At 67.5% G+C, this 112,420-nt stretch carries 107 protein-coding genes, 1 other RNA gene and 2 pseudogenes (2 of these 110 running past the window's edge); 73 read left to right on the forward strand and 37 right to left on the reverse strand.

Features of this window, described 5'->3' with window-relative positions; all coding sequences use genetic code 11:
• Positions 1-183, reverse strand: the beginning of a protein-coding gene (locus KPB06_RS15045; RefSeq protein WP_124861814.1) for a protein adenylyltransferase SelO. The gene continues 1,386 nt to the left of window position 1, outside the view; 183 of the gene's 1,569 nt are visible here — the first part of the coding sequence; the start codon lies at positions 181-183; its stop codon lies beyond the left edge, outside the window.
• A gap of 151 nt (positions 184-334) precedes the next feature.
• Here KPB06_RS15045 and KPB06_RS15050 point away from each other — a divergent pair, with 151 nt between their 5' ends.
• The 5 genes from KPB06_RS15050 to KPB06_RS15070 all read left to right on the forward strand — a co-directional run bounded on the left by KPB06_RS15050 (position 335) and on the right by KPB06_RS15070 (position 7,846).
• Positions 335-1,978, forward strand: a complete 1,644-nt coding sequence (locus tag KPB06_RS15050) for a 3-(methylthio)propionyl-CoA ligase (RefSeq protein ID WP_275906149.1) — start codon at positions 335-337, stop codon at positions 1,976-1,978.
• Between the two features lie 220 nt (positions 1,979-2,198).
• Positions 2,199-4,283 (forward strand): 3-hydroxyacyl-CoA dehydrogenase NAD-binding domain-containing protein, encoded by a 2,085-nt coding sequence (locus KPB06_RS15055; RefSeq protein ID WP_124861807.1) that lies wholly within the window; start codon positions 2,199-2,201, stop codon positions 4,281-4,283.
• 44 nt (positions 4,284-4,327) lie between these two features.
• A complete protein-coding gene (pncA, locus tag KPB06_RS15060) occupies positions 4,328-4,960 on the forward strand; it encodes a bifunctional nicotinamidase/pyrazinamidase (protein ID WP_039367118.1) in 633 nt (210 codons plus the stop codon).
• A 50-nt stretch (positions 4,961-5,010) separates the two neighbouring features.
• Positions 5,011-6,189 (forward strand): acetyl-CoA C-acyltransferase, encoded by a 1,179-nt coding sequence (locus KPB06_RS15065; protein WP_059585195.1) that lies wholly within the window; start codon positions 5,011-5,013, stop codon positions 6,187-6,189.
• A 256-nt stretch (positions 6,190-6,445) separates the two neighbouring features.
• Positions 6,446-7,846, forward strand: a complete 1,401-nt coding sequence (locus KPB06_RS15070) for a GGDEF domain-containing protein (protein ID WP_059585196.1) — start codon at positions 6,446-6,448, stop codon at positions 7,844-7,846.
• A gap of 52 nt (positions 7,847-7,898) precedes the next feature.
• Here the strand turns inward: KPB06_RS15070 and KPB06_RS15075 are convergent, their stop codons facing one another.
• Both KPB06_RS15075 and KPB06_RS15080 read right to left on the reverse strand, forming a co-directional pair.
• Entirely contained in the window at positions 7,899-10,040 is a 2,142-nt protein-coding gene (locus KPB06_RS15075; RefSeq protein ID WP_275906150.1) for a glucosidase family protein, read from the reverse strand.
• Positions 10,041-10,447: 407 nt separating this feature from the next.
• A complete protein-coding gene (locus KPB06_RS15080; RefSeq protein ID WP_275906151.1) occupies positions 10,448-10,690 on the reverse strand; it encodes a hypothetical protein in 243 nt (80 codons plus the stop codon).
• A 68-nt stretch (positions 10,691-10,758) separates the two neighbouring features.
• Here KPB06_RS15080 and KPB06_RS15085 point away from each other — a divergent pair, with 68 nt between their 5' ends.
• From KPB06_RS15085 to KPB06_RS15105, 5 genes are all read left to right on the forward strand, one after another.
• Complete coding sequence (locus KPB06_RS15085; protein ID WP_143328707.1) at positions 10,759-11,373, forward strand: trypsin-like peptidase domain-containing protein; 615 nt, start codon at positions 10,759-10,761, stop codon at positions 11,371-11,373.
• Between the two features lie 303 nt (positions 11,374-11,676).
• Positions 11,677-11,988 carry a Dabb family protein gene (locus tag KPB06_RS15090; RefSeq protein WP_059585240.1) on the forward strand — a complete coding sequence of 104 codons (312 nt, stop codon included), beginning with the start codon at positions 11,677-11,679 and terminating at the stop codon, positions 11,986-11,988.
• A complete protein-coding gene (locus KPB06_RS15095) occupies positions 11,988-12,467 on the forward strand; it encodes a PaaI family thioesterase (RefSeq protein ID WP_006483907.1) in 480 nt (159 codons plus the stop codon). The genes KPB06_RS15090 and KPB06_RS15095 overlap by 1 nt, the downstream gene beginning before the upstream one ends.
• Positions 12,468-12,625: 158 nt before the next feature.
• Positions 12,626-13,585, forward strand: a complete 960-nt coding sequence (locus KPB06_RS15100; RefSeq protein WP_275906152.1) for an alpha/beta hydrolase — start codon at positions 12,626-12,628, stop codon at positions 13,583-13,585.
• Between the two features lie 41 nt (positions 13,586-13,626).
• Positions 13,627-14,073 (forward strand): GNAT family N-acetyltransferase, encoded by a 447-nt coding sequence (locus KPB06_RS15105; RefSeq protein WP_060966922.1) that lies wholly within the window; start codon positions 13,627-13,629, stop codon positions 14,071-14,073.
• 16 nt (positions 14,074-14,089) lie between these two features.
• Here KPB06_RS15105 and KPB06_RS15110 read toward each other — a convergent pair whose 3' ends face one another.
• Both KPB06_RS15110 and ygfZ read right to left on the reverse strand, forming a co-directional pair.
• A complete protein-coding gene (locus tag KPB06_RS15110) occupies positions 14,090-14,935 on the reverse strand; it encodes an NRDE family protein (RefSeq protein WP_059585242.1) in 846 nt (281 codons plus the stop codon).
• A 76-nt stretch (positions 14,936-15,011) separates the two neighbouring features.
• Positions 15,012-16,046: a CAF17-like 4Fe-4S cluster assembly/insertion protein YgfZ gene (gene ygfZ / locus KPB06_RS15115; RefSeq protein ID WP_275906153.1), complete on the reverse strand. Its 1,035-nt coding sequence runs from the start codon at positions 16,044-16,046 to the stop codon at positions 15,012-15,014.
• A 77-nt stretch (positions 16,047-16,123) separates the two neighbouring features.
• Here ygfZ and mltG point away from each other — a divergent pair, with 77 nt between their 5' ends.
• From mltG to KPB06_RS15160, 9 genes are all read left to right on the forward strand, one after another.
• The gene (gene mltG / locus KPB06_RS15120) at positions 16,124-17,143 is read left to right on the forward strand and encodes an endolytic transglycosylase MltG (RefSeq protein ID WP_099316487.1); all 1,020 of its coding nucleotides are present in this window, start codon (positions 16,124-16,126) and stop codon (positions 17,141-17,143) included.
• Positions 17,143-17,763: a dTMP kinase gene (tmk, locus tag KPB06_RS15125; RefSeq protein WP_006478605.1), complete on the forward strand. Its 621-nt coding sequence runs from the start codon at positions 17,143-17,145 to the stop codon at positions 17,761-17,763. The genes mltG and tmk overlap by 1 nt, the downstream gene beginning before the upstream one ends.
• 19 nt (positions 17,764-17,782) lie before the next feature.
• Positions 17,783-18,811 carry a DNA polymerase III subunit delta' gene (locus tag KPB06_RS15130; RefSeq protein WP_059585245.1) on the forward strand — a complete coding sequence of 343 codons (1,029 nt, stop codon included), beginning with the start codon at positions 17,783-17,785 and terminating at the stop codon, positions 18,809-18,811.
• A gap of 141 nt (positions 18,812-18,952) precedes the next feature.
• Positions 18,953-19,732, forward strand: a complete 780-nt coding sequence (locus KPB06_RS15135; protein WP_059645574.1) for a TatD family hydrolase — start codon at positions 18,953-18,955, stop codon at positions 19,730-19,732.
• A gap of 43 nt (positions 19,733-19,775) precedes the next feature.
• Positions 19,776-20,486: an ankyrin repeat domain-containing protein gene (locus KPB06_RS15140; RefSeq protein ID WP_060316539.1), complete on the forward strand. Its 711-nt coding sequence runs from the start codon at positions 19,776-19,778 to the stop codon at positions 20,484-20,486.
• A 121-nt stretch (positions 20,487-20,607) separates the two neighbouring features.
• Entirely contained in the window at positions 20,608-20,964 is a 357-nt protein-coding gene (locus tag KPB06_RS15145; protein ID WP_059585248.1) for a Rap1a/Tai family immunity protein, read from the forward strand.
• 89 nt (positions 20,965-21,053) lie between these two features.
• Positions 21,054-22,226, forward strand: coding sequence for a mechanosensitive ion channel family protein (locus KPB06_RS15150; protein ID WP_124861793.1), 1,173 nt, complete (start codon positions 21,054-21,056; stop codon positions 22,224-22,226).
• 36 nt (positions 22,227-22,262) lie between these two features.
• The gene (locus tag KPB06_RS15155; protein WP_226231869.1) at positions 22,263-23,438 is read left to right on the forward strand and encodes an AAA family ATPase; all 1,176 of its coding nucleotides are present in this window, start codon (positions 22,263-22,265) and stop codon (positions 23,436-23,438) included.
• Between the two features lie 264 nt (positions 23,439-23,702).
• Entirely contained in the window at positions 23,703-24,767 is a 1,065-nt protein-coding gene (locus KPB06_RS15160) for a glycosyltransferase family 4 protein (protein WP_124861790.1), read from the forward strand.
• Positions 24,768-24,888: 121 nt separating this feature from the next.
• Here KPB06_RS15160 and KPB06_RS15165 read toward each other — a convergent pair whose 3' ends face one another.
• From KPB06_RS15165 to KPB06_RS15175, 3 genes are all read right to left on the reverse strand, one after another.
• Complete coding sequence (locus KPB06_RS15165; RefSeq protein WP_059585252.1) at positions 24,889-25,476, reverse strand: BPSL1445 family SYLF domain-containing lipoprotein; 588 nt, start codon at positions 25,474-25,476, stop codon at positions 24,889-24,891.
• Between the two features lie 241 nt (positions 25,477-25,717).
• Positions 25,718-26,167 carry a hypothetical protein gene (locus KPB06_RS15170; protein ID WP_059585253.1) on the reverse strand — a complete coding sequence of 150 codons (450 nt, stop codon included), beginning with the start codon at positions 26,165-26,167 and terminating at the stop codon, positions 25,718-25,720.
• A 267-nt stretch (positions 26,168-26,434) separates the two neighbouring features.
• Positions 26,435-26,725 (reverse strand): PsiF family protein, encoded by a 291-nt coding sequence (locus tag KPB06_RS15175; protein ID WP_059585254.1) that lies wholly within the window; start codon positions 26,723-26,725, stop codon positions 26,435-26,437.
• A gap of 272 nt (positions 26,726-26,997) precedes the next feature.
• Between KPB06_RS15175 and KPB06_RS15180 the strand changes: the two genes are divergently transcribed.
• The gene (locus tag KPB06_RS15180) at positions 26,998-28,020 is read left to right on the forward strand and encodes an asparaginase (protein WP_059585255.1); all 1,023 of its coding nucleotides are present in this window, start codon (positions 26,998-27,000) and stop codon (positions 28,018-28,020) included.
• A gap of 106 nt (positions 28,021-28,126) precedes the next feature.
• Here the strand turns inward: KPB06_RS15180 and lysM are convergent, their stop codons facing one another.
• From lysM to gcl, 4 genes are all read right to left on the reverse strand, one after another.
• Entirely contained in the window at positions 28,127-28,597 is a 471-nt protein-coding gene (lysM, locus tag KPB06_RS15185; protein ID WP_059585256.1) for a peptidoglycan-binding protein LysM, read from the reverse strand.
• A gap of 460 nt (positions 28,598-29,057) precedes the next feature.
• Entirely contained in the window at positions 29,058-29,951 is an 894-nt protein-coding gene (locus KPB06_RS15190) for a 2-hydroxy-3-oxopropionate reductase (protein ID WP_059585257.1), read from the reverse strand.
• Between the two features lie 41 nt (positions 29,952-29,992).
• Positions 29,993-30,802 (reverse strand): hydroxypyruvate isomerase, encoded by an 810-nt coding sequence (gene hyi, locus KPB06_RS15195; protein ID WP_059645599.1) that lies wholly within the window; start codon positions 30,800-30,802, stop codon positions 29,993-29,995.
• Between the two features lie 39 nt (positions 30,803-30,841).
• A complete protein-coding gene (gene gcl, locus KPB06_RS15200) occupies positions 30,842-32,617 on the reverse strand; it encodes a glyoxylate carboligase (protein WP_275906154.1) in 1,776 nt (591 codons plus the stop codon).
• A 172-nt stretch (positions 32,618-32,789) separates the two neighbouring features.
• Here gcl and KPB06_RS15205 point away from each other — a divergent pair, with 172 nt between their 5' ends.
• From KPB06_RS15205 to KPB06_RS15250, 10 genes are all read left to right on the forward strand, one after another.
• Complete coding sequence (locus KPB06_RS15205) at positions 32,790-33,701, forward strand: LysR family transcriptional regulator (RefSeq protein WP_059585260.1); 912 nt, start codon at positions 32,790-32,792, stop codon at positions 33,699-33,701.
• 166 nt (positions 33,702-33,867) lie between these two features.
• The gene (locus KPB06_RS15210) at positions 33,868-34,509 is read left to right on the forward strand and encodes an RNA polymerase sigma factor (RefSeq protein WP_059585261.1); all 642 of its coding nucleotides are present in this window, start codon (positions 33,868-33,870) and stop codon (positions 34,507-34,509) included.
• Positions 34,499-35,395, forward strand: coding sequence for an anti-sigma factor family protein (locus KPB06_RS15215; protein WP_059585262.1), 897 nt, complete (start codon positions 34,499-34,501; stop codon positions 35,393-35,395). Before KPB06_RS15210 ends, KPB06_RS15215 begins: the two co-directional genes overlap by 11 nt.
• A gap of 230 nt (positions 35,396-35,625) precedes the next feature.
• The gene (gene rpsF, locus KPB06_RS15220) at positions 35,626-36,000 is read left to right on the forward strand and encodes a 30S ribosomal protein S6 (RefSeq protein ID WP_006486255.1); all 375 of its coding nucleotides are present in this window, start codon (positions 35,626-35,628) and stop codon (positions 35,998-36,000) included.
• Positions 36,001-36,040: 40 nt separating this feature from the next.
• Complete coding sequence (gene priB, locus KPB06_RS15225; protein WP_011549649.1) at positions 36,041-36,340, forward strand: primosomal replication protein N; 300 nt, start codon at positions 36,041-36,043, stop codon at positions 36,338-36,340.
• A gap of 4 nt (positions 36,341-36,344) precedes the next feature.
• Positions 36,345-36,620, forward strand: a complete 276-nt coding sequence (rpsR, locus tag KPB06_RS15230) for a 30S ribosomal protein S18 (protein WP_004193360.1) — start codon at positions 36,345-36,347, stop codon at positions 36,618-36,620.
• 27 nt (positions 36,621-36,647) lie between these two features.
• Positions 36,648-37,100, forward strand: coding sequence for a 50S ribosomal protein L9 (gene rplI / locus KPB06_RS15235; protein WP_006486256.1), 453 nt, complete (start codon positions 36,648-36,650; stop codon positions 37,098-37,100).
• A 140-nt stretch (positions 37,101-37,240) separates the two neighbouring features.
• Positions 37,241-39,664 carry a replicative DNA helicase gene (gene dnaB, locus KPB06_RS15240; RefSeq protein ID WP_275906155.1) on the forward strand — a complete coding sequence of 808 codons (2,424 nt, stop codon included), beginning with the start codon at positions 37,241-37,243 and terminating at the stop codon, positions 39,662-39,664.
• 138 nt (positions 39,665-39,802) lie between these two features.
• A complete protein-coding gene (locus KPB06_RS15245; protein WP_059585264.1) occupies positions 39,803-40,429 on the forward strand; it encodes a DUF47 domain-containing protein in 627 nt (208 codons plus the stop codon).
• A gap of 9 nt (positions 40,430-40,438) precedes the next feature.
• Positions 40,439-41,449 carry an inorganic phosphate transporter gene (locus KPB06_RS15250; protein ID WP_059585265.1) on the forward strand — a complete coding sequence of 337 codons (1,011 nt, stop codon included), beginning with the start codon at positions 40,439-40,441 and terminating at the stop codon, positions 41,447-41,449.
• Positions 41,450-41,571: 122 nt separating this feature from the next.
• Here KPB06_RS15250 and KPB06_RS15255 read toward each other — a convergent pair whose 3' ends face one another.
• Both KPB06_RS15255 and KPB06_RS15260 read right to left on the reverse strand, forming a co-directional pair.
• The gene (locus tag KPB06_RS15255) at positions 41,572-42,660 is read right to left on the reverse strand and encodes a C40 family peptidase (RefSeq protein ID WP_275906156.1); all 1,089 of its coding nucleotides are present in this window, start codon (positions 42,658-42,660) and stop codon (positions 41,572-41,574) included.
• A 234-nt stretch (positions 42,661-42,894) separates the two neighbouring features.
• Positions 42,895-44,706, reverse strand: a complete 1,812-nt coding sequence (locus KPB06_RS15260; protein WP_059645620.1) for a PhoH family protein — start codon at positions 44,704-44,706, stop codon at positions 42,895-42,897.
• Between KPB06_RS15260 and KPB06_RS15265 the strand changes: the two are divergent.
• Positions 44,602-44,843 (forward strand): annotated as a pseudogene (locus KPB06_RS15265) (hypothetical protein); the annotation flags it as partial. The gene KPB06_RS15260 and the pseudogene KPB06_RS15265 sit on opposite strands and share 105 nt — an antisense overlap.
• A 198-nt stretch (positions 44,844-45,041) precedes the next feature.
• Here KPB06_RS15265 and KPB06_RS15270 read toward each other — a convergent pair.
• From KPB06_RS15270 to KPB06_RS15310, 9 genes are all read right to left on the reverse strand, one after another.
• Positions 45,042-45,503 (reverse strand): peroxiredoxin, encoded by a 462-nt coding sequence (locus KPB06_RS15270; protein WP_059645625.1) that lies wholly within the window; start codon positions 45,501-45,503, stop codon positions 45,042-45,044.
• A 110-nt stretch (positions 45,504-45,613) separates the two neighbouring features.
• The gene (locus KPB06_RS15275; protein WP_059645627.1) at positions 45,614-46,510 is read right to left on the reverse strand and encodes a polysaccharide deacetylase family protein; all 897 of its coding nucleotides are present in this window, start codon (positions 46,508-46,510) and stop codon (positions 45,614-45,616) included.
• A gap of 13 nt (positions 46,511-46,523) precedes the next feature.
• Entirely contained in the window at positions 46,524-47,579 is a 1,056-nt protein-coding gene (locus tag KPB06_RS15280; protein WP_006478632.1) for a bifunctional UDP-4-keto-pentose/UDP-xylose synthase, read from the reverse strand.
• Positions 47,576-48,523, reverse strand: a complete 948-nt coding sequence (locus KPB06_RS15285; protein ID WP_275920496.1) for a formyltransferase — start codon at positions 48,521-48,523, stop codon at positions 47,576-47,578. Before KPB06_RS15285 ends, KPB06_RS15280 begins: the two co-directional genes overlap by 4 nt.
• Positions 48,520-49,572 carry a glycosyltransferase gene (locus KPB06_RS15290; RefSeq protein ID WP_059645634.1) on the reverse strand — a complete coding sequence of 351 codons (1,053 nt, stop codon included), beginning with the start codon at positions 49,570-49,572 and terminating at the stop codon, positions 48,520-48,522. The genes KPB06_RS15285 and KPB06_RS15290 overlap by 4 nt, the downstream gene beginning before the upstream one ends.
• 6 nt (positions 49,573-49,578) lie before the next feature.
• Positions 49,579-50,730 carry a DegT/DnrJ/EryC1/StrS family aminotransferase gene (locus tag KPB06_RS15295; RefSeq protein ID WP_104012114.1) on the reverse strand — a complete coding sequence of 384 codons (1,152 nt, stop codon included), beginning with the start codon at positions 50,728-50,730 and terminating at the stop codon, positions 49,579-49,581.
• A gap of 130 nt (positions 50,731-50,860) precedes the next feature.
• Complete coding sequence (locus tag KPB06_RS15300; RefSeq protein ID WP_059585272.1) at positions 50,861-51,232, reverse strand: EamA family transporter; 372 nt, start codon at positions 51,230-51,232, stop codon at positions 50,861-50,863.
• Between the two features lie 13 nt (positions 51,233-51,245).
• Entirely contained in the window at positions 51,246-52,922 is a 1,677-nt protein-coding gene (locus KPB06_RS15305) for a glycosyltransferase family 39 protein (RefSeq protein ID WP_059585273.1), read from the reverse strand.
• A gap of 124 nt (positions 52,923-53,046) precedes the next feature.
• Entirely contained in the window at positions 53,047-53,421 is a 375-nt protein-coding gene (locus tag KPB06_RS15310) for an Mth938-like domain-containing protein (RefSeq protein WP_059585274.1), read from the reverse strand.
• A gap of 315 nt (positions 53,422-53,736) precedes the next feature.
• On the opposite strand from KPB06_RS15310, the gene KPB06_RS15315 reads away from it, so the two are divergent.
• The 6 genes from KPB06_RS15315 to KPB06_RS15340 all read left to right on the forward strand — a co-directional run bounded on the left by KPB06_RS15315 (position 53,737) and on the right by KPB06_RS15340 (position 60,070).
• On the forward strand, positions 53,737-54,975 hold the full coding sequence (locus KPB06_RS15315) for a pyridoxal phosphate-dependent aminotransferase (RefSeq protein WP_059585275.1): 1,239 nt from the start codon (positions 53,737-53,739) through the stop codon (positions 54,973-54,975).
• Positions 54,976-55,028: 53 nt separating this feature from the next.
• Positions 55,029-56,357 (forward strand): homoserine dehydrogenase, encoded by a 1,329-nt coding sequence (locus KPB06_RS15320; RefSeq protein ID WP_059585276.1) that lies wholly within the window; start codon positions 55,029-55,031, stop codon positions 56,355-56,357.
• A 14-nt stretch (positions 56,358-56,371) separates the two neighbouring features.
• Positions 56,372-57,823 carry a threonine synthase gene (gene thrC / locus KPB06_RS15325; RefSeq protein WP_059585277.1) on the forward strand — a complete coding sequence of 484 codons (1,452 nt, stop codon included), beginning with the start codon at positions 56,372-56,374 and terminating at the stop codon, positions 57,821-57,823.
• Between the two features lie 234 nt (positions 57,824-58,057).
• On the forward strand, positions 58,058-59,305 hold the full coding sequence (locus tag KPB06_RS15330) for a molybdopterin molybdotransferase MoeA (RefSeq protein ID WP_059585278.1): 1,248 nt from the start codon (positions 58,058-58,060) through the stop codon (positions 59,303-59,305).
• A 19-nt stretch (positions 59,306-59,324) separates the two neighbouring features.
• Positions 59,325-59,582, forward strand: coding sequence for a molybdopterin converting factor subunit 1 (gene moaD / locus KPB06_RS15335; protein ID WP_059585279.1), 258 nt, complete (start codon positions 59,325-59,327; stop codon positions 59,580-59,582).
• 11 nt (positions 59,583-59,593) lie between these two features.
• On the forward strand, positions 59,594-60,070 hold the full coding sequence (locus KPB06_RS15340) for a molybdenum cofactor biosynthesis protein MoaE (protein WP_059585280.1): 477 nt from the start codon (positions 59,594-59,596) through the stop codon (positions 60,068-60,070).
• 62 nt (positions 60,071-60,132) lie between these two features.
• Here KPB06_RS15340 and KPB06_RS15345 read toward each other — a convergent pair whose 3' ends face one another.
• The gene (locus KPB06_RS15345) at positions 60,133-60,693 is read right to left on the reverse strand and encodes a group III truncated hemoglobin (RefSeq protein ID WP_059585281.1); all 561 of its coding nucleotides are present in this window, start codon (positions 60,691-60,693) and stop codon (positions 60,133-60,135) included.
• Between the two features lie 252 nt (positions 60,694-60,945).
• Between KPB06_RS15345 and KPB06_RS15350 the strand changes: the two genes are divergently transcribed.
• Together KPB06_RS15350 and clpB are read left to right on the forward strand one after the other, a co-directional pair.
• Positions 60,946-61,464, forward strand: a complete 519-nt coding sequence (locus KPB06_RS15350; RefSeq protein ID WP_059585282.1) for an Rrf2 family transcriptional regulator — start codon at positions 60,946-60,948, stop codon at positions 61,462-61,464.
• Between the two features lie 158 nt (positions 61,465-61,622).
• Positions 61,623-64,220 carry an ATP-dependent chaperone ClpB gene (gene clpB / locus KPB06_RS15355; protein ID WP_059585283.1) on the forward strand — a complete coding sequence of 866 codons (2,598 nt, stop codon included), beginning with the start codon at positions 61,623-61,625 and terminating at the stop codon, positions 64,218-64,220.
• A gap of 119 nt (positions 64,221-64,339) precedes the next feature.
• Here clpB and KPB06_RS15360 read toward each other — a convergent pair whose 3' ends face one another.
• Both KPB06_RS15360 and KPB06_RS15365 read right to left on the reverse strand, forming a co-directional pair.
• The gene (locus tag KPB06_RS15360) at positions 64,340-64,771 is read right to left on the reverse strand and encodes a YidB family protein (RefSeq protein ID WP_059585284.1); all 432 of its coding nucleotides are present in this window, start codon (positions 64,769-64,771) and stop codon (positions 64,340-64,342) included.
• A gap of 88 nt (positions 64,772-64,859) precedes the next feature.
• Positions 64,860-65,471, reverse strand: coding sequence for a ComEA family DNA-binding protein (locus KPB06_RS15365; protein ID WP_059585285.1), 612 nt, complete (start codon positions 65,469-65,471; stop codon positions 64,860-64,862).
• Positions 65,472-65,757: 286 nt separating this feature from the next.
• Here KPB06_RS15365 and KPB06_RS15370 point away from each other — a divergent pair, with 286 nt between their 5' ends.
• Together KPB06_RS15370 and KPB06_RS15375 are read left to right on the forward strand one after the other, a co-directional pair.
• Entirely contained in the window at positions 65,758-66,219 is a 462-nt protein-coding gene (locus KPB06_RS15370; RefSeq protein ID WP_059585286.1) for a MerR family transcriptional regulator, read from the forward strand.
• Positions 66,203-66,637 carry a carboxymuconolactone decarboxylase family protein gene (locus tag KPB06_RS15375; RefSeq protein WP_059585287.1) on the forward strand — a complete coding sequence of 145 codons (435 nt, stop codon included), beginning with the start codon at positions 66,203-66,205 and terminating at the stop codon, positions 66,635-66,637. Before KPB06_RS15370 ends, KPB06_RS15375 begins: the two co-directional genes overlap by 17 nt.
• A 9-nt stretch (positions 66,638-66,646) precedes the next feature.
• On the opposite strand, the gene KPB06_RS15380 is transcribed toward KPB06_RS15375, so the two are convergent.
• A complete protein-coding gene (locus tag KPB06_RS15380) occupies positions 66,647-68,581 on the reverse strand; it encodes a sigma-54-dependent Fis family transcriptional regulator (RefSeq protein ID WP_059585288.1) in 1,935 nt (644 codons plus the stop codon).
• Positions 68,582-69,106: 525 nt separating this feature from the next.
• Between KPB06_RS15380 and KPB06_RS15385 the strand changes: the two genes are divergently transcribed.
• The 6 genes from KPB06_RS15385 to lipA all read left to right on the forward strand — a co-directional run bounded on the left by KPB06_RS15385 (position 69,107) and on the right by lipA (position 75,208).
• Entirely contained in the window at positions 69,107-70,165 is a 1,059-nt protein-coding gene (locus tag KPB06_RS15385) for an ATP-NAD kinase family protein (protein WP_059585290.1), read from the forward strand.
• A 58-nt stretch (positions 70,166-70,223) separates the two neighbouring features.
• Positions 70,224-71,000: an SDR family NAD(P)-dependent oxidoreductase gene (locus KPB06_RS15390; RefSeq protein WP_059585291.1), complete on the forward strand. Its 777-nt coding sequence runs from the start codon at positions 70,224-70,226 to the stop codon at positions 70,998-71,000.
• 77 nt (positions 71,001-71,077) lie between these two features.
• Positions 71,078-72,061, forward strand: a complete 984-nt coding sequence (locus KPB06_RS15395; protein WP_059585292.1) for a thiamine pyrophosphate-dependent dehydrogenase E1 component subunit alpha — start codon at positions 71,078-71,080, stop codon at positions 72,059-72,061.
• 54 nt (positions 72,062-72,115) lie between these two features.
• The gene (locus KPB06_RS15400; protein WP_059585293.1) at positions 72,116-73,120 is read left to right on the forward strand and encodes an alpha-ketoacid dehydrogenase subunit beta; all 1,005 of its coding nucleotides are present in this window, start codon (positions 72,116-72,118) and stop codon (positions 73,118-73,120) included.
• A gap of 4 nt (positions 73,121-73,124) precedes the next feature.
• Positions 73,125-74,240 (forward strand): acetoin dehydrogenase dihydrolipoyllysine-residue acetyltransferase subunit, encoded by a 1,116-nt coding sequence (locus tag KPB06_RS15405; RefSeq protein WP_099316466.1) that lies wholly within the window; start codon positions 73,125-73,127, stop codon positions 74,238-74,240.
• Between the two features lie 2 nt (positions 74,241-74,242).
• On the forward strand, positions 74,243-75,208 hold the full coding sequence (lipA, locus tag KPB06_RS15410; RefSeq protein ID WP_124861756.1) for a lipoyl synthase: 966 nt from the start codon (positions 74,243-74,245) through the stop codon (positions 75,206-75,208).
• A gap of 9 nt (positions 75,209-75,217) precedes the next feature.
• Here lipA and KPB06_RS15415 read toward each other — a convergent pair whose 3' ends face one another.
• The 8 genes from KPB06_RS15415 to trxA form a co-directional block, all read right to left on the reverse strand.
• Positions 75,218-76,570 carry an MATE family efflux transporter gene (locus KPB06_RS15415; protein WP_060011029.1) on the reverse strand — a complete coding sequence of 451 codons (1,353 nt, stop codon included), beginning with the start codon at positions 76,568-76,570 and terminating at the stop codon, positions 75,218-75,220.
• A gap of 2 nt (positions 76,571-76,572) precedes the next feature.
• Positions 76,573-78,405 carry an ArnT family glycosyltransferase gene (locus KPB06_RS15420; RefSeq protein ID WP_089464815.1) on the reverse strand — a complete coding sequence of 611 codons (1,833 nt, stop codon included), beginning with the start codon at positions 78,403-78,405 and terminating at the stop codon, positions 76,573-76,575.
• A gap of 145 nt (positions 78,406-78,550) precedes the next feature.
• A complete protein-coding gene (locus KPB06_RS15425) occupies positions 78,551-78,814 on the reverse strand; it encodes a type B 50S ribosomal protein L31 (RefSeq protein WP_040144297.1) in 264 nt (87 codons plus the stop codon).
• Between the two features lie 157 nt (positions 78,815-78,971).
• Positions 78,972-79,805, reverse strand: coding sequence for a M90 family metallopeptidase (locus KPB06_RS15430; protein ID WP_059585298.1), 834 nt, complete (start codon positions 79,803-79,805; stop codon positions 78,972-78,974).
• A gap of 38 nt (positions 79,806-79,843) precedes the next feature.
• Positions 79,844-81,400: an MFS transporter gene (locus tag KPB06_RS15435; protein ID WP_059585299.1), complete on the reverse strand. Its 1,557-nt coding sequence runs from the start codon at positions 81,398-81,400 to the stop codon at positions 79,844-79,846.
• Positions 81,397-81,897, reverse strand: a complete 501-nt coding sequence (locus KPB06_RS15440) for a MerR family transcriptional regulator (RefSeq protein ID WP_059585300.1) — start codon at positions 81,895-81,897, stop codon at positions 81,397-81,399. Before KPB06_RS15440 ends, KPB06_RS15435 begins: the two co-directional genes overlap by 4 nt.
• A 129-nt stretch (positions 81,898-82,026) precedes the next feature.
• Complete coding sequence (gene rho, locus KPB06_RS15445; RefSeq protein WP_006753675.1) at positions 82,027-83,289, reverse strand: transcription termination factor Rho; 1,263 nt, start codon at positions 83,287-83,289, stop codon at positions 82,027-82,029.
• Between the two features lie 195 nt (positions 83,290-83,484).
• A complete protein-coding gene (gene trxA, locus KPB06_RS15450; RefSeq protein ID WP_006402348.1) occupies positions 83,485-83,811 on the reverse strand; it encodes a thioredoxin TrxA in 327 nt (108 codons plus the stop codon).
• A gap of 389 nt (positions 83,812-84,200) precedes the next feature.
• Between trxA and ffs the strand changes: the two genes are divergently transcribed.
• From ffs to KPB06_RS15500, 10 genes are all read left to right on the forward strand, one after another.
• Positions 84,201-84,299: signal recognition particle sRNA small type (ffs, locus tag KPB06_RS15455), an RNA gene on the forward strand.
• 127 nt (positions 84,300-84,426) lie between these two features.
• Positions 84,427-86,811 carry a DNA polymerase III subunit gamma/tau gene (locus KPB06_RS15460; RefSeq protein ID WP_059585301.1) on the forward strand — a complete coding sequence of 795 codons (2,385 nt, stop codon included), beginning with the start codon at positions 84,427-84,429 and terminating at the stop codon, positions 86,809-86,811.
• Positions 86,812-86,906: 95 nt separating this feature from the next.
• Positions 86,907-87,233, forward strand: coding sequence for a YbaB/EbfC family nucleoid-associated protein (locus KPB06_RS15465; protein WP_006482124.1), 327 nt, complete (start codon positions 86,907-86,909; stop codon positions 87,231-87,233).
• A gap of 31 nt (positions 87,234-87,264) precedes the next feature.
• Positions 87,265-87,861: a recombination mediator RecR gene (gene recR, locus KPB06_RS15470; RefSeq protein WP_006478665.1), complete on the forward strand. Its 597-nt coding sequence runs from the start codon at positions 87,265-87,267 to the stop codon at positions 87,859-87,861.
• A 48-nt stretch (positions 87,862-87,909) separates the two neighbouring features.
• Positions 87,910-89,115 (forward strand): CaiB/BaiF CoA transferase family protein, encoded by a 1,206-nt coding sequence (locus KPB06_RS15475; RefSeq protein WP_059585302.1) that lies wholly within the window; start codon positions 87,910-87,912, stop codon positions 89,113-89,115.
• A 198-nt stretch (positions 89,116-89,313) separates the two neighbouring features.
• Positions 89,314-90,075, forward strand: a complete 762-nt coding sequence (gene surE / locus KPB06_RS15480) for a 5'/3'-nucleotidase SurE (protein ID WP_059585303.1) — start codon at positions 89,314-89,316, stop codon at positions 90,073-90,075.
• Entirely contained in the window at positions 90,072-91,007 is a 936-nt protein-coding gene (locus KPB06_RS15485; protein ID WP_275906157.1) for a protein-L-isoaspartate(D-aspartate) O-methyltransferase, read from the forward strand. Before surE ends, KPB06_RS15485 begins: the two co-directional genes overlap by 4 nt.
• Positions 91,008-91,012: 5 nt before the next feature.
• On the forward strand, positions 91,013-91,897 hold the full coding sequence (locus KPB06_RS15490) for a peptidoglycan DD-metalloendopeptidase family protein (protein ID WP_275920497.1): 885 nt from the start codon (positions 91,013-91,015) through the stop codon (positions 91,895-91,897).
• Between the two features lie 11 nt (positions 91,898-91,908).
• Entirely contained in the window at positions 91,909-93,009 is a 1,101-nt protein-coding gene (rpoS, locus tag KPB06_RS15495) for an RNA polymerase sigma factor RpoS (protein WP_275906158.1), read from the forward strand.
• Positions 93,010-93,012: 3 nt separating this feature from the next.
• Positions 93,013-93,789 carry a 3'-5' exonuclease gene (locus KPB06_RS15500; protein ID WP_059645787.1) on the forward strand — a complete coding sequence of 259 codons (777 nt, stop codon included), beginning with the start codon at positions 93,013-93,015 and terminating at the stop codon, positions 93,787-93,789.
• A 29-nt stretch (positions 93,790-93,818) separates the two neighbouring features.
• Here KPB06_RS15500 and KPB06_RS15505 read toward each other — a convergent pair whose 3' ends face one another.
• Complete coding sequence (locus tag KPB06_RS15505; RefSeq protein ID WP_275906159.1) at positions 93,819-94,673, reverse strand: endonuclease/exonuclease/phosphatase family protein; 855 nt, start codon at positions 94,671-94,673, stop codon at positions 93,819-93,821.
• Positions 94,674-94,997: 324 nt separating this feature from the next.
• Here KPB06_RS15505 and rlmD point away from each other — a divergent pair, with 324 nt between their 5' ends.
• The gene (gene rlmD, locus KPB06_RS15510) at positions 94,998-96,302 is read left to right on the forward strand and encodes a 23S rRNA (uracil(1939)-C(5))-methyltransferase RlmD (protein WP_264162848.1); all 1,305 of its coding nucleotides are present in this window, start codon (positions 94,998-95,000) and stop codon (positions 96,300-96,302) included.
• Between the two features lie 64 nt (positions 96,303-96,366).
• On the opposite strand, the gene KPB06_RS15515 is transcribed toward rlmD, so the two are convergent.
• The gene (locus KPB06_RS15515; RefSeq protein ID WP_059585309.1) at positions 96,367-97,065 is read right to left on the reverse strand and encodes a Bax inhibitor-1/YccA family protein; all 699 of its coding nucleotides are present in this window, start codon (positions 97,063-97,065) and stop codon (positions 96,367-96,369) included.
• Between the two features lie 249 nt (positions 97,066-97,314).
• Here KPB06_RS15515 and ndk point away from each other — a divergent pair, with 249 nt between their 5' ends.
• The 15 genes and pseudogenes from ndk to KPB06_RS15590 form a co-directional block, all read left to right on the forward strand.
• On the forward strand, positions 97,315-97,740 hold the full coding sequence (ndk, locus tag KPB06_RS15520; RefSeq protein WP_040144283.1) for a nucleoside-diphosphate kinase: 426 nt from the start codon (positions 97,315-97,317) through the stop codon (positions 97,738-97,740).
• A 55-nt stretch (positions 97,741-97,795) separates the two neighbouring features.
• Positions 97,796-98,935: a dual-specificity RNA methyltransferase RlmN gene (gene rlmN / locus KPB06_RS15525; protein WP_027812035.1), complete on the forward strand. Its 1,140-nt coding sequence runs from the start codon at positions 97,796-97,798 to the stop codon at positions 98,933-98,935.
• A 247-nt stretch (positions 98,936-99,182) separates the two neighbouring features.
• A complete protein-coding gene (locus tag KPB06_RS15530) occupies positions 99,183-100,196 on the forward strand; it encodes a helix-turn-helix domain-containing protein (RefSeq protein WP_059585310.1) in 1,014 nt (337 codons plus the stop codon).
• 112 nt (positions 100,197-100,308) lie between these two features.
• Positions 100,309-101,613, forward strand: a complete 1,305-nt coding sequence (gene ispG, locus KPB06_RS15535; protein WP_059585331.1) for a flavodoxin-dependent (E)-4-hydroxy-3-methylbut-2-enyl-diphosphate synthase — start codon at positions 100,309-100,311, stop codon at positions 101,611-101,613.
• A 20-nt stretch (positions 101,614-101,633) separates the two neighbouring features.
• The gene (gene hisS, locus KPB06_RS15540; protein ID WP_034207440.1) at positions 101,634-102,974 is read left to right on the forward strand and encodes a histidine--tRNA ligase; all 1,341 of its coding nucleotides are present in this window, start codon (positions 101,634-101,636) and stop codon (positions 102,972-102,974) included.
• Positions 102,975-103,028: 54 nt separating this feature from the next.
• Positions 103,029-103,658: a tetratricopeptide repeat protein gene (locus tag KPB06_RS15545; protein ID WP_059585311.1), complete on the forward strand. Its 630-nt coding sequence runs from the start codon at positions 103,029-103,031 to the stop codon at positions 103,656-103,658.
• A 41-nt stretch (positions 103,659-103,699) separates the two neighbouring features.
• Positions 103,700-104,845, forward strand: coding sequence for an outer membrane protein assembly factor BamB (gene bamB, locus KPB06_RS15550; protein ID WP_006483316.1), 1,146 nt, complete (start codon positions 103,700-103,702; stop codon positions 104,843-104,845).
• A gap of 247 nt (positions 104,846-105,092) precedes the next feature.
• On the forward strand, positions 105,093-106,430 hold the full coding sequence (gene der, locus KPB06_RS15555; RefSeq protein WP_059585312.1) for a ribosome biogenesis GTPase Der: 1,338 nt from the start codon (positions 105,093-105,095) through the stop codon (positions 106,428-106,430).
• Between the two features lie 142 nt (positions 106,431-106,572).
• Positions 106,573-106,812, forward strand: coding sequence for an RNA chaperone Hfq (gene hfq / locus KPB06_RS15560; RefSeq protein ID WP_006399927.1), 240 nt, complete (start codon positions 106,573-106,575; stop codon positions 106,810-106,812).
• Between the two features lie 72 nt (positions 106,813-106,884).
• Positions 106,885-108,057, forward strand: coding sequence for a GTPase HflX (gene hflX, locus KPB06_RS15565; RefSeq protein WP_181035394.1), 1,173 nt, complete (start codon positions 106,885-106,887; stop codon positions 108,055-108,057).
• A gap of 47 nt (positions 108,058-108,104) precedes the next feature.
• Positions 108,105-109,451 (forward strand): annotated as a pseudogene (gene hflK / locus KPB06_RS15570) (FtsH protease activity modulator HflK).
• A 15-nt stretch (positions 109,452-109,466) separates the two neighbouring features.
• The gene (hflC, locus tag KPB06_RS15575; protein ID WP_059585315.1) at positions 109,467-110,366 is read left to right on the forward strand and encodes a protease modulator HflC; all 900 of its coding nucleotides are present in this window, start codon (positions 109,467-109,469) and stop codon (positions 110,364-110,366) included.
• Positions 110,367-110,402: 36 nt separating this feature from the next.
• Positions 110,403-110,594: a DUF2065 domain-containing protein gene (locus KPB06_RS15580; protein WP_006478685.1), complete on the forward strand. Its 192-nt coding sequence runs from the start codon at positions 110,403-110,405 to the stop codon at positions 110,592-110,594.
• 113 nt (positions 110,595-110,707) lie between these two features.
• The gene (locus tag KPB06_RS15585; protein WP_006496416.1) at positions 110,708-111,856 is read left to right on the forward strand and encodes an ATP phosphoribosyltransferase regulatory subunit; all 1,149 of its coding nucleotides are present in this window, start codon (positions 110,708-110,710) and stop codon (positions 111,854-111,856) included.
• A gap of 113 nt (positions 111,857-111,969) precedes the next feature.
• Positions 111,970-112,420 carry the 5' portion of an adenylosuccinate synthase gene (locus KPB06_RS15590; protein WP_059585316.1) on the forward strand. It continues 896 nt past the right edge of the window, so 451 of the gene's 1,347 nt are visible here — the first part of the coding sequence; it begins with the start codon at positions 111,970-111,972; the stop codon falls past the right edge of the window.

Genomic DNA, 112,420 nt, shown 5'->3' on the forward strand with positions numbered 1-112,420 from the left:
GAGCAGTCGCGCGACTTCGTCGGAAAAGCCGACGACGTACGGCGCGGCGAGCGGCGCGGCCGGCAGCCGCGTATGAAACGCGTCGCCGAGCGTCACGAACGCACGTTCGGCGGGCGCGCCGAGCGTCGCGGCGAGGTCGGGCAGGGTGTCAGCCGCATCGGCTGCGCTTCGGGAAAACGACATGTTGAGCGCCTCTGGGTAAGCCGATATTGTAAGGCGGCGCCGCGCCGCCCGCATGGCGGCCCGCGCACCGTGCGCCGCGCCCGTCCGGGCCGCCGACGGGCGCGCCGCGGGAGCCGGTCACCGATTCGCATCCTTCACGGAGAACGAGACGATGGGTAAGCCGTTGCTGGGCCAGATGATGGATGTGCCGTTGCTCGTGTCGTCGCTGATTTCGCATGCCGCGCGGCACGCCGGCGACACGGAGATCGTGTCGAAGCGCGTGGAAGGCGACCTGCATCGCTACACGTACCGCGATTGCGAGCGCCGCGCGAAGCAACTGGCGCAGGCGCTCGCGCGGCTCGGCGTCGAAACCGGCGACCGCGTCGGCACGCTGGCGTGGAACGGCTACCGGCATCTGGAAGCGTATTACGGGATCGGCGGGATGGGCGCCGTGTGCCACACGATCAATCCGCGCCTGTTCCCCGAACAGATCGCGTACATCGTCAATCACGCGGAAGACCGCTACGTCTTCTTCGACATCAATTTCGCGCCGCTCGTCGATGCGATCGCGCCGCAATGTCCGCACGTGCAGGGCTGGATCGCGATGACGGACGCCGCGCACCTGCCGTCCGGCGCCACGCCGTTCCTCTGCTACGAAACGCTCGTCGACGCCGAGGACGGCCGCTACGACTGGCCGCGCCTCGACGAGCAGCAGGCGTCGGGGCTCTGCTACACGTCGGGGACGACCGGCAACCCGAAGGGCGTGCTGTATTCGCATCGCTCGACCGTGCTGCATGCGTACGGCGCCGCGCTGCCCGACGCGATGAACCTGTCCGCGATGGACGCCGTGCTGCCCGTCGTGCCGATGTTCCACGTCAACGCATGGGGGCTGCCGTACGCGGTGCCGCTCACAGGCGGCAAGCTGGTGCTGCCCGGCAAGGATCTCGACGGGAAATCGCTGTACGAGCTGATGGAGGCCGAGCGCGTGACGTTCTCCGCGGGCGTGCCGACCGTGTGGCTCGGCCTGCTGAACTACATGCGCGAAGCCGGCGTGCGTTTCTCGACGCTGAACCGCACGGTGATCGGCGGCTCCGCGTGCCCGCCCGCGATGCTGCGCACGTTCGAGGACGAGTACGGCGTGCGCGTGATCCATGCGTGGGGGATGACCGAACTGTCGCCGCTCGGCACGCTCGCGAAGCTCAACTGGGCGCAGTCGCGGCGGCCGCTCGACGCGCAGCGCCGGCTGCTGGAGAAGCAGGGGCGCGTGATCTGCGGCGTCGACATGCGCATCGTCGGCGAGGACGGCCGCGAGCTGCCGTGGGACGGCGTCGCGTTCGGCGAACTGCAGGTGCGCGGGCCGTGGGTGATCGACCACTACTTTCGCGGCAATGAATCGCCGCTGGCGGACGGCTGGTTCCCGACCGGCGACGTCGCGACGATCGACCCTGACGGCTTCCTGCAGATCACCGACCGCAGCAAGGACGTGATCAAGTCGGGCGGCGAGTGGATCAGCTCGATCGACATCGAGAACGTCGCGATCGCGCATCCGGGCGTGGCCGAGGCCGCCTGCATCGCGTGCGCGCACCCGAAATGGACCGAGCGGCCGTTGCTCGTCGTGGTGCCGCGTGAAGGCGCGAACCTGAGCCGCGACGCGCTGCTCGCGTTCTACGAGGGCAAGGTCGCGAAGTGGTGGATTCCCGACGACGTGGTGTTCGTCGACTCGCTGCCGCACACCGCGACCGGCAAGCTGCAGAAGCTGAAGTTGCGCGAGACGTTCCGCGATTACGTGTTGCCGACGGCGGTGGGCGCGCCGTAAGCCGTCGCGCCCGGGCAGCCGCCGGCACGCGGGGCCGGTCGCCCGATGCCGGTCGCCCGACGCCGGTCGCCCCGCTTCGTCCCCGAATCGGGAACGCAATTCAAATTGAACGATCGTGCTTTTTCGTTGTATGCTGCCTGCGTTCATCCGGACATGCGGCCGTTCGACCGCGCACAATGAAGCGCAGCCAATCCGGCGCGCGATGCATGGAGGCAGGCAGATGGCAGTGGATTACTCGACTCGCGACGGCGTGGCCGTCATCACGCTCAACAATCCGCCCGTCAACGGGCTTGGCCTGTCGACCCGCCAGGGCGTCATGGACGCGCTCGATCGCGCCGCGCAGGATCCGTCGGTCACGGCCATCGTGCTGACCGGCGCGGGCCGCGCGTTCTCGGGCGGCGCCGACATCACCGAATTCAATACGCCGAAGGCGCTGCAGGAGCCGACGCTGCACACCGTGATCCGCGCGGTGGAGGCGAGCGCGAAGCCGGTCGTCGCGGCGCTGCACAGCGTCGTGATGGGCGGCGGCCTAGAGCTCGCTCTCGGCGCGCATTACCGGGTCGCCGCGCCCGGCGCGCAGGTCGCGTTGCCCGAGGTGAAGCTCGGGCTGCTGCCGGGTGCGGGCGGCACGCAGCGCCTGCCGCGCGCGGTCGGGCTCGAAACCGCGCTGAACATGATCGTGTCGGGCGCGCCGGTGCCGTCGCAGCAACTCGCGAAGAGCGGGCTGTTCGACGAAATGGCCGACGGCGACCTGCTCGACGCGGCCGTTGCGTTCGCGCGCAAGGTTGGCGCGCAGAAGGGGCCGCATCCGCGCGTGCGCGATCGCAAGATCGTCCACGAGAACGCGGCGGGCTTCATCCAGTTCGCGCGCAATTCCGCGCGGGCCGCCGCGCCGAATTTCCCCGCGCCGCACAAGTGCATCGACGCGATCGAGGCCGGCGTGCTGAACGGCTTCGACAAGGGCAGCATCGCCGAGCGCGAGGGTTTCGTCGCGCTGATGATGACGCCGGAAAGCCGCGCGCTGCGCCATGCATTCTTCGGCGAGCGCGCGGCGAGCAAGATTCCCGACGTGCCGGCCGATACGCCGTTGCGCGAGATCCGCCGGGTCGGCGTGATCGGCGCGGGCACGATGGGCGGCGGGATCGCGATGAACTTCATCAACGCCGGGCTGCCGGTCACGCTGCTCGAGACGAAGCAGGACGCGCTCGAGCGCGGCCTCGCGACGATCCGCAAGAACTACGACGCGCAGGTGAAGAAGGGCAAGCTCTCGCAGGAGAAGCTCGACGCGCGCATGGCGTTGATCACGCCGACGCTGTCCTACGACGACCTGAAGGACGCCGACCTGATCGTCGAAGCGGTGTTCGAGGAACTCGGCGTGAAGGAGCAGGTGTTCAGGAAGCTCGACGAAGTCGCGAAGCCGGGCGCGATCCTTGCGTCCAACACGTCGACGCTCGACGTCGACAAGATCGCGGCGTTCACGAAGCGCCCGCAGGACGTCGTCGGCATGCACTTCTTCAGCCCGGCGAACGTGATGAAGCTGCTCGAGGTCGTGCGCGGCGCGCGGACCGCGAAGGACGTCCTCGCGACCGTGATGGCGGTGGCGAAGAAGATCCGCAAGACGGCGGTCGTGTCGGGCGTGTGCGACGGCTTCATCGGCAACCGGATGATCGAGCAGTACATCCGCCAGGCGCTGTTCATGCTCGAGGAAGGCGCGCTGCCCGCGCAGGTCGATCGCGCGATCGAGAAGTTCGGCTTCGCAATGGGGCCGTTCCGGATGAGCGACCTCGCCGGCAACGACATCGGCTGGGCGATCCGCAAGCGGCGCTACGTCGAGCAGCCTGGCCTGCACTATTCGAAGATCGCCGACCGCCTGTGCGAGCAGGGCCGCTTCGGCCAGAAGACGGGCGCCGGCTGGTACGACTACGTGCCGGGCGATCGCAAGGCCAAGCCGTCGGCGCTCGTCGACGAGATGGTCGTCGCGTACTCGAAGGAGCGCGGCGTCGAGCGGCGCAAGATCGGCGACGACGAGATCGTCGAGCGGCTCGTGTTCGCGCTCGTCAACGAAGGCGCGAAGATCCTCGAGGAGAAGATCGCGTCGAAGGCGTCCGACATCGACATGGTCTATCTGACCGGCTATGGCTTCCCGCTGTGGCGCGGCGGCCCGATGCTGTACGCGGATACGGTCGGCCTCTACAACGTCGAGCGCGCGATTCGCGGCTATGCGGCGGCGCCGAACGGCGACGCGTGGCAGCTCGCGCCGTCGATCGCGGAACTGGCCAAGGCCGGCAGCGGGTTCAACGGCTGACGATCTCGCACGACGGCGCGCCCGATTCACCCAGGAGAATTGAAATGAAACGCACCGACGACGTCCTGCTCGTGATCGACGTGCAATACGACTTCATGCCGGGCGGCGCGCTCGCGGTGCCCGACGGCGATGCGGTCGTGCCGGTGATCAACGCGCTCGCGCAACGCTTCGACCAGGTCGTGCTCACGCAGGACTGGCACCCGCGCGAGCACGTGTCGTTCGCGGCGAACCATCCGGGCCGCGAGCCGTTTTCCACGCTGTCGCTGCCGTACGGCGAGCAGGTGCTGTGGCCCGTGCACTGCGTGCAGGACACCGACGGCGCGGCGCTGCATCGCGACCTCGACATCCCGCACGCGCGGCTCGTGATCCGCAAGGGCGGCGACGCGCAGGTCGACAGCTATTCCGCGTTCGTCGAGGCCGACCGCACGACACGCACGGGGCTCGCGGGCTATCTGCGCGAGCTCGGCGCGAAGCGCGTGTGGTGCTGCGGGCTCGCGACCGACTATTGCGTCGCGTGGTCGGCGCTCGATGCGCGCGCGGCCGGTTTCGAAGCCGCGGTGATCAACGATGCGTGCCGTGCGATCGACCTGAACGGGTCGCTCGCGCACGCATGGCAGCAGATGCAGGCAGCGGGCGTCGCGCATGTGACGTCCGCCGGCGCGCGCCCGGCGGCGTAGCGCATTTCCCATCCGATTCAGGACATGAAGCAGGACCGAAGGAGACTCGCATGACCGAAGCCGTAATCGTATCGACCGCACGCACGCCGCTCGCGAAGTCCTGGCGCGGCGCATTCAACATGACGCACGGCGCGACGCTCGGCGGCCACGTGGTCGCGGCCGCGCTCGAACGCGCGAAGCTCGATCCGGCGCGCGTCGAGGACGTGATCATGGGCTGCGCGAATCCCGAAGGCGCGACGGGCGCGAACATCGCGCGGCAGATCGCGCTGCGCGCGGGATTGCCGGTGAGCGTGCCGGGGATGACGGTGAACCGTTTCTGTTCGTCGGGGCTGCAGACCATCGCGCTGGCCGCGCAGCGGATCGTCGCGGGCGAAGGCGAGATCTATGTGGCCGGCGGCGTCGAATCGATCTCGTGCGTGCAGAACGAGATGAACCGGCACATGATCCAGGAAGGCTGGCTCGTCCAGCACAAGCCCGAGATCTACTGGAACATGCTGCAGACCGCGGAGAACGTCGCGAAGCGCTACGGCATCTCGAAGGAGCGGCAGGACGCGTACGGCGTGCAGTCGCAACTGCGTGCCGCGGCCGCGCAGGAAGCCGGGCGCTTTCGCGACGAGATCGTGCCGATCACCGTGCTCGCGGGCATCGCCGACAAGGCGACGGGCCGCCTGTACACGCAGGAAGTGACGGTCTCGGCCGACGAAGGCATCCGCCCCGACACGACGCTCGAAGGCGTGTCGAAGATCCGTTCGGCCGTGCCGGGCGGCGTGATCACCGCGGGCAATGCGAGCCAGTTCTCGGACGGCGCGTCGGCATGCGTGGTGATGAGCGCCGACGCCGCGCAACGCGAAGGGCTGCAGCCGCTGGGCGCGTTCCGCGGCTTCGCGGTGGCCGGCTGCGAACCGGACGAAATGGGTATCGGCCCGGTGTTCGCGGTGCCCAAACTGCTGAAGCAGGCCGGGCTGACAGTCGACGACATCGGCCTGTGGGAGCTGAACGAGGCGTTCGCGGTGCAGGTGCTGTACTGCCGCGACACGCTCGGGATTCCTGAGGAGCGCCTGAACGTGAACGGCGGCGCGATCGCGGTCGGCCATCCGTATGGCGTATCGGGCGCGCGCCTGACCGGCCATGCGCTGATCGAGGGCAAGCGGCGCGGCGTGAAGTACGTGGTCGTCACGATGTGCATCGGCGGCGGGCAGGGCGCGGCCGGCCTGTTCGAAATCCTCTGATCTTTGACCGGCCGCGGTGGCGCTTCGGCGTCACCGCACGCCGCCGCGATGAATCGGCGCGACCGATGCGCGATTCGCAACGACGGGGAAGCAAAAGGCATGCACCCGGCAATGCCGTTTCCCCTGACTTGTCAAACGAATTACCCCACCTATACTTGCTCTGACATTTGCCTTTCGGCACGATGGGTCAGATCATGCGTTGCGCGATCCGTGCCGCGAAGACTCCAATCAACGCAGCAGACCGACCGGGGACCGAATGAGTACGACCTATGCAGCCGGGGAACCGCCGCGCGTCGTCAGTGCGGCCGCAAGGCTCTACGCGAAATGCCTGCTGGTCGGATTCGCGTTGCTGCCTGCGTATCTGATTGCCTATCTGTGGTTCTTCAGCGACCGGAGCGTCGTATTCGAGAACCACGCTTTCCATGAAATCGCGATCGCGGCGGCGACGATCGAAGGCGCGTTCGTCACCTATGTGACGTGGGTGTGCTACCGGTCGTCCGGCGAGCCGCTGCTGCGCTGGCTGACGCTCGGCTTTCTCGGTTTCGCGATGATCTATGCGCTGCACGGCGCGTTCACCGGGATGGCGCATCACAATATCTGGCTGTTCCTGCTGTACGGGCCCGCGTCGCGGTTGGCGATGTCCGTGCTGCTGCTCACGGGCCTGCTGTCGTATTCGCGTCCGCCCGACCGGGTCGACAAGCGCACGAGCGCACGGACGTGGCTGCCTTGGATCGTGCTCTTCCTGATCGTCGACGTGGTGGTCGCGTACATCGCGTATTCGCCGGTTGCCGGTGCACTCGGCACGCGGCTGTCGATGGAAGGCGGCGCGCTGGTGTTCTCGCTGCTGAACGTGTGCCTGCTGCTCGCGCGGCGGATCCGCTCGCCGCTGATGGTGATCTACGGCATGTCGATCATGGCGTTCGCGCTGTCGTCGCTCGCGTTCATCCTCGGCAAGCCGTGGAATCACATGTGGTGGCTCGCGCATGCGATCTTCGCGGGCGGGTTCTTCCTGCTCAGTTACGGCGTCGTGCAGGCGCTGCAGACGACGCGCTCGTTCTCGGCGATCTACAGCCAGGAAGACCTGATGAGCCGCTTGTCCGAATCGATGGCGCGCACCGAAAGCGCGCTGCAGGAGCTGCGGCGCACGAACCAGAAGCTCGAGTACATGGCCGCGACCGACCCGATGACGGGCGCGTCGAACCGCCGCCAGTTCATCGCGCAGGTCGAGCGCGAGATCGTGCGGGCCGAGCGCGACGGCACGCCGTTCTGCCTGCTCGCGCTCGATCTCGACAATTTCAAGAACATCAACGATGCCTACGGGCACCAGATCGGCGATGAAGTGCTGCGCGGCGTCGTGCGCCAGTGCCTCGAGGCGATCCGGCCGGCGGGCGCGCTCGCGCGGGTCGGCGGCGAGGAGTTCATGGCGCTCCTGCCCGAGATGCCGCTCGAGGGCGCGCGGATGACGGCCGAGCGCGTGCGTTCGTCGATCGCGAGTGCGCCGTTCGGACTGGACTTCAAGCGCGTGCAGGTGACGGTCAGCGTCGGCGTCGCGCAATACGGCGTCGACGGCGGCACGGTCGATGCGCTGCTGCGGGTGGTCGACGAGCGGCTGTACCAGGCGAAGCGGGAAGGGCGCAACCGCGTGGTGACGCGCTAGTCCGCATGCCGGCGCCGGTGCCGGTGCCGGCCTGCACGCGCGTGGCGACGCGCTAGCGCGACGCCACGGCCGTCGCCTGCTTCGATCGTTCGTCCTGCATCGGCTGCGACGCCTGCCACCAGTACTTGCCCGCGCGCTGCTGCGGGTCGCGGATCGCGAGATACGTCGTACTCCAGAGTTGCGCCGCGTTGGCTTCGGTCGCATCGGCGCTGCGCGTGCCGAATGCGTCGGTCTGGTACTTGCCGTTCACGTAGGACCACGTCCACATTTCCGACGTGCGCATGTCGCGTCCGTTCGAGATCACCTGCCAGATCGTCTGCCGCGCCTGCGCGAGCAGCGTGCGTGTCGTGGCCGACAGGTCCTGGCGCGCTAGCTGGCGATCGAGCCCGGCCACCCACATCGCCTGCTGCCACGACCAGACTACCGTGCCGTGATACGCGGAGCTCGTGAACTTCGGCCACAGCGACGGGCTCGCATACGCGGGGTTCGCGATCAGCATCCCGGCATCGGTCACGAGCCCGGTCGGGAACGGCCGCGTGACGTCGCCGACGATCCGCTGGAGCTGATCGTCCGGCGGCGTGCCGAACAGCAGCGCGAAGCCGCCGTCCGAATGCATCACCGGAATCGGGTTGCCCTGCTGGTCGAGCGACAGCGCGTAGAAGGCCAGCGGTGCGTTGGGCGCGGCGCCGGCCGGCACGCCGGCGGATGGCGCATAGGCCGACACGTCGGTGGCCGCCTGCGCGGCCGGCACGCTGACCTGGAACAGCGGCGGCGCCTGCGTTTCCCATGTGGCCGCTTCGTTCGCCGTGTTGGCGAGCGTCGCGCGTTGCTGCGCATCGAGATACGGATCGAGCAGGCCGCGGGCGAGGAACGCGTTCGCGGCGCGCAGCGCGGCCGGCACGAGCACCGCGTTCACGTCGTACGGGTACACGCCGCCGCCGAGGCCGTCGGTGCTGTCGCGCCAGTTGCCGACGATTTCGCCGGGCCGCAGGTGGATCAGGTTTGCCACCGACGGTTGCTGTGCGAACGGCTGCGCGGTCGTCGCGACGTGCAGCAGGTTGACGACGAGGCGGCTGCCGTTGGTCTGCCCGTCGCTGCCGCGCTGCGCCAGGTACGCGGCCGCGCGGGCCTGGCCGCGCGTGTCGTCGATCAGCCACGCGGCGGCGATCGGTGCGAGCAGGTAGTCGCTGTCGATCATCTTGTAGTCGTAGGTCGGTGTCGCATCGTTCGGCCGCCCGTTCTTCTGGTTGTCGACCAGCGCGAACTCGCCAATGCCTTCCTCGTGCGCGACCTTGCCGTCGGCCGACAGGCGGCTCAGCACCGACGACAGCCCGGCCTCGATCGCCGCCGGTTCGAGCACGGGCATCAGCATGCGGACCGAGATCAGCGTGTCGCGGCCGAAGTACGTGTCGTACTGCCACGAGCCGGCCAGCAGCTTGTCGTTGAAGCTCAGGAATTCGAGCACGTTCTGGCTGACCGGGTCGGGGTTCACGGACGGCGCGAACAGGTTGGCGTGCGTGATCGGCGACAGCGGCGTCTCGCCCGACAGCGCATCGATGTGCAGCTTCAGCGTGTGCGAGCCGGCCGGTGCGTTCAGCACGAGCTTGCCGCCGGCCGCCGGCGCGATGCTGCCGCCGTCGCGCAGCGTGATGCGTAGCGCATAGCCGGGCGCGCCGTCGAGCCGGTCGCGTTGCCATTGCGCGGTGCTACCCTGGACCGTCGGCGCGGTGAGGATCTGCGGCGGAATCGTCGCGCCGCCGTTGAAGTCGCGCAGGAAGCGCACGTTGCTGAGCACGCCCTGGCGGATCGTCAGCGTAGCGGTATCGACCGACACGTCGGCGCCGATGCCGTACAGCGGACGGCCGTGCGCGTCCGGGGCCGACAGTGCGGCCGGCGGCGTGTCGAGGCTCCAGTTCACCGGCTGCGCGGTGTCGTCGAACCACAGCCCGGTGCCGCTATTGCCGGCGGGGAAGACCACGAGCAGACGCGGCTTCGTGGACGAGCGCGCCAGCAGATGCGCGGCGACCTTGTCCTGCCGGTAGAACGCGTTGATCTGGCCGCCGGTGTCCATGCGGAACGACAACGCGGCGGTGTTCGACGGCGGGTTGTTCGATTTGACGTCGTCGTCGTTGCAGGCCGACAGCAGGCCGGCGCAGACGAGCCCGAGACACAGCGACTTCGCAAGGCGATGCATGTTGATGTCCCTCCTGATGACTCGCGATTTTTTATCTGGATGTTCCAATCGACGGATCTTGGGTCCGTCTGATCCCGTTTTGCATTCATTGCGGCGAATGGCGGGAATTAAAACGGGGTGTTGCGCTTCTTCGAAAGGAAAACAGGTTGGCAAATAACCGGTTGGCCGATAAATGCCGAAAGCTGAAAACGGCAGAGGTGTGCGTCGATGCCCCGCGGGAAAGGCGATGAGACGGGCCTTCGCGCAGGTGAGCGGCGAATCCGGGGCGGCGCGGAAAATGATACGTAAGCCGTCGTAGGCGATTCTAAATTTACCGGAAAGTCGAAGTCAATAATGTTTTTGTTTTCTAATGTTGAATTGAAAAATGGGATGAAATTATTGCCAGTCGCTTCGGTAAAATGTGCGATTCAATGGATTCGAATTAACGTACTCCGGATATCCGGTGACAAAACGACCGGAAATACGATGCCGGGCCGGGCATTGATGCCCAACAGGAAATGAATCGCCGCGTTGTGTCGGGCAGTGTCGTGACAGGCCGACATGCAAATCGCGGTACGCGCGAGGCCGAGCAAACCGTGTTCCTGCGCCTGTGCCGCACGGCGACGGATCGTCGATTGATCGCTAGACAGTCCAAGGTTCACAAGCGTCATGTTTCAACGTTCTTGATAGTCGTCTGGCAATGATCAATCGCTTTTTTCAACCGTTAGCGGAGTCCGTGATGCCTGCAAACAATCTCAAAGTTCGCCCTTTGGTCGGCGGGATCAAAATTGTGACCCCCAGCAAGATCGGCACTTTAGGTCTGGTCGTGGAATATGACGGCGGCACGTGCTTTGCGACGGCGGGCCATGTGTTCGGAAAGAAGGATGTGAAGGTGGGTCAGCCCGATGACGCAAACCACGTGGGCGATCTGCTCATCAACTTCCTCGAGGAAAATCAGGATATCGCCCTCGTGACGGTGTTGTCGGGAGTCAAGGCAACGGCCAATGAGATATGGACGGACAGTGGTAAAAAGCCGGTGGAGTTCGGCTCAAACGTTCGTCCCGTAAAGGGCCAGCGTTTGTGGTTGCAAGGTGCGCTCTCCGGTCTCGTGAATTGCTCGGTTGCCGAGGCGGATGCGGATATCACGGTGCCTGGCACCAACGATAAGGTCAAGAACGTCGTCCTGCTCAACCTGGACGGCGACGCGCAGACCCAACCGGGTGACAGTGGCGCGCCCGTGGTGGGAAACGTGGATAGCAAGGACGTTTGCTACGGCGTGTACGGCGGGAAAGTCGTGGTCAGCTCAAGAACGTATGGATGGTTCACGCCGTTCGAGAACCTGGTTTGGGATTAGTTCGGCGTGGTCGAATGTGACGCTGTCAAGGCCCTGGGTGCAAGCGCGCTCGGGGCTTTTGCATTGGGGCGCCGGAACGCGAACCGAGTCGACAGGCGCCGGAGCGTCGCAACGCACGTGCCGACCTCAAGATACCGTCCATTGCCATCGGCAAGTTTGGTAGGCTTGTCGCCTGCGCGAGCTTGTCGGATCCTGATGCCGGGCAGGAGGGTGACCGTGAGCGAACGGCGGAAGGGTGTAAAGTGCCCGGCTGCCAAGGACGACAGGCCAATCGCCGAACCAACACGAACAGGAGCGAACGAAGTGATCAGACATATCGTCATGTGGAAGTTGAAGGAATCGGCCGAAGGCGCGACGCGCGCGCAGAACGCGCTGAAGCTGAAGGAAAAGCTCGAAGGCTGCCGTGACCTCGTGCCGGGCACGCTGCAGATCGACGTCGGCGTGGCGACGCCGGGCCTCGATGCGACCGCCGACATCGTGCTCGTCTCCGATTTCGCCGACAAGGCCGCGCTCGACGCATACCAGGTGCATCCGGTTCACCAGGAAGTGAAGAAATTCGTCGTCGCGGTGGCCGAATCGCGCGAGTGCGTCGACTACATCGTCGACAACGCGTGATGAGCGACGCGGCAACTCCGACGGAAGGCCCGTCGATCGAAAGCCCGTTCGTCGATCTGCTCGGCGTGCAGCTCGTGTCCGCGAAGGATGGCGCGAGCGAGATCGTGCTGCCGCTCGAGGAGCGGCACATGAACACGTGGAGCATCGCGCACGGCGGCGTGACGATGACGCTCGCCGATATCGCGCTCGCAATGGCTGCGCGCAGCCTGACCGACGACGGCGTCGGCGTCGTCACGGTCGAGATGAAGGTGAACTTCATGCAGCCGGGCCGCGGCGAGCTGCGCGCTTACGGGCGCGTGATGCATCGCTCGACGACGATGGCCTACTGCGAAGGCGAAGTGCGCGACAGCGACGGCAATTTCGTCGCGAAGGCGCTCGGCACGTTCAAGTACATGCGCCGGCTCGCGGTCGGCCGGGACATCAAGCGGCAACGCTCGCGCACGGCGCCGGACGCGCAGCCCGGCCCGAGCGACGCGTAAGCACCCGCCACGCACGGCCCTGTCTCTTCGATGCGGCAGGGCTATTCCGTTTTGGAGCACGGGATGGCGGTACATGGCACGGCGCGCCTGCCCGGCGCGCGCGTGGCATCATGTGACGCTTGCCCGTTCACGACGCCGCACCGGCGCCGTCCACACCGATGCCGCTGAATCCGAAGATCGCCCAGGTGCTCGACATGATCGAGCGCGCGAAACGCCCGTCGTATCACCATCAGACGCCGCAGCAGGCGCGCGCCGCGTACGAGAAGAGCGCGCCGATCCTCGACGTCGCGCCGGCGCCGATGCATGCGGTGGAGGAATGCGTCGTGCCGACGCGCGACGGCCGCACGATCGGCGCGCGGCTGTATCTGCCGGTCGCGCCGAGCCTCGCGGAGCCGCTGCCCGCGCTCGTGTACTACCACGGCGGCGGCTTCACGGTCGGCAGCGTCGATACGCACGATGCGCTGTGCCGGATGTTCGCGCACGACGCGCACTGCGCGGTGCTGTCGGTCGGCTACCGGCTCGCGCCCGAACACAAGTTTCCGACCGCGGTGAACGACGCGGACGACGCATTGCAGTGGCTGCATCGCGAGGCCGCCACGTTCGGCATCGACGCCGCGCGGCTGGCGGTCGGCGGCGACAGCGCGGGCGGCACGCTCGCGACGGTCTGCGCGGTGCTCGCGCGCGACGCGGGCATTCGTCTTGCGCTGCAGCTGCTGATCTACCCGGGCGTGACGGGCCACCAGGACACCGAATCGCACGCGCGGCTCGCGAGCGGCTACCTGCTGACGCAGGACACGATCCAGTGGTTCTTCACGCAATACGTGCGCGATCGGGCCGATCGCGACGACTGGCGTTTCGCGCCGCTCGACGGTACGCGCGGCGCGCCGTCGTTCGCGGGTGTCGCGCCGGCGTGGATCGCGACGGCCGAGTACGATCCGCTGAGCGACGAGGGCGCCGCGTACGCGGACAAGTTGCGCGCGGCCGGCAACGCGGTCACGCTGGTCTGCTATCCGGGGATGATCCACGAATTTTTCAAGATGGGCGGCTACGTGCCCGAGGTGCGGGCCGCGCATGCCGATGCGGTCGCGGCGCTGAAGGCCGCATTCGACGAGGTTTGACGGCGAGCGCCTGACGGCGCGCACGCCGCGGGAGGATGGCGATGACGAACGGCGTGGGCGCGGTGGAAACGGGCGACTGGACGGTACTGGGCGGCGACGCTGCGCGGATCCGCGACGCGGTGTTCGTGCGCGAGCAGCAGATTCCGCCGGAATGGGAACTCGACGACGACGATCCGCTGTCGCTGCATGCGGTCGCGTACCGGACCGACGCGGCGACCGGGCTGCGCCGCGCGGTCGCGACGGGGCGGCTGCTGCCGTCCGGCACGATCGGCCGCGTCGCGGTGCTGGCCGACGTGCGCGGGCAGGGCGTCGGGTCGGCCGTGCTGAATGCGCTGCTGGACGCCGCGCGGCGCCGCGGCGAAGCCGTCGTGCGGCTGTACGCGCAGGATTCGGCGGTGTCGTTCTATCTGCGGCACGGCTTCGCGGCGGTCGGCGAACCGTTCGTCGAAGCCGGCGTGCCGCACGTCGAGATGGCGCGCGCGCCGTAGCACGCCACGCGTGCGCTCAGCGCGGGCGCGCCGCGTCGATATCGAACGTGAACGCGCGCTCGAACGCGCCCGGGCGCACGGTGCGGTGCGAGCCGTCGTCGTCGCTGCGCTCCTTGACCTCGACCGTCAGCCGCACGCCTTCCTTCATCGTGACGCGCAGCGCGGTCGTGCCGCGCGTGCCGTATTCGGGCGTCTCGATGAACGCGGCCGACAGCGCGCGCTCGCGCTCGATCGGAATGCCCGTGTGCGGCAGTGCGTCGTCGTCCGCGACGTGCGGGTCGCGCATCAGCGCGATCAGTTCGTCGAGCGACGGGGTCGGATTGTCGGTGAGCAGCGTGCCGAGCTCCGCGCGCTTGCGCACCACTTTGGGCCAGGGCGTATCGAGCCGTGCATTCGACAGCGCATGCACGCCCGGCTCGATCGCGACGGGCGCGGCGACCCGGCTTTCGCCCTCCGGCGCGCGGTTGCAGAACCATGCGAGTTCGCGCCGGCGCCAGTCGCCGACGAGCAGGTTGAAGCCGTTGTAGACGGCCGCATGCTCGGCAAGCTGCGCGAGATAGTCGAGCGGCGCGACCGGCGTGCCGCCGAGAAAATCGGATACCAGCTTGCCGCGGGTCGGCGCGCCCGCGCGGATGTCGAACGGCGCGCGGTAGTTGGTCAGCGCGGCGAAGCGGCCGTCGCGCGAGACGCCGAGCCACGTGCCGCCGGCCTCGAGGTCGCGGCCGGCCAATACGCCCGGCACGTCTTCCCACCACGAGAGCGGCGCGCTGGTCCGGCGAAAGAACTCGTCGCGATTGGCCACGAGGGTAAAGACGGGACCGGCGGCGGCATCGGGCTGCCAGTCGAAGGCAATCAGACACATCGGGCGAATCTCTCGCAGGAAACGTCGCGCGCCGGCTGCGACTCGCGAGCCGGCGCGCGAACGGGTTGTCGGTGCATCAGGCTTCGGTCGGCCACGCGTACGGCAGCGCGTCGAACGCGAGCGCCGGGCCGTCGGCCGAACCGAGGTGCACCGTGCCGCTGTCGAGCGCGGCGAGCTTGATCTCGACGAGCGCGTCGACGCCGCCCGCCGGCGCGGCCGCCGCGTTGACGATCATCCCGCACGGCTGGCCCGGATCGTCGCTGTGGAACAGCTCGACGCCGGCATGCACGGTATCGGTCTCGCCGGCGACGTGCGCGAGCGCGGTGCGGCGCTTGATCGTGCCGCGGTACTGGCTGCGCGCCACCACTTCCTGGCCCGGGTAGCACCCTTTCCTGAAGTTAACGGCACCGATCACGTCGAAGTTGACCATCTGCGGCACGAACTGTTCGACGGCCGGCTGCGTGATGCGCGGCTCGCCCGCGCGAACGTCGAGCCAGTCCCACACGGCGGGCGACACGACGGGCAGCGTGCCGGCGAGCGCGGCGACGCGCGCGTCGACTTCGGCGCGCGGGCCGATCCACAAATAGCGCTTGCGGCCGGCCGCATCGGGCACGCGGATCAGCGCGCCGGCCGGGCCGTCGACCTTCACGTGCACGCCGTCGGGCAGCGCATCGAAGATGCCCGACAGCGCGTCGCGCACGTCGCCCGCGAAGCCGGCCACCGCGAGCGTGTCGCTCGCGTCCGTCAGCTTCGCCTTCGCGCGCAGCACGAACATCGACAGCCGCTTCTGCACGGCCGGCTGCACGTCCTTCGACACGAGCAGGCGCACGTCGTGGCCGGCGCGCCACGCGAGGAACGACGCGAGCAGCCGGCCCTTCGGCGAGCAGTACCCGGACAGCCGCGCGCTGCCGGCATCGAGATGCTCGACGTCGTTGGTGAGCTGGCTGTGCAGGAACGTCGCGGCGTCGTCGCCGGCCACGTCGATCACGCCGAACTGCGGCAGCGGCATGCAGGCGGCCGGCGCATCGAAATCGGCGGCCGACGGGCGGGGGAAAACGGGGAGCGAGGCGGATGCGGCCTGGGCAGCCGGTGAAGCGAACGGTGTGCTCATGGAATGAGGGAACAGTCAACCCTGACTTTGACGGAGGCGAGCAAGTATTATATGGGTCTTACCTGAGTCACGTTTCCATGTCCCTACTGAAGAAATGCGCCGCGACGATCGTGGCGCTGGCCGTCGTTGTGGCCGCTGCCGGCGCGGGCGGCGGGTATTACTGGGCGACCCGGCCGCTGTTGCTGGGCTCGGCGTCGCTCGACGTCACGATCAAGCCGCGCAGCAGCGTGAAGAGCGTCGCGCTGCAGCTCGAGCGCGGCGGCGTGCCGGTCGAGCCGTTCGCGTTCGTCGCGATGACGCGCGTGCTCGGGCTGTCGAGCCGGCTCAAATCGGGCAACTACGAATTCAAGACCGGCATCACGCCGTATGACGTGCTGCAGAAGATCGCGCGCGGCGACGTGAACGAGTACGTCGCGACCGTCATCGAAGGCTGGACCTTCAAGCGGATGCGCGCGGAGCTCGACGCGAACCCCGATCTCACGCACGCGACGGCCGGCATGAGCGACGCCGAGCTGCTGCGCGCGATCGGCGCGCCGGAGAGCGCGGTGCAGCGCGGCAGCGGCGAGGGGCTGTTCTTCCCCGACACCTACCTGTTCGACAAGGGCACGAGCGACCTGAACATCTACCGGCGCGCATACCGCCTGATGCAGGCGCGCGTCGACGAGGCCTGGGCCGCGCGCACGCCGGGGCTGCCGTACAAGTCGCCTTACGAAATGCTGACGATCGCGTCGATCGTCGAGAAGGAAACCGGCCATGCGGCCGACCGTGCGTTCGTCGCGGCCGTGTTCGCGAACCGGCTGCGCATCGGCATGCCGCTGCAGACCGATCCGTCGGTGATCTACGGGCTCGGCGACGCGTACGACGGCCGTCTGCGCAAGCGCGACCTGCAGGCCGACACTCCCTACAATACCTACACCCGACGCGGGTTGCCGCCCACGCCGATCGCGTTGCCGGGTGTCGCCGCGCTGCAGGCGGCGATCAATCCGGCCCCGACGAGCGCGCTCTATTTCGTCGCGAAGGGCGACGGCACGAGCGTGTTCTCGGACACGCTCGGCGACCACAACAAGGCCGTGGACAAGTACATACGAGGTCAATAATGGCGAGCGGTAAATTCATCACGTTCGAAGGCATCGACGGGGCGGGGAAGACCACCCACCTGCAATGGTTCTGCGAACGCCTCCAGGGCCGGCTGGCCGCGGCCGGCCGGCAGGTCGTCGTCACCCGCGAGCCGGGCGGCACGCAGCTCGGCGAGAAACTGCGCGAGATCCTGCTGAACCAGCCGATGGATCTCGAGACGGAAGCGCTGCTGATGTTCGCCGCGCGTCGCGAGCACCTCGCGCTCGTGATCGAGCCGGCGCTCGCGCGCGGCGACTGGGTCGTGTCCGATCGCTTCACCGACGCGACGTTCGCGTACCAGGGCGGCGGGCGCGGGTTGCCGCGCGACAAGCTCGAGACGCTCGAGCGCTGGGTGCAGGGCGGTTTCCAGCCCGATCTCACGGTGCTGTTCGACGTTGCGCCGCAGGTGGCGAGCGAGCGTCGCGGCGCCGCGCGCATGCCCGACAAGTTCGAAAGCGAATCCGATGCGTTCTTCTCGCGTACGCGCGCCGAATATCTGCGGCGGGCGGAGGAGGCGCCGCACCGCTTCGCGATCGTCGACGCGACGCGATCGATTCCCGAGATCCGCCAGCAGCTCGAACGCGTGCTCGCCGCGCTGTAACCCGCAAGGAACGCACCCCATGATCTATCCGTGGCAAACCGACGACTGGAACCGCCTGCAGCAACTGCGCGCGCAATGGCCGCATGCGCTGCTGCTGCACGGTCAGGCCGGGATCGGCAAGCTGCAGTTCGCGCAGCATCTCGCGCAGGGCTTCCTGTGCGAATCGCCGCAGCCGAACGGCGAGCCGTGCGGCGCCTGCGCGGCCTGCAACTGGTTCTCGCAGGGCAACCATCCGGACTACCGGATCGTGCTGCCCGAGGCGCTGGCGGGCGAGGCGCCGGGCGCGGCCGACGACGCGAAGCCGGCCGACGCGGACGAAGGCGGCAAGAAGACGCGGGCGCCGAGCAAGGAAATCAAGATCGAGCAGGTGCGGGCGCTGCTCGACTTCTGCGGGGTCGGCTCGCACCGCGGCGGCGCGCGCGTCGTCGTGCTGTATCCGGCCGAGGCGCTCAATGTCGCCGCGTCGAACGCGCTGCTGAAAACACTGGAGGAGCCGCCGCCCGGCGTCGTGTTCCTGCTCGTATCGGCGCGCATCGACCGCCTGTTGCCGACGATCATCAGCCGCTGCCGCCAGTGGCCGATGACCGTGCCGGCGCCGGAGGCGGCCGCCGCGTGGCTCGCGGCGCAGGGCGTCGACCACGCCAGCGCGCTGCTCGCCGAAGCCGGCGGCGCGCCGCTCGCCGCGCTGGCGCTCGCGAGCGACGAGAATCGCCCGCTGCGCGACTACACGCTCGGGCAACTCGCGGCCGGCGCGGCGTGCGACCCGTTCGCATGCGGCGAGACGCTGCAGAAGCTGCCGGTGCCGCTGGTGCTCGGCTGGCTGCAGCGCTGGCTGTACGATCTGCTCGCGCAGCGGATGGCCGGCGCGCCGCGCTACTTCCCGACGCACGCGGCCGCCTTGGCGCGCTGCGCGGAAGCGGTCGACGCGAACGCATTCGCGCGCTTCATGAAAGCCGTGACGCGGCAGCGGACGGTCGAGAACCATCCGCTCAACGCGCGGCTCGTATTCGAGGAATTGTTTCTCGGATATCGGGAAATGTTCGCTTGATCCGGCATTGTTTCCGATGGGTTGCGAAACGATGAACGGGTCCCGCTGCGGCGCGGCCGTGGCCGCCCGGCCCGCGCACGTCGCCCGGTGCCGCCAGCCGGCGGGCGCATGAGCGCCCGTCTCACGTATTCAGGAAACACGATGTTCGTCGACTCTCACTGCCACATCAATTTCAAGGGCCTGGCCGACCGCCTGCCGGCCGTTCTCGAGAACATGCGCGAGCACGACGTCACGCATGCGCTGTGCGTGTCGGTCGATTTCGAGACGCTGCCGGACGTGCTCGCGATCGCCGAAGCGCACGACAACGTGTACGCGTCGGTCGGCGTCCATCCCGATCACGAGGACGCGCGCGAGCCGACGCTCGCGGAGCTCGTCGAGCTGGCCGCGCACCCGAAGGTCGTCGCGATCGGCGAAACCGGCCTCGACTACTACCGCCTCGAAGGCCGCTCGATCGCCGACATGGAATGGCAGCGCGAGCGTTTTCGCACGCACATCCGCGCGGCGAGCGCGACGATGAAGCCGCTGATCATCCACACGCGCGCGTCGTCGGAAGACACGCTGCGGATCATGGCCGAGGAGCGCGCGGACGTGCCGGGCGGCGTGATGCACTGCTTCACCGAGCCGTGGCCGGTCGCCGAGCAGGCGCTCGCGCAGAACTTCCATATCTCGCTGTCGGGCATCGTCACGTTCAAGAACGCGACCGACGTGCAGGACGTCGCGCGGCGCGTGCCGCTCGACCGGCTGCTGATTGAGACCGACTCGCCGTACCTCGCGCCGGTGCCGTATCGCGGCAAGCCGAATGAACCTGCGTACGTCAGCCATGTCGGACGCTTTATCGCATCCGAGCGCGGGATCGCCGTCGAGGCGCTCGCCGATGCGACGACGCAGAACTTTTTCCGGCTGTTCAAGATCGCCCGCTAACGACGCGCGCGCAGCCGACAACCCAGGGAAGGAGCCCACAACAATGACGAAGCCGACCAACCATCTGTCCAAACGCGCCCTCGTTGCCGCCGCATTCGTCGCGAGCGGCCTGTTCGCCGCCGCCGGCGCGCATGCCGAGTCGCTCGACGCGATCGTCAAGGCCGTCAAGTTCGACGACATCGCCGATATCGGCAAGCAGCTCAAGAGCGGCAAGCTCGATCCGAACACCCTCGCGCCGAACGGCGACCCGATCCTCGTGATCGCCGCGCGCGAGAAGTCCGACAAGGTCGCGGCCGCGATCGCGACGACGCCGAACGTCGATCTCGAGAAGGAAGACAAGGCCGGCGAAAACGCGCTGATGCTCGCATCGCTGAACGGCGACCTCGGCCTCGTCAAGCTGCTGATCGACAAGGGCGCGGAAGTCAGCAAGAAGGGCTGGGCGCCGCTGCACTACGCGGCGACCAACGGCCAGGACGCGGTCGTCAAGGTGCTGCTCGACCACGACGCGTACATCGACACCGCATCGCCGAACGGCACGACGCCGCTGATGATGGCCGCGCGCGGCAATCATGCGTCGACGGTCACGCTGCTGCTCGACCAGGGCGCGGATCCGCAGGTGAAGAACCAGCTCGGCATCACCGCGCTCGAGTTCGCGAAGCACTACAACGCGCCGGACGCGATCGAGATCCTGAGCAAGCGGACGACGCGTATCGGTGCGGGCACGCCGGCAGATGCTCAAAAGAGTGCAAAATAACGGTTTTTGGTGCGGCGGCGCCTGTCCGGCCAGCCGGCTTCCGGGCGGAGCAGGGCATCCGTTGCCGCACCGGCCAACGCAGCAGGCGGTCTCGGGCCGCCTTGACATAAGAAGGAACACCATGTTGCGCGCAATGTTTTGTGCCGCGGCGTTTGCCGTGCCGTTGTCGGCGGCGGCTTTCACGGGCGCGGATCTCGACCGGCTGTGCGCGAAGACGGACGTCAAGTCGCGGGCGTCGTGCGCGGCCTATATCGAAGGCGCCGCCGACGGCGTCTACAACACGATCGATGCGATCGGCGGCACCACGGGGCCGCGCGTCGGCCAGTATTTCTGCCTGCCGCCCGACATCCGGGCGCAACAGATGACGGACGCGGTGCGCAAGTACATCGCGGAAAATCCGAAGCTGGCCGACTACAACGCGAGCACCGCGGTGTCGCTCGGTCTCGGCAAGGCGTTTCCCTGCAGGAACGGCAGCTGATCTGACGCCGTGTCCGGGCGCGTGCGCGGCCCGGGCGTCGCCGACGCATCCAGGACGAAGCCAGTGGGCTTCATCACTCGAGGGCGCCGATGATTTCAATCGAGGAACTGCAGCGCATCGCCGATGCGCCGCTGCATTCGTGGCTCGGCACGCTGGGCGTGTCGGTCATCGTCATACTGGTCGTCACGGTCGTGCACCGCCTCGGCGCACGCATCGTCAAGCGCATCGCGCAGCCGTATCCGCTGATGAGCGCGATCCTGCGCTACATCGACAAGCCGTCGCTCGTCGTGCTGGCGCTGCTGGCGCTTGAATTCCTGTGGATCCAGGCCGACGACGGCATGTCGTTCGTGCGCGGCATGCGCACCGCGGCCGCGGTCGGCTCGATCGTGTCGCTCACGTGGCTGCTGGTGCGGCTCGCGGCCGGCGTCGGCGACGCGATCATCCAGGCCCATCCGATCGATACGGCCGACAATCTGCAGGCACGGCGCGTCCATACGCAGGCCAAGGTGCTCGTGCGGACCGTGATGGTGCTGATCGTGATCATCGGCACCGGCGCCGCGCTGATGACGTTCCCGAACGTGCGCCAGATCGGCGCGAGCCTGCTGGCGTCGGCCGGCGTCGCGGGGCTGGTCGCCGGTATCGCCGCACGGCCGGTGCTCGGCAACCTGATTGCCGGGTTGCAGATCGCGCTCACGCAGCCGATCCGGCTCGACGACGTGGTCGTGATCCAGGGCGAGTGGGGGCGTATCGAGGAAATCACCGGCTCGTTCGTGTCGGTGCGGCTGTGGGACCAGCGGCGCCTCGTCGTGCCGCTGCAGTGGATCATCGAGAACCCGTTCACGAACTGGACGCGCAGCAGCGCGGAGATTATCGGCACCGTCTACCTGTCGGTCGATTACCGCACGCCGCTCGCGCCGCTGCGCGAGGAACTCGCGCGGCTCGTCCACGCCGCGCCCGAGTGGGACGGCCGCGTGCAGGTGCTGCAGGTGACCGACGCGACGGAGCGCACGATGCAGTTGCGCGCGCTCGTCAGCGCGGCCGATTCGTCGTCGTGCTGGGATCTGCGCTGCCGCGTGCGCGAAGGGTTGATCGCCTATCTGCAGGACCGCTATCCGCAATGCCTGCCGCGCAGCCGGATGGAGCTGTATCCGCACGACGCGGCGCCCGATGCGCCGAATCGCGAACGGCCGCACGTGCGCTCGCCTGCCGCCAGCACCGCGGCCAACACCGCCGCCGACCCGCAGGCCGTCGAAGGCCGCTGAGCGCGGCCCGGCCCCTGCTTGCCATTTCCCGTTCCCATGACCGCGCTGAAGACGCTTGCCATCGCCAATTACCGCTCGCTGCGCGAGCTGATCGTGCCGCTCGCGGCGCTCAACGTCGTCACGGGCCCGAACGGCAGCGGCAAGTCGAGCGTGTACCGCGCGCTGCGGCTGCTCGCCGATACCGCACAGGGCCGCGTGATCCCGTCGCTCGCGCGCGAGGGCGGCTTGCCGTCGACGTTGTGGGCCGGCCCCGAGCGCTTCTCGCGCGCGATGCTGGCCGGCGAGGTGCCGGTGACGGGCACGGTGCGCAAGGGCCCGGTGAGCCTGAAGCTCGGTTTCGCGTGCGACGATTTCGGCTATGCGATCGATCTCGGCCTGCCATTGCCGAGCCGTTCGCAGTTCGCGCTCGACCCGGTGGTCAAGCGCGAATGCATCTGGGGCGGCGCGGTGCTGCGCCCGTCCACGCTGCTGGTCGACCGGCAGGGCGCGCAGATCCGCGCGCGTACCGCGTCGGGCGACTGGCTGACGATCCCGCAGCCGGTCGCGAGCTTCGACAGCATGATGACCGAATTCGCCGATCCGACCGGCGCGCCCGAGATGATCGCGGTGCGCGAACGGATTCGCTCGTGGCGCTTCTACGACCATTTCCGGACCGATGCGCACGCGCCGGCGCGCCAGTCGCACATCGGCACGCATACGCCGGTGCTCGCGGACGACGGCGCCGACCTGGCCGCCGCGCTGCAGACGATTCGCGAAATCGGCGATGCCGCGGCGCTCGACGCGGCGATCGACGACGCGTTCCCCGGTGCGTCGGTCGAGATCGACAACCCGGGCGGCCGCGGCCGTTTCGACGTGCTGATGCGCCAGCCGGGGCTGCTGCGGCCGCTGGCGGCGGCCGAGCTGTCGGATGGCACGCTGCGTTACCTGCTGCTCGCGGCCGCGCTGCTGACGCCGCGGCCGCCGGCGCTGATGGTGCTGAACGAACCGGAGACGAGCCTGCATCCCGATCTGCTGCCGGCGCTCGGCCGCCTGATCGCGCAGGCCGCCCGGCGTTCGCAGGTGCTGGTCGTGTCTCACGCGGCGCGGCTCATCGCGACGCTCGAGCGCGAGGCCGGCTGCGAATCGCTGGTGCTCGACAAGCAGCTCGGCGCGACCGCGCTCGTCGATGCCGACTCGCGCGACCTGCCGGCCTGGAAGTGGCCGTCGCGTTGACAGCCTGACGGTGCGCCCTGGGGCGTGACCGGCCCGGCCGGGCCCGCTGCGAGGCGGCCGTGACCGGTCGGCCGAATGTATCCGGTCTGTAACAACCCCCAAAAAATGAAAGACCAGCGGTTCCGCTCATCGGGATCGCGAATAATAATGAGATATTCGGCTGGCGCCACGCCGGCCGGCGCCGCATGGACGCACGGCGGGCGCACGCAAGCGCGCAATCCCGCCGGCCGTACCGCAACGGACAGGACACAGGAGACGTGGACCATGAGAATTGCCCAGATCGCCCCGCTGACCGAATCCGTGCCGCCGAAGCTGTACGGCGGCACGGAGCGCGTCGTGTCCTACATCACCGAGGCGCTCGTCGACCTGGGCCACGATGTGACGCTGTTCGCGAGCGGCGATTCGACGACGCGGGCGACGCTCGAGCCCGTGTGGCCGCGCGCGCTGCGGCTCGATTCGTCGATCCGCGACCGGGTCGCGCCGCACATGCTGCTGATGGAGACGGTCGCGCGCCGCGCGAAGGATTTCGACGTGCTCCATTTCCACATGGACTACTACTCGTTCTCGGTCTTCAACCGGCAGGAAACGCCTTACGTGACGACGCTGCACGGCCGGCTCGACCTGCCCGAGCAGCAGCCGGTGTTCGACACCTTCAACACCGCGCCGGTGATCTCGATCTCCAATGCGCAGCGCCAGCCGCTGCCGCAGGCGAAATGGCTGACGACCGTCTATCACGGGCTGCCCGATACGCTGTACATGCCGCAGCCCGTCGAGCCGCGCTATCTCGCGTTCCTCGGCCGCATCTCGCCGGAAAAACGCGTCGATACCGCGATCCGCATCGCGCGCCAGTGCGGGCTGCCGATCCGGATCGCCGCGAAGATCGACGCGGCCGACCAGGAATACTTCGACCGCGAGATCAAGCCGCTCTTCGCGTTGCCGCACGTCGAATACATCGGCGAGATCGCCGATCACGAGAAGGCCGAATTCCTGTCGGGCGCGCATGCGCTGCTGTTTCCGATCGACTGGCCGGAGCCGTTCGGCCTGGTGATGATCGAGGCGATGTCGTGCGGCACGCCGGTCATCGCATTCAACCGCGGCGCGGTGCCCGAAGTGGTGGACGAGGGCGTGTCGGGGTTCATCGTCGAGGATGAAATCAGCGCGGTGGCCGCGGTGAACCGGCTGCACCTGCTGCCGCGTGCGCGCGTACGGCAGCGCTTCGAGGAGCGCTTCACGTCGCGCCGGATGGCGCAGCAGTACGTGGACGTGTACCAGTCGGTGATCCGCGCGCAGAAGCGCTCGCGCTTCAAGGTGATCGACTCGACGACCTGAGCGGTCCGATCAGCCTGGCTGACCTGACGCGCGGCGCGGGCGGATAAAAAAACGGCGATGCCCGCGAGGACATCGCCGTTTGCGCATGCCCGGCGCGCAGCGCCCGGGCAGTGCGTCAACGTCAGATCTTGAGCTTCGTGACCTTGGTGCCGTTGATCGACACGTCGCCCATCAGGCCGGCGTTCGTCAGCACGACGACCTGGATCGGCGCGGTGGCCGTGTTGGAATCGACCGCGCCGTTCGCGCCCATCTTCACGAGCGCGACCGATGCGCCGGCGCCGGCTGCCCAGCCGTCCGAGCTGCGGAATTCGTCGAGCGCCTGCTGCGTCATGAACAGGAACACGACCGCCTTCGACTGCGCGCCGGCCTGCAGGCCGACCGACAGCGACGACGTGTTGTAGTAGCCGACGGTGCTGCCGCCGACGCGCAGCGCGCCGTTGCCGGACTGGGCGCCGACGATGAAGCCGGCCTGGAGCACTTCGGGGAAGACCAGCACGCCGCGCGATTTCGCGACGAGCTCGCGCGAGCCCTTGACGGTGGAGTACATGCGCGACAGCGTGGCGTCGACGCTCGCGTCGATCGACTGACGCTTCGACGCGTTGGTGGCGGCATTGTCCGGCTTGTCCGGGGTGGTGGTGCAACCGGTGAGCGCGAGGCTACCGACGATGAGCGCGGCGGCGGCTTTGAGCACAAGAGTCCGTTTTTGCATCGTTGTTCTCCATCGGATGATGTTCGGAGTGAGTCTCGCTCAAGGAGCGGATCACGTCGGCAGTTATATCACAGCGGATCAGGGCCACTTTTCGTTGCCACGTGAAAAAGCGTCAAATCGCGCGCGGGTGTCGCGGCGCGCCAACGGACGAAGCGGCGCCCGCGCGACGCATGCCTCGCACAGGGGCGTCGTGCGGGAACGTGCGGGCGATTGCAGGGGCGGCGCCCGCGGCGCGCCGGTGTCAGTGCGTGACGGGGGGAACGGGCGGCTTGATCGGCGGGCGGCGCAGCGCGCGACGGATCAGCGCGATCACGACGCCGCACGCGAACAGGAACGCGGCCGGGACGACCCAGTAGCCGACGAACGCATGCCACAGGTAGCCGGCGAGCGTATTGCGGCGCACGACGTATTCGTCGCGAGCCGCCTGCTGGCGCGGCGCGTTGGCGGCCAGCACATCGGCCGGGCAACCGGCCGCGCGCGCCTCGTCGGCATCCCCGCGGCACTTCGCGGCGGCGCCGGCGGCCTGCTGCGCGTCGGTGAGCTGCCAGGTGGTCAGCGCGAGCTGCAGGTCGGCCTTGTTGTAGGCCATTTCCTCGCGGATCTCGCGCACGGCGACGATCGCGACGGGCACGGCCCAGAACACGATCACGATCAGCCAGCGGCGAAACCAGCGGTGTTGTCTCCATGCCATCCAGGCCTCCGTTTGACGCGCGTGCGCGTTCGTCTCGAGGGCGGCCCGATGGCGCTTCTTGGTCTTGGGTGGGCCGCGTTGCAGCCATCATAGAAGAAAACGCGGCGAATTGCCGCACCCGAATTACCGCCCCTGTGGCGGCGTCGGGACGGCGGGCCGGAAAACGGGGAGGGAGGCGGTGTGTGCGCGTCGATGCGCGTGCAACGAAAATGAAAATGCCGCGCCCGCCGAAGCGGTGCGCGGCATTCGAGACGGGAGCGCCGGAACTCAGGCGGCCGGCTGATTGCTCAGGCAGCTCTTCATGAACGCCTTGCGATCGTCGCCCTTCTTGCCGGTGGCCTGCGTGTTGCACGCCTTCATCTTTTCCTGCTGCGTCATCGCCTTCGCGGGCTTCGCCGACAGGCAGTCCTTCATGAACGCCTTGCGTTCGTCGCCCGTCTTGCCGGCTGCCTGCGTGTTACAGGCCTTCATCTTGTCCTGCTGGCTGTTCGCCGCGAAGGCGGGGGAAGCCAGCATGCCGCCGAGAAGCAGTGCGGCTACGAGCGATTGGATTTTCATTTCGACACTCCCATGGGGTGAATTGCGCGTGATCGACGCCGTCATGAAGCTCGACGCGACGTGGACAGGGCCACATCGCACCACGCGTTCCGATTATGGCAAATCAAGGTGAAAACACCAAAACGGCACTTTCTATAACGTTGCGGACGCCATGGCCGTTGACGGCGCACGCGGCCAGGAGATCGGGACAAACCATGACGCGCGGCGGCCGGCGCCGGCCCGTCGCGCCGGAACCTGTCGGCTCGCGGCCGCGAGCCATTACAATCGCGGCCATGAATACATCGAACACCGCATCCCCTTCGTCCGCGGCGACATTGCCGCGCATCGCCGTACTTGCCACCGGCGGCACGATCGCCGGCGCCGCGCCCGACGCGGCCAGCACGGCCGGCTACCAGGCCGGTGCGCTCGGCGTCAGTTTCCTGGTCGACGCCGTGCCGGCGCTCGCGTCGGTCGCGCGCATCGACGCGGAGCAGATCGCCAGCATCGACAGCAAGGATCTCGCGCTGCCGCTGTGGAACACGCTCGCCGCGCGGATCGACGCGCTGATGGCCGATCCCGCGATCGACGGCATCGTGATCACCCACGGCACCGATACGCTCGAGGAAACGGCGTACGCGCTGCATCTGGTCGTCCGGGGCGACAAGCCGGTCGTGCTGACGGCCGCGATGCGGCCGGCGACCGCGCTGTCGTCCGACGGCCCGCTGAACCTGCTGAACGCGGTGACGGTGGCCGCCCATCCGGCCGCGCGCGGGCAGGGCGTGCTGGTCGCGTTCAACAACCGGATCCACGGCGCGCGCGACGTCGTGAAGACGAGCACCTATGCGGTCGACGCGTTCCAGTCGCCGGAGCTCGGGGCGCTCGGCTGGGTACAGGACGGCCGCGTCGAATTCGCGCGCCGCATCACGCGCACGCGCGACACGCAACTGGCGATCGCGGCAAGCTGGCCGCCGGTCGAGGTCGTCGCGAGCTATGCGGGCGTGACGCGCACGGCCGTCGATGCGCTCGTCGGGGCCGGCGTGCGCGGCCTCGTCGTCGCAGGCACCGGCAACGGGTCGATTCATGCGACGCTGCAGGCGGCGCTCGCCGATGCGGTCAATGCGGGCGTGGCGGTGGTCCGTGCGTCGCGCGTCGGGTCGGGGCACGTGATGCGCAACGGCGCCGCGAGCGACGATGCACTCGGTTTCGTGAGCGCGGGCTCGCTGCACCCGTTCAAGGCGCGCGTGCTGCTGATGCTCGCGCTCGCGAACGGCATTCACGATCGCGACGCATTGCAGCGCGCGTTCGATACGCTGTGATTCGATGACGGGAAGATCGACACGCGCCGATCGCGCGGTGCGCGTCGCCCATGAAGAAAGGCGGGCCGAGCGGCCTGCCTTTTTTGCATCAGCGCTGCGCGAATGCTCAGGACTGCGGCGGAATCACGAGCTTCTGGCCCGGGTAGATCCGGTCCGGGCTCGACAGCATCGGCTTGTTCGCCTCGAAGATCGCCGGGTACTTGTTCGCGTCGCCGTACACTTCCTTGGCGATCGCCGACAGCGTGTCGCCCGGCTTCACGTCGTGGTACCGCACTTCCGGATCGTCCGGCTGCAGGCCGTCGTCGTTGACGCCCGCGACACCCTGCACGTTGCCGGCCGCGACCTTGACCTTCGCCTTCGTGTCGAGATCGGCGACGCTGCCCGACAGCGTGACGGTGCGCGACGCGCCGTCGAACGCGACGGTCAGGTTCGACGTGTCGAGACCTTGCGAGTTGATGTAGTTCTTGATCGCATCGGCCGCGGTCTGGTTCGCGGCATTCGGATCTTCCGCTGCCTGTGCATCGGCGTGACCCAGCAGTTTTTCACCCGCCTCTTTAATAAACGAAAGAAGACCCATCGTTGCACTCCTTAGGTGGTTGAAAAGAAAACGCGCCGTGAAGTGGCGAAAAAAACACCGCGCTGGGTGCGGTCTCCGGAGGGAAACGCAGGCGCGGCGGTTTTCTCGAAAGGCGTGGCGAAAGTGTAGGCGTTCAACGCGACGATTGCATGAAAAATCGCACGCTCGAACGTAAAGAAATGTAATACGCGAAATCCGACAGGCGGACACCCGACGACGACGTCTGACCGACCAAGGCTTCCCCGGCGCCGCCGGGTGCCGCTGCGGACCCCACCACGCCGCTCTCAGCCCAGAGCGGCGTTTTTCGCCCCGTTCCGCATGCCGTTGGCGATGCAGGCCGGGGCGCCCCACCGTGATGCGCGTGTGCACCGCGCATCGATGCGACCGGCCGCGGCCGGATCGCAATCATTCGTCGCGCGCGTCCGCCATCGCAGCACAAACGCGCGTTGCTGCGGCCGCGTTACGCGGCCGGCGTCTGGCCGATCTCGAAGTTCGACATGATCTCGAGCGCGCGCACGAGTGCCGAGTGATCCCATGCCTTGCCGCCGTGCGACGCGCACACGCTGAACAACTGCTGCGCGCTCGCGGTGTGCGGCAGCGCGAGGCCGAGCTTGCGCGCGCCGTCGAGCGCGAGGTTCAGGTCCTTCTGGTGCAGCTCGATGCGAAAGCCCGGGTCGAACGTGCGCTTGGTCATGCGCGCGCCGTGCACTTCGAGGATGCGCGACGCGGCGAAGCCGCCCATCAGCGCCTGGCGCACGCGTTCCGGATCGGCGCCCGAACGCGCGGCGAACAGCAGCGCTTCGCCGACCGCTTCGATGTTCAGCGCGACGATGATCTGGTTCGCGACCTTGCAGGTCTGGCCCGCGCCGTTGTCGCCGACGAGCGTGATGTTCTTGCCCATCTTCTCGAACAGCGGCTTCGCGCGCTCGAACGCCTTCTCGGGGCCGCCGACCATGATCGTCAGCGTCGCTTCGCGCGCACCGACTTCGCCGCCGGACACCGGCGCGTCGAGGTAGTCGCAGCCGAGCGCGTTGATCTGTTTCGCGAATGCCTGCGTGTCGAGCGGCGAGATCGAGCTCATGTCGATCACGAGCTTGCCGGCGCTCAGGCCCTTCGCGACGCCGTCGTCGGCGAACAGCACGTTACGCACGTCCGGCGTGTCCGGCACCATCGAGATGATGATGTCCGCGTGCCGCGCGACTTCGGTCGAGTTCGCGACGACCTTGGCGCTGCCGCGCAGATCGTCCGGGATCGGAAACGCGCCGTTCACGACGAGTTGATGATCGCCCTTGAGCAGGTTGCGCGCCATGTGCGCGCCCATGATGCCGAGGCCGATGAAACCGATGGTTGCCATGTGAAAGTCTCCTGTGGGGCTGAAAACGGAAAGGGTGCGACTCAGGCGGCGCGACGCGCCGAGGCCGGTGCGCAACCGGCCACGCTTTGCAGCCAGCCGAGGCCTTCCGTCGTGGTGGTGCGGGGCTTGTATTCGCAGCCGACGTAGCCGGCATAGCCGAGCCGGTCGAGCAGCGCGAACAGGAACGCGTAGTTGATCTCGCCGGTGCCCGGCTCGTTGCGGCCCGGGTTGTCCGCGAGCTGGACGTGGCCGATCGACGCGAGGTTGCGTTCGATCGTCGCGGCCAGTTCGCCTTCCATGCGTTGCATGTGATAGATGTCGTACTGCAGGAACAGGTTGTCCGACCCGACCGCGCGGATCACGTCGAGGCCTTCCGACGACCGGTTCAGCGCGAAGCCCGGGATGTCGAAGCGGTTGCACGGCTCGACGAGCAGGCGGATGCCTTCGCGCTTCAGCGCATCGGCGGCGAAGCGCAGGTTGTCGACGATCGTCACGAACGTCTTGTCGCGCGCCGTGCTCGCCGACGGGATGCCGACGAGGCAGTTCAACTGCGGCACCTTCAGCGCCTTCGCGTAGTCGATCGCTCGACCGACCCCTTCCTGGAATTCGCCGACGCGATCGGGCAGGCACGCGATGCCGCGCTCGCCTTGGTCCCAGTTGCCGGCGGGCAGGTTGTGCAGCACGAGGCGCAGGCCGTGCGTCTCGAGCCGCTCGGCGAGTTCTTCTTTCGCGTACGGATACGGGAACAGGAACTCGACGGCGTCGAAGCCCGCGTCCGCGGCCGCCTTGAAGCGGTCGAGGAACGGCACTTCGTTGAACAGCATGGTCAGGTTTGCAGCAAACTTCGGCATGAGCTAAGCCTCTTCGGTCGGTCAAAAATGTCGTGCGGTTCAGTCGAGCATCGAGATCGCGGTCGGTGCGTGCTCGGCCTTTTCGGCGAACTCCTCGAATTCGTTGATCGCGTCGATCTCGGTGCCCATCGAGATGTTCGTCACGCGCTCGAGGATCACCTCGACGACCACCGGCACGCTGAACTCTTCCGCGAGCGTTTGCGCCTGACGCAGCGCCGGCTCGATCTCTTCCGGCTTGAACACGCGCAGCGCCTTGCAGCCGAGGCCTTCCGCGACGGCCACGTGGTCGACGCCATAGCCGTTCAGTTCGGGCGCGTTCACGTTGTCGAACGCGAGCTGCACGCAGTAGTCCATGTCGAACGCGCGCTGCGCCTGGCGGATCAGCCCGAGGTACGAGTTGTTCACGACGACGTGCACGTACGGCAGCTTGAATTGCGCGCCGGCCGCGAGCTCCTCGATCATGAACTGGAAGTCGTAGTCGCCGGACAGCGCGACGATCGGGCGGCTCGGGTCGGCCGCACGCACGCCGAGTGCGGCGGGGATCGTCCAGCCGAGCGGGCCGGCCTGGCCGCAGTTGATCCAGTTGCGTGCCTTGAACACGTGCAGGAACTGCGCGGCGGCGATCTGCGACAGGCCGATCGTGCTGACGTAGCAGGTATCGCGGCCGAACACCTTGTTCATCTCTTCGTACACGCGCTGCGGCTTGACCGGCACGTTGTCGAAGTGCGTCTTGCGCTGCAGCGCGCGCTTGCGCGCCTGGCACTCGGACACCCACTCGCCGCGGTCCTTCAGCTTGCCCGCGGCCTTCCATTCCCGCGCGACCGCGACGAACAGCTCGAGGGCCGCCTTCGCGTCGGACACGATGCCGAGATCCGGGCCGAACACGCGGCCGATCTGCGTCGGCTCGATGTCGACGTGCACGAACTTGCGGCCCTTCGTGTAGACCTCGACGCTGCCCGTGTGGCGGTTCGCCCAGCGGTTGCCGATGCCGAGCACGAAGTCGGACGCGAGCATCGTCGCGTTGCCGTAGCGGTGCGACGTCTGCAGGCCGACCATGCCGGCCATCAGCGGGTGATCGTCGGGAATCGCGCCCCACGACATCAGCGTCGGGATCACCGGCACGCCGACCGTTTCGGCGAACTGCACGAGCAGGTCTTCGGCCGCCGCGTTGAGCACGCCGCCGCCCGACACGATCAGCGGCTTGTCCGCGTCGTTGAGCATCGCGAGCGCCTTCTCGATCTGCGCGCGGGTGGCCGCGGGCTTGTAGACCGGCAGCGGTTCGTACGTGTCGATGTCGAACTCGATTTCGGCGAGCTGCACGTCGATCGGCAGGTCGACCAGCACCGGGCCCGGGCGGCCCGAGCGCATCAGGTGGAACGCCTGCTGGAACACGCGCGGCACGAGCGCCGGTTCGCGCACGGTGACGGCCCACTTGGTGACCGGCTTCGCGATCGATTCGATGTCGACGGCCTGGAAGTCTTCCTTGTAGAGGCGCGCGCGAGGCGCCTGGCCCGTGATCGCGAGGATCGGAATCGAGTCGGCCGATGCGGAGTAGAGGCCGGTGATCATGTCGGTGCCGGCGGGGCCCGACGTGCCGATGCACACGCCGATGTTGCCCGGCGCCGCCCGCGTGAAGCCTTCGGCCATGTGCGATGCGCCCTCGACGTGGCGCGCGAGCACGTGGCTGATGCCGCCCGACTTGCGCATGGCCGAGTAGAACGGGTTGATCGCCGCGCCCGGCACGCCGAACGCGGTCTGGATGCCTTCCTTCTCGAGCACGAGTACGGCTGCGTCGACGGCTCTCATCTTGGCCATGAATGTCTCCTTGAATATGGCGGATCGTGCGAATCGGTCTGTTGGGGACACTTTAGGGATGCAGGAAAGGTTTGATAAGATCAGTCGAAGTCGCTTATTTCGAAACTAAAAGTATGGAATGACGGCCGGACGGGGCTTCCCGCCGGTGTCGGAGCCAAGACGGAGACGCGAGATGGACCGCTTCAAGCAGATCGAGACGTTCGTGCGCGTGGCCGATGCCGGCAGCCTCGCGGCGGCGGCGCTGGAGGAGGGCGTGTCGCCGGTGGTGCTGGGGCGGCGCATCGACGCGCTGGAGAAGCGCCTCGGCGTGAAACTGATGTACCGCTCGACGCGGCGGCTGGTGGTCAGCGAGGAGGGCGCCGCGTTCCTCGAGCGCTGCCGCGGGCTGCTGTCCGAATGGGATCAGGCCGAGAACGAGCTGGCTGCCGGCCGGCGCGCGGTCAGCGGGCACCTGATCGTGTCGGCGCCGGCCGCGTTCGGCCGCAAGCACGTCGCGCCGCACGCGCCCGGCTTCCTGGCCGACAAGCCGGAGATGCAGCTGTCGTTCAACCTGACCGACCGCGTCGTCGATCTCGTGCGCGAAGGCTACGACCTGTCGATCCGGATCGGCGGCGCGGTCGATCCGAACTTCGTCGCTGTGAAGCTCGCGTCGAACCGGCGCGTGGTGTGCGGCACGCCCGACTATTTCCGCCGGCACGGCCGGCCGAAATCGCTCGACGACCTGCTCAAGCACAACTGTCTCGCGTTCAACCTGCAGGGCGGGCAGAACCGCGGCTGGTATTTCCAGCGTCACGGCAAGATCGCGACGATGCGCGTGACCGGCAATCTCGACTGCAACGACGGCGAGCTGCTGCACCGCTGGGTGGCCGAGGGGCTCGGGCTCGGCTGGCGCTCGACGTGGGAGATCGCCGCGCAGCTCGAAACGGGCGAACTCGAGACCGTGCTCGACGAATACGCGCTGCCCGACTACGACATCCTCGCCGTCTACCCGCAGCAGCGCTACGTGCCGGCGCGCGTGCGTTACTTCATCGATTACCTGCGCGAAGCGTATGCGCGCCCCGGTTACTGGAGCACCACGCCGTAACGGCCGGCGCGCCCGGCCGCCTGCGATTTTTTACGCTGCATGCGTGCGGCGCGGGAATAAACTCGACGCAGCAGCGGTAAGGTCATCGAGCGCGCACGTTGCCGGTCTGTCCGGGCGCCGGGCGCGGAACGGGCGCGGCGTCGGCCGCCGGGACCAGGGAGGCCATGTGGGGCAAGCCGGACAGGCGGTCGATGAACGGGCGGCGGACGATGCAGCCGCGCGCGGCGAGCGGTTTCGCATGCTCGTGCTGCCGCATCTCGACGCCGCGTACAACCTCGCGCGCTGGCTGAGCGGCAGCGCCGGCGATGCGGACGACGTCGTGCAGGACGCGTGCATGCGCGCGCTGCGCTTCGTCGATTCGTGTCGCGGCGACAACGCGCGGCCGTGGCTGCTGACGATCGTGCGCCACACCTGGTACACCGAGTGGCGGCGGCGCACGCATGCGCACGAGGTGGCGCTGCCCGACACGCTCGACGACGCGGACGTGCCCGACGACTGGCAGCCGGCGACGGAGGACCCGCTCGCGCAGCTGCTGCGCGGCGAGAACGTGCGGCTCGTGAATGCGGCGCTCGCGAAGCTGCCGACCGAATACCGCGAGGTGCTCGTGCTGCGCGAGATGGAGGACCTCAGCTACCGCGAGATCGCGGCGATCGCCGACGTGCCGGTCGGCACGGTGATGTCGCGGCTCGCGCGCGGCCGGCGCAAGCTCGCCGCGCTGCTGGGCGCCGCGCCGGCGCCGACGACCGAAGGCCGGCCGGGCCGGACGCCGGCGGGCGGAACCGCATCGGAGGCTATCGATGGACTGTAACGAAGCGCGAGCGTTGCTGGACGCGGACGTCGACCGCGAGCTGTCGGCGCCCGATGCGTTGCGGGTCCAGCAGCATGTCGACGGGTGCGACGCGTGCCGCCGCGAACGCGCGCGGATCGTCACGCTGGTGCAGGCCGTGCGGCAGGCCGATTATCACCGCGCGCCGGACGCGCTGCGGGCGAGCATTCTTGCGAGCCTGCCGGCCGCGGCCGATGCGCCTGCCCGTGAACCGTCGCGGGCCGCGCCCCGGCCTGAACGGCAGTCACCGCCGCCACGGCGGCCGCGCGCACGCGACTGGTTCTCCTGGCTGACCGGGCGGGGCGGGTCGGCACGCCCGGTATCGACCGGCGCGGGGCCGCGCGTGGCCGCGTTGCCGGGCCTCGGCTGGGGCGTCGCGCTGTTGATGGCGCTCGCGGCGGCGGGCGGAATGGCGTGGTCGGCCCGCCACGCCGACACCGAGCGAACGGTCGACGAACTCGTCGCGAGCCATGTACGGGCCGACCTGTCGGCGCGCGCCATCGACGTGATCTCGACCGACCAGCACACGGTCAAGCCGTGGTTCAACGGCCGGCTCGACTATGCGCCGCCGGTCGAGGATCTCGCCAAGAACGGCTTCGCGCTGGTCGGCGGCCGGCTCGACTACGTCGGGCGTCGCCGTGTCGCGGTGCTCGTCTATCGCCACCGGCAGCACGTGGTCGACGTCTACGTGCAGCCGGCCGGGGAGCGGCCGGCTGCTCCGTACACGACCGTGTCGCAGGGCTATGCGCTCGACCGCTGGAACGCGGCCGGGATGACGTGGTGGGCCGTGACCGACGCCGAGCCGTCGGCGCTCGCGGCGTTCCGGACGGCCCTCGGCGCGCGGCTTGCCAGCGCGCGCAGCGAATGACGGCGCGGCCGAGGGGCGGCGCACGCGTGTTCCGGCCCCGGCCGTGGAAGGGCCGGATGTCGGCCGCGGCCGCCCGCATGCCTGTTCAAGTCTTTGAAAACACGGCCGAATCCGTCTGCCGATCGTCGATTGGCCTTGCATGCGCCCCGTAACCGGGGTAGAATCTTCGGCTTCTCACTTGCCACACCGGTTCAGACGCCCGGGTGGCTTTAATCCACAAGGAGTGTGTAATGCGTCATTACGAAATCGTATTCATCGTGCACCCGGATCAAAGCGAGCAAGTGCCCGCGATGATCGAGCGCTACAAGTCCACGATCACGTCGCACGGCGGCCAGATCCACCGTGTCGAAGACTGGGGCCGTCGCCAGCTGGCCTACATGATCGAGAAACTCGCGAAGGCTCACTACGTCTGCATGAACATCGAGTGCGACCAGACGACGCTCGACGAACTCGAACACGCGTTCAAGTTCAACGACGCCGTGCTGCGTCACCTCATCGTCAAGATGAAGAAGGCCGAAACCGGCCCGTCGCCGATGATGAAGGAAGTTCAGCGCGAAGAAGCCAAGAAGGCGGCTGCTGCTCAGCCGGCCGAAGCGCAGGCTTAAGTTCGTCACTTATTAAGCCATCAAGGAGCGCGCCACTCACGTGAACAGGTTGCAATTGACGGCGAGCGTCGTCGAACGCGCACCGGTGCGATATACGCCGGCCGGTGTTCCGATCGCAAGCGCCACATTGCATCACCGCACGGAAGTCGTCGAAGCAGGCATTCCCCGTCAGGTCGAAATGACGATCGAGGCGGTGGCGGCCGGTGAGGCGAGCGGCAAGCTGGAAAGTCGTGAAATGGGCGTCGAAACGCTGTTCACGGGCTTCCTGGCCAAGAAAAGCCGCAACGCGAGAACCTTGGTGTTTCACATCACTGCATTGCAGGACACAGGAAAGGACTGAAATCATGGCCCGCCCGACTGGTAAGAAATTCGACAAGCGTCGTCAGCAACAAAACCCGCTCTTCAAGCGCAAGAAGTTCTGCCGTTTCACGGCTGCAGGCGTCGAGCAGATCGACTACAAGGACACGGAAACGCTGAAGGACTTCATCGGCGAAAACGGCAAGATCACGCCGGCTCGTCTGACGGGTACGAAGGCGCACTATCAGCGTCAGCTGGATACGGCCATCAAGCGTGCGCGTTTCCTCGCGCTGCTGCCGTACACCGATCAGCACAAGGCGTAATCAGGCGACGCAATAAGGAGAATTCGAATGCAAATCATTCTGTTGGAAAAAGTCGCCAATCTGGGCAACCTCGGCGATATCGTCAAGGTCAAGGACGGTTACGCTCGCAACTTCCTGATCCCGAACCGCAAGGCTCGCCGTGCAACGAAGGAAGCGATCGCCGAATTCGAAGTGCGCCGCGCTGAACTCGAAAAGATCGCTGCTGAAAAGCTGGCAGCATCGCAGGCAGTCGGCGAGAAGCTGAACGGCCAGTCGTTCGAAATCACGCAGAAGTCGGGCGTCGACGGCCGTCTGTTCGGCTCGGTCACGAACGGCGACGTCGCGGAACTGCTGAAGAAGGCAGGCTACGAAGTCGAGAAGCTGCAAGTGCGCATGCCGGAAGGCCCGCTGAAGATGATCGGCGAGCACAACGTCCAGGTCGCGCTGCACACGGACGTCGTCGTCGACGTCACGATCAACGTGATCGGCGACCACGCGTAAGCGTATGCAAGCTTGCCGGGCGGCTTCCGTCGTCCGGACAAGGGCAGGCGCCCGGGCAACCGGGGCCTGCCTTTTTTATTGCCCGATCGCCGGCAAGCGGTGGTAGCGCTGCCGCCATCTATTCGCGATAATCCCAACCCATGAACGCGCCGCAAGATCCCCAAATCGAATCGCTGAAAGTCCCGCCGCATTCGGTCGAAGCCGAGCAGTCGGTGCTCGGCGGCCTGTTGCTCGACAACGCGGCATGGGACCGGATTGCCGATTTCCTGTCGCAGGGCGACTTCTACCGCTACGACCACCGGATCATCTACGAGCACATCGGCCGCCTGATCGCGTCGACGCGCCCGGCCGACGTCGTGACCGTGTACGAAGCGCTGACCACGTCCGGCAAGGCCGACGACGTCGGCGGGCTCGCGTACCTGAACGCCCTCGCGCAGAACACGCCGAGCGCGGCGAACATCCGCCGCTACGCGGAAATCGTGCGTGATCGCGCGGTGCTGCGCCGGCTGGTGTCGGTCGCCGACGAGATCTCGGCCGACGCCTTCAATCCGCAGGGCAAGGAAGTCCGCCAGCTGCTCGACGAAGCCGAATCGAAGGTCTTCTCGATCGCCGAGGAGGGCGCGCGCGGCAACCAGGGTTTCCTCGAGATCGGCCCGCTGCTTACCCAGGTGGTCGAGCGCATCGATACGCTTTACCACACCGCTAACCCGAGCGACGTCACCGGCACGCCGACCGGCTTCGTCGACCTCGACCGGATGACGTCCGGGATGCACGGCGGCGAGCTGATCATCGTGGCCGGAAGACCGTCGATGGGTAAGGCCCAGCCGCTCGATGCGCGCGTCAGGACGCTGACGGGCTGGAAGCCGATGGGTGAGCTGGCAGTCGGTGATGCACTTGCTTCGGTCGACGGCGCAGCGTCGATCGTGACCGGGATCTACCCGCAGGGCGAACGCCAGGTGTATCGGGTCCGCTTTTCGGATGGGCGTTCGGCCGAATGCTGCGACGAGCACCTGTGGTGCGTCCATTTCCGTGAGTGGGAAAAGCCGCGCGTACTGTCGACCGCGGAGATTCGCACGTTGCTGACGCGCGAACGCTACCGGAACCGGCTGTGGATCGACATGCCGAGCGGCGAGTTCGGTCATCGCGAGGCGCTGCCGATCGATCCGTGGGTGCTCGGCGCGCTGCTGGGCGACGGTGCGCTCGGCGGGACTGCTGTGCGTTTCAGCGTGAAGGCCGAGGAAACGTTGAGCCGGATGCGCGCGCGTGTCGACGCGTCGCTCGAGCTCGAATACGCGGGCCAGTACGACTGGCGCATCAAGCGCCGGCCGTCGACGGCCGCGGAAGCCCGGCCGTCCGCCAACCCGCTCAAGGCTGCTCTCGAGCAGCTCGGTGTGTGGGGGAGGACGAGCTACGACAAGTTCATCCCGCGCCTCTACCTCGATGCGGACAAGGACGCGCGGCTGGATTTGTTGCGCGGGCTGCTCGACACGGACGGCTGGGTCGAATCGTGGGGGGCGGTGCGTTATTCGACCGCCAGTGCGCAGTTGGCGAGCGACGTGCGCGAGCTGGCGCGTTCGCTCGGTGCATGGTGCCAGATTGCCGAAAAGGCGACGAGCTTCACGGTCGACGGCGAACGCAAGGCCGGTGCGACGGCTTACGTTTGCACGATCAGTCATCCGGATCCGCAGAGCCTGTTCCTGTTCCAGGGCAAGCGCGACCGGCTGACGGGCGGGCGTGTGCGCCGCAAGATGCCGGTTATCGTCGGCATCGAGCCGACGCGCCGGACGGCCACGCAATGCATTTCGGTCTCGCATCCGTCGCGGCTGTACGTGACCGACGATTACGTCGTGACCCACAATACGGCCTTCTCCATGAACATCGGCGAATACGTCGCGGTCGAGTACGGGTTGCCGGTCGCGGTGTTCTCGATGGAAATGCCGGGCACCCAGCTCGTGATGCGTATGCTCGGCTCGATCGGCCGGCTCGATCAGCACCGAATGCGTACCGGCCGCCTGACGGACGAGGATTGGCCGAAGCTGACGCACGCGGTGCAGAAGATGAGCGAGGCGCAGCTCTTCATCGACGAGACGGGCGGCCTGAATCCGATGGAATTGCGCTCGCGCGCGCGGCGCCTCGCGCGACAATGCGGCAAGCTCGGCCTGATCATCGTCGACTACCTGCAGCTGATGTCGGGTTCGTCGCAGGGCGAGAACCGCGCGACCGAAATTTCGGAAATCTCGCGATCGCTGAAGAGCCTCGCGAAGGAGCTCGACGTGCCGGTGATCGCGCTGTCGCAGCTGAACCGCGGCCTCGAACAGCGCCCGAACAAGCGGCCGGTGATGTCGGATTTGCGCGAATCGGGCGCAATCGAACAGGATGCGGACGTGATCCTGTTCATTTATCGAGATGAGGTCTACAATCCCGACAGCCCTGACAAGGGGACGGCCGAAATCATCATCGGCAAGCAGCGTAACGGCCCGATCGGGCCCGTTCGGCTCACGTTCCTGGGGCAATACACGAAGTTCGACAATTTTGCCGGGGCGCAGACCTTCTACGGCGAGTAAAGCCGGTTGTAAACACCTATTTCGCCAAATGTTGTATCCAATCCCGGCGTGCGCATATGCGCACGTCGCGTCGCGACCGGAACCGGTACAATGTCGCCCGTTTTCGTGACAGTAGTTTGACAATCTCTCAGGAATCCCATGTTCGGTCGATTCATGCCCACCGAGGGCAAGTTCTTTGAACTCTTCAACTCGCACGCGAAGCACATCGTTTCCGGTGGCCGCGAGCTCGAACTGCTGATCGACAATCTCGTCGACGCCGAGATTCACAAGCAAAACGTGCAAATCGCCGAGAAGGCCGCCGACAAGCTGACGCACGAGGCGATCGATCTGCTGCACAAGACCTTCATCACGCCGCTCGATCGTGACGAGATCCACAAGCTGATCACGACGATGGACGACATCCTCGACCTGATGGAGGACGTCGCGACGGCCGTGTCGCTGTACGACGTGCAGTCCGTCACGTCCGAGGCGAGCCAGCTCGCGCATATCGTCACGCAGTCGGCGCAACACGTGCAGCAGGCCGTCGGCCTGCTGTCCGACATGAAGCAGTCGGCGCAGATCCTCAAGCAGTGCGAGGAAATCGATCGCTGGGAGTCGGAAGCCGACCGCGTGCTGCGCGCGGCGATGTCGAAGCTGTTCCGCGAGGAAGACGACGTGAAGACGCTCATCAAGCTGAAGGCGATCTACGAGCTGCTGGAAGAGATCACCGACAAGTGCGAGGACGTCGCGAACATCATCGAAGGCATCGTGCTGGAAAACGCCTGAGCGGACCACATGCATTCGATACAACTCGCCCTATGGATGGTCGCGACGCTCGTGCTCGTCGCGCTCGTATTCGACTTCATGAACGGCTTTCACGACGCGGCGAACTCGATCGCCACCGTCGTGTCGACCGGGGTGCTGAAGCCCCAGCAGGCCGTGGTGTTCGCGGCCGCGTTCAACGTGATCGCGTATTTCATCTTCCACCTGAAAGTCGCACAGACCGTCGGTAAAGGCACGATCGATCCCGAGATCGTCGACCACTACGTCGTGTTCGGCGCGCTGGTCGGCGCGATCGGCTGGAACGTGATCACGTGGTACTACGGGATTCCGTCGAGCTCGTCGCACGCGCTGATCGGCGGCCTCGTCGGCGCGGCGCTCGCGAAGTCGGGCTGGAGCTCGCTGAACATCGACGGGCTGCTGAAGACGATCGCGTTCATCTTCATTTCGCCGCTGCTCGGTTTCATCCTCGGTTCACTGTTCATGCTCGGCGTGTCGTGGCTGTATTTCCGTACCGCGCCCAGCAAGGTCGACCGGCGTTTCCGCCGGCTGCAGCTGCTGTCGGCGGGGCTGTACAGCCTGGGCCACGGCGGCAACGACGCACAGAAGACGATCGGTATCATCTGGATGCTGCTGATCGCGAGCGGCTACGCGTCGGCCACCGCCGATGCGCCGCCGGCGTGGGTGATCGGCGCGTGCTACCTGTCGATGGGCCTCGGCACGCTGTTCGGCGGCTGGCGCATCGTGCGCACGATGGGCCAGAAGATCACGAAGCTCAAGCCGGTCGGCGGCTTCTGCGCGGAAAGCGGTGGGGCAATCACGCTGTTCGTCGCATCGTTCCTCGGCATTCCCGTGTCGACCACGCACACGATTACCGGTGCGATCGTCGGTGTCGGCGCGACGCAGAAGCTGTCGGCCGTGCGCTGGGGCGTCGCCGGCAACATCGTGTGGGCGTGGGTGCTGACGTTGCCGGCGGCCGCGCTGTTCGCGGCTGGCGGCTGGTGGCTCGGGCATCAGATCTTCTGATCGCCGACACTTCCTGATCGACGCGAAATGCGCCGCAAGCCGAAAGGCCGCGGCGCATTTTCTTTTGGAGGCCAGCGGAGCATGTCGTCGACGTCGTCGACGGTCGCGGTTCGAGCAACGGCTCAGTAGCTGCCGTTCGCGAACCGCGCGATCGGATCGTCTGCCGTACTGGTGCGCGGGCTGATGGGCGCGGATTGCGTCGACGCACGCAACACCTGCACGGGATCGATGGTGCGCGGCGGCGTGCCGGGGGCGGCGGGCGGCGGCTCGGCATCGAAGGCGGCGGCCTCGGCGGCCGTCAGTGCGGTCGTCGGAATCTGCGTGCCGACTTCCGCCGGGGCGGTCGGTGCTGCGTTGGCGGTCATCGCAGTCGCGCCGTCATTCACCGACGTGGCTTGCTGCTGGGCCGCCTGCATCCGCGGTGGCGGCGGTTCATACGGATCGGCGGCCGGTGCTGCCGGTGCGGTTGCGGTGGCCGTCACGACCGGCGCGGTCGGGATGGCCGGAGCCGGCGCCTGCGTCGCTCTTGCTCGTGAAGACGCATACGCCGCCGGCTGTCGCGGCGCGGCGGCAGCCGTCACGACCGCCGGAGCAGCCGCGAGCGCCGGCGGATTGCGCGGCTCGTCGCGCTTGGCCTCGTAGGTCGGCGCATCGAACGGCGTCGGGGCGGAGCGCGGCGGCGCGACGCGGCGAATGCCGTCGAAGCGCTTCGCCCAGTACGGGTTCGTCAGGTAGTCGAGCCGCACGGTGCCGCCCGTCGACGGTGCGTTGACGAAGCGCAGCTTGCCGACATAGATGCCGACGTGCGAATGCGGCCGCCCGGTCGTATTGAAGAAGATCAGGTCGCCCGGCGCGATCTCGTCGGGCTCGATCGACACGCCGCGGCTGCTCATGTCGGCGGTCGTGCGCGGCAGGTTCACGTCGGCCGCGCGGCCGATCACGTAGCGCACGAGCCCGCTGCAGTCGAAGCCGCTCGCCGGCGTGTTGCCGCCCCAGCGATACGGGACGCCGACGAGGCTCATCGCCTGGATCGAGATCTCTTCCTGGCCGACGCTGTGGTCGACGAATTTGGGGAAATTGGCCGGCGCCGGGAACGCACGCGGCGTCGTGATCTTCATGCCCGACGCGGAACGCGATGCCGATTGCGGCGGCACGCTGGAGCAGGCCGCAAGCAGGGAGACGACGGCGACGGGAACCCAGATTCGAAGCATGGCAAGGCGGGCGAGCGGTGCACTCGCGAATCGTATGACAACAGACAGACCCGATGGTAGACGCTCCGGCGGGGCTTAAGCAACCATTCTTGAGAATTTACTTGAAGTTTCGCGCGTAAACTGCGTGGTTGCGTGACGACGCGTTACCTTTGTCTTCGACCCCAAATAAAAACGGCGCTCCGGAAACGGAGCGCCGCGTGGCGTCGACAGCCGGCCGATCGGCCGGCCGGCGCGTTACAGAATGTCCGACGCGTAGTCGGCGAGCCGCGAGCGTTCGCCGCGCGCGAGCGTTACGTGGCCGCTGTGGCCCCAGCCCTTGAAGCGGTCGACGACGTAGGTCAGGCCCGAGCTGCCCTCGGTCAGATAGGGCGTGTCGATCTGCGCGATGTTGCCCAGGCACACGATCTTCGTGCCGGGGCCCGCGCGCGTGACGAGCGTCTTCATCTGCTTCGGCGTCAGGTTCTGCGCCTCGTCGATGATCAGGTACTTGTCGACGAACGTGCGGCCGCGCATGAAGTTCATGCTCTTCACCTTCAGGCGCGAACGGATCAGCTCCTGCGTCGCCGCACGGCCCCATTCGCCGGCCGCGTCGTCGGTCTTCTGCAGCACTTCGAGGTTGTCGTCGAATGCGCCCATCCACGGCTGCATCTTTTCTTCCTCGGTGCCGGGCAGGAAACCGATGTCCTCGCCGACGGGCACGGTCGCGCGCGTCACGATGATCTCGTTGTAGCGCTTGTCGTCGAGCACCTGCGCGAGGCCGGCCGCGAGCGCGACGAGCGTCTTGCCGGTGCCGGCCTGGCCGAGCAGCGTGACGAAGTCGATCTCGGGGTTCATCAGCAGGTTCAGCGCGAAGTTCTGCTCGCGATTGCGCGCGGTGATGCCCCACACGTTGTTCTTGTGGTGGCTGTAGTCGCGCAGCGTCTGCAGCAGCGCCGTCTTGCCGTTCAGCTCGCGGACGATCGCGTGGAACGTCGGCTCGCCGTTCTGCGGCTCGAGATAGACGAACTCGTTGACGAGCATCGACGCGACGAGCGGGCCGGTCACGCGGTAGTACGTGGTGCCCGTCTTCGTGTCCTGCCAGCTCTCCATGCCCTTCGCATGCTTGGTCCAGAAGTCCTGCGGCAGTTCGCGCACGCCGTTGTACAGGAGATCCGAATCCTCGAGCACCTGGTCGTTGAAGTAGTCTTCCGCGGGCAGGCCGAGCGCGTGCGCCTTGATCCGCATGTTGATGTCTTTCGACACCAGCACGACCTGGCGGTCGGGCCGGTCGCGCTGCAGCGCGCGCACGACGCCGAGGATCTGATTGTCGGCCTTGCCTTCGGGCAAACCTTCCACCGGCGCGATATCCGCCAGCTTCGTCTGGAAGTACAGGCGGCCGAGCGCGTCGCGGCTGCCGAGGCGCGACAGCGGGATGCCGGCCGAGATCGGGCCGCCGTCGGCGACGAGCGCGTCGAGCGTGCGGCTGACCTGGCGCGCGTTGCGTGCGACTTCGGACATCCCCTTCTTGTGGTTGTCGAGTTCCTCGAGCGTCATCATCGGCAGATAGACGTCGTGTTCCTCGAAGCGGAAGAGGCTGCTCGGGTCGTGCATCAGCACGTTGGTGTCGAGCACGAACAGCTTCTGCAGTTCGGCGTCGGCGGGCTTGCGGCTGCGCGACTTCGTCGCGGCGCCGGCATCGCGCGCGGGTGCCGCGGCCGCTCCGCCAGACTTGTCGGCGGCCGGCTTGTCGTTGCGTGCCACGACGGGCGCCGCGGGTTCGGCGGGCGCCGGCATCGGCTGCAGCAGCGCGGCCGTCTGCCTGGTCTTGCGGCCGCGCGCGGGCGCGCTCGGGGCATCGGGCGCCGAAGACGCGACGGCGCGCAGCGGCGCGGCCGTGTTCGCGGCTTCGATCATCGGTTGGGCCACGCTGGCCGGACCATAGTCACCGGCTGTGGATGCGTCCCCTTCGGCGGATTTCTTCGCGGCTTTCGCGGGCCGCGCTTTCGCCTTGTATTCGTCGGGCGGCAGCAGGCTGCCGAGCTTGCTGGGGGGAGTAGGCAAAGGCATGGTGTCCCTCGGGAGGAATCGTGTCGCATGGCGTGCGCCGCTGATCGCATCCTGCGTGACGTAGACGCATGCAGTTTGCGCGCGGTGGCGCACAGGAATTTCGTCTAGCCGGTTCGCCTAAGTGTCGATCAGCTCCTCGATGCGGTAAGGGCCGGACCGGGGAGGGCCGGCGCGCGTTCCATAAAAAAAGCCGCTGCCCCGTCGACAGGGACATGCGGCTCGGCTGATGCCGTCGTGATGCGCGTCAGGTGCCGGCAAGCATCGCAACGGGCACCGGCGCAGCTACGAGAAATATGGGGCGAACGGGCATTCATTGCGGCCCAATATAACGCGCCTCAAAGCGCTTGTACAGCCTTTAGCACGTCGTCCACGTGACCCGGTACCTTGATGCCGCGCCATGCGTGGCGAAGCACGCCGTCCGCGTCGATCAGGAACGTCGAGCGCTCGATTCCGCGCACTTCCTTGCCATACATTTTCTTCATCTTGATGACATCGAACAACGCGCACAGCGCTTCGTCGGCATCGGAAATCAGCGGGAACGGCAGTTCGAGCTTGGCCTTGAAGTTGTCGTGCGAGCGCAGGCTGTCGCGCGACACGCCGATGACTTCCGCACCGGCTTTCTTGAACTTCGGATAGAGATCGCGGAACTGCAGCCCTTCGGTCGTGCAGCCCGGCGTGTTGTCCTTCGGATAGAAGTACAGCACGAGCTTCTTGCCCTTCAGGTCGGACAGCGAAATGTCGCCGCCCGTGGCCGGTGCGGTGAAATCGGGAACTTGACGGTCAACTTCGACAGACACGTGTTTCTCCTGTTGTTATGGAAGGGCGCCGCTGCGGCGGCGCGGTTCGGCGGGGCGTCGCGGCAACGCGCCGCGAGGGCGGGAGCGGCGACGCCGGCTCGCGCGCGAACTCAGTCGGGCTGGACGATCAGTTCGCCGGAGCGGCCGGGGATTTCGCCCCACGCGACAGGGTACGATGGCAGCGAGTCGCGGTCCAGCGTCGCGTGGTAGTCGCCCATCGTCGCGAACGTGTGGCCTTGCGCACGCCAGCCGGCGAGCAGTTGCTCGAACACGGGCGCGAGCTTCTGGCCTTCCAGTTCCGCATGCAGCGTGAACACCTGGTCGTGCGGATTGGCTTCGGTGAACTTGAGGATGTGCGCGGCGACGTTGTGCGTGTCGATGCCGTCGACGCCGAGCACTTCGTCGAGCGTCGGCAGCGTGGTCGGCATCTGCACGTGCGACAGCGTGCGGCCGCCGACGACGGGCAGGTACGGCGAGTGGCCGCGACCGTCGGATGCGTAGCGCATCCCCCACGCGTCGATCTGCTCGAACGCGGAATCGTTCATCTGCCAGCCGGCCGCGCCGTGCGTGACGGGCGGCGCGCCGAAGATCTCGATGAAGCGCGCGTGGCTCTTCTGCATTTCACGCGCGGTCCAGTCGCGATCGCGCACGCGCACGTTGTCCTGCCAGACCACGTGATCCCACGTGTGGATCCCGCATTCGAAGCCGGCCTCGTGAATCGCGCGCATGTCGGCGATCGCGCGGCGGCCGATGTCGGGGCCGGGCAGCAGCACGCCGTACATCAGCTGCTTCACGCCGTAGTGTTCGACGACCGACGTGCGCGACACCTTCTTCAGGAAGCCCGGACGGAACACGCGCCGCAGCGCCCAGCCCGTGTGATCGGGCCCGAGGCTGAAGAGGAAGGTCGCGCGCGCATTGAAGCGATCGAAGATGCGCGCGAGGTTCGGCACGCCTTCGCGCGTGCCGCGCAGCGTGTCGACGTCGATCTTGAGGACGATGCGAGCCAAGCGAACGTCCCGCTCAGCCTTGCTGTTCGACGAGCGCGCGCGCGTCGGCGACGTGGCCGCGATACGCTTCGAAGATGTTGCGCAGCGCGTCGTCGAACGTCGCTTGCGGCGCCCAGCCGAGCTCCTGCATCGTGTTGTCGATCTTCGGCACGCGGTTCTGCACGTCCTGGTAGCCGTTGCCGTAGTAGGCGCCGGACGTCGTTTCGACGAGCTTCACCTGCTTGGCCGAATCGGCGTACTCGGGGAATTCCGCGGCCAGTTCGAGCATCTTGTGCGCGAGCTCGCGAACCGAGAAGTTGTTCTTCGGATTGCCGATGTTGTAGATCTTGCCCGACGCGACGCCGCCCTTGTTCTCGATGATCTTCATCAGCGCGCTGATGCCGTCGCCGATGTCGGTGAACGCGCGCTTCTGCGAGCCGCCGTCGACGAGGCTGATGTTCTCGCCGCGCACGATGTGGCCGAGGAACTGCGTGACCACGCGCGAGCTGCCTTCCTTCGGCGTGTAGATCGAGTCGAGGCCCGGGCCGATCCAGTTGAACGGGCGGAACAGCGTGAAGTTCAGGCCTTCCATCCCGTAGCCCCAGATCACGCGGTCCATCAGCTGCTTCGAGCACGCGTAGATCCAGCGCGGCTTGTTGATCGGGCCGTAGGTGAGCGCGGAGGCATCCGGGTCGAACTGCTCGTCCGAGCACATGCCGTAGACCTCGGAGGTCGACGGGAACACGAGGTGCTTGCCGTACTTGACGGCCGAGCGCACGATCGGCAGGTTCGCCTCGAAGTCGAGCTCGAACACGCGCAGCGGCTGCTGGACGTAGGTGGCCGGCGTCGCGATCGCGACGAGCGGCAGGATCACGTCGCACTTCTTCACGTGATACTCGACCCACTCCTTGTTGATCGTGATGTCGCCTTCGAAGAAATGCATCCGCTCGTGGTTGACGAGGTCGCCCAGCCGGTCGGTCTGCATGTCCATGCCGAACACTTCCCAATCGGTGGTCTCAAGAATGCGCTTCGACAGGTGATGGCCGATGAAGCCGTTCACACCCAGGATCAGGACTTTTTTTGCTTTCATGAATGACGGGAAGAATGAATGAACTGCGCGAATTCCGCGGGCGCCACGACGGTTTCACCGCCGTCGCGCTGTTGCCGGAGCTCGAGAATGGATAGGGCGCGGCTGTCGCCGCAGACGCCGAATAGCGCATTATCGCTTACGTGCAGGCCGGGCGGCAAATCCGCGGCGGCCGCCGCCATCGCGCTGCCGGGCGCCGCGAGGCGCGCGCGCGCGATCACGAAGCGCGCGCCGTGGACGTCCGTGAATGCACCCGGATACGGGGGCGCGACCGCGCGCACCAGGTTGTAGACCTGCGCGGCCGGCTTCGACCAGTCGACGCGGCCGTCCTCGGGCTTGCGTCCGCCGTAGTAGCTGCCGGTCGCGAGATCGTTCGGCAGGTGCGGCGCCTCGCCCGCGAGCAGCGCGGGCAGCACGCGCCACAGCGTCTGCTCGGCGGCCACGGTGACCTTGTCGAATACCTGCGCGGCCGTGTCGTCCGGCAGGATCGACACCGCGGTCTGGCCGACGATCGCACCCGCGTCGGGCTTGGCGGCCATCTCGTGCAGCGTCGCGCCGGTCTCGGTCTCGCCGTTCAGCACGGCCCAGTTGGTCGGAACCCGACCCCGGTATTTCGGCAGCAGCGAACCGTGCATGTTGTACGCGCCGCGCGGCGCGATCGCGAGCAGGTCCACCGGCAGCATGTGGCGGTAGTAGAACGAGAAGATGAAATCGGGCCGCGCGTCGGACACCGCGCGGCGCAGCGCCGGATCGGCGGGATCGGCCGGCGTGAGCACCGGAATGCCGTGCTCGGCCGCGACGGCCGCGACGCTGCCGAACCAGATGTTCTCGTTCGGATTGTCCTCGTGCGTGACGACCAGCGCGACGTCGACGCCGCGCGCGAGCAGCACCTGCAGGCACCGCACGCCGACGTTGTGATACGCGAAGACGACCGCGCGCGGCTTCATTGCACGGCTCCCGGATGGTTCGCGCCGGCCGGCACCGGCGGCACGCCATCGTGCTGCTCGAGCACGGCCTGGATCAGGTAGCGCGGCCGCGCGCGCACCTGCTGGTAGATGCGGCCGACGTATTCGCCGAGCAGGCCCAGCGCGAAGATGATCACGCCGAGCAGGAAGAACGTGATCGCGAACAGCGTGAACACGCCTTGCACTTCCGCGCCGACGATGAAGCGGCGCACGAGCAGCAGCACGAACAGCGCGGCGGAGCCGAGCGACAGGATCACGCCGATGAACGACAGCCACTGCAGCGGCACGACCGAGAAGCCCGTCACGAGGTCGAAGTTCAGCCGGATCAGGCTGTACAGCGAATACTTCGACTGGCCCGCGAAGCGTTCCTCGTGCGCGACCTCGATTTCGGTCGGGTTCTGCGCGAACGTGTACGCGAGCGCGGGGATGAACGTGTTGACTTCGCCGCACACGTTGATCGTGTCGATGATGCGGCGGCTGTACGCGCGCAGCATGCAGCCCTGGTCGGTCATCTTGATGCGCGTGATGCGCTCGCGCAGCCGGTTCATCATCTGCGACGCCTTGCGCCGCCACAGGCTGTCCTGGCGCTGCTTGCGGATCGAGCCGACGTAGTCGTAGCCCTCGCGCATCTTCGCGATCAGCTTGCCGATTTCCTCGGGCGGATTCTGCAGGTCGGCGTCGAGCGTGATGACGATCTCGCCGCGCGACTGCGCGAAGCCCGCGAGGATCGCCATGTGCTGGCCGTAGTTGCCGTTGAGCAGCACGACGCGTGTCGTGTCCGGCCGTACGTGGAACTGATCGGCGAGCATCGCGGCCGAGCGGTCGCGGCTGCCGTCGTTGATCAGGATCACTTCGTACGGCGTGTCGAGTGCGTCGAGCGCCGGATACAGTCGCGCGAACAGCGCGGCGAGGCCGTCTTCCTCGTTGTATACGGGGATGATGACCGAGACTTCGGGCCGGCCGGCGTCCAGATGCGCGGCGCCCGGGTGTCCGGCGCCCGGATGCCCGGCGCGTGCTTCAAGGTGACTCATGTACGCTTATTTTCCGTATTGTTCGCAAATCTGATTGACGGCGTCGACCACGCGACGCACGTCGCCTTCCGTCATCTGCGTAAACAGCGGCAGCGTGACGGTCGACGCGCCGTACCGTTCGGCGTGGGGGAACATCCCCTCCTTGAAACCGCGCGCACGGTACAGCGTGAAAAGATGGATCGCCGGGTAGTGGATGCCGGTGCCGATGCCGCGTTCCTTCATCTGCGCCATGAATTCGGCGCGCGTGATCGTCAGCCGCTCGAGCGGCAGCGTGACGAGGAACATGTGCCAGTTGCCGTTCTCGAATTCGGCGACCGGCAGGCCGAGGCCGAGCTTCACGGCCGCGCCGCCGTCGAACGCGGCGAAATACGCGCGGGCGAGCGCGCGGCGCTGCGCGGTGAAGCGCTCGAGGTGCGGTAGCTGGCCGAGGCCGACGCGCGCGGCGACGTCGGTCAGGTTGTACTTGCCGCCGAGCACGTCGCAGTCCATCCCGTCGAAGCCGGTGCGCGTGATGCCCTGCAGCCGGTACTTCTGCGCGAGCACGGCTTCGTCCTCGTCGTTCAGCACGAGCGCGCCGCCTTCGATCGTCGTCAGATTCTTGTTCGCGTGGAAGCTGAACGACACGAGGTCGCCGAACGCGCCGATGCGCTTGCCGTTCCACATCGAGCCGAATGCCTGCGCGGCATCCTCGATCACGCGCAGCTTGTGCGCGCGGGCGATCGCGTACAGGCGGTCCATGTCGACCGGCAGGCCGGACAGGAACACGGGGACGATCGCCTTCGTGCGCGGCGTGATCGCCTGCTCGAGCTTGTCGAGATCGATGTTGCGCGTGACGGGATCGATGTCCGCGAATACGGGCGTCGCGCCCGTTTCGATGATCACGTTGCTGGTCGAGACCCACGACGCCGGCGTCGTGATCACCTCGTCGCCGGGGCCGACGCCCGCGATGCGCAGGCCGATCTCGAGCGTGCAGGTACCCGAATTGAACGCGCGGACCGGGCGGCCGCCGCAGTACTCCGACAGCGCGGCTTCGAATTTCTGGCACTGCGGGCCGGTCGTGATCCAGCCCGAGCGCAGCACGTCGACGACGCCCTGGATGGTTTCCTCGTCGATCTCGGGGCGGGTGAACGGCAGAAACGGAGCGGTAGTCTGGCTCATGAACGCGTTGGGCCTGTAATGGCGTGTAATAAAAGGGTCGGGCGATCCGTCCGAAACCGGCATTAAACACCGGTTGGCCGATTCGTACCGTGATTTTTTGTAGGCGGACGCTTAACGCCGCGCGCCGTGCTCAGCTGCGCGCGAGCACGAGCACGCCGATCAGGATGATGCCGATGCCGACGAGCCGCTGCATCGACAGGACTTCGCCGAACAGGTACCACGCCGCGAACGCATTGACGACGTAGCCGAGCGACAGCATCGGGTACGCGATCGACACGTCGACCCGCGACAGCCCGACGATCCATACGACGACGCTCAGCACGTAGCAGCCGAGGCCGCCGATGATCGGCAATTGGGTCGCGATCTTGAATCCGACCGGAATGATGTTCGCACGGCTGAATTCGAAGTGTCCAACGGCGTTGACGCCGGCTTTCAGCAAAAGTTGCGCACAGGCGTTGAGCATCACGCCGGTGACGATGCAGACGAACGAAACGGGATTCATGCGGGGGACGTCCTTACGATTGCGGTTTCTCGACGATCACGCGGCGGTTGTCGCGCGCGATCACGCGCATCGGCACGCCTTCCTTGGCCAGCGCGTCGTACTGGCCGGGCGGCATGATCGCGAGCGCATGGGTGTCCTGCTTCCAGCGCGTGATCCATTCGCCGACGGTCGGGATCCACTTGTTCGGCTCGACCGAGATCCCGAACGCGAGCTCGTCCTGGCGCTGGACCATGATCGTCGTGTGGCCCACGTAGAACGGGAACGTGTGGTCGAGCATTTCGATCGAGTAGAACGGCGTGTCGGGCGGCAGCTTCGCCAGCTCGGCGCGCACGGCCGGCGCGAGCAGCGCGCCCGAGCTGTAGCGGCCGAACTCGTCGTGCCCGGTGCCGCCGATCGTGCCGAACGCGAGCCACGCGGCGCCGAACGCGGCGAGCGCGGCGGCCGCGCCCGCCCGGCGGTTGAGCCACGCGGCCGCGAGCGTCAGCGCGGCCGAGACCGCGAGGCCGGCGTACAGCCACATCTGGAACGCGCGGTACAGCGCGTTCGGCGTGCGGGCGTCGCCCTGGTACGCGAGGAAGATGATCCCGAACGCCGCGGCGACGAAGAACACGAGATAGCCGAGCAGGTGGCGGCGGAACCGGTCGGCCGTCATCAGCGGCAGGTACGCGCCGATGATCAGCGCGAGCGCCGGCGCGACCGGCAGCACGTACGAGATCAGCTTCGAATGCGACGCGCTGAAGAACAGGAAAATGAACGCGCTCCAGATCAGCAGCACGAGCATCGGCGAGAAGCCGTTCGGCTGGCGCGGCATGCGCAGCGCATGGCGGATGCTCTGCCACGCGACCGACAGCCACGGCAGGAAGCCGACCAGCAGCACGGGCACGAAGTAGTACAGCGGGCCCGGGCGGTTCTGTTCCGGGGTCAGGTACCGGCGGAACTGCTGGACGACGAAGAAGAAGTTGAAGAACTCGGGGTTGCGCTGCTGGACGAGCACGAACCACGGCGTGACGATCGCGAAGAAGATCACGAGGCCGCTGACGAGGTACAGGCGCTTCCACAGCGCCCAGTCGCGCGCGACCAGCGTATACAGCACGAGCACGGCGCCCGGCAGGATCAGGCCGACGAGGCCCTTCGACAGCACCGCCAACGCCATCGCGGCCCAGCACGCCCACATCCAGCCGCGTACCGCGGCCGGGCGCAGCCCGGGCCGCTGCGCGAGCAGCAGCGAGCAGAGCGACAGCGCCATCCAGAACGCGAGCCCCATGTCGAGCGCGTTGAAGTGGCCCATCAGGTTCCAGTACGGCGAGCTGGCCAGCACGACGGCCGCGAGCAAGCCCGACAGCGGGTTGAACAGGCGCGCGCCGGTGTAGCCGACGAGCAGCACGCCGGCGAAGCTCGCGACGGCGGTGTAGAGGCGCGCCTGCCATTCGCCGATGCCGAACCAGGCGAAGGTGAGCGCGTTCAGCCAGGTCTGCAGCGGCGGCTTCTCGAAGTACTTGTAGCCGTTGTAGCGCGGCGTGATCCAGTCGCCGGTGACGAACATCTCGCGCGCCATCTCCGCGTAGCGGCCTTCGTCGCTCGGGATCAGGTGGCGCAGCCCGAGCGGCGCGAACCAGACGATCGCGAGCGCGACGACGAGGAGGACGAGCGTGATGCGATTGAGCGGTAGCCTCGACGGCGTATCGTTCATGGGTTTTCAGCCTGTTGGTTGTTGTGACGGGCCGCCGGCGCGGTGCGCCGGGGGCGGGCGGCCTGGCCGGGGGCGATCCGGGGATCGACCCGCTGCGCCGGCCCGTGTTTTACCGCATCGGGGATTAACGTTCAATCAAGAGCGCGGCGGCGACTTTGCGGCCCTCGGCCATCAGGATGTTGTAGGTGCGGCAGGCGGCCTGGAAATCCATCGTCTCGACGCCGATCCGTTTCGCGGTGAGCGCCGCGACGAGCCGCGGGTGCGGAAAGCGCAGCCGCGCGCCGCTGCCGAAGATCACGAGTTCGGGCGTGGGGTCGAGCAGCATCGCGAAATGCTCGGGCGCGAGCGCGTCGAACGACACCACGGGCCAGGCCTGGACCGGCGCGCCGGGCAGGACGATGACGCTCGTTTCATGGCGTTCGAGGTTGACGTCGACATAATCGGGGCCGTAGCCGGTGACGGTGTTGAGCGCGCCGCTCGTGTCCTGGTGCAGTTTCAAATCGGTATTCCGCGGTTCCGTAGGGGAATGGATTGGCAGGGCCGTGGGGCCCGGCGGGCCGGTTTCGCGCGCTCCGGCACGCGCGGACGCCTGACGGCGCGGGCCCGGCGCGGCTATGGTGCATTGCGAAAGTCGGCCAAAATCCGCTAAATTATAACTTTTTGGTCGCCCCCGGGCGCCACTTGCGTCGTGCGTCGCCACAAGCCGCGTCCGGCCGCCGCTTTTTCCCAGCCTAGACAGCGCGCACAGACCGGCCGCTTTCCAGTTTTGATCCCGTCCCCCCGGCCGCAAGGCCAACCCAGGAACCGTGTCGTCGTGAAACCGATTCAGAAGTCGAACAAGCTGCTCAACGTCTGCTACGACATCCGTGGCCCGGTGCTCGAGCACGCCAAGCGCCTCGAGGAAGAAGGCCACCGCATCATCAAGCTGAACATCGGCAACCTCGCGCCGTTCGGTTTCGACGCGCCGGACGAAATCATCCAGGACATGATCCGCAACCTGCCGGCGTCGTCCGGCTATTCGGATTCGAAGGGCGTGTTCTCGGCGCGCAAGGCCGTGATGCACTACACGCAGGAAAAGGGCGTCGTCGGCGTCGGGCTCGACGACATCTACATCGGCAACGGCGCGTCCGAGCTGATCGTGATGGCGACCCAGGCGCTCCTGAACGACGGCGACGAAGTGCTGCTGCCCGCGCCCGACTACCCGCTGTGGACGGCGGCCGTGAGCCTGTCGGGCGGCACGCCCGTGCACTACGTGTGCGACGAGCAGAACGCGTGGATGCCCGACCTCGACGACATCCGCGGCAAGATCACGCCGAACACGAAGGCGATCGTCGTGATCAACCCGAACAATCCGACCGGCGCGCTTTATTCCGACGAATTGCTGCTCGAGCTGCTCGAGATCGCGCGCCAGCACGGGCTGATCGTGTTCGCCGACGAGGTCTACGACAAGATCGTCTACGACGGCCTCGAGCACACGGCGCTGGGCGCGCTGTCGGAGGACGTGATCACCGTCACGTTCAACAGCCTGTCGAAGAGCTACCGGTCGTGCGGCTATCGCGCGGGCTGGATGGCCGTATCGGGCCTCGGCGGCGACAACCGCCGGCGCGCGAAGGATTATCTGGAAGGGCTCGGCATCCTGTCGTCGATGCGCCTGTGCGCGAACGTGCCCGGCCAGTTCGCGATCCAGACGGCGCTCGGCGGCTACCAGAGCATCAACGAGCTGATCGTGCCGAACGGGCGCCTGTACAAGCAGCGCGAACTCGCGTATGACATGCTGACGTCGATCCCGGGCGTGACCTGCGTGAAACCGCAGGCCGCGCTGTACATGTTCCCGCGCCTCGACCCGAAGCTCTACCCGATCCAGAACGACCAGCAGTTCATTCTCGACCTGTTGCTCGAGGAACGCGTGCTGCTGGTTCAGGGCACGGGGTTCAACTGGGCGACGCCGGACCACTTCCGCGTGGTCTTCCTGCCGAACCTCGACGATCTGGCCGATTCGATCAACCGGATCGCGCGCTTTCTCGACGGCTACCGCAAGCGCCATTCGGTCTGAGCGGGCAGCGCCACACGGAACTCACTACTTCTTACTCATCGATCACACGCAGCATGGAACCGATCAAAGTTGGCCTGTTGGGCTTCGGCACCGTCGGCAGCGGCACCTTCACGGTGCTGCGCCGCAACCAGGAAGAAATCAAGCGACGCGCGGGGCGCGGCATCGAGGTGGCGCGCATTGCCGTGCGCAACCCGGCCAAGGCGCAGGCCGCGCTCGGCGGTGACGCCGCGGCCGCGCAGATCACCGACGACTTCAACGCGGTCGTCGACGATCCGTCGATCGCGATCGTCGCCGAGATGATCGGCGGCACCGGCATCGCGCGCGAGCTCGTGCTGCGCGCGATCGCGAACGGCAAGCACGTCGTCACGGCGAACAAGGCGCTGCTCGCGGTGCACGGCACCGAGATCTTCGAAGCCGCGCGCGAGAAGGGCGTGATGGTCGCGTTCGAGGCGGCCGTCGCCGGCGGCATCCCGATCATCAAGGCGCTGCGCGAAGGCCTGACCGCGAACCGCATCCAGTACATCGCGGGCATCATCAACGGCACGACGAACTACATCCTGTCGGAAATGCGCGACCGCGGCCTCGATTTCGCGACCGCGCTGAAGGCCGCGCAGGAACTCGGCTACGCGGAAGCCGATCCGACCTTCGACATCGAAGGCGTCGACGCCGCGCACAAGGCGACGATCATGAGCGCGATCGCGTTCGGCGTGCCGGTGCAGTTCGACCGCGCGTACGTCGAGGGCATCAGCAAGCTCGACGCGACCGACATCCGCTACGCGGAAGAGCTCGGCTACCGGATCAAGCTGCTCGGCATCGCGCGCCGCGCCGCAAACGGCATCGAGCTGCGCGTGCACCCGACGCTGATCCCGGAAAAGCGCCTGCTCGCGAACGTCGAGGGCGCGATGAACGCGGTCGTCGTGCACGGCGATGCGGTCGGCACGACGCTGTACTACGGCAAGGGCGCGGGCGCCGAGCCGACCGCATCGGCCGTCGTCGCGGATCTCGTCGACGTCACGCGCCTGCACACGGCCGACCCCGAGCATCGCGTGCCGCACCTCGCGTTCCAGCCGGACAGCCTGTCGAACACGCCGATCCTGCCGATCGAGGAAGTGACGAGCGGCTACTACCTGCGCCTGCGCGTTGCCGACCAGACCGGCGTGCTGGCCGCCATCACGCGCATCCTCGCCGAGTCGGGCATCTCGATCGACGCGCTGCTGCAGAAGGAATCGGAGCAGATCGACGGCGCGAACGGCGAGACCGACATCATCCTGATCACGCACGAGACGGTCGAGAAGAACGTCAACGCGGCGATCGCGCAGATCGAGAGTCTCGCGACGGTGGTCTCGAAGGTAACGAAGCTGCGCATGGAAGCGCTGAACTGAGGACCAGGAACGACATGAACTACATTTCCACGCGCGGCGCCGGCATCGGCGAGCGCCATACGTTCTCCGACATCCTGCTCGGCGGTCTCGCGAAGGACGGCGGGCTCTACCTGCCGGCCGAGTATCCGAGGGTGTCCGCCGACGAGCTCGCGCGCTGGCGCACGCTGTCGTACGCGGATCTCGCGTTCGAGATCCTGTCGAAGTTCTGCGATGACGTGCCGGCCGACGATCTGCGCGCGATCACGCGCCGCACGTATACGGCCGCCGTGTACAGCAACACGCGCCATGGCGAAAACGCGTCCGACATCACGCCGCTGAAGGCGCTCGGCACCGAGAACGGCGCGGCGCTGTCGCTGCTCGAACTGTCGAACGGCCCGACGCTCGCGTTCAAGGACATGGCGATGCAGCTGCTCGGCAACCTGTTCGAGTACACGCTCGCGAAGCACGGCGAAACGCTGAACATCCTCGGCGCGACGTCGGGCGACACCGGCAGCGCGGCCGAGTATGCGATGCGCGGCAAGGCGGGCGTGCGCGTGTTCATGCTGTCGCCGCACAAGAAGATGAGCGCGTTCCAGACGGCGCAGATGTTCAGCCTGCAGGATCCGAACATCTTCAACCTCGCGGTCGAAGGCGTGTTCGACGACTGCCAGGACATCGTGAAGGCCGTGTCGAACGATCACGCGTTCAAGGCGCGGCACAAGATCGGCACCGTCAACTCGATCAACTGGGCACGCGTCGTCGCGCAGGTCGTGTACTACTTCAAGGGCTATTTCGCGGCGACGCAGTCCAACGACGAGCGCGTGTCGTTCACGGTGCCGTCGGGCAACTTCGGCAACGTCTGCGCGGGCCACATCGCGCGGATGATGGGGCTGCCGATCGCGAAGCTGGTGGTCGCGACCAACGAGAACGACGTGCTCGACGAGTTCTTCCGTACCGGCGCGTACCGCGTGCGCAGCGCCGAAAACACCTATCACACGAGCAGCCCGAGCATGGACATCTCGAAGGCGTCGAACTTCGAGCGCTTCGTGTTCGACCTGCTCGGCCGCGATCCGGCGCGCGTGATGCAACTGTTCCGCGACGTCGAGGAGAAGGGCGGCTTCGATCTCGCGGCGAGCGGCGATTTCGCGCGTGTGGCCGAATTCGGCTTCGTGTCCGGCCGCAGCAGCCACGCCGACCGCATCGCGACGATCCGCGACGTGTTCTCGCGCTACGACACGATGATCGATACGCATACGGCCGACGGCGTGAAGGTCGCGCGCGAGCATCTGGAGGCCGGCGTGCCGATGGTCGTGCTCGAGACGGCGCAGCCGATCAAGTTCGGCGAGACGATCCGCGAGGCGCTCGATCGCGAAGCCGAGCGTCCGGCCGCTTTCGACGGGCTCGAGGCGCTGCCGCAGCGCTTCGAGGTCGTGAAGGCCGACGCGCAGCAGGTGAAGGACTTCATCGCCGCCCATACGGGCGCATGACGCACGGCCGGGCCCGCGGGCCCGGTCGCGCGGGACGGCCGGAATGCCGATTCGTCGAACGGATCGGGGTTCCGGCCGTTTCGTTTGGCGCGCGGGCATCGTACGCCGCGCGAAACAGGTGCCAGACCCGCGCGTTCGCGCCGATCACAGTTTTCGCATGCCCGCCATATCGCGCGCCCGCGTGGCGTCGTCGCTACAATGACGTATTGATTCCAACGATCCCCGATTCCATCGATGTCGAACCCGAATCCCGCGGCGCCGCGCGCGCCGATGCTGTCGACCGCCGAGGCGCTCGCCGCGCTGCTCGACGCCGCGAAGCCGCTGCCCGGCGCCGAAACCGTCGCCACGCTCGACGCGCTCGGCCGCGTGCTGGCGGCCGACGTCAGCTCGCCGCTCGACGTGCCGCCGATGCATACGAGCGCGATGGACGGCTATGCAGTGCGTGTCGCCGACCTGCTGCACGGCGACCGGCGCCTGCCGGTGTCGCAGCGCATTCCGGCCGGGCATCCGGCCGCGCCGCTCGCGGCCGGCACGGCCGCGCGGATTTTCACCGGCGCGACGGTGCCGCCGGGCGCCGATGCCGTCGTGATGCAGGAGCAGGCATCGGCCGACGGCGACGCGGTCGAGATCCTGCACACGCCGAAGGCCGGCGAATGGATCACCGCGCAGGGCGCGGACATCCGTCAGGGTTCGGTGATCCTGCCGGCCGGCACGCGGCTCACGCCGCAGGCGCTGGGTCTCGCTGCGTCGGTCGGCTGCGCGCAACTGGCGGTCGCGCGGCGGATTCGCGTCGCGGTGTTCTTCACCGGTGACGAACTGACGATGCCCGGCGAGCCGCTGAAGCCCGGCGCGATCTACAACTCGAACCGCTTCACGTTGCGCGGGCTGCTCGAGCGGCTCGGCTGCCACGTGACCGATTACGGCATCGTGCCCGACTCGCTGGCCGCGACGCGCGACACGCTGCGCGAGGCCGCCCGCGATCACGACGTGATCCTGACGAGCGGCGGCGTGTCGGTCGGCGACGAGGATCACGTGAAGCCGGCCGTGGAGGCCGAAGGCCGGCTCGCGCTGTGGCAGATCGCGATGAAGCCCGGCAAGCCGCTCGCGTACGGCGCGGTGCGCCGCGGCGACGAGCGCGCCGACGCGCATTTCATCGGGCTGCCCGGCAACCCGGTCTCGAGCTTCGTCACGTTCCTGCTGTTCGTGCGGCCGTTCCTGCTGCGCCTGTCCGGCGTGCGCGACGTCGCGCCGCGCGCGTTGTCGCTGCGTGCCGATTTTTCGCAGAGCAAGGGCGACCGGCGCAACGAATTCCTGCGCGCGCGCGTCAATGCGGCCGGCGGCCTCGACCTGTTCCCGAACCAGAGCTCGGCCGTGCTCACGTCGACGGTCTGGGGCGACGGCCTGATCGACAATCCGCCGCAGCACGCGATCAGCGCAGGCGAGACCGTGCGTTTCATTCCGTTTTCCGAACTGCTGTCGTGACGCGGCGGCTCCCCGAACCATGAAGATTCAACTGAAATTTTTTGCAAGCGTGCGCGAAGCACTGGGCGTGGCCGATGAAGAAGCCGACGTGCCGGACGGCGTGACGACCGTCGGCGACGTGCGCGCGTGGCTGCGCGCGCGCGGCGGCGCGTGGGCCGACACGCTCGCCGAAGGGCGCGCGTTGCGCATGGCGTGCAACCACGAGATGACCGACCCCGACACGCGGCTCACCGAAGGCTGCGAGGTCGCGTTCTTCCCGCCCGTCACGGGCGGTTGAGGGGGGAGGCGATGGCAGCGGTACGAGTCCAGACCGACGATTTCGATCTGAATGCCGAAGTGGCGGCATTGCGGGCGCGCAACCCGAAGATCGGCGCGCTCGCGTGCTTCGTCGGCACGGTGCGCGACCTGAACGAAGGCGATACGGTCGCCGCGATGGAGCTCGAGCACTATCCCGGAATGACCGAGAAGGCGCTCGAAAAGATCGCGGCCGAGGCCGGCCGGCGCTGGCCGGGTGTCGACGTCGCGATCGTGCACCGCGTCGGCAGGCTGCTGCCGCTCGACCAGATCGTGATGGTCGCGACGGTCGCGTCGCACCGCGGCGACGCGTTCGCGTCGTGCGAGTTCGTGATGGATTATCTGAAGACCGAAGCGCCGTTCTGGAAGAAGGAAACGACGCCGGACGGCGAGCGCTGGGTCGATGCGCGCAGCACCGACGACGCCGCGCTCGCGCGCTGGGGCGTCGAGTCGGGCAACGCGCCGCGCTGAGCGCGGCACGCGGGCGATGCAGCGAAGTGCCGCGTGCGTGCCGTCGTCGCGTGTAAAGGGCGTTACGCGTCCGGGTCGACGCCGCGCCCGATGATCTTCGTCGGAAAAGGCTCGCCGCGGGCGCGCGACGGTAACGCGTGCGAATCGTCGCCCGCGTCGCGGCGGCGCGGCGCGATCGCGTCGAGCAGCGCCTGCTGCTCGGGCGGAATCCGGTAGTCCCAGCCGAACCGGCTCAACTGCAGGCTCTGCGCGATCCGCAGCGCGGGCTCCATGAAACGAACCGCCGCGGGCGGCGCGTAGCGCGCTTCGACGGTGTTCAGGAACAGCGACAGCCAGCGGCTGAAATGGGCCGGCTCGATCCCGTCGAGCGGCTGGTGCGCCTGCTGCACGTTGCCGCGATAACCCTTGGTGCCGAGCACGAGGCTCGACCAGAACGTCACCATCTTCGGCAGATGGTCGTCCCAGCGGCCGGCCAGCTTCGCGTCGAATACGGGCCCCAGCAGCGGATCGGCGCGTACGCGGTCGTAGAACGCGTAGACGAGATCGCGGATGTTGTCTTCGGTCGGCTCGGCGTCGCGGGGGCGGGCCGGTACGGTATCGGGCGAGACGGGTTGGGCAGTCATGACGAAAAGGGCCGGTAGAGCGGGGCGGTGACGGCGCGACGGCGCCGGCGACGGGCAGGACGCCGGTCGGATTTTGACGCAAAATAGCGTCCAATAACCCCTGGAAAACGTGTAGATATCCCGCATCTTATTGCGCGCACGCGATCCCGGCAACCCGGGGCCGCGCCACGGCGCCGTCTATCGGCCCTGCACGCCTCGCGATCGGCCCGGTTCATCCGAGCGGGGCACGATCGACCTTTTCTGTATTCGCTCATGAGACTCACCGACTACACCGACTATTCGCTGCGCGTGATGCTGTATCTGGCCGTGCGCGGCGAGGGGCTCGCGACGATCCAGGAGATCTCGGACGCCTACGGCATCTCGAAGAACCATCTGATGAAAGTCGTCCAGCGGCTCGGCGAACTGGGCTGGGTCGACACCGTGCGCGGCCGCAACGGCGGGCTGCGGCTGTTCGCCGATTCGCTGCGGCTGACGGTCGGCCAGGTCGTGCGGGCGACCGAAAACGACTTCGCGCTGGTCGGCTGCTTTTCGCCCGACGGCAGCGAGCCGCGCGGCTGCGTGATCGAGCCGCAGTGCCAGCTGAAAAGCGTGCTGGCGGCCGCGCGCGATGCGTTCTTCGCGGAGCTCGATCGTCACACGCTCGGCGAGCTGGCCGTGCCCGCATCGCCGCTCGCGGCGTTGCTCGGCATTCGTCCGGTCGCGCTCGTGCGTGCCGCGCCGGTGCCGGACGAAGCGCCGGCAGTTGAACAGACGTCGTCCAAGGCCCCCTGATGCGCGGGGCGCCGCGCGCTGCCCGCTCGCGCCATCACGCCGCCGGACCGTTTTCAGGCTATCCGGCAATTTTTGCGCTGAATCAACCCGAATTTCGCTTGAAAGCCGCATAACCATCCTCATCTTGGTGTTAATCGAAAATTGGAGGTCTCAACCAAATGAGAATCGACAAGCTCACCACCAAGTTCCAGGAAGCACTCGCGGACGCGCAAAGCCTCGCGGCGGGCCGCGACAATCAATACATCGAACCCGTTCACGTGCTCGCGGCGCTGGTCGCGCAGCACGACGGCTCGGCCCGCTCGCTGATGTCGCGCGCGGGCGTGCACGTGCAGGCGCTCCAGGGCGCGCTGAACGAAGCCATTTCGCGCCTGCCGCAAGTAACGGGCACGGGCGGCGACATCCAGATCGGCCGTGAGTTGGCCGGCCTGCTGAATCAGGCCGACAAGGAAGCGCAGAAGCTCAACGACACGTTCATCGCGAGCGAGATGTTCCTGCTCGCCGTGTCCGACGACAAGGGCGACGCCGGCAAGCTCGCGCGCCAGCACGGTCTCACGCGCAAGGCGCTCGAAGCCGCGATCGCCGCGGTGCGCGGCGGCTCGCAGGTGCACAGCCAGGACGCCGAAAGCCAGCGCGAGGCGCTGAAGAAATACACGGTCGACCTGACCGAGCGCGCCCGCGCGGGCAAGCTCGACCCGGTGATCGGCCGCGACGACGAAATTCGCCGCTCGATCCAGATCCTGCAGCGCCGCACGAAGAACAACCCGGTGCTGATCGGCGAGCCGGGCGTCGGCAAGACCGCGATCGTCGAAGGGCTCGCGCAGCGGATCGTCAACGGCGAGGTGCCCGAGACGCTGAAGGGCAAGCGCGTGCTGTCGCTCGACATGGCCGCGCTGCTCGCCGGCGCGAAGTATCGCGGCGAGTTCGAGGAGCGCCTGAAGGCCGTGCTCAACGACATCGCGAAGGACGAAGGCCAGACGATCGTCTTCATCGACGAAATTCATACGATGGTCGGCGCGGGCAAGGCCGAAGGCGCGCTGGACGCGGGCAACATGCTCAAGCCGGCGCTGTCGCGCGGCGAGCTGCACTGCATCGGCGCGACCACGCTCGACGAATACCGCAAGTACATCGAGAAGGACGCCGCGCTCGAACGCCGCTTCCAGAAGGTGCTCGTCGACGAGCCGAGCGTCGAGGCGACGATCGCGATCCTGCGCGGGTTGCAGGAGAAGTACGAGCTGCACCACGGCGTCGACATCACCGACCCGGCGATCGTCGCCGCGGCCGAGCTGTCGCATCGCTACATCACCGACCGCTTCCTGCCCGACAAGGCGATCGACCTGATCGACGAAGCCGCCTCGAAGATCAAGATGGAAATCGATTCGAAGCCGGAAGAGATGGACAAGCTCGACCGTCGTCTGATCCAGCTGAAGATCGAGCGCGAAGCGGTGAAGAAGGAGCAGGACGAAGCGTCGCAGAAGCGCCTGCAACTGATCGAGGAAGAGATCGATCGCCTCGGCCGCGAATATGCGGACCTGGAAGAGATCTGGACCGCCGAGAAGGCCGCGGTGCAGGGCAGCGCGCAGCTCAAGGAAGAGATCGAGAAGGTGCGGGCGGACATCGCGCGGCTGCAGCGTGAAGGCAAGCTGGAGAAGGTCGCCGAGCTGCAGTACGGCAAGTTGCCGCAGCTCGAGGCGCAACTGAAGCAGGTCACGCAGGCCGAGGAGCAGGAGCAGCACAACCCGACGCGTCCGCGACTGCTGCGCACGCAGGTCGGTGCGGAGGAAATCGCGGAAGTCGTGTCGCGTGCGACGGGCATCCCCGTGTCGCGGATGATGCAGGGCGAACGCGAGAAGCTGCTGCACATCGAGGAAAAGCTGCACGAGCGCGTGGTCGGCCAGGACGAGGCGATCAGCGCGGTGGCCGATGCGATCCGTCGGTCGCGCGCGGGGCTCGCCGATCCGAACCGTCCGTACGGCTCGTTCCTGTTCCTCGGCCCGACCGGTGTCGGCAAGACCGAGCTGTGCAAGGCGCTGGCGTCGTTCCTGTTCGATTCGGAAGAGCACCTGATCCGCATCGACATGAGCGAGTTCATGGAGAAGCACAGCGTCGCGCGGCTGATCGGCGCGCCGCCGGGCTACGTCGGCTACGAGGAAGGCGGCTACCTGACGGAAGCCGTGCGCCGCAAGCCGTACAGCGTGATCCTGCTCGACGAGATCGAGAAGGCGCATCCGGACGTGTTCAACGTGCTGCTGCAGGTGCTCGACGACGGCCGCATGACGGACGGGCAGGGGCGTACGGTCGACTTCAAGAACACGGTCATCGTGATGACGTCGAACCTCGGCTCGCAGGTGATCCAGGCCATGACGGGCTCGCCGCAGGACGAGATCAAGGACGCCGTGTGGCTCGAGGTGAAGCAGCATTTCCGCCCCGAGTTCCTGAACCGGATCGACGACGTCGTCGTGTTCCACGCGCTCGACCGCAGCAACATCGAGTCGATCGCGAAGATCCAGCTGGCGCGCCTGCATGACCGGCTCGCGAAGCTCGACATGGCGCTCGACGTGTCGCCGGCGGCGCTCGAACAGATCGCGAAGGTCGGCTACGATCCGGTGTTCGGTGCGCGGCCGCTGAAGCGCGCGATCCAGCAGGAGATCGAGAACCCGGTCGCGAAGCTGATCCTCGCGGGCCGCTTCGGTCCGAAGGACGTGATCCCGGTCGACGTGAACGACGGCCAGTTCGTGTTCGACCGCGTCGTTCACTGATCGTCCGCCATCGGCCGCGTGCCCGGCTCACGCCGGGCGCGCAAAAACGAACACCCCGCCTCGGCGGGGTGTTTGCTTATGGAGCGGCCGAACGGGCCGCCCGGTCGCGGCGCGGGCTCTCAGCCCTGCTTGTTGCCGCCGAACATGCCGGCGAGCTGCGTGAGCGTGCCGAGCACGTTCGACGTGTCGACCTGGCCGCTGGCCGGCACTTCGCCGTTCGGCGTCGCGCCGTTGACGACGTGCGGCAGCACCTGCGCGAGGATCGACGAGGCCTGCGCGGGATCGATGCCGACCTTGCTCGCGAGCGAGCCGACGACGTCCGAGCCGAGCACGTTCTGCAGCGTATCCGGCGAGATCGGCTGGTTTTCGCCGGTGCCGACCCACGAACCGATGATCTCGCCGGCGCCGCCGGCCTTGAACTTCTCGATCAGCCCGTTCAGGCCGCCCGGCTGGTTGTTGATGAATTCGAGCGCGGTCGTGATCAGCGCGCTTTGCGAGTTGCCGCCGGCCTGGCCGCCGATCAGACCGCCGACGATGTCGAGGAGACCCATGGTTCTTCACCTTCACTGAAAAGGGCGCCGTGACGACGGCGGCCGTTGAACGAATGCCGCGCGCACGCCGTCGCGCGCGCGGCGCACATCAGGCGCCCGACGCCGCGGCGGCGGAGGCTGCCTTGTCCTTCTTGCTCTTCTTCTTCGAACCCTTCGCGGCCTTCGTGGACGACGCGGCCGCCGGTGCGCTCGCACCCGCGTCCGCGGATGCCGCTGCCGCCGCTGCCGCCTTTTCCTTCTTCGATGCGCGCTTGGTCTTGGCCGGCTTGGCGGCTGCTTCCGGTGCGCTCGCCGCCGGCGCGGGGGCCGTGGTCGTCGTGCCGGCCGTCGCGGTCGTGGACGTCGATGCGGTGCCTGCCGAGGTCGTGGTCGATGGGGTCGCCGACGTCGTCGCGGCCGGCTTCGACGGCTTCACGCCCTTCGGCGGCGTCGACGAGCCGCCGATCGTCAGGCCGTTTTCCTCGAGATGCCCGACCGACTTCGTGCCGAGACCCTTCACGCGGTTCGCGAGATCGTCGGCGTCCTTGAACGGGCCGTTCTTGGTGCGTTCGTCGATGATCGCCTTCGACTTCACGGGCCCGAGACCCTTCACGGATTCGAGCGCGGCCTGGTCGGCCGTGTTGACATCGACGGCAGCGGCAAGGCCGGCGGCGAGCGACAGCGACAGCGCGACGAACAGCATCAGCAGCTTTTTCAGCATGGCAAGGGCTCCCTGGTTCTGACGGATGAATGGTTGTTGCAACGGACGGCGGCCCACGAGCTGGCCGGGCGTCGCCGTTAAGCATAGGACAAATGCGTGCCCTTTTTGAGACAGGCTGATCGCATCTTGCTGAAGGCTTGCGGTGCTGTAAAGGCCGAAAGCGGTCGCGGCGGGCGATTTTGACCATTCTTTACGGTGTCGCAGGGGGATCGCGGGCGAACGCCGCACTGGCCGTCAGACAATGCTTGACTTAGAGTGAACTCTAACTCCTAACCTTGTTCCTGCCATGTCGAAAACCCTATCCCAACCCTCCGCCGCCGGTCCGCTGACGATCGGGCAAGTCGCCGAACTGACGGGCGTGTCGACGCACACGTTGCGGTATTACGAGCAGGCCGGCCTGCTGCGCGCGATTTCGCGCACGGCGGCCGGGCACCGGCTCTATGCGCCGGCCGACCTTGACTGGCTGGCCTTCGTGATGCGCCTGAAGGCGACCGGCATGCCGATCGCGCAGATGCAGGCGTTCGCGGTGCTGCGCGAGCAGGGCGAGTCGACGTTCCGCGCGCGGCGCGACTTGCTGGTCGCGCATCGCGACGCGGTGCGCGCGCATATCGCGGAGCTGCAGGCGAGCCTCGATGCGATCGGCGCCAAGATCGCGTACTACGAGGCGCAGGAACGGGAAACGGAACGACGGGCGAATCTTTCTCACTCTTTATCGGAACAGGACGGACAAGATGGAACGACTCGTTGAGGATCGCTACACGCGCGGCTGGAACAAGCTCAAGGAAATCGACGGCGAAGCGGGCGAACGCGTGATCGCGGCGCTTGCGCCGATCGCGCCGGATTTCGCGCGGCTCCTGGTCGAATTCAGCTTCGGCGACATCTACAGCCGGCCGCAACTCGACCTGAAGGCGCGCGAAATCGCGACGATCGCCGCACTGGCCGCGCTCGGCAACGCGCAGCCGCAACTGAAGGTGCATATCGAGGCCGCGCTGAACGTCGGCTGCACGCGCGACGAGATCGTCGAGGTGTTCATGCAGATGGCCGTGTATGCGGGGATGCCGGCCGCGCTCAACGCGCTGTTCGCCGCGCACGAGGTGTTCAAGCGGCGCGACGAAGCGGCCGGCGGGGCAGACCACGCGAACGAAGCGGCCGGGCAGCCCGCATGACGGCGCGCGTCACGCGCGGTGCGGCGCGACGATCCGGTGCTTCGCGATGCGCCGGTACAGCGTCGCGCGCGACATGCCGAGCGCGCGGGCGGCCGCGTCGGGCCGCCAGCGATGCGCGGTGAGCGCGGCGACGATGCGCCCGCGTTCGTCGTCGGGCAGCACGCCCGCCGGGGTGCCGCCGAGCTGCGCGGCGAGTTCGGCCGGCAGGTCGTGCCGCGTCACGCGCGCGGCGTCGCACACCGCGCACGCATAGCGCAGCACGTTGCGCAGTTGCCGCACGTTGCCCGGCCACGGGTAGGCCGCGAGCTGTTCGGCGAGCGTCGCATCGAGCGTCAGCACGTGGCCGGTCGCCTGCGCTTCCTCGGCGAACACGGCGGCGATCACGTCGCGCACGTCCGCGCGCTCGCGCAGCGGCGGCAGCTCGAACGTCGCGCCGCTCAACCGGTAGTACAGATCCTCGCGGAACGTGCCGTCGGCCACCATCCGCGCAAGATCGCGGTGCGTCGCGCAGATCACGTCGAGATCGACGCGCACCGGCGTATCGCTGCCGAGCGGCACGACCTCGCCGTCGGCCAGCACGCGCAGCAGGCGCGTCTGCAGCGCGAGCGGCATGTCGCCGATTTCATCGAGAAACAGCGTGCCGCCGTCGGCGAGCGCGATCTTGCCGCGCGCGCCGTGCTTGCGTGCGCCGGTGAACGCGCCGGCCGCATAGCCGAACAGTTCGCTCTCGATCAGCGCTTCCGGCAGCGCGCCGCAGTTCACGGCGACGAACGGCCGCGCGCGCCGCGCGCCGGCGTCGTGGATCGCGCGGGCGAACACTTCCTTGCCCGCGCCGGTTTCGCCGAGCACGAGGATCGGCAGCCGCTTGCTCGCGACGCGCAGCGCGAGTTCGGCCTGTTGCGCGATGCGCGCATCGCTGCTGTGCAGGAACGGCGTCAGCGCGCCGACGTGACGCGGCGCGGCGGTGCCCGGGCGGCGCGATGCCGTGGCGGCCCGGGCCGCGCCCGGTTCGCGGCCGGCGCGGCGTAGCGGCGCGCGCAGCCGCGCGTAGAGCGGGGCGCCGGTCGCGCGCAGCCGCAGCGCGACGATCGCGTCGAGCCGCGCCGCGTCGCGCAGCGGCATCTCGGTCGCATCGAAGATCTCGTCGATATGGCGCGGCTCGCGCAGCGCCGGCAGCGCGTCGCGCGCGTGCCGGTTCGCGGCGACGATGTTGCCGCATTCGTCGAACGCGATCAGCCACTCGGGCTGCGCCTCGACGTAGTGACGGTTCGGATGCCCGAACAATATCCAGTGCTGCGCGGTGCTGTGCACGAAGTAGCCGTCCTCGATCAGCGCCGCGCTTTGCCGCACGAGCTGGTAGACGAGGCGCTGGCTGTCGCGGCCGTCGGGCGAATGCACGGCCGACGCGTCGAGCACGCCGATCAGTTCGCCGGCCGGCGAGAAGATCGGCGCCGCGCTGCACGTGAGCGTCGTGAACGCCGCGCGAAAGTGATCGGTCTTGTGCACGGTGATCGGCGCGAGATCGGTCAGCACGCTCGCGACGCCGCAGGTTCCCTCCTCGCTTTCCGACCAGCACGAGCCGATGTGCAGCCCCGCATGACGAAAGTCGTTGCGGCGCTCGCGGTCGATCCGGTAGTCGATCGTCACGCCGTGCGCGTCGGTCAGCATCACGCAGTAGTCGGCGACGCGGATCATGTCATGCAGCCGCGTCAGGCACTGGCCCGACGCACGCAGGAAGGCCTCTTCCTTGTCGCGCACTTCGCGCAGCTCGGCCGCGGTCAGCACGCGCGGGCCGATCGACGAAGCGGGGTCGAGACGATAGCGCTCCAGCGATCGCTGCCACGAAGACACGAGGCGAGCGGAATCGGCCGGCGCGGGCAGGCGCCCGGCGAGCGCGCCGAGTATGCGGTCGGCGTGCTGGGCCTGGGGGACGGCGTAGGGCATGGTCGGCTCCGGGTACGGCGGGGATGTCGCTGTTCTTGTAGCACATCCGGTCCGGCGGATCACACTGCATTGCAGCACGCGGCGCGCGTGAGACGGTCGTCTCACCGGTATCCGATGCGTCTCGCGCGATTGAGACGGCCGCCCGCGCGCGGCGCGACGGTCGTCAGGCGGGGCGTCGCGCGCGCGGCGCCGCGCGAACGCAGGGTTTGCGGGCGGAACGCCGCGCATGCGCGCGCGCCGCGACGATCGCGTCGCCGTATCGACGGCATGAGACGTACCGGCGAATTCGACGCGCGCCGCGCCGTCACGACCGCGCATTCCGAACCCGCGCATGCCCGCCGCGCCAGCGCGGACGCGGGTTTCGCGGCCATCGCATGCACGATGGCACGCCGCTTGCAGAGATGACGGGCAAGCCGGCAATCGCGTCGGCGACGACGATCCGCCGCCCGTCGATGGCAGCGGACGAAACAGGCGAGGGCGGCGCGCGCAATACGCCGGCCCTGCCGACTGGATGGAGACAAACCCGTGACGACGCCCGTTACCGTCGGCGTGATCGCGAACCCCGCATCGGGGCGCGACATCCGCCGCCTCACGACGCATGCATCCGTGTTCCCGACCGCGGAGAAGGCGAACATGATCGTGCGCCTGCTGGCCGGCCTCGGCGCGATGGGCGTCGAGCGCGTGCTGACGCTGCGCGACCGCACGGGCATCGCGACGCTGCTGCTGCGCGCGATCGACACGCATCGCGCGGTCGCGCCGCACGAACGCTGGCCCCAGGTCGAATTCGTCGACCTGCCGATCACCGACAGCGTTGCCGACACGCAGGCCGGCGCCGCCTATCTGCATCGGATGGAAGTGTCGCTGATCGTCGTGCTCGGCGGCGACGGCACCCATCGCGCGGTGGCTGCGCATTGCGGTGCGACGCCGCTCGTCGCGCTGTCCACCGGCACCAACAACGCGTTTCCCGAACATCGCGAGGCGACCGTCGCCGGCGTCGCCGCGGGGCTCGTCGCGACCGGCGCCGTGCCGGCCGAGGTCGCGTTCGTGCGCAACAAGCGGCTCGTCGTGCGCTGCGTCGCGGGCGCGCAGCCCGGGCGCGAGGAGATCGCGCTCGTCGATGTGTGCGCCGCGCGGCAGCGCTTCGTCGGCGCGCGCGCGATCTCCGGCTCGGACGACATCGACACGCTCTATCTGACGTTCGCGGAACCGGACGGCATCGGCCTGTCCGCGCTCGGCGGCGCGTGGGCGCCGCTCGAACGCAGCGCGCCGCACGGGCTCGCGATGCGCTTCGCGGATGCCGGCAAGACGGCCGGCACGCCGCTCGTCGCGCCGATCGCGCCGGGGCGCGTCGACCGCGTCGTGATGCGCAGTTGCGAGCGGCTCGAGCCGGGCGCGTGGCACGTGATTCCGTTCGAGCGCGGCACGCTCGCGTTCGACGGCGAGCGCGAGATCGAGGTCGCGCGCGGCGATCGCTACGAGATCGCACTCGACTGGGGCGGACCGTTGACGGTCGACGTCGGCCGCACGCTGCGCTACGCGTCGTCACGGCAACTGCTGCGCGATGCCGGTGCGTGGCACGACTGATACACCGGTTTCACGAAGACGTTTCGACATCCATCACGATCATCAAGGAGACATCGCCATGACAGCCCCTCTCGAAGGACAGGTCGCCATCGTCACGGGCGGCGCGCGCGGCATCGGCCGCGGCATCGCGCTGACGCTCGCCGGCGCCGGTGCCGACATCCTGCTGGCCGACCTGCTCGACGACGCGCTCGACGCGACCGCCGGCGAGGTGCGCGCGCTCGGCCGCCGCGCGGCGATCGCGAAGGTCGACGTCACGCAGGCCGCGCAGGTCGACGCGATGGTCGCGCAGGCGCTCGGCGACCTCGGCGGGCTCGACATCCTCGTGAACTGCGCGGGCGTGATCAGCATCCGTCCGGTTGCCGAACTGACCGAGCGCGACTGGGATTTCGTGATGGACGTGAACGCAAAGGGCACGTTCCTCGGCTGCCGCGCGGCGCTCGCGCATCTGAAGGCGCAGCGGCGCGGCCGGATCATCAACGTCGCGTCGATCGCGGGCAAGGAAGGCTTCCCGAATCTCGCGCATTACAGCGCATCGAAATTTGCGGTCGTCGGTTTCACCAACGCGCTGGCGAAGGAGCTCGCGCGCGACGGCGTGACCGTCAACGCGATCTGCCCCGGCATCGTCCGTACCTACATGTGGGACCGGCTGTCCGACGAATGGAAGACCGACGGCGAATCGGTCGAGGAGTCGTGGCAGCGGCACCAGTTGACGCTGATTCCGCAGGGCCGCGCGCAGACGCCGGAAGACATGGGCCGGCTCGCGCTGTTCTTCGCGACGATGGACAACGTGACGGGCCAGGCCGTGAACGTCGACGGCGGCTTCACGTTTCACTGACGGCCGCAGGCCGTGCAATCCGCCGCCACGGCATGGCCGGGGCGGCATTCGCAGTCAGACCTACCCAGGAGACACACATGACCGCTTCGACACAGCTCGGCAGGGACAAGCTGCTGGACGCCTATCGGCTGATGCGCACGATCCGCGAATTCGAGGAACGCCTGCACGTCGAATTCGCGACCGGCGAGATACCCGGCTTCGTTCACCTGTACGCGGGCGAGGAGGCGTCCGCCGTCGGCACGATGCTGCACCTCGGCCTCGACGACTACGTGGCCACCACGCACCGCGGCCACGGCCATTGCATCGCGAAGGGCGTCGACGTGCACGGGATGATGGCCGAGATCTACGGCAAGAAGACAGGCGTCTGCCACGGCAAGGGCGGCTCGATGCACATCGCCGACCTGTCGATGGGGATGCTCGGCGCGAACGGGATCGTCGGCGCGGGCGGCCCGCTCGTGTGCGGTGCGGCGCTCGCGGCCAAGCACAAGAAAACCGGCGGCGTCGGCGTGTGCTTCTTCGGCGACGGCGCGTCGAACCAGGGCGTGATCTTCGAATCGATGAACCTCGCGTCGGTGTGGCGGCTGCCCGCGATCTTCGTCGCCGAAAACAACGGCTATGCGGAAGCGACGTCGTCGAGCTGGTCGGTCGCGACCGACAACATCGCCGATCGGGCGAACGGGTTTGGGATGCCGGGCGTGATCGTCGACGGCTTCGACTTCTTCGCGGTGCACGAGGCGCTCGGCGAAGCCGTCGACCGCGCGCGCAACGGCGGCGGCCCGACGCTCGTCGAGGTGAAGTTCACGCGCTATTTCGGCCACTTCGAGGGCGATGCGCAAACCTATCGCGCGCCGGGCGAAGTGCAGAAGCTGCGCGACGAGAAGGACTGCCTGAAGCATTTCGAAACGCGCGTCGTGCGCGCCGAAGCGCTGACGACGGCCGACCTGCGCGCGGTCGACGCCCAGGTGAAGGCGCTGATCGACGACGCGGTCGCGCAGGCGAAGGCGGCGCCGCTGCCGGATGCCGCCGACCTGCTCGCCGACGTCTACGTGTCGTATCCGTGAACCCGGCCTGACCGAGCAGCCGGCACGGCGAACCGAACATTTCAGGAGACAGACATGGCAAGGAAGATTACCTATTCGCAGGCGATCAACGAGGCGCTCGCGCAGGAAATGGCGCGCGACGACAGCGTGATCGTGATGGGCGAGGACAACGCGGGCGGCGCGGGCGCGCCCGGCGAGGACGACGCATGGGGCGGCGTGCTCGGCGTGACGAAGGGGTTGTTCCACAAGTTTCCGGGCCGCGTGCTCGATACGCCGCTGTCGGAGGGCGGCTACATCGGCGCGGCGGTCGGCGCTGCCGCGTGCGGGATGCGGCCCGTCGCGGAACTGATGTTCATCGATTTCATGGGCGTATGTTTCGACCAGATCTTCAACCAGGCGGCGAAATTCCGCTACATGTTCGGCGGCAAGGCCGTGACGCCGGTCGTGATCCGCGCGATGTACGGCGCCGGCCTGCGCGCGGCCGCGCAGCACTCGCAGATGCTCACGTCGCTGTTCACGCACATCCCGGGGCTGAAGGTCGTGTGCCCGTCGACGCCGTACGACGCGAAGGGGCTCCTGATTCAGGCGATCCGCGACAACGATCCCGTGATCTTCCTCGAACACAAGCTGCTCTATACGCGTGAGGGCGACGTACCGGAGGAATCCTATGCGATTCCGTTCGGCGAGGCGAACGTGCTGCGCGACGGCGACGACGCGACGATCGTCACGTACGGCCGGATGGTGCATCTGGCGATGGACGCGGCCGCGACGCTCGCGAAGGACGGCATCCAGTGCGACGTGATCGACCTGCGCACGACGTCGCCGCTCGACGAGGAAACGATCCTCGAAAGCGCCGAGCGCACGGGGCGCGTGGTGGTGGTCGACGAAGCGAACCCGCGCTGCTCGATCGCGACCGACATCGCCGCGCTCGTCGCGCAGCGCGCGTTCCGCTCGCTCAAGGCGCCGATCGAGCTCGTCACCGCGCCGCATACGCCCGCGCCGTTCGCCGGCGTGCTGGAAGACCTGTATATCCCGTCCGCCGATGCGATTGCGCGGGCGGTCCTGAAGACGAGGAGCTGACACGATGTCGATTCACATGATCACGATGCCCAAGTGGGGGCTGTCGATGGAGCAGGGGCAGGTCAATGGCTGGCTGAAGGCGATCGGCGAACGCGTGGCGAAGGGCGACGAGGTGCTCGACGTCGAGACCGACAAGATCTCGTCGGGCGTCGAATGCGCGTTCGACGGCACGCTGCGCCGGCAGATCGCGCAGGAGGGCGAGACGTTGCCCGTCGGCGCGCTGCTCGGCGTGGTCGCGGCCGCCGACACGAGCGACGCCGACATCGATGCGGCGATCGCCGACTTCCAGCGCGATTTCGTGCCGAGCGCGGCGTCCGACGAGGCGGCCGGCCCGCAGCCGGAGAAGGCGCGGATCGGCGGACGCACGATCCGCTTCCTGAAGCTCGGCGACGGTTCGGGCACGCCGGCCGTGCTGATCCACGGCTTCGGCGGCGACCTGAACAACTGGCTGTTCAACCATGCGGAACTCGCCGCGCACCGGCCGGTGTGGGCGCTCGATCTGCCCGGCCACGGCGAGTCGGAGAAGACCGTCGAGACCGGCAGTCTCGACGAACTGGCCGACGCGGTGCTTGCGCTGCTCGATGCGCAGCACATCGAGCGTGCGCACCTGATCGGCCATTCGATGGGCGGCGCGGTGGCGATGACGTTGGCCGACAGCGCGCCGGCGCGCGTGGCGTCGCTCACGCTGATCGCGAGCGCGGGGCTCGGCGCCGACATCAACCGTGCATACATCGACGGCTTCGTCGCCGGCAACAGCCGCAACACGCTGAAGCCGCACCTCGGCGCGCTGTTCGCGGACGACGCGCTGGTCACGCGGCAGCTCGTCGAGGATCTCGTCAAGTACAAGCGGCTCGAAGGCGTGCAGGCCGCGCTGGAGAAGATCGCGGACGCCGCGTTCGACGGCGCCGCGCAGCGGCGCGTATTCCGCGACCGGCTCGCGTCGCTTGCGCCGCGCACGCTCGTGATCTGGGGCGAGCGCGACCAGGTGATTCCCGCGCGGCACGCGCAGGGCTTGCCGGACGGCGTGCGCGCCGAGGTGATCGCCGGCGGCGGGCACATGGTGCAGATGGAGGCGGCCGCCGACGTGAACCGCCTGATCGTCGCGTTCCTCGGAGACTGACGATGGCCGCCGCGCTCGAACGACCCAGCCTCACGGCGCTCGGCCAGCCCGGCGCGAGAAGTCGCGACAAGCTCGCGCGCATTCCGGTGCGCGTCGAGCCCGCGGCCGGCGCGGCGTTGCCGAAGCCGCCGTGGCTGCGCGCGCGGCCGATGATGAGCGCGGCGGTGGCCGACATGGCCGCCGTGCTGCGCGAGCATCGGCTGCATTCCGTCTGCGAGGAGGCGATGTGCCCGAACATCGGCGAATGCTTCGCGCAGCGCACCGCGACCTTCATGATCATGGGGGGGCTGTGTACGCGGCGTTGCCCGTTCTGCGACGTCGCGCACGGCCGGCCCGAGCCGCTCGATCCCGACGAGCCCGCGCGGCTGGCCGACGCGGCGGCGGCGCTCGGGTTGCGCTACGTGGTGATCACGTCGGTCGACCGCGACGATCTGCGCGACGGCGGCGCCGCGCATTTCGCCGCGTGCATCGCGGCGGTGCGCGCGAGCGTGCCGGGCATCGGCGTCGAGGTGCTGACGCCGGACTTCCGCGGCCGCACGGCACGGGCGCTCGATGCGCTGTCGTCGGCGTGGCCCGACGTGTTCAACCACAACATCGAGACGGTGCCGTCGCTGTACCGGGCGGCGCGGCCGGGCGCCGACTATCGCGGCTCGCTCGAACTGCTCGCGCAGGCGAAGGCCGCGCGGCCGACGCTCGTGACGAAATCGGGATTGATGCTCGGGCTCGGCGAGCACGACGACGAGGTGCGCGACACGCTGCGCGACCTGCGCGCGCACGAGGTCGACGTGCTGACGCTCGGCCAGTATCTGGCGCCGTCGGCGCACCATTTGCCCGTGCGGCGCCACGTGAGCCCGGACGCGTTCGCCGCGTGGCGCGACGAGGCGCTTGCGCTCGGTTTCAGGGAAGTGGTCGCCGGCCCGCTCGTGCGGTCCTCCTATCACGCAGCCGACGTGCTGGAGGGCGCGTAGCGCGTCGCGTCAGGCTGTGGCGGCGTGCGCGCGGCCGATGCGGCGCAGGTAAAGCACGAGCCCCGCGCCCGCCAGCATCAGGCTGACCGTGTTCGCGAACCAGAAGCCGCGCGCGCCGGTCAGCCACGCGGGCGCGATCCCGCCGACGTCGAAGCCGAGCAGGTAGCCGCCGCTGAGTCCGACGCCCCACAGGGCGACCGCATAGATCACGGTCGGCACGACCGCCACCTTGTACGCGCGCAGCACGAACGCCGACGTGACCTGCAGCGCATCGAACACGTGGTAGCACGCGACGATCGCGACGAGCGGCATCGCGGCCGCGGCGACGGCCGGGTTCGGCGTGTAGCCGCCGATGATCAGCGGGCGCAGCGCGAACACGAGCACGCCGTAGGCAGCCGCCACGCCGCACGCGAACATCACGCTGTGCCGGCCGAGCAGCCGGGCTTCCTCGGCGTGCCCGGCGCCGAGCGCGCGCGCGACCAGCGTCGACGCCGCCACGCCGATCGACAGCGGCGTCATGTACAGCACCGCGCCGATGTTGCCGGCGATCTGGTGGCCGGCGAGCGTCGTCGTGCCGAACTGCGCGATGAACAGCGCCATGCACGTGTACGACGTGACCTCGATCAGATACGACAGGCCCATCGGCACGCCGAGCTTCAGGATTGCCTTCTGGCGCGCCCAGACGGGCCAGCAGAAGCGGGAGAAGATCGCGAGCGGCGCGAACACGTCGAGCTTCGCGAGCAGCGTGTAGCCGATCAGCGCGAGCGCCCAGTTGATCAGCGTGCTCGCGAGCCCGCAGCCGGGGCCGCCGAGCGCCGGCACGCCGAAGCCGCCGAAGATGAACCAGACGTTCAGCGGAAACTTGAGCAGCAGCGCGCCGATCTGCAGGATCATCGCGAGCCGGGGCTTGCCGGCCGCGTTGGTCAGCGCGTTGTAGATGCGGAATACGAGGCTCGCGGGCAGCCCGTACGACAGGATGCGCAGGTAGTCGACGGTGCGCTCGTGCAGCGCGGCCGGCGCATGCGCGATGCGCAACAGCGGCTCGGGAAAATGCAGCAGCAGGAAGCCGGGAATCGCGAGCAGCAGCGCGAGCCACAGCGCCTGGCGCACTTCCTCGCCGATTTCCGCATAGCGCCGCGCGCCGTACAGTTGCCCGGTGATCGGCTGCAGCGCGGACAGGATGCCGGTTAGACCGATATAGATCGATACGTAGATCGACGAGCCGAGCCCGAGCGCGGCGAGATCGACGGCCGAGTAGCGGCCCACCATCGCGGTGTCGATCACGCCGAACGCGATGATCGCGAGCTGGCCGACCAGCACCGGCCACGCGAGACCGACGATCCGGCGGATGTCGCCGAACATCGTCAATCGGCCGCCCGGCGGCGCGGCGGACGCCGCTTGACGGGCGTCTTCGGCCGTTCGATGCGCTCGTACAGGCGGAAGCGCTCGTCGCGGTCGGCGACGCGGCGGCCTTCCCAGACGAGACGCCACACGTATTGCGACATCGCGCTCGGCTCGCCGAAGTCGGCACGGTCCTGGCGCAGGATCACGTCGCAGTCGCCGGAGAAATCGAAGTGCATGTCGCCGAAGTACGCGAAGGTCGCGATCTGCGCGTCGCCGAGCCGCACCGGCGAGATGCATTCGTAGTCGGACGGCAGGTGCACGGCGATCTGTTGCGCGACGTCGCGATAGGTCCGGCCGTAGTTGACGATCGGCAGCCACAGCGTCATCAGCAGCACCCACATCAGCGTCGTGCCCGCGCCCGACAGCACGACGCTGCGCCACAGCACCTTCGGCTGCCGCGACACGCGCCACCGCACGATGAAGCACCAGCACACGGTGACGATCACCGCGCAGATGAACGACAGGATCTTGAAATGCGGCTCGTAGCCGGGCACGAGACGCGCGAGGTTGCGCGCGAGCGGATGCGGGAAGCCGGTGAGCGATGCGAGCCACACCAGCCACACGAAGGTGCCGAGGATCGTGAAGCTCAGTACGGCAAACCAGTCGATCGCGTTGATCGCGCCGCGCTTGAGGGTCGGCAGCGCAAACGTCGCCAGCACCGCGAGCGGCGGCAGCAGCAGCATGTACATGCGGTTCGACTGCTGGCTTTGCAGGATCACGAGCGCGACGAGCGGCACGGCCACCGACAGCGGAATCGCGATGTGCGCGCGACGGCGCATGCCGGCCCAGCTCCACCACGCCCAGATCGCGAGCGGCCAGGCGGGCCACGTGAACAAAGGCAGGTTCTTCGCCGCATAGCCGAGCACGGCCGTCGGCGGGCCCGAAAAGCGCATCAGGCTGCCGTGGATCCACTGGTTGAAGAACCATGCGGCGTCGTCCGGCGCCGCGACGAAGGCGGCGATCGGCCACAGCGCGAAAATCGCGGCCGCGAGCGGCAGGCCGACCAGCGGCAGGCGCAGGTTGCGCATCTCGGGCGTGACGAGCCACAGCGCGGCCGTGCCCGCGAGCAGCGCGACGACCAGCACCGGGTTGCCGGACAGCGCGACGAGGCCCATCGCGAGGCCCCACCACAGTGCGCCTTGCAGCGGCTTGTCGATGCCGCGCACGATCCCGTACACGAGCATCGCGATCCACGCGAATTGCGCGAGTTGCGGCGTCGTTTCATGCCCGCGTTCCGCGAGGCCGAAGCAGGCGACGAGCACCAGCAGCGCGCCGTCCGCGAGCGTGCGGCCGTAGTCGCGCGGCTCGGGCTCGCCGCCGAATGCGTATTTGAACGGTTGAACCTCGGCGCGCCGGCCGAGCAGGTAGGCCGCGTACCAGACGAACGCGCACGCGGCGCAGAACAGCACGCCGGTATCGACGCGCGACGCGTTGCTTGCGTCGACCCACGGGCCGAGGCCGCGGATCGACAGTGCGCCGAGCCAGTAGCCGAGCGGCCCGTCGGTCGTGATGAACTTGCCGACCAGGTTCGGCAGCAGCCAGTCGTGCCAGCCGCCCTTGGCCATCGTCCACATCACGCCGAAGCCCGCCGCGTCCTCGTTTTTCCACGGGTCGCGGCCGAACAGGCCGAACGCCGCGTAGACGAGGCAGAGCGTGAGCAGCAGCCAGCGCGGCAGCGCACGCGTGGCGGAGGCGGTGAGACGGACGACAGGCTTCATGCAGATGAGCGATTTGTTATGGGCGGGCGGCCGGCGCGGCTGCGCGCGGTCGAGCCGGTTTCGAGCATCCGGCATTGTAGTCGCGCCCGCTGTTGTGCGTCAGGTCGTTGCCCGGGCGCCGGGCGGCGCCTTTCCGGGCGAGCAGAGACAAAAAAGGGCAGCCTGGGCTGCCCTTTCGTGCGGTACCGGTGCGTTGCAACCACCGGATGCGGTGCGAAGCTTACTTCGCGACCTTGCCGCTGGCGCGTGCGCCGAACTTGTTCTTGAACTTCTCGACACGGCCTGCCGTGTCCATGATCTTTTGCTGACCCGTGTAGAACGAGTGCGATTCCGACGACACTTCGATCTTGGCGAGCGGGTAGGTCTTGCCTTCGTGCTCGATGGTTTCACGCGTCTGGATCGTCGAGCGCGTGATGAACTTGAAGCCGTTCGACATGTCTTGGAAGACGACTTCGCGGTAGTCCGGGTGAATGCCAGGTTTCATGATTTTCCTTGGTGATAGCGGTAGCCAACCCGCCGCTTGGCCGGCCGTGCCGCCCCGATGGGAGCGTTTCGGCTGACGTCAAGCCCGGCGCGAGCCACTTGCCTAAGGTCGAAAAACGGCGATTATGCCAGAAAATCAGACGGTTGACGAATAATTTTCATGGTGCGTCGAGCGCGCCGGTGCCGGCCGGATCCTGCCGGTAGTAGCGCGCGAGCAGCCGGTACAGCTCCGGAAATTCGGACTCGAACGCTTTCGGCCGCACGAACAGCGCCTCGCTGCATACGGCGAAGAATTCCGACGGGTGGTCGGCCGCATAGGGATCGATCAGCGAGTCCCGCTCGAAGCGCGCCCACGCGCGCTCCGGCACTGCGTCGACGCGCGCGCAGAACTGGTCGTACGCATGTTCGAACACGTCGGCCCACGCCTGCGCGTCGAGGTGCGGCGCATGCCAGCGGCGAAAAAGGGGCGGATAGCCGTCGGCCGCGCCATTGACCATGTCGATCTTGTGCGCGAACTCGTGGATCACCACGTTGTATGCATCCCGGCCGTCCGTCATCTGCGCGTCTTCCCACGACAGGATCACGGGTCCGCCTTCCCATGCCTCGCCGCTCGCATCCTGCTCGACTTCGTGTACGACGCCGTCCTCGTCCTGCACCGTCTTGCGGATCACGAATTCGCCCGGATACACGACGACGCCGACCCAGCCGTCGTACAGCGACAGGTCGAGATTCAGCACGGGCAGGCAGGCCTGCGCGGCGATCGCGACGATCATCGCGTCGGTCAACTCGAGCCCATGCGCGGTCGAAAACGATTTTTTCGCGACGAACAGGCTCGTCATCTCGCGCAGCCGGACGAGCGCGCCGGGCGGGAGATTGGCCAGGAACGGCAGCCGCTCGACGGTTTCGCGCCATAGCGCGTCGGGAATCGGATGGCTGCGCAGCGCGCGGTCGCGGCGGCGGTCGTCGAACCAGCGGGTCAGTTTCGAAAGCATGGAGGCTGCGGACGAAAATCCAAAGCCTGTCTTTTAACTCAATCGATCTGTTTTTGCCATGCCGCGAAGAGGCCGCCGACGAGCGCCACGCCCGCGAGGAAGTAAAAACCGTCGAGCGACGCGAGGAACGACGCCTGTTGCGCCACCATCCGCGCGATCGACGCGATCGCGAGGCCGTGCGCGTCGTTCAGCGCGTGGCCGGCGGCCGCATAGCCGCGCGTGAGTGCATCGGCGGTCTGCTGGAACAGCGGGTCGAACACGTTCGCGCGCTCGACGAGCCGTGTCTGGTGCACGGCCAGCCGGTGCTGCTCGACGATGATCACCGACGACGTCGCGAACGAGATCGTCAGTTGCCGCACGATGTTCTTGAGCCGGTAGCCGTGCGTGTATTCGTCGATCGCGAAGATGCGGAACGTGAGGTTCGCGACCGGCAGCACGATGAACAGCAGCAGCAACCCGCGCAGCAGCAGCGGGACGATCAGCGCCGCTTCGCCGACCTGCGGCGTCATCCGCGTCATCCACAGCGCGGCCGTGACCGCGATCGCGAACCCCGGCACGACGAACCATTTCTTGTGCGTGACGAATTTCGCGTAGCGCAGATAGGCGAACAGCGCGGTGGCCGAGATCAGCGACATCGTGCCGACCAGGCGCCCGGCGTTCTCGACCGGATAGCCGAGCCCGCCCTCGAGAAACCGCGACGTCAGGTAACTGAAGCCCGTCGTCTCGTAGTAATAGAACATGTAGAGCAGTAGCCCGATCTGGAACGTCCGCTCGCGAAACGCGTGCAGCCGCACGAGCGGCGTCGGGTGATGCCACTGGTGATAGGCGAACCACGCGAGCGCGCCGAGCCCGGCGATCGTCAGCGCGATCAGCATCGGCGAGCCGCTGTAGAGCTGGTAATGCACCTGCTGCAGCACGATCTGCAGCGCCCCTTGCGCGAGCGCGAACAGGACGTACGGCCAGAAGTGGCCGGAACCGCGTTCGTCGTCCGGCGCGCGGCCCGAATCGGGCAGCGTGAGCAGCGCGAGGATCGCGAACGCGATGCCGGCCGGCGCCGTGCACGCGAACAGCGCGCGCCACGTCGAATGCGCGACCAGCAGCCCGCCGACGATCGGCGCGAGCGCGCTGCCGAGCAGGATCATGATCAGGAACGCGCGGGTCGCGGGCGGCCGCTCCTGCGGCTTGAAACTGATCTGGATCAGGATCCGGCACGCGCCCATCATCGGGCCGATGAAATAACCCTGGAAACCGCGCGCGAACGCGAGCGCCAGCGACGTGTCGGCCAGCGCCGACGCGATCGCGCCGAACGAGAACATCAGCATGCAGCCCGCGACGTAGCGGCGATGGCCGAGCCGGTCGACCCACCATTGCTGCTGCAGGATACCGAGCACGGCCGTGACCGCGTAGGCGCTCGACGACCACACGAGTTCGTCGGGCGATGCGTTGATGCCGCCCGCGATGTAGCTCGCGAAGAACGAGAAGACCGCGTTGTCGAAGTAGTCGATGCCGGTGACGAGCGCGAGCGCCCATGGGAACAAGTCCGCGCGCAGGTTCGCGCGGCTCCACAGCGGCGATCGGCCGGGCACCGCGTTCATTCGCGATCCTTGCGGGCGCGCCGCGCGCCGGCTTCCGCCCGCCGCTGCGCGATCAGCGCATCGGCGTTTTCGCCGGCGAGGCGCCGTTCGACGTAGTCGATGTCGTGCTGCAATTCCTTGCGCAGCGCGACGGCTTCCTTCAGCTCGCGCTGGACGGCCGCGATCCGCCGGTCGAGCGTATCGATCTGCTCGGCGAGGCCGGCGCGGATGTCGCGCAGCGATGCATCCGAATAGCGGCGCCGGCCGTCGCCGGTTTCTTCCAGCGGGCGCTTCAGCATTTCGGTGATGCCGTGCAGCGAGAACCCGAGCGCGCGCAGCCGCAGGATGCGCGCGAAGCGCTCGAGGTCGGTTTCGTCGTAGAGGCGGTAGCGGCCTTCGCTGCGCGACGGCGTGACGAGCCCGCGCTCCTCGTAATATTTGAGCGTGCGCGGCGTGACGCCGAGCCGCGACGCGGCGTCGCTGACGGTCAATAACGGGGCGGAGGCGTCGTTCGGCATCGGAGGTGGCGGATTTCGGCGGAAGGATGACGCGATTATAGGTCAACGTGTACGTTCACGTACAGGTTGGGATCGAAAAACGGCCGCCAGGCGGAATGCGCGGGCGGCCGTGTCGTGCGGCGAGGGCGATCAGCCGCCGCGGCGCATCAGGTCGAAGAACTCGGAGTTGCTCTTCGTCTGGCGGATCTTGTCGAGCAGGAATTCCATCGCCTCGACTTCGTCCATGTCGTGGATGAACTTGCGCAGCACCCAGATCTTCTGAAGGATCTCGGGCTTGATCAGCATTTCTTCGCGACGCGTGCCCGACTTGTTCAGGTTGATCGACGGATAGACGCGCTTTTCCGCGAGGCGGCGCTCGAGGTGCACTTCCATGTTGCCGGTGCCCTTGAACTCTTCGTAGATCACGTCGTCCATGCGGCTGCCGGTTTCGATCAGCGCGGTGCCGATGATCGTCAGCGAGCCGCCTTCCTCGATGTTGCGCGCCGCGCCGAAGAAGCGCTTCGGGCGCTGCAGCGCGTTCGCGTCGACACCGCCCGTCAGCACCTTGCCCGATGCCGGGATCACGGTGTTGTAAGCGCGTGCGAGACGCGTGATCGAGTCGAGCAGAATCACGACGTCGTGCTTCATTTCGACGAGGCGCTTGGCCTTCTCGATCACCATTTCGGCGACTTGCACGTGACGCGTGGCCGGCTCGTCGAACGTGGACGCGATGACTTCGCCGGCGACCGAGCGCTGCATTTCGGTCACTTCTTCGGGGCGTTCGTCGATCAGCAGCACGAACAGGACGACGTCCGGGTGGTTCTGCTTGATCGCGTGCGCGATGTGCTGGAGCATCACCGTCTTGCCCGACTTCGGCGACGCGACCAGCAGGCCGCGCTGGCCCTTGCCGATCGGCGCGATCATGTCGATGATGCGGCCCGTGACGTTTTCCTCGCCGCGCATCTCGCGCTCGAGCGCCAGCGGCTTGTTCGGGTGCAGCGGCGTGAGGTTCTCGAACATGATCTTGTGTTTCGAGGCCTCGGGCGGCTGCCCGTTGACTTTGTCGACCTTCACCAGCGCGAAGTAGCGCTCGCCGTCCTTCGGCGTGCGGACTTCACCTTCGATGGTGTCGCCGGTGTGCAGGTTGAAGCGGCGGATTTGCGACGGGCTGATATAGATGTCGTCGGTGCTCGCGAGGTACGACATTTCCGGCGAGCGCAGGAAGCCGAAGCCGTCCGGCAGCACTTCGAGCGTACCGTCGCCGAAGATCGTCTCTCCCGTCTTGGCGCGCTTTTTGAGAATGGCAAACATCAACTCCTGCTTGCGCAGGCGGTTCGCGTTTTCGATCTCCAGGCCATTGGCCATTTCGATCAGTTCGGACACGTGCAGAGACTTGAGCTCGGATAAATGCATACGGAGAACCCGCCAGGGAGGAGAAGCGACGAAAGAAAATAAGGGAGGAGGGCGAGCGGAAGCGCTCAGAGACTTAAATGCGTCTTGCCGACGTTTTTTAATTCTAGCATAGGCCGATTCGCGCTTGAGCGAGCGATCGGCGGCTTGGCGGCGGACGTGTTGCCGACTGACAACACGTCCGCGGATCTGCCGGTATTACAGGTGGCTGTCCAGGAATGCGGTGAGCTGCGACTTCGACAGCGCGCCGACCTTCTGCGCGGCAGCCGCGCCGTTCTTGAACAGGATCAGCGTCGGGATGCCGCGCACGCCGAACTTCGCGGGCGTGGCCTGGTTGTCGTCGACGTTGATCTTCGCGATCTGCAGCTTGTCGCCGTAGTCCTTCGCGACTTCGTCGAGGATCGGGGCGATCATCTTGCACGGGCCGCACCATTCGGCCCAGAAATCGACGAGTACGGGCTTGTCGGACTTGACGACGTCCTGTTCGAACGATGCGTCGCTGATGTGTTTGATCTGTTCGCTCATTGGGTCAATACCTCTTACGGTTCGGGGACTGCCTGCTTGCGCGTTGCGGCGAACCGGCCGCCGTAGGCTGCCGGCCGCCGCGGCAGGTCACTCCGCCTTTCCGGAAAGGAGGGGCGTAAGCGCTGCATCCGCGGCTCGCGGGTCGTTCGGGCGTCATATTAGCCTAAATTGCTATCTGCTGCGGGCGGCGATAGTAGCCGCTACGCGAGTAGGGGTACGACGCGACGTTCGACCATCGTGCCATGCAGGTGGAGGCCGGTTCGCCAATTGCAAGGGGCGCGCCGCATGCAACGTATCCGAATGGACGACGGGCCGGTTTGCCCGGCGACATTCGCATTGATGCGAACAAATGGTCGCATTCGTCCGGAAGCGGTGATAGAATATGCCGTGACGGGCCTCCTCGCATGGTGGGGCGGTGAACCTGGTCAGGTCGGGAACGAAGCAGCCACAATCGTTTTCCGCCAGTGCCGAGGGTTGGGCTCGTCACCTTCCTTCTCGCCCCGTTCGCCGGGCGTTTTTTATTTCCGCGTCACACTCCGTTCGACCTGTGCGTTGCCCGTGTTCCGCACCGTTTCGCGTGTCGGCGCGACGCAGCGTTACTGATACAATTTCCCGATGACCTATCAAGTTCTCGCACGCAAGTGGCGTCCGAAGGATTTCGCTTCGATCGTCGGCCAGGAGCACGTCGTCAGGGCGCTCACGCACGCGCTCGATGGCGGGCGTCTCCATCACGCCTATCTGTTTACCGGAACCCGCGGTGTCGGCAAGACGACGCTGTCGCGGATCTTCGCGAAGGCGCTCAACTGTGAAACCGGCGTCACGTCGCAGCCGTGCGGCGTGTGTCGCGCCTGTCGCGAGATCGACGAGGGCCGTTTCGTCGATTACGTCGAGATGGACGCGGCGAGCAACCGCGGCGTCGATGAAATGGCCGCGCTGCTCGAGCGCGCGGTGTATGCGCCCGTCGATGCGCGCTTCAAGGTCTACATGATCGACGAAGTGCACATGCTGACGAACCACGCGTTCAACGCGATGCTGAAGACGCTCGAAGAGCCGCCGCCGCACGTCAAGTTCATCCTCGCGACGACCGATCCGCAGAAAATCCCCGTCACCGTGCTGTCGCGCTGCCTGCAATTCAACCTGAAGCAGATGCCGGCCGGGCACATCGTGTCGCATCTCGAGCAGATCCTCGGCGAAGAGCGGATCACGTTCGAGCCGCAGGCGTTGCGCCTGCTCGCGCGCGCCGCGCAAGGCAGCATGCGCGATGCGCTGTCGCTGACCGACCAGGCGATCGCCTATTCGGCGAACGAGGTGACCGAGTCGGCGGTGTCGGGCATGCTCGGCGCGCTCGACCAGACCTACATGGTGCGCCTGCTCGACGCGCTCGCGGCCGGCAGCGGCCCGGAAATCCTCGCGATTGCCGACGAGATGTCGCTGCGCAGCCTGTCGTTCTCGACCGCGCTGCAGGATCTCGCGAGCCTGCTGCACCGGATCGCGTGGGCGCAGTTCGCGCCGGGCTCGGTGCTCGACGAGTGGCCGGAAGCGGCCGATCTGCGCCGTTTTGCGCAGACGCTGAGCCCCGAGCAAGTCCAATTGTTCTATCAGATCGCGACGGTCGGGCGCGCCGAGCTCGGCCTGGCGCCGGACGAATACGCCGGATTCACGATGACGCTGCTGCGGATGCTCGCGTTCGAGCCGGCCGTTGGCGCCGGCAGTGCGCCGGGCGGCCAGCCGTCCGTGCCGCCGCGTGCCGTGCCGGCCCCGCGTGCTGCCGCGGCGCCGGCCGCCGCCGCCGCGGCGAAGCCGGTATCGGCAGCGCCCGCCAGCGCAGCGCGTCCGCAAGTTGCGACGCCGGCCTCACCTGCCGTGCCGGTCGCACGTTCGGCGCCGGCGCAGTCGGGCGACGAAGCCGGGCGGTCGGCCGCCAAGCCGGCTGCCGTCCCGTCGCCGGCGGAGGCGGAGGCGGCAGCGCCGGCACCGGTCGCGGCCGACGCACACGCCATCGTGCCGCCGCAGCCGGAAACGAAAGCAGCGCCCACCGGCGACGTGCCGGCATCCGCCCGCAAGGAACCCGAGCCGCCTGCCGTTGCCGCCGTGCAGCGAAACGACGAACCGGCGCCGCAGGCCGAACCGACGCCGCGCGCCGCGTCGCCCGAGCCGGCCGCCGCGCGTCCGGCGGCGCGCGCCGGCGGTGCCGCCGCCGCGCTCGACGTGCTGCGCAATGCAGGGATGCGCGTGTCGTCGGACCGCGGTCGTGCAGGCGCTGCGGCCAAGCCGGCGGCGGCCCAGCCGGCCGCCGAGAAGCCGGCCGCGCCGCGGCCGGCCGTGCAGGTGCCGACGCCGCGTGCCGCCGCCCGCGCGCCGCAAGCCGCCGAGGCGCGCCAGCCGTCGCCGCCGTGGGAGGACATCCCGCCCGACGACTACGTGCCGCTCAGCGCCGACGAAATGTTCGGCGGTTCCGACGACGGCTTCGTGCCGGTGTTCGACAGCGGTCCCGACGATGTGCGTGTGACGCCGAAGCCGGCGGACGCACGTCCGGCCGCGCCGATCGACACGCGCCCGCTACCGCCGGCGATCGCGCTCGATCCGATCGGCTTCGACGGCGAATGGCCGGCGCTGGCCGCGCGGCTGCCGCTGAAGGGTGTTGCATACCAGCTCGCGTTCAACAGCGAGCTGACGGCCGTCGATGCGAGCGCGTTGAAACTGTCGGTGCCCGTGCCGCAGTATGCGGACGCCGCGCAGGTGGCGAAGCTGAAGGCCGCGCTGGCCGATGCGCTCGGCAAGCCGGTCGAGGTGACCGTGGAGGTCGGGCCCGCACGGCGCACTGCGGCGGCGCTCGATGCGGCCGCGCGCGCGGCACGCCAGCGCGAAGCCGAGCAGGAGATTCACGGCGATCCGTTCGTTCAGCAGCTCGTGCGCGAGTTCGGTGCGCGCATCGTCGAGGGGTCGGTGCGCCCGCTCGCCGATTCGTCGCCGGACGGCGCGCCGCCTACACTCCATTGAACTGAGCGCCCCGCGACAGGCACAATCACGCCCCGCACACATTGGCCGGCACGCGCCGCGTGCCGGTTTTCACACGATCGAGAAGGAGTATTCCCATGTTGAAAGGCAACCTCGCCGGACTGATGAAGCAAGCGCAGCAAATGCAGGAAAACATGAAGAAGATGCAGGAGCAGCTTGCGCTGATCGAGGTCGAAGGGCAGTCGGGCGCCGGCCTCGTCAAGGTGACGATGACGTGCCGCAACGAAGTGCGCCGCGTGTCGATCGACCCGAGCCTGCTCGCGGACGACAAGGACATGCTCGAGGATCTCGTCGCCGCTGCGTTCAACGACGCGGTGCGCAAGGCCGAAGCCACGTCGCAGGAAAAGATGAGCGGCATGACGTCGGGCCTGCCGCTGCCCCCGGGCTTCAAGCTGCCGTTCTGAGCTTGGCGTCCTTGGCACCGTTTGCCGCCGTATGAAACAGCCGTCCGCCCTGTCCGCTCTCGTCGAAGCGTTGCGCGTGCTGCCCGGCGTCGGGCCGAAATCCGCGCAGCGCATGGCGGTTCACCTGATGCAGCACGACCGTGAGGGCGCGGAGCGGCTCGGCCGGTCGCTGCTGTTCGCGACCGAGCACCTGCAGCATTGCGAAAAATGCAACACGTTCACCGAAGCGCAGATCTGCGAGGTCTGCAGCGACGAGGAGCGTGATCCGACGCTGCTGTGCGTCGTCGAGACGCCCGCCGACCAGATCATGCTCGAGCAGACGATGACCTACCGCGGGCTGTATTTCGTGCTGATGGGGCGACTGAGCCCGCTCGACGGAATCGGTCCGAAGGAAATCCATTTCGACCGCCTCGTGCGGCGCGCGTCCGACGGCGTCGTCAAGGAAGTCGTGCTCGCGACCAACTTCACGAACGAAGGCGAAGCCACCGCCCACTATCTCGGCCAGACGCTCAAGGCGCGCGGGCTGGCGGTCACGCGTCTCGCGCGCGGCGTGCCGGTGGGCGGCGAGCTCGAGTACGTGGACGCGGGCACCATCGCCCGCGCGATGCTCGATCGCCGCACGATGTAAGCCGGGCGCCGCCTGCTAGCGGCGCCGTTCCTCATGCCAGGGAGACACATGAGCACCAGCCAGGGCCCGCTCGCGGGCGTCAAAGTGCTCGAATTCGGAACGCTGATCGCGGGGCCGTTCGCGTCGCGGCTGTTCGCCGAATTCGGCGCGGAAGTGATCAAGATCGAGGATCCGAACGGCGGCGACCCGCTGCGCAAATGGCGCAAGCTCTACCCGGAGCAGGGCGGCACGTCGCTGTGGTGGTCCGTGCAGGCGCGCAACAAGAAATCGGTCACGCTGAACCTGAAAGCCGACGCCGGCAAGGCGATCGCGCGGCAACTCGCGAGCGAGGCCGACATCGTGATCGAGAACTTCCGTCCGGGCCTGCTCGAAAAGCTCGGGCTCGGCTACGACGTGCTGTCGGCCGACAATCCGGGCCTCGTGATGGTGCGCCTGTCCGGCTACGGGCAGACGGGCCCGTACCGCGACCGGCCCGGCTTCGGCGCGATCGCCGAATCGATGGGCGGGCTGCGCCACATCACCGGCTATCCGGATCTTCCGCCGCCGCGCATCGGCATCTCGATCGGCGATTCGATCGCCGCGCTGCACGGCGTGATCGGCGCGCTGATGGCGCTCCATCACCGCAAGGTCAACGGCGGCGCGGGGCAGGTGGTCGACGTTGCACTGTATGAAGCCGTCTTCAACATGATGGAAAGCGTGGTGCCCGAATACGGCGTGTACGGGATGGTGCGCGAGCGCACCGGCGCGTCGCTGCCGGGCATCGTGCCGTCGAACACGTATGCATGCCGCGACGGCAGCATCGTGATCGGCGGCAACAGCGACCCGATCTTCAAGCGGTTGATGAAGGCGATCGAGCGCGACGACCTCGCCGACGATCCCGCGCTCGCGCAGAACGACGGGCGCGTGCCGCGCACGCAGGAAATCGACGACGCGATCGCCGCGTGGCTCGCGCCGCGCACGATCGACGAGGCACTCGGCGTGCTGAACGCGGCCGACGTGCCGGCCGGACGCATCTACAGCGCGGCCGACATGTTCACCGATCCGCAGTTCGTCGCCCGCCAGATGATCCAGCGGTTCAAGCTGGCCGACGGCACCGACATTCCGCTGCCGAACATCACGCCGAAGCTGTCGGCCACGCCGGGCGAAACGCGCTGGCTCGGGCCCGAGCTCGGCGAGCACACCGACGAGGTGCTGCGCGGCCTCGGCTACGACACGCAGGCGATTGCCGCACTGCGCGAGGCGGGCGCGATCTGAGCGCAGCCGGCCCGGCGATGGGATCCCGTCGTCCAGACTTTCGTCGGGGCGGCAAATCGGGCGACACGGTGTTTTCCCCAGCGCGCGGAACGCCGCCGCGCAGTACGGCGGCGCATCGCCCGCCCATGCGTATACCCGCCCGCCTGCGGTGGCTGGACTGTCGCTCTCGCGCCATCCTTCCTCGGTTACAATCGCCGGATGCGAATCCTACTCAGCAACGACGACGGCTATCTCGCCCCTGGTCTCGCCGCGCTCAGCGAAGCGCTGCAGCCGCTGGCCGAGCTTACGGTGATCGCGCCCGAGCAGAACTGCAGCGGCGCGTCGAATTCCCTCACGTTGTCGCGGCCGCTGTCGGTGCAGCGCGCAGCAGGTACGGGTTTCTTCTACGTGAACGGCACGCCGACCGATTCGGTGCACGTCGCGCTGACGGGGATGGCCGATGCAAGGCCGGACATCGTCGTGTCCGGCATCAACAACGGCCAGAACATGGGCGAAGACACGCTCTATTCGGGGACAGTTGCAGCCGCCACCGAAGGCATCATGTTCGGCGTGCCGGCCATCGCGTTCTCGCTGGTCGACAAGGGCTGGACGCATCTGGCCGACGCCGCGCGCGTCGCCGCGGAAATCGTCGCGCACTACCTCGCGCATCCGCTGCCGGGCCAGCCGCTGCTGAACGTCAACATTCCGAACCTGCCGTACGATCAACTGAAGGGCTGGAAGGTCACGCGCCTCGGCAAGCGTCATCCGTCGCAGCCGGTGATTCGCCAGACCGACCCGCGCGGCGAGCCGATCTACTGGATCGGCGCCGCGGGCGAGGCGCTGGACGCCAGCGAAGGCACGGATTTCCATGCCGTCGCGAACGGTTTCGTGTCGATCACGCCGCTGCAGCTCGATCTCACGCATACGCAGATGCTGCCCGCGACGCGCGAATGGGCGCGCGCCGGAGGGCGGGCTTCATGAGCGGCGAGCGCGCGAAGCGGTTCCCGCTCGCGCTCGAAGATCTCAAGCGAGCGCCACGCAAGTCGGAAAAAGGCCGGGCCGGCGAACGCCAGACGGCGAGCGCGGTGCCGAAGGCCGCCGACAAACCCGCGGCCGCGCTGAAACCGGTCGCGGTGAAGCCGGCCGCGTTGCGTGCGCCGCAGCCGGGTATCGCCGGCGCGAAGCCGGCGACCGCACCGAAGCCCACCGCACTGAAACCTGCGCTACCGAAGCCGGCCGCGCCGAGTGTCGCGCCGGCCGGCGCGTTCGCGCTTACGTCGGAACGTGTGCGCGAGCGAATGGTCGAACGCCTGCGCGCGAACGGCGTGACCGATGCGCGCGTGCTCGACGCGATGGCCGCGGTGCCGCGCCACCTGTTCGTGGATCCGGGGCTCGCGACGCAGGCCTACGAGGATTCGGCGTTGCCGATCGGCCACCAGCAAACCATTTCAAAGCCGTCGGTCGTCGCGCGCATGATCGAGCTCGCGATGGCCGGCCGCACGCTCGAGCGCGTGCTCGAGATCGGCACGGGCTGCGGCTATCAGGCCGCCGTGCTGAGCCACGTGGCACGCGACGTGTATTCGATTGAACGCATCAAGCCGCTTTACGAGCGCGCGAAGCTGAACCTGCGGCCGCTGCGCGTGCCGAACATCCGTCTGCACTACGGCGACGGGCGTGTCGGCCTGCCGTCCGCGGCCCCGTTCGACGCGATCGTGATCGCGGCGGCGGGGCTCGACGTGCCGCAGGCGCTGCTCGAGCAACTCGCGATCGGCGGGCGGCTCGTCGCGCCCGTCGGTGCGCAGAGCGGACAGCACCAGGTGCTCACGCTCGTCGAGCGCGTCGCGCACGCGCAATGGCGAGAGTCCCGGCTTGATCGCGTTTTCTTTGTCCCTTTAAAATCCGGAGTGATTTGAAACCGATGAGTATGTTGCGCGCGATGCAAAACAACCGATCCAGGGAACCGCTCACGCTCGCCCAGCGCGCGATCTGTGTGGCTGCTTTCTCCACGCTGCTGGCCGCCTGTGCGACGCGGCTCGACAACGCGCCCGTCGTCGATCGCTCCGGGGCGCTCGGCACGAGCAGCGCCGCGCAGCCCGCGGTGCCGCTCGGCCCGCCGCCGCCCGGCTTCTATCGGGTGAAGCCGGGTGACACGCTGTACCGGATCGCGCTCGAGAACGGGCAGAACTATCGAGACATCGCGTCGTGGAACAATCTGGCGAACCCGAACCAGATCGAAGTCGACCAACTGCTGCGTGTCGCGCCGCCGGGCGGCGCCGCGGTCGCGCCGGCCACCGCGCCGATCGCCGGTGGTGCGGTCGCGACCGCGCCGCTGAGCAGCGGCCCGGCCACGCCGGCTGCCGGCACGTCGTCGGCACTTGCCGCCACGCCGCCGGCCGCGGCAACGGGATCGAGCGATACGGCCGCGGCCCCGAGCGGCCCCGTGACGTTCGCGTGGCCCGCGCGCGGCCCCGTGCTGAACGGGTTCGACGATGCGAAGAACAAGGGTGTCAATATCGGCGGGACGGCCGGCGAGGCCGTGAAGGCGGCAGCAGACGGCCGCGTCGTTTACTCCGGCAACGGGCTGCGTGGTTACGGCAACCTCATTATCATCAAACACGATGCAACTTACCTCACGGCGTATGCACACAATCGCGCTTTGATGGTAAAAGAGGGGGACGCGGTAACGAAGGGGCAGAAGATCGCCGAGATGGGTAACAGCGATGCCGACCGCGTGATGCTGCATTTCGAGGTTCGCCGGCAGGGTAAGCCTGTCGATCCGCTGAAGTATTTGCCGCCTCAATAACCGAGACGACCATGCCGAAATCGAAGCGCCACGAGCCGCAAGCCGAGTCTGAGAAGATCAGTCGTGCCACGCAAGCATCGGTGGGGCGAGCAGGTGCTTCGACGGACGACGAAGACGACGTCGCGGAAAACGAACGCGATCTCGAGGCACGCGACGCCGACGCCGACGCGGACGCGGACGGTGGCGACGACGAGCGCGAAGGCCGCCAGGAAGCAGTCCCGGACGTCGACGATTTCCGCACGCTGCTGCAGGCCGAACTCACGGCCGACACGATCCAGCATTACCTGAACCGCATCAGCGTGAAGCCGCTGCTGACCGTCGAGGAAGAGCAGCGCTATTCGCGCCTCGCGAAGGCCGGCGAATTCGAGGCGCGGCAGGTGATGATCGAGCGCAACCTGCGTCTCGTCGTCAGTATCGCGAAGGGGTACCTGAACCGCGGCGTGCCGCTGCTCGACCTGATCGAGGAAGGCAACCTCGGCCTGATGCATGCGATCGAGAAATTCGACCCGACGCGCGGGTTCCGTTTCTCGACCTATGCGACGTGGTGGATCCGGCAGAGCATCGAGCGGGCGATCATGAACCAGGCCCGCACGGTACGCCTGCCCGTGCACGTGATCCGCGAACTGAACCAGGTGCTGCGCGCGAAGCGCCACCTCGAAAAGAATTCGATGTCGACGGGCGAGGCGGCCGAGCGCCGCGAAGCCAGTATCGACGACATCGCCTATCTCACCGGCAAGACCGCCGAGGAAGTCACCGATATCCTCGCGCTCAACGAACACACGGCATCGCTCGACGCGCCGCTCGACCTCGATCCCGCGAGCAGCCTGCTCGACCTGCTGCCCGACGACCAGAGCCAGTCGCCCGACGCCGAGGTGCAGCATCGCGAGCTCGAAACGCTGACGCGCGCGTGGCTGTCGCGGCTGTCCGACAAGCACCGGCACGTGATCGAGCGCCGCTTCGGCCTGAACCACATCGAACCGGCGACGCTCGAGGAGCTCGCCGACGAGATGGGGCTCACGCGCGAGCGCGTGCGCCAGATCCAGCAGGAAGCGCTGGTGCGCCTCAAGCGGTTCTTCGCTTCCAACGGCGTGCGCAAGGACGCCGTTCTGTAACTGATGACTCCGATTCTCGTTTTTGACATCGAGACGATTCCCGATGTCGACGGCATCCGCCGTCTGGAAGACCTGCCCGCGACGCTCGACGATGCCGCAGTGGCCGAACATGCGTTTGCCGCACGCCGCGAGAAGACCGGTGGCGATTTCCTGCCGCACCATCTGCAGCGGATCGCGGCGATCTCGTGCGTGTTCCGCGACAACAACGGTTTTCGCGTGCGCTCGCTCGGGACGCCGCAGGACAACGAAGCCACGCTGATCCAGTCGTTCTACCGCGTGATCGAGAAATACACGCCGCAACTCGTGTCGTGGAACGGCGGCGGTTTCGATCTGCCGGTGCTCCATTACCGCGCGCTCGTGCACGGCATTCCCGCCACCCGCTACTGGGATCTCGGCGAGGACGACCGCGAATTCAAGTGGAACAACTACATCTCGCGCTATCACTCGCGGCATACCGACCTGATGGACGTGCTGGCGATGTATCAGGCGCGCGCGAACGCGCCGCTCGACGCGCTGGCGAAGCTGTGCGGTTTCCCGGGCAAGCTCGGGATGGACGGCAGCCAGGTATGGCCGGCGTTCCGCGACGGCCGGATCGACGAAATCCGCAACTATTGCGAAACCGACGTCGTCAACACCTACCTGCTGTATTGCCGGTTTCAGTTGATGCGCGGCGGGCTGACGCCGAGCGAGTACGCGGACGAAATCCTGCTCGTGAAGAACGCGCTCGCGCTGGAGCCGGCGCCGCACTGGGCCGAATACCTGGCCGGCTTCGACGCGTAGCGCGGGCGGCGGCGCCGCAACCTGCGCGTTCAGGCCAGCTCGAGCAGCACCGGCTGGTGATCGGACGCGCGTACCTCGCCGTCGATCTCGCAGCCGGTGACGCGCGGCAACAGCGTGTCGGTCACGAACACGAAATCGCACGCGAGCGGGCCGTCCGACCATTGCACCGTATCGTAGACGCCGGCCGTCGGCGGCGGCGTACGACCGGGATGCAGCGCGACCCACGCGTCGACGAAACGCGGCACGTCGGCGATCGGCTCCAGAAAGCGCCGGTACGCGTCGCTGCCGAATGCGCTGTTGAAATCGCCGCAGACGATCGCGTCGCGCGGTTGTCCGGTCGCGCTGAACGGCCCGTCGGCGGTTTCGGCGGGCGCGGGGTGGTCCGCGTGCGCACAGGCCTCGCGATGCCGGGCGCGTAACGCGTCGACCTGTGCAAGCCGCTGGCGCGCCGAGTAATACTCCAGATGCGTGGTGATCACGCGCAACGGCCCGAAGGGCGCCTGCAACTCGATATCGAGCGCGACGCGCGGCATCGACGGCGCGCCGGCGTCGGCGGGCCACGGCAGCAATTGGCGCAGCACGCGCCCGACCGGCAGCCGCGTCGCGATCGCATTGCCGAACTGGCGGCGTGCTCCACCGGGCCGGATGGCAGGCAGGTCGGCGCCGATGGCCTCGACGATCGTATAGCCGGGCAACAGCGCCGCGAGTTCGGCGAACTGATCGGGGCCTGGCCGGCCGGGCAGTGCGTCGAAGCCGCGCGTGACTTCCTGCAGGCACAGCACGTCGAAATCGCCGAGCCGGCGGATGGCTGCGACGGTGCGCGGAAGATCGACGCCGCCGTCCGCGTCCCGGCCCCATTGGATGTTCCAGTCGATCAATCGCATGGTCGAACCTCCTGTCGGGCGGGTAGGGATGTTGGGCCTCGGACGTTGCCTCGGCTGATTCCGTGGCCCACGCCGGCCGCGGGCGAATCGGAAAGCCGCGTCGAGCGGCCGTCCGGGCCCGCGCCGCATGGTTTATGCCCGCGTGCCCGATGCGTGCCTCATCCAAAGCACGCGGCGAGGGCCTGCGTCGTCTACAATCTCGCCTTCTTCAACGTTTGTCAGGAAAAGCTGGTGTCCGAAGCCGTCCCCACTTCTGCGCGCAAATCGAAAAATGCGCCCGTTCCGCCCGGGCCTGCACCGGTTCTCGAGATCGAATCGCTCGACATGGAAGCGCGCGGTGTCGGCCGCACGGTGACCGAGGACGGCCAGCCGGGCAAGGTGATCTTCGTCGAAGGCGCGCTGCCGGGCGAGCGCGTGACCTATTCGAGCTATCGCCGCAAGCCGAGCTACGAGCAGGCGACGGTCGTCGACATTCTGCGCCCGAGCGTGATGCGCACGCAGCCGAAATGCAAGTTCTTCGGCACCTGCGGCGGCTGCTCGATGCAGCATCTCGACATGCGCGCGCAGGTCGCGGTCAAGCAGCGCGTGCTCGAAGACAATCTGTGGCACCTGGCGAAGCTGCGCGCGGAAACGATGTTCGCGCCGATCCACGGCCCGTCATGGGGCTATCGCTACCGCGCGCGCCTGACCGTGCGCAACGTCGCGAAGAAGGGCGGCGTGCTGGTCGGATTCCACGAGAAGAAGAGCAGCTACGTCGCCGACATGACGAGCTGCGAAGTGCTGCCGCCGCACGTGTCGGCGATGCTCGTGCCGCTGCGCCGGCTCGTCGAGGGGCTGTCGATTCGCGACCGGATGCCGCAGATCGAACTCGCGGTCGGCTCGGCCGTCACGGCGCTCGTGCTGCGCGTGCTGGAGCCGATCAACGCGGACGACGAAGCGCTGCTGCGCGCGTTCGCGGACGAGCACAAGGTGCAGTTCTGGCTGCAGCCGAAGGGGCCGGACACGGTAACGCCGTTCTATCCGCTCGACGTGTCGCTCGATTACACGCTGCCGGAATTCGGCATCCGCATGCCGTTCAAGCCGACCGACTTCACGCAGGTCAATCACCAGATCAACCGCGTGCTGGTGGGCCGCGCGCTGCGCCTGCTCGCGCCGTCGCGCGACGACCGCGTGCTCGACCTGTTCTGTGGAATCGGCAACTTCACGCTGCCGCTCGCGCGGCTGTCGCGCGAAGTGATGGGCATCGAGGGCAGCGACACGCTGACCACGCGCGCGCTGGCGAACGCGCGCGAGAACGGTGTCGACGGCCACACGACGTTCGCGTGCCGCAACCTGTTCGAAGTGACGGGCGACGATCTGCGCGCGCTCGGCGCATTCGACAAGTTCCTGATCGACCCGCCGCGCGAAGGCGCGCTCGCGGTGTCGAAGGCGCTGGCCGAGATCGCGCAGAGCGGCGAAGGCCCGCTGCCGAAACGCATCGTCTACGTGTCGTGCAACCCGTCGACGCTCGCGCGCGATGCGGGCCTGCTCGTGCACGAGGCCGGCTACCGCTTGAAGGGCGCTGGTGTCGTGAACATGTTCCCGAATACGTCGCACGTCGAATCGATTGCGCTGTTCGAGCGCGACTGAGCCGGGCGTCGGACGTAAAAAAACCGGCCCGCGGGCCGGTTTTTTCATGGGTGCGCAGCGAACGTCAGTTGCGGTTGCCGCCGAAGATGCCGAGCAGCGCGAGCAGGTTCGTGAACACGTTGTACAGGTCGAGGTAGATCGCGAGCGTGGCCGAGATGTAGTTCGTCTCGCCGCCGTTCACGACGCGCTGGACGTCGAACAGCATGTAGGCCGAGAAGATCGCGATCGCGAGCACCGACACGGTGAGCATCAGCGCCGGCAGTTGCAGGAAGATGTTCGCGACCGACGCCAGCAGGATCACGATCACGCCCATGAACAGCCACTTGCCGAGCCCCGAGAAGTCGCGCTTGCTGACGGTGGCGATCGTCGCCATCACGGCGAAGATGATGCCGGTGCCGCCGAACGCGAGCATGATCAGCGACGGGCCGTTCGAGAAGCCGAGGATGAAGCTCAGCAGCCGCGACAGCATCAGGCCCATGAAGAACGTGAAGCCGAGCAGCACGAACACGCCGGCCGCGCTGTTTTTCGTCCGCTCGATCGCGAACATGAAGCCGAACGCGATCGCGAAGAACGCGAGCAGGCTCATCATCGGGCTCGTGGCCGCGAACAGCGAGAAGCCCGTCGCGACGCCGACCCAGGCGCCCAGCACGGTCGGCACCATCGACAGCGCGAGCAGCCAGTACGTGTTCCGCAGCACGCGGTTGCGAACCTCGGCGGTGCTGACGGAACCGCCGCGGCCGAAATTGTACGGATAGTCGTTCATGGTTTCTCCTAACATTGAACGCGTGGGCGTCCGGGGCCGGTTCGGCGCGCGCGATGTGCGGCGCAGCAAACCGGGGCAGCTATGGCTAAGATACGTTCCGTGCCGCGAGGTTTCAATGGCTCGGCGGAACAAAACATATGGATTCTGAACCTTTCATTCGTGTAAGGGTTCAATCGCAATGATACACGGGATCGTGCTACAATAGCGGATTCATTTGAACCTGTAACTTCTTAATTTTTTGGAGTTTTTATGGCAATCGAGCGCACCCTGTCGATCATCAAGCCGGATGCGGTGGCAAAGAACGTGATCGGCCAGATCTACAGCCGTTTCGAAGGCGCCGGCCTGAAGATCGTCGCAGCGCGCATGGCACACCTGTCGCGTGCTGACGCAGAGAAGTTCTACGCAGTCCACGCGGCACGTCCGTTCTTCAAGGATCTCGTCGATTTCATGATCTCGGGCCCGGTGATGATCCAGGTTCTGGAAGGGGAAGGCGCGATCCTGAAGAACCGCGACCTGATGGGCGCGACGGATCCGAAGAAGGCGGAAAAGGGCACGATCCGGGCCGACTTCGCCGACAGCATCGACGCGAACGCCGTGCACGGCTCGGACGCTGCGGAAACGGCAGCGGTCGAAATCGCGTTCTTCTTCCCGGAAATGAACGTTTACTCGCGTTAAGCCCTGGCTGACAGCAAGTAGGCAGGATTCAGCGCACGCGGCAAGGCAGCACATCATGACGAGCGAAACTTCCGTCAATCTTCTCGACTTCGACGCCGAGGGTCTTGTCGCGTACTGCGGCAGCCTGGGCGAGAAGCCGTTCCGCGCCAAGCAGTTGCAGCGCTGGATCCACCAGTACAACGCCGGCGACTTCGACGGCATGACCGATCTCGCGAAGTCCCTGAGGGAAAAGCTCAAGGGCCGCGCGTCGATCGTGATGCCGGATATCGTCAGCGATCACGTTTCCACCGACGGTACACGCAAGTGGCTGATCGACGTCGGAAACGGCAATGCGGTCGAAACCGTGTTCATCCCGGAAGAGACGCGCGGCACGCTGTGCGTGTCGTCGCAGGCCGGATGCGCGGTGAACTGCCGCTTCTGTTCGACGGGCAAGCAGGGCTTCTCCCGCAACCTGTCGACAGCCGAAATCATCGGCCAGCTCCGGATGGCCGAATTTGCATTGCGAGCGTCGCTGGGCCGCGCGCCCGGCCCGAACGGCAAGGCCGAGCGGGTCGTCACCAACGTGGTGATGATGGGCATGGGCGAGCCGCTGCTGAATTACAGCGCGGTCGTGCCCGCGATGCGGCTGATGCTCGACGACAACGCGTACGGCCTGTCGCGCCGTCGCGTCACGCTGTCTACATCGGGCGTGGTGCCGATGATGGACCGCCTCGGCGCCGAGTTGCCGGTCGCGCTGGCCGTTTCGCTGCATGCGCCGAACGATGCGCTGCGCGACGAGCTGGTGCCGCTCAACAAGAAGTATCCGCTTCGCGAGCTGATGGCTGCGTGCCAGCGTTATCTGAAAGTCGCGCCGCGCGACTTCATCACGTTCGAATACTGCATGCTCGACGGTGTCAACGACACCGAAGCGCATGCGCGCGAACTGCTGGCCGTCACGCGCGACGTGCCGTGCAAGTTCAACCTGATCCCGTTCAATCCGTTTCCGGAATCTGGCCTGATCCGTTCGAAGCCAGAGCAGATCAAGCGTTTCGCGCAGGTCCTCATCGACGCGGGCGTCGTCACGACCGTGCGCAAGACCCGCGGCGACGACATCGACGCCGCGTGCGGGCAACTGGCCGGCGCGGTGAAGGACCGCACGCGCCTCGCGGAACGGACGGGCGCGGCAGGAAAGATCATCGAAGTTCGGGCAGTTTGACGGGGACGCCTAGTCGGGGACGCCCAGTCGGGGACGCCTAATCGGGGGCGCGTAGTCGGGGGCGCGTAGTCGGGGACGCCTGGTTCGGGGCACCTGCCCAGGGTGCCCGAACCGTTTGGCGGTGCAACACGCGAATAGCGATCGGTCGCGGCGCCTCGGCGCCGCGCAGGGTATGAACCGTTGCGGGTGCCGGCCGGCAGGAGCCGGCGGCACCCGCCAGTGAAGAAGAATCGACGCGAGGACAAGGATGAGTGAGCCGCAGCCGTCTAACGGCGCAGAGACGAATGCCGCGAAGCCGGCACCGGCGGGACTGGAATCGCTGGCGGAGGTCGGCAGCCGGCTGGCGCAGCTTCGGGAGACGAAGGGCTGGTCGGTCGACGACGTGTCGGCGCGACTCAAGGTCGCACCACAGAAACTCCGGGCGCTCGAGGCCGGCGACATCAGCCATTTGCCTGGCGTGACGTTCGCGCTCGGCGTCGTGCGCAGCTACGCGAAGATGCTCGGCGTCGATCCGGAACCGTTCGCGCAGGCGCTGCGCCGCGAGCGCGGGGTGCCGGAAGTCGACCTGTCGATGCCTGCGTCGTCGGGCACGGATCTGCCGCGCGGCCGCGTGTCGATTCCGCTGGGCGGTTCGTCGCGCCACCATCCCTGGCTGTGGGGAACGGGGATCGTCATCGTCGCGGTGGTCGCCGCACTGATGTGGCACACTGGCGGCGATTCGTCGAGCCTGCTCGCGCGCTTCAAGGGCGGCGACGCCGAACATGCGTCGGCCGCGAGCGCGGCGGCAGCGTCCTCCGCTGAAGAAGCGGCCCCGAACGGTGCGTCGGCGGCGGTGGCGAATGAGGTTCCGGCCCCGGCTGCCGCGTCGGCGGCCCCGGCGCAGGCGATTGCATCGGCTGTCCCGGCGCCCGCCGCCCCGGTCGCGACGGCTGCGGCATCGCAGCCCGTGGCGGCAACGGCGGCGGCAAGCACGGCCGCGCCGGCCCAGCCGGCGAGCGTCGTGGTCGCGGCGGGCCAGTCGATGGTCGAACTGAAGGTCAAGCAGGATTGCTGGTTCAGCGTGCGCGACAAGAATGGCAAGGAGCTGTTCTCGGCGCTGGTGCGCGCCGGCGAAACGAAGCAGGTCGCCGGTGACGGACCGTTCAAGGTCACGATCGGCAACAAGGCCGGCCTCGACGCGGTTGCGTTCGACGGAAAACCGGTCGATCCGGCAAAATATTCGGCAGCGCGGGGTAACGTGGCGCGGTTCACGCTGCCCTGACGTCAAGCGCCGTGGCGAAGGCCTGCCGTCGATATCGGCGGGCCGTGAGGGCACGGCGCTTTTTCAATTCATGCGCCGCGTCGCGGCGCATTCCGCGTAAATGGATCTATCGATGCAATCCGAAGCTCAATCCCCACGCAGCAGTCAGATTTGTTCAACCGAGCCGGTGTTCGGCGGGCATCAGCCGCGCCGCGTATCGCATGCGGTGGATGTCCGCTGGGGCGGGCAACTCGTGACGATCGGCGGCGACGCGCCGGTGCGCGTGCAGTCGATGACGAATACCGACACGGCCGACGCGATCGGCACGGCGATCCAGATCAAGGAACTCGCGAATGCGGGCTCCGAGCTGGTGCGCATCACGGTCAACACGCCCGAAGCCGCGGCCGCCGTGCCGGCGATTCGCGAGCAGCTCGACCGGATGGGCGTGACGGTGCCGCTCGTCGGCGATTTCCACTACAACGGCCACCTGCTGCTGCGCGACTACCCGGGCTGCGCGGAGTCGCTGTCGAAGTACCGGATCAACCCCGGTAACGTCGGCCAAGGCGCGAAGCGCGACACGCAGTTCGCGCAGATGATCGAGGCTGCGGCGAAGTACGACAAGCCGGTGCGGATCGGCGTGAACTGGGGCAGCCTCGACCAGGATCTGCTGGCGCGCATGATGGACGAGAACGCCGCGCGCGCGCAGCCGTGGGACGCGCAGAGCGTGATGTACGAGGCGCTGATCCAGTCGGCGATCGGCTCGGCCGAGCGTGCGGTGGAGCTTGGCCTGGGGCGCGACCGCATCGTGCTGTCGTGCAAGGTCAGCGGCGTGCAGGACCTGATCGCCGTGTACCGCGAACTCGGCCGCCGCTGCGGCTTCGCGCTGCACCTCGGGCTGACCGAGGCCGGCATGGGCTCGAAGGGCATCGTCGCGTCGACGGCGGCGCTCGGCGTGCTGCTGCAGGAAGGGATCGGCGACACGATCCGCATTTCGCTGACACCGGAGCCGGGCGCGTCGCGCACGGGCGAAGTGATCGTCGGCCAGGAAATCCTCCAGACGATGGGCCTGCGCTCGTTCGCGCCGATGGTGATCGCGTGCCCGGGCTGCGGCCGCACGACCAGCACGCTGTTCCAGGAACTCGCGATGCAGATCCAGACGTATCTGCGCGAGCAGATGCCGGTCTGGCGCAAGGAGTATCCGGGCGTCGAGAAGATGAACGTCGCGGTGATGGGCTGCATCGTCAACGGCCCGGGTGAATCGAAGCACGCGAACATCGGCATCAGCCTGCCGGGCTCGGGCGAGAACCCGGCCGCGCCGGTCTTCATCGACGGCGAAAAGGTCAAGACGCTGCGCGGCGAGCGGATCGCCGAGGAATTCCAGCAGATCGTCAGCGACTACGTCGCACGCAATTACGGCCGCACCGAGGCCCTGAACTAATTCGTCCACACACACGAACGATGACTGAACAGAAACGCAAGATCGAGAAGCTCACCGGCGTCAAAGGCATGAACGACATCCTTCCGCAGGATGCCGGCCTGTGGGAATTCTTCGAAGCTACCGTGAAATCGCTGCTGCGCGCGTACGGCTACCAGAACATCCGCACGCCGATCGTCGAACATACGCAGCTCTTCACGCGCGGCATCGGCGAAGTCACCGACATCGTCGAGAAGGAGATGTACAGCTTCACCGACGCGCTGAACGGCGAGAACCTGACGATGCGCCCGGAAAACACCGCGGCCGTCGTGCGTGCGTCGATCGAGCACAACATGCTGTACGACGGCCCGAAGCGCCTGTGGTACATCGGCCCGATGTTCCGTCACGAGCGTCCGCAGCGCGGCCGTTATCGCCAGTTTCACCAGGTCGGCGTCGAGGCGCTCGGCTTCGCGGGTCCCGATGCGGATGCCGAGATCATCATGATGTGCCAGCGCCTGTGGGACGACCTCGGCCTGACCGGCATCAAGCTCGAGATCAACTCGCTCGGCCTCGCCGAAGAGCGCGCCGCGCACCGCGTCGAACTGATCAAGTACCTCGAGCAGTTCGCCGACGTGCTCGACGAGGACGCGAAGCGCCGCCTGTACACGAACCCGCTGCGCGTGCTCGACACGAAGAATCCCGCGCTGCAGGAGATCGCGCAGAACGCGCCGAAGCTGATCGATTTCCTCGGCGACGAATCGCGCGCGCATTTCGAAGGGCTGCAGCGCCTGCTGCTCGCGAACAACATTCCGTTCAAGATCAATCCGCGTCTCGTGCGCGGCCTCGATTACTACAACCTGACCGTGTTCGAGTGGGTGACCGACAAGCTCGGCGCACAGGGCACGGTCGCGGCCGGCGGCCGCTACGATCCGCTGATCGAGCAGCTCGGCGGCAAGCCGACCGCCGCGTGCGGCTGGGCGATGGGGATAGAGCGCATCCTCGAGCTGCTGAAGGAAGAGGATCTCGCGCCCGAGCAGGAAGGCGTCGACGTATACGTCGTGCACCAGGGCGAAACCGCGCGCGAACAGGCGTTCATCGCGGCCGAACGCCTGCGCGACACGGGCCTCGACGTGATCTTCCACTGCAGCGCCGACGGCGCGCCGGCGAGCTTCAAGTCGCAGATGAAGCGGGCCGATGCAAGCGGCGCCGCGTTCGCGGTGATCTTCGGCGAAGAAGAGGTCGCGAACGGCACGGTGGGCGTGAAAGCGCTGCGCGGCGCGGGCGCGGAAGGGGAAAAGAACGTTCAGCAGACCGTACCGGTCGAAAGCTTGACCGAATTCCTAATCAATGCGATGGTTGCATCCGCCGAAGACGGCGACGACTGATCGCGCTGGCATCCGCTCGACAAGAAAAGCTGAACAGGAAGGAATCGCTCGCCGATGAGTTATCACGACGAACAAGAATCGATTGAAAGTCTCAAGGCGTGGTGGGCCCGCTGGGGCAACCTCACCACGTGGATCGTGCTCGCGGCGCTCGTCGTCGCGGCCGGTTTCAACGGCTGGAACTACTGGCAGCGCCGTCAGGCCGCCGAGGCATCCGGGCTGTACGAACAGGTTCAGAAGGCGGCCGCCGCGAACGACAAGGCGACGATGGCCCGCGCGGCTGCCGACATGGAAGACAAGTTCGGCAGCACGCCGTATGCGCAGATGACGGCGCTCGCGGCCGCGAAGACGCTGTACGCGGCCGGCGATGCGGCAGGCGCGAAGGCGCAGCTGCAATGGGCCGCCGAGCACGCCAAGGACGAAGAGTACAAGCAGATCGCGAAGCTGCGGCTCGCGTCGCTGCTGCTCGACGAGAAGGCGTACGATGCGGGCCTCGCGCTGCTGTCGGGTACGCCGGTCGATGCGTTCAAGGGCCTCGTGGCCGATCGCCGCGGCGATCTGCTGGCCGCGCAAGGCAAGACCGACGATGCGCGCGCGGCTTACAAGCTTGCGCTCGACGGCCTGTCGAAGGACGACCAGTCGGCACGCCAGCTCGTGCAGTTCAAGCTGGACGCGCTCGGCGGCTGAATCCCGGCCCCCTCAACCTCTTAACTCTGCTTCGCTAACCGATGAATTTGCTGAAACGTTACGCTGTGCCCGTTGCCTGCGCGGCGGCTGTCCTCGCTTTGGCGGCTTGCTCGTCGTCGAAGGACGCGCGCCGCGTGCCGACGCCGCTCACCGAGTTCAAGCCCGTCATGGACGTGCAACAGGTCTGGAAGGCGAGCGTCGGCAAGGGCGGACGCTACCTGTTCTCGCCGGTGGCCGTGGGCGACGCCGTCTATGCGGCGGGCGAAAACGGTTCGGTCGAGAAGATCGATGCGAAGACGGGCCAGACGCTGTGGCGCTCGAAGGTCGGTTCGGACCTGTCGGCCGGCGTCGGCAGCGACGGCAACCTGACGGCGGTCGGTGCGCTGAAGGGCGGCGTGTTCGTGCTCGGCCCGGACGGCAAGCAATTGTGGAAGACCAGCGTGCAGGGCGAGATCTTCTCGCCGCCGCTCGTCGGTAACGGCCTCGTGGTCGTCCGCACGATCGACGGCCAGGTGATCGCGTTCAACGCGCAGACGGGCGAGCAGAAGTGGAACTACCGCAACCGTGCGGTGCCGCTGAACCTGCGCGTGTCGGCCGGCATGACGTTCGCGGGCGACGCGGCCGTGCTCGCGGGCTTCCCGGGCGGCGGTCTCGTCGCGATCAACCTGCAGACGGGCGAGCCGTTCTGGCAGACCCCCGTGTCGTTCCCGAAGGGCGTGACCGAGGTCGAGCGCATCAACGACGTCAGCGGCCCGCCGACGCTCGTGGGCGCGGAAACCTGCGCGGTGACGTTCCAGGGTCAGCTCGGCTGCTTCGATGCGAACTCGGGCCGTCCGCTGTGGGAAAAACCGTTCTCGAGCCGCAGCGGCCTCGCGCAGGACGATTCGGTGGTCGCCGGCGGCGACGACTGGTCGGTCGTCACCGCGTACGACGCGGCCACGGGCAACCAGCTGTGGCGCAACGACAAGCTGAAGAGCCGTGACGTCGGCGTGCCGTACCTGCTCGGGCACGCGGTCGTGATGGGCGATTACAAGGGCTTCGTGCATTTCCTGTCGCGCGAAGACGGCAGCTTCATCGCGCGAATGAAGACTGACGGCAGCGCGATTACGGCGGCGCCGGTTCTCGCCGGCAATACGCTCGTCGTGCAGACGAAGGACGGCGGCCTGTACGGGTTCCGTCCGCGCTGACACGCGGGAAACAGGCGGGGCCGCGGTGCGGCGGGCCGGTCCCGCGCGCCGCGGCCCCGCGACTTGAAGGCGGCCGGCGTTCCCGGCCGCTCGGTATTTGAAAGGCAGTTCGAGACGAAAGACGACGGCGCGCGACGCGCGCCCGGCGCGCGCATCCGGCGCGGCGCGAATTCGTGATATTTTCATTCAGCGCAGCCGCCCGCAGCAGCGGGCCTCCCGCTGCTGCGCTTCACCGTAGAAAACACAGATGAAACCGGTCATTGCCCTCGTTGGGCGCCCCAATGTGGGGAAATCCACGCTGTTCAACCGGCTCACGCGCTCGCGCGATGCGCTGGTCGCCGACTTGCCGGGCTTGACGCGCGATCGCCATTACGGCGAAGGGCGCGTCGGCGAACGGCCCTACCTGGTCGTCGATACGGGCGGCTTCGAACCCGTCGCGAAGGACGGCATCCTGCACGAAATGGCGCGCCAGACGCGGCAGGCCGTCGAGGAAGCCGATGTCGTCGTGTTCATCGTCGACGGCCGCAACGGGCTCGCGCCGCAGGACAAGTCGATCGCCGACTACCTGCGCAAGACCGGCCGGCCGATCTTCCTCGTCGTCAACAAGGCCGAGGGGATGAAGTACACGGCGGTCGCCTCCGAGTTCTACGAGCTGGGGCTCGGCGATCCGCGCGCGATCTCGGCCGCGCACGGCGACGGCGTGACCGACATGATCAACGAGGCGCTCGAAGTCGCGTACGCGGGCCAGCCCGAGGAAGCGGACGAGGATGATCCGTCGCGCGGCATCAAGATCGCGATCGTCGGCCGTCCGAACGTCGGCAAGTCGACGCTCGTCAACGCGCTGATCGGCGAGGACCGCGTGATCGCGTTCGACATGCCGGGCACGACGCGCGATTCGATCTACGTCGACTTCGAGCGTAACGGCAAGAAATACACGCTGATCGACACGGCCGGCCTGCGCCGCCGCGGCAAGGTGTTCGAGGCGATCGAGAAGTTCTCGGTCGTGAAGACGCTGCAGTCGATCTCCGACGCGAACGTCGTCATTCTTCTGCTGGATGCGCAGCAGGACATTTCCGACCAGGACGCGCACATCGCCGGCTTCGTCGTCGAGCAGGGCCGCGCGCTCGTGATCGGCGTCAACAAGTGGGACGGCCTCGACGACCACGCGCGCGACCGCGCGAAAGCGGATTTGACCCGCAAGCTGAAATTCCTCGACTTCGCGAAATCGCACTTCATTTCGGCCGCGAAGAAGACGGGTATCGGCGCGCTGATGCGCTCGGTCGACGACGCCTACGCGGCGGCCATGGCGAAACTGCCGACGCCGAAGCTCACGCGCGCGCTGATCGAGGCCGTCGAATTCCAGCAGCCGCGCCGTCGCGGCCCGGTGCGTCCGAAGTTGCGCTACGCGCACCAGGGCGGCCAGAATCCGCCGATCATCGTGATTCACGGCAACGCGCTCGACGCGGTGACGGAAACCTACAAGCGCTACCTCGAAAACCGGTTCCGCGAAACTTTCTCGCTGACCGGGACTCCATTGCGCATAGAGTTCCGTTCGTCGAACAATCCGTACGCGGACAAGGGCTGACGCATGGCCCGCCACGGCTAGGCCGGAAGGCCTATGCACCGGGCGGGGCAGGCAAAATCAGCTATAGTGTAGCGATTGGCGCCGGATCTCTTTTTCTTCGCCGCCAATCCAGATCAACCTGCAAAAAAAGATGGAGTACGCCATGAGCAACAAAGGGCAATTGTTACAAGACCCGTTTTTGAACGCACTGCGCAAAGAGCACGTTCCCGTTTCGATCTACCTCGTCAACGGCATCAAGCTTCAAGGGAACATTGAATCGTTCGACCAGTACGTCGTGTTGCTCCGTAATACGGTGACCCAGATGGTTTACAAGCACGCCATCTCGACGGTCGTGCCGGCGCGCCCGGTGAATTTCCACCCGGACGCGGAAGCCTCGTCCTAACCTATCGCAGCGGCCGGCATCCGGTCGCCGCGAGCGACCGATGCCAGCCGCCTTATCTTGACACCCGATAATTTGATCAACGCAGCGCTCGTCGGCATCGATCTCGGCAAGACCGATTTCGAAGCCAGTCTCGAAGAACTCAGTCTTCTCGCCTCCAGCGCGGGAGCCCGTCCCGCCGTCACCCTCACGGGGCGTCGCGCCAGTCCCGATGCCAAGATGTTCATCGGCAGCGGCAAAGCCGAAGAGCTGCGGCTCGCCTGCGACGCGCACAACGTCGAAATCGTCATCTTCAACCACGCATTGGCGCCGGCCCAGCAACGCAATCTGGAGCAGGCGCTTAACAGGCGCGTGGTCGATCGCACGAGCCTCATCCTCGACATCTTCGCGCAGCGCGCCCGCAGCCACGAAGGCAAGCTGCAGGTCGAGCTCGCGCAGCTTCAATACCTGTCGACCCGGCTCATTCGCGCGTGGACCCACCTCGAACGGCAAAAGGGCGGTATCGGCCTGCGCGGCCCCGGTGAAACCCAGCTCGAAACCGACCGCCGGCTGATCGGCGAACGCATCAAGATGCTGAAGTCGCGGCTCGACCGGCTGCGCCGCCAGCACAGCACGCAGCGCCGGCAGCGCGCGCGCAGCGGCACGATGTCGGTGTCGCTCGTCGGCTATACGAACGCGGGCAAGTCGACGCTGTTCAATGCGCTGACGAAAGCGCAGGCCTACGCGGCCGACCAGCTGTTCGCGACGCTCGATACGACGTCGCGGCGCGTGTACCTCGGCGACGAGGTCGGGCAGATCGTCGTGTCCGATACGGTCGGGTTCATCCGCGAGCTGCCTCACCAGCTCGTCGCGGCGTTCCGCGCGACCCTCGAGGAAACGATCCATGCGGATCTGCTGCTGCACGTGGTCGATGCGTCGAGCGCGGTCCGGCTCGAGCAGATCGAGCAGGTCAACGGCGTGCTGCACGAGATCGGTGCGGACACGGTCCGGCAGGTCCTGGTGTTCAACAAGATCGACGCCGTGCCCGAGCTGGCGGCCCGCGGCGACGCGGTCGAGCGGGACGAATATGGTAATATTTCGCGCGTCTTTTTGAGCGCGCGCACCGGTCAGGGTCTTGATACGTTGCGTGCCGCCATCGCCGAAATCGCCTCCGCGGAACACCTTTCCAGCGCGACGTTGTCCGACGCGCTCGATGGCACGTCCGCTGAACCGCACGAAGACCACACGATTTCCGAACACGGGCGCTAACCGGCCCCGGCCGGTTCGCCGGCTTCCAATCTGGTGAACAAACTCTGGTGAACGAATACAACGAGCGGAGTACCTGGCGGCGGATGCGCGCCTTGTTGTCGATCAACGATCCCCGCTGGGGACGCGGCGAAGGCAATGGCAAGGACGGATCCCGCCCCCGCGCGAACGAATCGAAGCGTCCGCAAGGCGGCGACGGCGACGGTCCGCCCGATCTCGACGAGATGTGGCGCAACTTCAACCGACGCCTGAGCGGCCTGTTCGGCGGCAAGGGCGGTAACGGCTTGCGTCCCGACAACGGCCGGGCCGCACGGGTGGGCGTCGGCATCGTGATCGGCGTGCTGGTCGCGGTGTATGCGGGCAGCGGGCTGTTCGTCGTGCAGGAAGGCCAGACGGGCGTCGTGCTGCAGCTCGGCAAGCTGTCGGGCACGGTCGGCTAGGGCGTGCACTGGCGCGCGCCGTATCCGTTCGCGTCGCACGAGATCGTGGACACGTCGCAGGTCCGCTCGATCGAGATCGGCCGCAATAACGTCGTGCGCCTCGCGAACGTGAAGGAGGCCGCGATGCTGACGCGCGATGCCGACATCGTCGACGTGCGCTTCATCGTCCAGTACCGGATCCGTTCCGCCACCGATTACCTGTTCCGCAGCGTCGATCCCGAACGCAGCGTGTCGCAGGCCGCGCAGGCCGCGGTGCGCGCGATCGTCGGCACGCGCAGTGCGGCCGACATGCTGAATCAGGATCGCGATGCGCTGCGCGAGCAGCTTTCCACCGCGATCCAGCGTGATCTCGACCGCTACCAGTCGGGACTCGAGGTGACGGCCGTCACGATGCAGAGCGTCGCGGCGCCCGACCAGACCCAGGCCGCGTACGCCGAAGTGGCGAAGGCGCGCGACGAGCGCGAGGCCGCGAAGCGCGCCGCGCAGGCCTACGCGAGCGACCTGCTGCCGAAGGCGCAGGGCGATGCGGCGAAGCTCGTCGACGAAGCGAAGGCGTATGCCGATCGCGTGGTCACGCAAGCCGAAGGCGATGCGGACCGCTTCAAGCAAGTCTACGCGCAGTACTCGAAGGCGCCCGCGGTCATCCGCGAGCGGATGTATCTCGAGACGATGCAGGAAATCTATTCGAACGCGACGAAGGTGTTCGTCGGCAACAAGGGCGGCAACAGCATCGTGTATCTGCCGCTCGACAAGCTCGTCGAGCAGGGGCGGCAAAACGCCGCGGCGTCGACCGGCGCGTCCGGGCCCGATGCGGCGTCGGCCCCGGCTGCCACGACGCCGGCGGCAGCCGCGCCGGCACCGGCGAGCGCCGCACCGGCCGCCACCGCCTCGGGCGTCGACGTGCTGCGATCGCGCGAAGCGTTTCGCAGCCGGTCGCGTGAAGACGATACGAAGTAACGGGGAGCGCAGAACATGAACCGAATCATTGCGCTCGTCGTCGCAATCGTGATCGTCGCCTTCGCGGCATCGTCGACGGTCCTCACCGTCGATCCGCGCCATGCGGCCGTGCTGTCGGGCCGCGACGGTACGCAACCGGAGCTCGCGGGCCCCGGCGTCCACTTCAAGCTGCCGCCGCCGCTGCAGACGGCCACGCTGATCGACACGCGCGTGCAGTCGCTCGAGTCGTCCGATCCGCTGCAGCTGGCAACCGAAGACAAGCACGACCTGCTGGTCGCGTATGCGGCGAAGTACCGGATCGGCGATCCGATGAAGTATTTCACCGCGACGGGCGGCGACCCGGCGGCGGCCGCCGACCGGCTGGCCGGCGTGCTGAAGGGCGCGCTCGGCGACGCATTCGGCAAGCGCGCGCTCGACGATGCGCTCGGCGGCCAGCGCGCGATCGCCGAGGCCGCGCGCGATGCGGCGAAGGCGCAAGCGTCCGGTTTCGGCGTCGACGTGGTCGATGTTCAGCTCACGCGTGTCGACTTGCCGGCCGCGCAGGCGGACGCCGTCTATCAACGGATGATCGGCGCGTTGCGCGATCAGGCGGCCCAGGTGCGTGCGCAAGGCGCGGCCGACGTCGAGCAGATCAAGGCCGACGCCGAACGCGAGCAGCAGGCCGTGCTCGCGAACGCGTACAAGTCCGCGCAGACGATCAAGGGCGAGGGCGACGCGAAGGCCGCGACGATCGCCGCCGACGCGTTCGGCCGCGATCCGCAGTTCTATCAGTTCTACGCGAGCCTGCAGGCCTACCGGAATACGTTCAAGCGCAACGACATCATCGTCGTCGATCCCGACAGCGAGTTCTTCCGCTTCATGCGCAGCCCGACGGGCGGCGCCGCACCGGCGGCGCCCGCTCCCCGCAAACATTGACCTTGGGGCGCCGCGTCGAGCGGCGCCGTCGCTCGCATGGACCTGGCTGGCTCGTTGTTGCTCGCGGTAGCGCTGATGCTGATCATCGAGGGGGCGTTCCCTTTCGTGTTTCCCGTCGCCTGGCGCGACACGTTTCGTAGAATAGCTGAGCGGCCGCCGCATCATATCCGGATCGGCGGGCTGATCGTGATGGTGCTCGGGCTCGTGCTGCTGCTGCTCGCGACCTGACCGGCGCTCCGATCCGGACGGCGCATCCGCCGTTCGTTCCGCCCGATTTCGAAGTTCCGATTCAACTCGCGGCGCGCGTGTCGCGCGCCGTTTCCCGTCGTAGGACCGTACCGATGTCGACCTGGTTACTTCCCGAGAATATCGCCGACGTGCTGCCGTCGGAAGCGCGCAAGATCGAGGAGCTGCGCCGCAGGCTGCTCGATCGCTTCCGTTCGTACGGCTACGAAATGGTGATGCCGCCGCTGCTCGAGTATCTCGAGTCGCTGCTGACGAGCGGCGGCGCCGATCTGCGCCTGCGAACCTTCAAGCTGGTCGACCAGCTGTCGGGCCGTACGCTCGGCCTGCGCGCGGACATCACGCCGCAGGTCGCGCGGATCGACGCGCACCTGTTGAACCGGCAGGGCGTGACGCGCCTCTGCTACGCGGGCCACGTGATGCATACGCGTCCGCGCGGCCTGCACGCGACGCGCGAGCAGATCCAGATCGGCGCCGAAATCTACGGGCACGCCGGGCTGGAAGCCGATCTCGAGATCCAGCAACTGATGCTCGATGCGCTGCATCTCGCGGGCCTGTCGCGCATCCGTCTCGACCTCGGTCACGCGGGCGTGCTCGCGGCGCTGCTGGCGCGCGACGCGCAGGCCGCCGAGCGCGGCGAGTCGCTGTACGACGCGCTGTCGGGCAAGGACGTGCCGCTGCTGAACGAACTCACCGACGATCTCGGCGCCGATACGCGTGCCGCGCTGCGCGCGCTGCCGAACCTCTACGGTGACGCGAGCGTGCTCGCCGAGGCGCGTACGCGCCTGCCGGTGCTGCCTGAAATCACGCGGGCGCTCGACGATCTCGCGCAGCTTGCGTCTCAGGCGAAGGGCGTCGAAGTCGCGATCGATCTCGCCGACCTGCGCGGCTACGCGTACCACAGTGGCGCGATGTTCAGCGCCTACATTGACGGCGTGCCGAACGCGATTGCGCGCGGCGGCCGTTACGACCACGTGGGGCAGGCCTATGGCCGGGCGCGTCCGGCAACCGGCTTCTCGCTCGACCTGCGCGAGCTCGCGCGGATTTCGCCGGTCGAGGCGCGCGGCACCGCGATCCTTGCGCCATGGGCGCAGGACGACGCGCTGGGCGCGGCTGTCGCAGCGCTGCGCGATGCGGGCGAGGTCGTGATCCAGGCGCTCCCGGGCCACGACCACGTGCTCGACGAATTCGCGTGCGATCGCTCGCTCGTGGAGCGCAACGGCGCATGGGTGGTCGAACCCCGATAAACAGGCGTTCGCGGGTCGCGCTTCGGCGTGCATATCGTTGAAGCGAAACGGAAAAATTCGGAATCGCCCGCGAACATAGGTAGAATACGTTTTTAACCAGCTAACGAATCAACATGTCTGCCAGCGCAGTGAACGTGACTCCCGGGCGCAATGTCGTCGTCGTGGGAACGCAATGGGGTGATGAAGGCAAGGGCAAGATCGTCGACTGGCTGACGGACCACGCTCAGGGCGTCGTGCGTTTCCAGGGCGGTCACAACGCCGGCCACACCCTCATCATCGGCGGCAAGAAAACGATCTTGCGCCTCATTCCGTCGGGCATCATGCGTGAAGGCGTCGCCTGCTACATCGGCAACGGCGTCGTCCTGTCCCCCGAAGCACTGTTCAAGGAAATCGGCGAGCTCGAAGAAGCCGGCGTGAACGTGCGCGACCGTCTGTTCATCTCCGAAGCCACGACGCTGATCCTGCCGTATCACATCGCGATCGACCAGGCGCGCGAAGCGCGCAAGGGCGCGGGCAAGATCGGCACGACGGGCCGCGGCATCGGGCCCGCGTACGAAGACAAGG

It is taken from the genome of Burkholderia semiarida, from assembly GCF_029268935.1.
Lineage (GTDB): Bacteria > Pseudomonadota > Gammaproteobacteria > Burkholderiales > Burkholderiaceae > Burkholderia > Burkholderia semiarida.

Bases quoted from the DNA above. Each gene is read 5' to 3' on its own strand.
- KPB06_RS15545 (WP_059585311.1), top strand. From the start codon at position 103,029: ATGAGTTATCACGACGAACAAGAATCGATTGAAAGTCTCAAGGCGTGG.
- rho (WP_006753675.1), bottom strand. From the start codon at position 83,289: ATGCATTTATCCGAGCTCAAGTCTCTGCACGTGTCCGAACTGATCGAA.
- ndk (WP_040144283.1), top strand. From the start codon at position 97,315: ATGGCAATCGAGCGCACCCTGTCGATCATCAAGCCGGATGCGGTGGCA.
- KPB06_RS15260 (WP_059645620.1), bottom strand. From the start codon at position 44,706: ATGCCTTTGCCTACTCCCCCCAGCAAGCTCGGCAGCCTGCTGCCGCCC.
- KPB06_RS15300 (WP_059585272.1), bottom strand. From the start codon at position 51,232: ATGAATCCCGTTTCGTTCGTCTGCATCGTCACCGGCGTGATGCTCAAC.
- KPB06_RS15295 (WP_104012114.1), bottom strand. From the start codon at position 50,730: ATGAGCCAGACTACCGCTCCGTTTCTGCCGTTCACCCGCCCCGAGATC.
- KPB06_RS15190 (WP_059585257.1), bottom strand. From the start codon at position 29,951: ATGGCAACCATCGGTTTCATCGGCCTCGGCATCATGGGCGCGCACATG.
- KPB06_RS15055 (WP_124861807.1), top strand. From the start codon at position 2,199: ATGGCAGTGGATTACTCGACTCGCGACGGCGTGGCCGTCATCACGCTC.
- KPB06_RS15065 (WP_059585195.1), top strand. From the start codon at position 5,011: ATGACCGAAGCCGTAATCGTATCGACCGCACGCACGCCGCTCGCGAAG.
- rpsR (WP_004193360.1), top strand. From the start codon at position 36,345: ATGGCCCGCCCGACTGGTAAGAAATTCGACAAGCGTCGTCAGCAACAA.
- KPB06_RS15255 (WP_275906156.1), bottom strand. From the start codon at position 42,660: ATGCTTCGAATCTGGGTTCCCGTCGCCGTCGTCTCCCTGCTTGCGGCC.
- KPB06_RS15485 (WP_275906157.1), top strand. From the start codon at position 90,072: ATGAGCGGCGAGCGCGCGAAGCGGTTCCCGCTCGCGCTCGAAGATCTC.
- KPB06_RS15420 (WP_089464815.1), bottom strand. From the start codon at position 78,405: ATGCCGGATGCTCGAAACCGGCTCGACCGCGCGCAGCCGCGCCGGCCG.
- KPB06_RS15465 (WP_006482124.1), top strand. From the start codon at position 86,907: ATGTTGAAAGGCAACCTCGCCGGACTGATGAAGCAAGCGCAGCAAATG.
- KPB06_RS15180 (WP_059585255.1), top strand. From the start codon at position 26,998: ATGAATACATCGAACACCGCATCCCCTTCGTCCGCGGCGACATTGCCG.
- KPB06_RS15340 (WP_059585280.1), top strand. From the start codon at position 59,594: ATGGCAGCGGTACGAGTCCAGACCGACGATTTCGATCTGAATGCCGAA.
- KPB06_RS15475 (WP_059585302.1), top strand. From the start codon at position 87,910: ATGAGCACCAGCCAGGGCCCGCTCGCGGGCGTCAAAGTGCTCGAATTC.
- rpoS (WP_275906158.1), top strand. From the start codon at position 91,909: ATGCCGAAATCGAAGCGCCACGAGCCGCAAGCCGAGTCTGAGAAGATC.
- KPB06_RS15160 (WP_124861790.1), top strand. From the start codon at position 23,703: ATGAGAATTGCCCAGATCGCCCCGCTGACCGAATCCGTGCCGCCGAAG.
- KPB06_RS15400 (WP_059585293.1), top strand. From the start codon at position 72,116: ATGGCAAGGAAGATTACCTATTCGCAGGCGATCAACGAGGCGCTCGCG.
- hflC (WP_059585315.1), top strand. From the start codon at position 109,467: ATGAACCGAATCATTGCGCTCGTCGTCGCAATCGTGATCGTCGCCTTC.
- trxA (WP_006402348.1), bottom strand. From the start codon at position 83,811: ATGAGCGAACAGATCAAACACATCAGCGACGCATCGTTCGAACAGGAC.
- KPB06_RS15360 (WP_059585284.1), bottom strand. From the start codon at position 64,771: ATGGGTCTCCTCGACATCGTCGGCGGTCTGATCGGCGGCCAGGCCGGC.
- rlmN (WP_027812035.1), top strand. From the start codon at position 97,796: ATGACGAGCGAAACTTCCGTCAATCTTCTCGACTTCGACGCCGAGGGT.
- KPB06_RS15285 (WP_275920496.1), bottom strand. From the start codon at position 48,523: ATGAAGCCGCGCGCGGTCGTCTTCGCGTATCACAACGTCGGCGTGCGG.
- KPB06_RS15320 (WP_059585276.1), top strand. From the start codon at position 55,029: ATGGAACCGATCAAAGTTGGCCTGTTGGGCTTCGGCACCGTCGGCAGC.
- KPB06_RS15390 (WP_059585291.1), top strand. From the start codon at position 70,224: ATGACAGCCCCTCTCGAAGGACAGGTCGCCATCGTCACGGGCGGCGCG.
- lysM (WP_059585256.1), bottom strand. From the start codon at position 28,597: ATGGGTCTTCTTTCGTTTATTAAAGAGGCGGGTGAAAAACTGCTGGGT.
- KPB06_RS15345 (WP_059585281.1), bottom strand. From the start codon at position 60,693: ATGACTGCCCAACCCGTCTCGCCCGATACCGTACCGGCCCGCCCCCGC.
- KPB06_RS15245 (WP_059585264.1), top strand. From the start codon at position 39,803: ATGTTCGGTCGATTCATGCCCACCGAGGGCAAGTTCTTTGAACTCTTC.
- bamB (WP_006483316.1), top strand. From the start codon at position 103,700: ATGAATTTGCTGAAACGTTACGCTGTGCCCGTTGCCTGCGCGGCGGCT.
- KPB06_RS15305 (WP_059585273.1), bottom strand. From the start codon at position 52,922: ATGAACGATACGCCGTCGAGGCTACCGCTCAATCGCATCACGCTCGTC.
- hfq (WP_006399927.1), top strand. From the start codon at position 106,573: ATGAGCAACAAAGGGCAATTGTTACAAGACCCGTTTTTGAACGCACTG.
- rlmD (WP_264162848.1), top strand. From the start codon at position 94,998: ATGGAAGCGCGCGGTGTCGGCCGCACGGTGACCGAGGACGGCCAGCCG.
- mltG (WP_099316487.1), top strand. From the start codon at position 16,124: ATGTCCCTACTGAAGAAATGCGCCGCGACGATCGTGGCGCTGGCCGTC.
- hyi (WP_059645599.1), bottom strand. From the start codon at position 30,802: ATGCCGAAGTTTGCTGCAAACCTGACCATGCTGTTCAACGAAGTGCCG.
- KPB06_RS15050 (WP_275906149.1), top strand. From the start codon at position 335: ATGGGTAAGCCGTTGCTGGGCCAGATGATGGATGTGCCGTTGCTCGTG.
- KPB06_RS15070 (WP_059585196.1), top strand. From the start codon at position 6,446: ATGAGTACGACCTATGCAGCCGGGGAACCGCCGCGCGTCGTCAGTGCG.
- KPB06_RS15085 (WP_143328707.1), top strand. From the start codon at position 10,759: ATGCCTGCAAACAATCTCAAAGTTCGCCCTTTGGTCGGCGGGATCAAA.
- KPB06_RS15580 (WP_006478685.1), top strand. From the start codon at position 110,403: ATGGACCTGGCTGGCTCGTTGTTGCTCGCGGTAGCGCTGATGCTGATC.
- KPB06_RS15145 (WP_059585248.1), top strand. From the start codon at position 20,608: ATGTTGCGCGCAATGTTTTGTGCCGCGGCGTTTGCCGTGCCGTTGTCG.
- KPB06_RS15250 (WP_059585265.1), top strand. From the start codon at position 40,439: ATGCATTCGATACAACTCGCCCTATGGATGGTCGCGACGCTCGTGCTC.
- KPB06_RS15440 (WP_059585300.1), bottom strand. From the start codon at position 81,897: ATGCCGAACGACGCCTCCGCCCCGTTATTGACCGTCAGCGACGCCGCG.
- KPB06_RS15175 (WP_059585254.1), bottom strand. From the start codon at position 26,725: ATGAAAATCCAATCGCTCGTAGCCGCACTGCTTCTCGGCGGCATGCTG.
- KPB06_RS15380 (WP_059585288.1), bottom strand. From the start codon at position 68,581: ATGCCCTACGCCGTCCCCCAGGCCCAGCACGCCGACCGCATACTCGGC.
- KPB06_RS15500 (WP_059645787.1), top strand. From the start codon at position 93,013: ATGACTCCGATTCTCGTTTTTGACATCGAGACGATTCCCGATGTCGAC.
- KPB06_RS15280 (WP_006478632.1), bottom strand. From the start codon at position 47,579: ATGAAAGCAAAAAAAGTCCTGATCCTGGGTGTGAACGGCTTCATCGGC.
- KPB06_RS15490 (WP_275920497.1), top strand. From the start codon at position 91,013: ATGAGTATGTTGCGCGCGATGCAAAACAACCGATCCAGGGAACCGCTC.
- ygfZ (WP_275906153.1), bottom strand. From the start codon at position 16,046: ATGAGCACACCGTTCGCTTCACCGGCTGCCCAGGCCGCATCCGCCTCG.
- ispG (WP_059585331.1), top strand. From the start codon at position 100,309: ATGCAATCCGAAGCTCAATCCCCACGCAGCAGTCAGATTTGTTCAACC.
- hisS (WP_034207440.1), top strand. From the start codon at position 101,634: ATGACTGAACAGAAACGCAAGATCGAGAAGCTCACCGGCGTCAAAGGC.
- KPB06_RS15350 (WP_059585282.1), top strand. From the start codon at position 60,946: ATGAGACTCACCGACTACACCGACTATTCGCTGCGCGTGATGCTGTAT.
- KPB06_RS15430 (WP_059585298.1), bottom strand. From the start codon at position 79,805: ATGCTTTCGAAACTGACCCGCTGGTTCGACGACCGCCGCCGCGACCGC.
- KPB06_RS15100 (WP_275906152.1), top strand. From the start codon at position 12,626: ATGCCGCTGAATCCGAAGATCGCCCAGGTGCTCGACATGATCGAGCGC.
- KPB06_RS15415 (WP_060011029.1), bottom strand. From the start codon at position 76,570: ATGTTCGGCGACATCCGCCGGATCGTCGGTCTCGCGTGGCCGGTGCTG.
- surE (WP_059585303.1), top strand. From the start codon at position 89,314: ATGCGAATCCTACTCAGCAACGACGACGGCTATCTCGCCCCTGGTCTC.
- KPB06_RS15075 (WP_275906150.1), bottom strand. From the start codon at position 10,040: ATGCATCGCCTTGCGAAGTCGCTGTGTCTCGGGCTCGTCTGCGCCGGC.
- KPB06_RS15170 (WP_059585253.1), bottom strand. From the start codon at position 26,167: ATGGCATGGAGACAACACCGCTGGTTTCGCCGCTGGCTGATCGTGATC.
- KPB06_RS15105 (WP_060966922.1), top strand. From the start codon at position 13,627: ATGACGAACGGCGTGGGCGCGGTGGAAACGGGCGACTGGACGGTACTG.
- dnaB (WP_275906155.1), top strand. From the start codon at position 37,241: ATGAACGCGCCGCAAGATCCCCAAATCGAATCGCTGAAAGTCCCGCCG.
- der (WP_059585312.1), top strand. From the start codon at position 105,093: ATGAAACCGGTCATTGCCCTCGTTGGGCGCCCCAATGTGGGGAAATCC.
- KPB06_RS15530 (WP_059585310.1), top strand. From the start codon at position 99,183: ATGAGTGAGCCGCAGCCGTCTAACGGCGCAGAGACGAATGCCGCGAAG.
- tmk (WP_006478605.1), top strand. From the start codon at position 17,143: ATGGCGAGCGGTAAATTCATCACGTTCGAAGGCATCGACGGGGCGGGG.
- rplI (WP_006486256.1), top strand. From the start codon at position 36,648: ATGCAAATCATTCTGTTGGAAAAAGTCGCCAATCTGGGCAACCTCGGC.
- KPB06_RS15215 (WP_059585262.1), top strand. From the start codon at position 34,499: ATGGACTGTAACGAAGCGCGAGCGTTGCTGGACGCGGACGTCGACCGC.
- KPB06_RS15585 (WP_006496416.1), top strand. From the start codon at position 110,708: ATGTCGACCTGGTTACTTCCCGAGAATATCGCCGACGTGCTGCCGTCG.
- KPB06_RS15110 (WP_059585242.1), bottom strand. From the start codon at position 14,935: ATGTGTCTGATTGCCTTCGACTGGCAGCCCGATGCCGCCGCCGGTCCC.
- moaD (WP_059585279.1), top strand. From the start codon at position 59,325: ATGAAGATTCAACTGAAATTTTTTGCAAGCGTGCGCGAAGCACTGGGC.
- KPB06_RS15150 (WP_124861793.1), top strand. From the start codon at position 21,054: ATGATTTCAATCGAGGAACTGCAGCGCATCGCCGATGCGCCGCTGCAT.
- KPB06_RS15375 (WP_059585287.1), top strand. From the start codon at position 66,203: ATGGAACGACTCGTTGAGGATCGCTACACGCGCGGCTGGAACAAGCTC.
- KPB06_RS15460 (WP_059585301.1), top strand. From the start codon at position 84,427: ATGACCTATCAAGTTCTCGCACGCAAGTGGCGTCCGAAGGATTTCGCT.
- KPB06_RS15330 (WP_059585278.1), top strand. From the start codon at position 58,058: ATGTCGAACCCGAATCCCGCGGCGCCGCGCGCGCCGATGCTGTCGACC.
- KPB06_RS15365 (WP_059585285.1), bottom strand. From the start codon at position 65,471: ATGCTGAAAAAGCTGCTGATGCTGTTCGTCGCGCTGTCGCTGTCGCTC.
- KPB06_RS15130 (WP_059585245.1), top strand. From the start codon at position 17,783: ATGATCTATCCGTGGCAAACCGACGACTGGAACCGCCTGCAGCAACTG.
- KPB06_RS15435 (WP_059585299.1), bottom strand. From the start codon at position 81,400: ATGAACGCGGTGCCCGGCCGATCGCCGCTGTGGAGCCGCGCGAACCTG.
- clpB (WP_059585283.1), top strand. From the start codon at position 61,623: ATGAGAATCGACAAGCTCACCACCAAGTTCCAGGAAGCACTCGCGGAC.
- gcl (WP_275906154.1), bottom strand. From the start codon at position 32,617: ATGGCCAAGATGAGAGCCGTCGACGCAGCCGTACTCGTGCTCGAGAAG.
- KPB06_RS15205 (WP_059585260.1), top strand. From the start codon at position 32,790: ATGGACCGCTTCAAGCAGATCGAGACGTTCGTGCGCGTGGCCGATGCC.
- KPB06_RS15165 (WP_059585252.1), bottom strand. From the start codon at position 25,476: ATGCAAAAACGGACTCTTGTGCTCAAAGCCGCCGCCGCGCTCATCGTC.
- KPB06_RS15515 (WP_059585309.1), bottom strand. From the start codon at position 97,065: ATGAACGACTATCCGTACAATTTCGGCCGCGGCGGTTCCGTCAGCACC.
- KPB06_RS15140 (WP_060316539.1), top strand. From the start codon at position 19,776: ATGACGAAGCCGACCAACCATCTGTCCAAACGCGCCCTCGTTGCCGCC.
- rpsF (WP_006486255.1), top strand. From the start codon at position 35,626: ATGCGTCATTACGAAATCGTATTCATCGTGCACCCGGATCAAAGCGAG.
- KPB06_RS15425 (WP_040144297.1), bottom strand. From the start codon at position 78,814: ATGAAACCTGGCATTCACCCGGACTACCGCGAAGTCGTCTTCCAAGAC.
- KPB06_RS15095 (WP_006483907.1), top strand. From the start codon at position 11,988: ATGAGCGACGCGGCAACTCCGACGGAAGGCCCGTCGATCGAAAGCCCG.
- thrC (WP_059585277.1), top strand. From the start codon at position 56,372: ATGAACTACATTTCCACGCGCGGCGCCGGCATCGGCGAGCGCCATACG.
- KPB06_RS15290 (WP_059645634.1), bottom strand. From the start codon at position 49,572: ATGAGTCACCTTGAAGCACGCGCCGGGCATCCGGGCGCCGGACACCCG.
- pncA (WP_039367118.1), top strand. From the start codon at position 4,328: ATGAAACGCACCGACGACGTCCTGCTCGTGATCGACGTGCAATACGAC.
- KPB06_RS15405 (WP_099316466.1), top strand. From the start codon at position 73,125: ATGTCGATTCACATGATCACGATGCCCAAGTGGGGGCTGTCGATGGAG.
- KPB06_RS15080 (WP_275906151.1), bottom strand. From the start codon at position 10,690: ATGACGCTTGTGAACCTTGGACTGTCTAGCGATCAATCGACGATCCGT.
- KPB06_RS15155 (WP_226231869.1), top strand. From the start codon at position 22,263: ATGACCGCGCTGAAGACGCTTGCCATCGCCAATTACCGCTCGCTGCGC.
- KPB06_RS15505 (WP_275906159.1), bottom strand. From the start codon at position 94,673: ATGCGATTGATCGACTGGAACATCCAATGGGGCCGGGACGCGGACGGC.
- KPB06_RS15135 (WP_059645574.1), top strand. From the start codon at position 18,953: ATGTTCGTCGACTCTCACTGCCACATCAATTTCAAGGGCCTGGCCGAC.
- lipA (WP_124861756.1), top strand. From the start codon at position 74,243: ATGGCCGCCGCGCTCGAACGACCCAGCCTCACGGCGCTCGGCCAGCCC.
- KPB06_RS15395 (WP_059585292.1), top strand. From the start codon at position 71,078: ATGACCGCTTCGACACAGCTCGGCAGGGACAAGCTGCTGGACGCCTAT.
- recR (WP_006478665.1), top strand. From the start codon at position 87,265: ATGAAACAGCCGTCCGCCCTGTCCGCTCTCGTCGAAGCGTTGCGCGTG.
- KPB06_RS15370 (WP_059585286.1), top strand. From the start codon at position 65,758: ATGTCGAAAACCCTATCCCAACCCTCCGCCGCCGGTCCGCTGACGATC.